This is a genomic window from Neorhizobium alkalisoli (assembly GCF_002968635.1).
Lineage (GTDB): Bacteria > Pseudomonadota > Alphaproteobacteria > Rhizobiales > Rhizobiaceae > Neorhizobium > Neorhizobium alkalisoli.
Window position 1 is genome coordinate 115,343 of record NZ_PVBN01000003.1, and the last position, 112,650, is coordinate 227,992.

The 112,650-nt window shown below is 59.8% G+C and carries 115 protein-coding genes (2 of these 115 only partly in view); 61 read left to right on the forward strand and 54 right to left on the reverse strand.

The window, feature by feature from the left end; all coding sequences use genetic code 11:
- The 12 genes from ccoG to C5L13_RS08030 all read right to left on the reverse strand — a co-directional run.
- Positions 1–778, reverse strand: the 5' portion of a protein-coding gene (gene ccoG, locus C5L13_RS07975; protein WP_105382752.1) for a cytochrome c oxidase accessory protein CcoG. 812 nt of this gene lie to the left of the window's left edge; the window shows 778 of its 1,590 coding nt (coding positions 1–778); the start codon lies at positions 776–778; the stop codon falls past the left edge of the window.
- Positions 779–946: 168 nt separating this feature from the next.
- Positions 947–1,810, reverse strand: coding sequence for a cytochrome-c oxidase, cbb3-type subunit III (gene ccoP / locus C5L13_RS07980; protein ID WP_105382753.1), 864 nt, complete (start codon positions 1,808–1,810; stop codon positions 947–949).
- A gap of 3 nt (positions 1,811–1,813) precedes the next feature.
- Positions 1,814–1,966 (reverse strand): cbb3-type cytochrome c oxidase subunit 3, encoded by a 153-nt coding sequence (locus tag C5L13_RS07985; protein ID WP_105382754.1) that lies wholly within the window; start codon positions 1,964–1,966, stop codon positions 1,814–1,816.
- Between the two features lie 10 nt (positions 1,967–1,976).
- The gene (gene ccoO / locus C5L13_RS07990) at positions 1,977–2,708 is read right to left on the reverse strand and encodes a cytochrome-c oxidase, cbb3-type subunit II (protein ID WP_105382755.1); all 732 of its coding nucleotides are present in this window, start codon (positions 2,706–2,708) and stop codon (positions 1,977–1,979) included.
- Positions 2,709–2,720: 12 nt separating this feature from the next.
- The gene (ccoN, locus tag C5L13_RS07995; protein ID WP_105382756.1) at positions 2,721–4,340 is read right to left on the reverse strand and encodes a cytochrome-c oxidase, cbb3-type subunit I; all 1,620 of its coding nucleotides are present in this window, start codon (positions 4,338–4,340) and stop codon (positions 2,721–2,723) included.
- Positions 4,341–4,680: 340 nt separating this feature from the next.
- On the reverse strand, positions 4,681–5,184 hold the full coding sequence (locus tag C5L13_RS08000) for a hypothetical protein (RefSeq protein WP_105382757.1): 504 nt from the start codon (positions 5,182–5,184) through the stop codon (positions 4,681–4,683).
- Entirely contained in the window at positions 5,181–5,801 is a 621-nt protein-coding gene (locus tag C5L13_RS08005; RefSeq protein WP_105382758.1) for a hypothetical protein, read from the reverse strand. Before C5L13_RS08005 ends, C5L13_RS08000 begins: the two co-directional genes overlap by 4 nt.
- On the reverse strand, positions 5,801–6,415 hold the full coding sequence (locus C5L13_RS08010) for a hypothetical protein (protein ID WP_105382759.1): 615 nt from the start codon (positions 6,413–6,415) through the stop codon (positions 5,801–5,803). The genes C5L13_RS08005 and C5L13_RS08010 overlap by 1 nt, the downstream gene beginning before the upstream one ends.
- Positions 6,412–7,173, reverse strand: coding sequence for an ABC transporter ATP-binding protein (locus C5L13_RS08015; protein WP_105382760.1), 762 nt, complete (start codon positions 7,171–7,173; stop codon positions 6,412–6,414). The genes C5L13_RS08010 and C5L13_RS08015 overlap by 4 nt, the downstream gene beginning before the upstream one ends.
- Positions 7,170–8,231, reverse strand: coding sequence for a FecCD family ABC transporter permease (locus C5L13_RS08020; RefSeq protein WP_105382761.1), 1,062 nt, complete (start codon positions 8,229–8,231; stop codon positions 7,170–7,172). The genes C5L13_RS08015 and C5L13_RS08020 overlap by 4 nt, the downstream gene beginning before the upstream one ends.
- A gap of 2 nt (positions 8,232–8,233) precedes the next feature.
- The gene (locus C5L13_RS08025; RefSeq protein ID WP_342588166.1) at positions 8,234–9,286 is read right to left on the reverse strand and encodes an ABC transporter substrate-binding protein; all 1,053 of its coding nucleotides are present in this window, start codon (positions 9,284–9,286) and stop codon (positions 8,234–8,236) included.
- A 285-nt stretch (positions 9,287–9,571) separates the two neighbouring features.
- The gene (locus tag C5L13_RS08030) at positions 9,572–10,306 is read right to left on the reverse strand and encodes a FadR/GntR family transcriptional regulator (protein ID WP_245571175.1); all 735 of its coding nucleotides are present in this window, start codon (positions 10,304–10,306) and stop codon (positions 9,572–9,574) included.
- Positions 10,307–10,489: 183 nt separating this feature from the next.
- On the opposite strand from C5L13_RS08030, the gene C5L13_RS08035 reads away from it, so the two are divergent.
- Positions 10,490–11,290, forward strand: coding sequence for an NAD-dependent epimerase/dehydratase family protein (locus tag C5L13_RS08035; RefSeq protein ID WP_105382764.1), 801 nt, complete (start codon positions 10,490–10,492; stop codon positions 11,288–11,290).
- 170 nt (positions 11,291–11,460) lie between these two features.
- Here the strand turns inward: C5L13_RS08035 and iolG are convergent, their stop codons facing one another.
- Complete coding sequence (gene iolG / locus C5L13_RS08040; RefSeq protein ID WP_105382765.1) at positions 11,461–12,450, reverse strand: inositol 2-dehydrogenase; 990 nt, start codon at positions 12,448–12,450, stop codon at positions 11,461–11,463.
- Positions 12,451–12,629: 179 nt separating this feature from the next.
- Here iolG and C5L13_RS08045 point away from each other — a divergent pair, with 179 nt between their 5' ends.
- The 6 genes from C5L13_RS08045 to C5L13_RS08070 all read left to right on the forward strand — a co-directional run bounded on the left by C5L13_RS08045 (position 12,630) and on the right by C5L13_RS08070 (position 20,194).
- Positions 12,630–13,445 carry a MurR/RpiR family transcriptional regulator gene (locus tag C5L13_RS08045; RefSeq protein WP_105382766.1) on the forward strand — a complete coding sequence of 272 codons (816 nt, stop codon included), beginning with the start codon at positions 12,630–12,632 and terminating at the stop codon, positions 13,443–13,445.
- Between the two features lie 131 nt (positions 13,446–13,576).
- Entirely contained in the window at positions 13,577–15,493 is a 1,917-nt protein-coding gene (locus C5L13_RS08050; RefSeq protein WP_105382767.1) for a bifunctional 5-dehydro-2-deoxygluconokinase/5-dehydro-2-deoxyphosphogluconate aldolase, read from the forward strand.
- Entirely contained in the window at positions 15,490–17,313 is a 1,824-nt protein-coding gene (gene iolD / locus C5L13_RS08055; RefSeq protein WP_105382768.1) for a 3D-(3,5/4)-trihydroxycyclohexane-1,2-dione acylhydrolase (decyclizing), read from the forward strand. The genes C5L13_RS08050 and iolD overlap by 4 nt, the downstream gene beginning before the upstream one ends.
- Positions 17,314–17,315: 2 nt before the next feature.
- Positions 17,316–18,227 (forward strand): myo-inosose-2 dehydratase, encoded by a 912-nt coding sequence (gene iolE / locus C5L13_RS08060; RefSeq protein ID WP_105382769.1) that lies wholly within the window; start codon positions 17,316–17,318, stop codon positions 18,225–18,227.
- Positions 18,224–19,033, forward strand: a complete 810-nt coding sequence (gene iolB, locus C5L13_RS08065) for a 5-deoxy-glucuronate isomerase (protein WP_105382770.1) — start codon at positions 18,224–18,226, stop codon at positions 19,031–19,033. Before iolE ends, iolB begins: the two co-directional genes overlap by 4 nt.
- A gap of 42 nt (positions 19,034–19,075) precedes the next feature.
- A complete protein-coding gene (locus tag C5L13_RS08070; RefSeq protein WP_105382771.1) occupies positions 19,076–20,194 on the forward strand; it encodes a Gfo/Idh/MocA family protein in 1,119 nt (372 codons plus the stop codon).
- A gap of 90 nt (positions 20,195–20,284) precedes the next feature.
- On the opposite strand, the gene C5L13_RS08075 is transcribed toward C5L13_RS08070, so the two are convergent.
- From C5L13_RS08075 to C5L13_RS28695, 4 genes are all read right to left on the reverse strand, one after another.
- A complete protein-coding gene (locus tag C5L13_RS08075; RefSeq protein WP_105382772.1) occupies positions 20,285–21,316 on the reverse strand; it encodes an ABC transporter permease in 1,032 nt (343 codons plus the stop codon).
- A gap of 27 nt (positions 21,317–21,343) precedes the next feature.
- Positions 21,344–22,885, reverse strand: coding sequence for a sugar ABC transporter ATP-binding protein (locus C5L13_RS08080; RefSeq protein WP_105382773.1), 1,542 nt, complete (start codon positions 22,883–22,885; stop codon positions 21,344–21,346).
- A 67-nt stretch (positions 22,886–22,952) separates the two neighbouring features.
- Positions 22,953–23,882 carry a sugar ABC transporter substrate-binding protein gene (locus C5L13_RS08085; protein ID WP_105382774.1) on the reverse strand — a complete coding sequence of 310 codons (930 nt, stop codon included), beginning with the start codon at positions 23,880–23,882 and terminating at the stop codon, positions 22,953–22,955.
- 161 nt (positions 23,883–24,043) lie between these two features.
- A complete protein-coding gene (locus tag C5L13_RS28695) occupies positions 24,044–24,346 on the reverse strand; it encodes a hypothetical protein (RefSeq protein ID WP_158693411.1) in 303 nt (100 codons plus the stop codon).
- Between C5L13_RS28695 and C5L13_RS08090 the strand changes: the two genes are divergently transcribed.
- The 6 genes from C5L13_RS08090 (at position 24,333) to C5L13_RS08115 (ending at position 30,602) form a co-directional block, all read left to right on the forward strand.
- Complete coding sequence (locus C5L13_RS08090) at positions 24,333–25,151, forward strand: bifunctional allantoicase/(S)-ureidoglycine aminohydrolase (RefSeq protein ID WP_105382775.1); 819 nt, start codon at positions 24,333–24,335, stop codon at positions 25,149–25,151. The two genes, C5L13_RS28695 and C5L13_RS08090, sit on opposite strands and share 14 nt — an antisense overlap.
- Positions 25,152–25,435: 284 nt before the next feature.
- On the forward strand, positions 25,436–26,962 hold the full coding sequence (locus C5L13_RS08095; protein WP_105382776.1) for an ABC transporter substrate-binding protein: 1,527 nt from the start codon (positions 25,436–25,438) through the stop codon (positions 26,960–26,962).
- A gap of 79 nt (positions 26,963–27,041) precedes the next feature.
- Positions 27,042–27,983, forward strand: a complete 942-nt coding sequence (locus C5L13_RS08100) for an ABC transporter permease (protein ID WP_170117231.1) — start codon at positions 27,042–27,044, stop codon at positions 27,981–27,983.
- Positions 27,983–28,861 (forward strand): ABC transporter permease, encoded by an 879-nt coding sequence (locus tag C5L13_RS08105; RefSeq protein ID WP_105382777.1) that lies wholly within the window; start codon positions 27,983–27,985, stop codon positions 28,859–28,861. Before C5L13_RS08100 ends, C5L13_RS08105 begins: the two co-directional genes overlap by 1 nt.
- Positions 28,862–30,070 (forward strand): amidohydrolase/deacetylase family metallohydrolase, encoded by a 1,209-nt coding sequence (locus C5L13_RS08110; protein WP_105382778.1) that lies wholly within the window; start codon positions 28,862–28,864, stop codon positions 30,068–30,070.
- A 19-nt stretch (positions 30,071–30,089) separates the two neighbouring features.
- Positions 30,090–30,602, forward strand: a complete 513-nt coding sequence (locus C5L13_RS08115; protein ID WP_105382779.1) for a RidA family protein — start codon at positions 30,090–30,092, stop codon at positions 30,600–30,602.
- Positions 30,603–30,615: 13 nt separating this feature from the next.
- Here C5L13_RS08115 and C5L13_RS08120 read toward each other — a convergent pair whose 3' ends face one another.
- The gene (locus tag C5L13_RS08120) at positions 30,616–31,443 is read right to left on the reverse strand and encodes an IclR family transcriptional regulator (protein ID WP_205836817.1); all 828 of its coding nucleotides are present in this window, start codon (positions 31,441–31,443) and stop codon (positions 30,616–30,618) included.
- 96 nt (positions 31,444–31,539) lie between these two features.
- Between C5L13_RS08120 and C5L13_RS08125 the strand changes: the two genes are divergently transcribed.
- Positions 31,540–32,736, forward strand: coding sequence for an aminotransferase class V-fold PLP-dependent enzyme (locus tag C5L13_RS08125; RefSeq protein ID WP_105382781.1), 1,197 nt, complete (start codon positions 31,540–31,542; stop codon positions 32,734–32,736).
- Positions 32,737–32,768: 32 nt separating this feature from the next.
- A complete protein-coding gene (locus C5L13_RS08130) occupies positions 32,769–34,604 on the forward strand; it encodes an ABC transporter ATP-binding protein (protein WP_105382782.1) in 1,836 nt (611 codons plus the stop codon).
- A gap of 85 nt (positions 34,605–34,689) precedes the next feature.
- On the opposite strand, the gene C5L13_RS08135 is transcribed toward C5L13_RS08130, so the two are convergent.
- The 7 genes from C5L13_RS08135 to C5L13_RS08165 form a co-directional block, all read right to left on the reverse strand.
- Positions 34,690–35,451 (reverse strand): amino acid ABC transporter ATP-binding protein, encoded by a 762-nt coding sequence (locus tag C5L13_RS08135; protein WP_105382783.1) that lies wholly within the window; start codon positions 35,449–35,451, stop codon positions 34,690–34,692.
- Positions 35,448–36,128, reverse strand: a complete 681-nt coding sequence (locus C5L13_RS08140; protein WP_105382784.1) for an amino acid ABC transporter permease — start codon at positions 36,126–36,128, stop codon at positions 35,448–35,450. Before C5L13_RS08140 ends, C5L13_RS08135 begins: the two co-directional genes overlap by 4 nt.
- 75 nt (positions 36,129–36,203) lie before the next feature.
- The gene (locus C5L13_RS08145) at positions 36,204–36,977 is read right to left on the reverse strand and encodes an amino acid ABC transporter substrate-binding protein (RefSeq protein WP_105382785.1); all 774 of its coding nucleotides are present in this window, start codon (positions 36,975–36,977) and stop codon (positions 36,204–36,206) included.
- Between the two features lie 196 nt (positions 36,978–37,173).
- Positions 37,174–37,698, reverse strand: a complete 525-nt coding sequence (locus C5L13_RS08150) for a hypothetical protein (protein WP_105382786.1) — start codon at positions 37,696–37,698, stop codon at positions 37,174–37,176.
- A 330-nt stretch (positions 37,699–38,028) separates the two neighbouring features.
- Complete coding sequence (locus C5L13_RS08155; protein ID WP_105382787.1) at positions 38,029–38,808, reverse strand: ATP-binding cassette domain-containing protein; 780 nt, start codon at positions 38,806–38,808, stop codon at positions 38,029–38,031.
- Between the two features lies 1 nt (position 38,809).
- On the reverse strand, positions 38,810–39,874 hold the full coding sequence (locus C5L13_RS08160) for an ABC transporter permease (RefSeq protein ID WP_105382788.1): 1,065 nt from the start codon (positions 39,872–39,874) through the stop codon (positions 38,810–38,812).
- Between the two features lie 136 nt (positions 39,875–40,010).
- On the reverse strand, positions 40,011–41,036 hold the full coding sequence (locus C5L13_RS08165) for a sugar ABC transporter substrate-binding protein (RefSeq protein ID WP_105382789.1): 1,026 nt from the start codon (positions 41,034–41,036) through the stop codon (positions 40,011–40,013).
- A gap of 304 nt (positions 41,037–41,340) precedes the next feature.
- On the opposite strand from C5L13_RS08165, the gene C5L13_RS08170 reads away from it, so the two are divergent.
- A complete protein-coding gene (locus C5L13_RS08170; RefSeq protein WP_105383117.1) occupies positions 41,341–42,582 on the forward strand; it encodes an ROK family transcriptional regulator in 1,242 nt (413 codons plus the stop codon).
- A 27-nt stretch (positions 42,583–42,609) separates the two neighbouring features.
- Here the strand turns inward: C5L13_RS08170 and uxuA are convergent, their stop codons facing one another.
- The 8 genes from uxuA to C5L13_RS08210 form a co-directional block, all read right to left on the reverse strand.
- The gene (gene uxuA, locus C5L13_RS08175) at positions 42,610–43,806 is read right to left on the reverse strand and encodes a mannonate dehydratase (protein WP_105382790.1); all 1,197 of its coding nucleotides are present in this window, start codon (positions 43,804–43,806) and stop codon (positions 42,610–42,612) included.
- Positions 43,807–43,830: 24 nt separating this feature from the next.
- Positions 43,831–44,874, reverse strand: coding sequence for an L-idonate 5-dehydrogenase (locus C5L13_RS08180; RefSeq protein WP_105382791.1), 1,044 nt, complete (start codon positions 44,872–44,874; stop codon positions 43,831–43,833).
- Between the two features lie 9 nt (positions 44,875–44,883).
- Positions 44,884–46,296, reverse strand: coding sequence for a TRAP transporter large permease (locus C5L13_RS08185; RefSeq protein ID WP_105382792.1), 1,413 nt, complete (start codon positions 46,294–46,296; stop codon positions 44,884–44,886).
- Positions 46,297–46,301: 5 nt separating this feature from the next.
- Positions 46,302–46,874: a TRAP transporter small permease gene (locus tag C5L13_RS08190; protein ID WP_105382793.1), complete on the reverse strand. Its 573-nt coding sequence runs from the start codon at positions 46,872–46,874 to the stop codon at positions 46,302–46,304.
- Positions 46,875–46,937: 63 nt separating this feature from the next.
- A complete protein-coding gene (locus C5L13_RS08195) occupies positions 46,938–47,912 on the reverse strand; it encodes a sialic acid TRAP transporter substrate-binding protein SiaP (RefSeq protein WP_105382794.1) in 975 nt (324 codons plus the stop codon).
- A 22-nt stretch (positions 47,913–47,934) separates the two neighbouring features.
- Entirely contained in the window at positions 47,935–48,693 is a 759-nt protein-coding gene (locus C5L13_RS08200; RefSeq protein WP_105382795.1) for a FadR/GntR family transcriptional regulator, read from the reverse strand.
- Positions 48,694–48,839: 146 nt separating this feature from the next.
- A complete protein-coding gene (locus C5L13_RS08205; RefSeq protein ID WP_105383118.1) occupies positions 48,840–49,148 on the reverse strand; it encodes a WGR domain-containing protein in 309 nt (102 codons plus the stop codon).
- A gap of 84 nt (positions 49,149–49,232) precedes the next feature.
- Positions 49,233–49,988 (reverse strand): IclR family transcriptional regulator, encoded by a 756-nt coding sequence (locus tag C5L13_RS08210; RefSeq protein ID WP_105383119.1) that lies wholly within the window; start codon positions 49,986–49,988, stop codon positions 49,233–49,235.
- 234 nt (positions 49,989–50,222) lie between these two features.
- On the opposite strand from C5L13_RS08210, the gene C5L13_RS08215 reads away from it, so the two are divergent.
- The 4 genes from C5L13_RS08215 to pcaF all read left to right on the forward strand — a co-directional run bounded on the left by C5L13_RS08215 (position 50,223) and on the right by pcaF (position 53,274).
- Complete coding sequence (locus tag C5L13_RS08215; protein ID WP_105382796.1) at positions 50,223–50,507, forward strand: acylphosphatase; 285 nt, start codon at positions 50,223–50,225, stop codon at positions 50,505–50,507.
- A gap of 143 nt (positions 50,508–50,650) precedes the next feature.
- Positions 50,651–51,358, forward strand: coding sequence for a 3-oxoacid CoA-transferase subunit A (locus C5L13_RS08220; RefSeq protein WP_105382797.1), 708 nt, complete (start codon positions 50,651–50,653; stop codon positions 51,356–51,358).
- The gene (locus tag C5L13_RS08225) at positions 51,355–52,059 is read left to right on the forward strand and encodes a 3-oxoacid CoA-transferase subunit B (protein WP_105382798.1); all 705 of its coding nucleotides are present in this window, start codon (positions 51,355–51,357) and stop codon (positions 52,057–52,059) included. Before C5L13_RS08220 ends, C5L13_RS08225 begins: the two co-directional genes overlap by 4 nt.
- A gap of 9 nt (positions 52,060–52,068) precedes the next feature.
- Entirely contained in the window at positions 52,069–53,274 is a 1,206-nt protein-coding gene (gene pcaF, locus C5L13_RS08230; protein WP_105382799.1) for a 3-oxoadipyl-CoA thiolase, read from the forward strand.
- 140 nt (positions 53,275–53,414) lie between these two features.
- Here the strand turns inward: pcaF and C5L13_RS08235 are convergent, their stop codons facing one another.
- Together C5L13_RS08235 and C5L13_RS08240 are read right to left on the reverse strand one after the other, a co-directional pair.
- Positions 53,415–53,792 carry a VOC family protein gene (locus tag C5L13_RS08235; RefSeq protein ID WP_105382800.1) on the reverse strand — a complete coding sequence of 126 codons (378 nt, stop codon included), beginning with the start codon at positions 53,790–53,792 and terminating at the stop codon, positions 53,415–53,417.
- Positions 53,793–53,851: 59 nt separating this feature from the next.
- Positions 53,852–55,381 (reverse strand): S10 family peptidase, encoded by a 1,530-nt coding sequence (locus C5L13_RS08240; RefSeq protein ID WP_245571177.1) that lies wholly within the window; start codon positions 55,379–55,381, stop codon positions 53,852–53,854.
- Positions 55,382–55,546: 165 nt separating this feature from the next.
- On the opposite strand from C5L13_RS08240, the gene C5L13_RS08245 reads away from it, so the two are divergent.
- The 4 genes from C5L13_RS08245 (at position 55,547) to C5L13_RS08260 (ending at position 58,697) form a co-directional block, all read left to right on the forward strand.
- Positions 55,547–55,918: an antitoxin Xre/MbcA/ParS toxin-binding domain-containing protein gene (locus C5L13_RS08245; RefSeq protein WP_105382801.1), complete on the forward strand. Its 372-nt coding sequence runs from the start codon at positions 55,547–55,549 to the stop codon at positions 55,916–55,918.
- Positions 55,884–56,426, forward strand: a complete 543-nt coding sequence (locus C5L13_RS08250; protein WP_407070416.1) for an RES family NAD+ phosphorylase — start codon at positions 55,884–55,886, stop codon at positions 56,424–56,426. Before C5L13_RS08245 ends, C5L13_RS08250 begins: the two co-directional genes overlap by 35 nt.
- A 150-nt stretch (positions 56,427–56,576) precedes the next feature.
- Positions 56,577–58,283: a sensor histidine kinase gene (locus C5L13_RS08255; protein WP_105382803.1), complete on the forward strand. Its 1,707-nt coding sequence runs from the start codon at positions 56,577–56,579 to the stop codon at positions 58,281–58,283.
- A gap of 12 nt (positions 58,284–58,295) precedes the next feature.
- Entirely contained in the window at positions 58,296–58,697 is a 402-nt protein-coding gene (locus C5L13_RS08260; RefSeq protein WP_105371135.1) for a response regulator, read from the forward strand.
- 7 nt (positions 58,698–58,704) lie between these two features.
- Here C5L13_RS08260 and C5L13_RS08265 read toward each other — a convergent pair whose 3' ends face one another.
- The gene (locus C5L13_RS08265) at positions 58,705–59,604 is read right to left on the reverse strand and encodes a helix-turn-helix domain-containing protein (RefSeq protein ID WP_105382804.1); all 900 of its coding nucleotides are present in this window, start codon (positions 59,602–59,604) and stop codon (positions 58,705–58,707) included.
- 182 nt (positions 59,605–59,786) lie between these two features.
- Between C5L13_RS08265 and C5L13_RS08270 the strand changes: the two genes are divergently transcribed.
- From C5L13_RS08270 to C5L13_RS08305, 8 genes are all read left to right on the forward strand, one after another.
- Positions 59,787–61,028: an amino acid ABC transporter substrate-binding protein gene (locus C5L13_RS08270; RefSeq protein WP_105382805.1), complete on the forward strand. Its 1,242-nt coding sequence runs from the start codon at positions 59,787–59,789 to the stop codon at positions 61,026–61,028.
- Between the two features lie 80 nt (positions 61,029–61,108).
- Positions 61,109–61,981 carry a branched-chain amino acid ABC transporter permease gene (locus C5L13_RS08275; protein ID WP_105382806.1) on the forward strand — a complete coding sequence of 291 codons (873 nt, stop codon included), beginning with the start codon at positions 61,109–61,111 and terminating at the stop codon, positions 61,979–61,981.
- Positions 61,978–62,928, forward strand: coding sequence for a branched-chain amino acid ABC transporter permease (locus tag C5L13_RS08280; RefSeq protein ID WP_105382807.1), 951 nt, complete (start codon positions 61,978–61,980; stop codon positions 62,926–62,928). The genes C5L13_RS08275 and C5L13_RS08280 overlap by 4 nt, the downstream gene beginning before the upstream one ends.
- On the forward strand, positions 62,925–63,653 hold the full coding sequence (locus C5L13_RS08285; RefSeq protein ID WP_105382808.1) for an ABC transporter ATP-binding protein: 729 nt from the start codon (positions 62,925–62,927) through the stop codon (positions 63,651–63,653). The genes C5L13_RS08280 and C5L13_RS08285 overlap by 4 nt, the downstream gene beginning before the upstream one ends.
- A complete protein-coding gene (locus tag C5L13_RS08290) occupies positions 63,646–64,359 on the forward strand; it encodes an ABC transporter ATP-binding protein (protein ID WP_105382809.1) in 714 nt (237 codons plus the stop codon). Before C5L13_RS08285 ends, C5L13_RS08290 begins: the two co-directional genes overlap by 8 nt.
- A gap of 27 nt (positions 64,360–64,386) precedes the next feature.
- Positions 64,387–65,838: an aldehyde dehydrogenase gene (locus tag C5L13_RS08295; RefSeq protein ID WP_105382810.1), complete on the forward strand. Its 1,452-nt coding sequence runs from the start codon at positions 64,387–64,389 to the stop codon at positions 65,836–65,838.
- 14 nt (positions 65,839–65,852) lie between these two features.
- The gene (locus C5L13_RS08300; RefSeq protein WP_245571179.1) at positions 65,853–66,611 is read left to right on the forward strand and encodes an SDR family NAD(P)-dependent oxidoreductase; all 759 of its coding nucleotides are present in this window, start codon (positions 65,853–65,855) and stop codon (positions 66,609–66,611) included.
- A gap of 25 nt (positions 66,612–66,636) precedes the next feature.
- Complete coding sequence (locus tag C5L13_RS08305) at positions 66,637–67,170, forward strand: 2,4'-dihydroxyacetophenone dioxygenase family protein (RefSeq protein WP_105382812.1); 534 nt, start codon at positions 66,637–66,639, stop codon at positions 67,168–67,170.
- Between the two features lie 35 nt (positions 67,171–67,205).
- On the opposite strand, the gene C5L13_RS08310 is transcribed toward C5L13_RS08305, so the two are convergent.
- Entirely contained in the window at positions 67,206–67,697 is a 492-nt protein-coding gene (locus tag C5L13_RS08310; RefSeq protein WP_105383121.1) for a MarR family winged helix-turn-helix transcriptional regulator, read from the reverse strand.
- A 162-nt stretch (positions 67,698–67,859) separates the two neighbouring features.
- Between C5L13_RS08310 and C5L13_RS08315 the strand changes: the two genes are divergently transcribed.
- Positions 67,860–68,018, forward strand: a complete 159-nt coding sequence (locus tag C5L13_RS08315) for a YqaE/Pmp3 family membrane protein (RefSeq protein ID WP_105371133.1) — start codon at positions 67,860–67,862, stop codon at positions 68,016–68,018.
- A gap of 3 nt (positions 68,019–68,021) precedes the next feature.
- Here the strand turns inward: C5L13_RS08315 and C5L13_RS08320 are convergent, their stop codons facing one another.
- From C5L13_RS08320 to C5L13_RS08335, 4 genes are all read right to left on the reverse strand, one after another.
- Positions 68,022–69,020, reverse strand: coding sequence for a GlxA family transcriptional regulator (locus tag C5L13_RS08320; protein ID WP_105382813.1), 999 nt, complete (start codon positions 69,018–69,020; stop codon positions 68,022–68,024).
- A gap of 162 nt (positions 69,021–69,182) precedes the next feature.
- On the reverse strand, positions 69,183–70,361 hold the full coding sequence (locus C5L13_RS08325; RefSeq protein ID WP_105382814.1) for an NnrS family protein: 1,179 nt from the start codon (positions 70,359–70,361) through the stop codon (positions 69,183–69,185).
- Complete coding sequence (gene ric / locus C5L13_RS08330) at positions 70,358–71,029, reverse strand: iron-sulfur cluster repair di-iron protein (RefSeq protein WP_105382815.1); 672 nt, start codon at positions 71,027–71,029, stop codon at positions 70,358–70,360. The genes C5L13_RS08325 and ric overlap by 4 nt, the downstream gene beginning before the upstream one ends.
- Positions 71,030–71,103: 74 nt before the next feature.
- Complete coding sequence (locus C5L13_RS08335; protein WP_105382816.1) at positions 71,104–72,618, reverse strand: UbiD family decarboxylase; 1,515 nt, start codon at positions 72,616–72,618, stop codon at positions 71,104–71,106.
- Between the two features lie 227 nt (positions 72,619–72,845).
- On the opposite strand from C5L13_RS08335, the gene napE reads away from it, so the two are divergent.
- The 5 genes from napE to C5L13_RS08360 all read left to right on the forward strand — a co-directional run bounded on the left by napE (position 72,846) and on the right by C5L13_RS08360 (position 77,201).
- Positions 72,846–72,998: a periplasmic nitrate reductase, NapE protein gene (napE, locus tag C5L13_RS08340; RefSeq protein ID WP_105383122.1), complete on the forward strand. Its 153-nt coding sequence runs from the start codon at positions 72,846–72,848 to the stop codon at positions 72,996–72,998.
- A 263-nt stretch (positions 72,999–73,261) separates the two neighbouring features.
- Positions 73,262–73,549 (forward strand): chaperone NapD, encoded by a 288-nt coding sequence (locus C5L13_RS08345; RefSeq protein WP_105382817.1) that lies wholly within the window; start codon positions 73,262–73,264, stop codon positions 73,547–73,549.
- A complete protein-coding gene (gene napA / locus C5L13_RS08350; protein WP_105382818.1) occupies positions 73,524–76,028 on the forward strand; it encodes a periplasmic nitrate reductase subunit alpha in 2,505 nt (834 codons plus the stop codon). Before C5L13_RS08345 ends, napA begins: the two co-directional genes overlap by 26 nt.
- Complete coding sequence (locus C5L13_RS08355) at positions 76,025–76,489, forward strand: nitrate reductase cytochrome c-type subunit (protein ID WP_105382819.1); 465 nt, start codon at positions 76,025–76,027, stop codon at positions 76,487–76,489. Before napA ends, C5L13_RS08355 begins: the two co-directional genes overlap by 4 nt.
- Before the next feature lie 4 nt (positions 76,490–76,493).
- Positions 76,494–77,201, forward strand: a complete 708-nt coding sequence (locus tag C5L13_RS08360; RefSeq protein WP_105383123.1) for a NapC/NirT family cytochrome c — start codon at positions 76,494–76,496, stop codon at positions 77,199–77,201.
- A gap of 1 nt (position 77,202) precedes the next feature.
- Here C5L13_RS08360 and C5L13_RS08365 read toward each other — a convergent pair whose 3' ends face one another.
- Entirely contained in the window at positions 77,203–78,822 is a 1,620-nt protein-coding gene (locus tag C5L13_RS08365) for a copper resistance CopC/CopD family protein (RefSeq protein ID WP_105382820.1), read from the reverse strand.
- An 18-nt stretch (positions 78,823–78,840) separates the two neighbouring features.
- Positions 78,841–79,368, reverse strand: coding sequence for a YcnI family copper-binding membrane protein (locus C5L13_RS08370; RefSeq protein ID WP_105382821.1), 528 nt, complete (start codon positions 79,366–79,368; stop codon positions 78,841–78,843).
- An 800-nt stretch (positions 79,369–80,168) separates the two neighbouring features.
- Here C5L13_RS08370 and C5L13_RS08380 point away from each other — a divergent pair.
- The 5 genes from C5L13_RS08380 to C5L13_RS08400 are packed head-to-tail and all read left to right on the forward strand — an operon-like array spanning position 80,169 to position 86,607.
- Complete coding sequence (locus tag C5L13_RS08380; RefSeq protein WP_105383124.1) at positions 80,169–81,071, forward strand: BKACE family enzyme; 903 nt, start codon at positions 80,169–80,171, stop codon at positions 81,069–81,071.
- Positions 81,072–81,076: 5 nt separating this feature from the next.
- Positions 81,077–82,579: a carnitine 3-dehydrogenase gene (locus C5L13_RS08385; RefSeq protein ID WP_105382823.1), complete on the forward strand. Its 1,503-nt coding sequence runs from the start codon at positions 81,077–81,079 to the stop codon at positions 82,577–82,579.
- Positions 82,580–82,606: 27 nt separating this feature from the next.
- Positions 82,607–83,767, forward strand: a complete 1,161-nt coding sequence (locus C5L13_RS08390; RefSeq protein WP_105382824.1) for an acyl-CoA dehydrogenase family protein — start codon at positions 82,607–82,609, stop codon at positions 83,765–83,767.
- Positions 83,768–85,825, forward strand: coding sequence for an acetate--CoA ligase family protein (locus tag C5L13_RS08395; protein WP_105382825.1), 2,058 nt, complete (start codon positions 83,768–83,770; stop codon positions 85,823–85,825). It begins immediately after the preceding gene.
- Positions 85,822–86,607, forward strand: coding sequence for a carnitinyl-CoA dehydratase (locus C5L13_RS08400; protein WP_105382826.1), 786 nt, complete (start codon positions 85,822–85,824; stop codon positions 86,605–86,607). Before C5L13_RS08395 ends, C5L13_RS08400 begins: the two co-directional genes overlap by 4 nt.
- A gap of 5 nt (positions 86,608–86,612) precedes the next feature.
- Here C5L13_RS08400 and C5L13_RS08405 read toward each other — a convergent pair whose 3' ends face one another.
- On the reverse strand, positions 86,613–86,849 hold the full coding sequence (locus C5L13_RS08405) for a hypothetical protein (protein ID WP_105382827.1): 237 nt from the start codon (positions 86,847–86,849) through the stop codon (positions 86,613–86,615).
- A gap of 151 nt (positions 86,850–87,000) precedes the next feature.
- On the opposite strand from C5L13_RS08405, the gene C5L13_RS08410 reads away from it, so the two are divergent.
- On the forward strand, positions 87,001–87,465 hold the full coding sequence (locus tag C5L13_RS08410) for a GNAT family N-acetyltransferase (protein ID WP_245571181.1): 465 nt from the start codon (positions 87,001–87,003) through the stop codon (positions 87,463–87,465).
- Here the strand turns inward: C5L13_RS08410 and C5L13_RS08415 are convergent, their stop codons facing one another.
- The 6 genes from C5L13_RS08415 to C5L13_RS08440 all read right to left on the reverse strand — a co-directional run bounded on the left by C5L13_RS08415 (position 87,466) and on the right by C5L13_RS08440 (position 94,732).
- Complete coding sequence (locus C5L13_RS08415) at positions 87,466–87,864, reverse strand: GFA family protein (RefSeq protein ID WP_105382828.1); 399 nt, start codon at positions 87,862–87,864, stop codon at positions 87,466–87,468.
- A 15-nt stretch (positions 87,865–87,879) separates the two neighbouring features.
- Complete coding sequence (locus tag C5L13_RS08420) at positions 87,880–88,149, reverse strand: BrnA antitoxin family protein (RefSeq protein WP_105382829.1); 270 nt, start codon at positions 88,147–88,149, stop codon at positions 87,880–87,882.
- Positions 88,136–88,435, reverse strand: coding sequence for a BrnT family toxin (locus C5L13_RS08425; RefSeq protein ID WP_105382830.1), 300 nt, complete (start codon positions 88,433–88,435; stop codon positions 88,136–88,138). The genes C5L13_RS08420 and C5L13_RS08425 overlap by 14 nt, the downstream gene beginning before the upstream one ends.
- 46 nt (positions 88,436–88,481) lie before the next feature.
- Positions 88,482–89,711 carry an aromatic ring-hydroxylating oxygenase subunit alpha gene (locus C5L13_RS08430; protein ID WP_105382831.1) on the reverse strand — a complete coding sequence of 410 codons (1,230 nt, stop codon included), beginning with the start codon at positions 89,709–89,711 and terminating at the stop codon, positions 88,482–88,484.
- Between the two features lie 120 nt (positions 89,712–89,831).
- Positions 89,832–92,285 carry a GcvT family protein gene (locus tag C5L13_RS08435; RefSeq protein WP_105382832.1) on the reverse strand — a complete coding sequence of 818 codons (2,454 nt, stop codon included), beginning with the start codon at positions 92,283–92,285 and terminating at the stop codon, positions 89,832–89,834.
- Positions 92,282–94,732, reverse strand: a complete 2,451-nt coding sequence (locus C5L13_RS08440) for a GcvT family protein (RefSeq protein WP_105382833.1) — start codon at positions 94,730–94,732, stop codon at positions 92,282–92,284. The genes C5L13_RS08435 and C5L13_RS08440 overlap by 4 nt, the downstream gene beginning before the upstream one ends.
- A gap of 102 nt (positions 94,733–94,834) precedes the next feature.
- Between C5L13_RS08440 and C5L13_RS08445 the strand changes: the two genes are divergently transcribed.
- From C5L13_RS08445 to C5L13_RS08470, 6 genes are all read left to right on the forward strand, one after another.
- The gene (locus C5L13_RS08445) at positions 94,835–95,716 is read left to right on the forward strand and encodes a LysR family transcriptional regulator (RefSeq protein ID WP_105382834.1); all 882 of its coding nucleotides are present in this window, start codon (positions 94,835–94,837) and stop codon (positions 95,714–95,716) included.
- 82 nt (positions 95,717–95,798) lie between these two features.
- A complete protein-coding gene (locus tag C5L13_RS08450; RefSeq protein ID WP_105382835.1) occupies positions 95,799–96,572 on the forward strand; it encodes a DUF1194 domain-containing protein in 774 nt (257 codons plus the stop codon).
- Between the two features lie 132 nt (positions 96,573–96,704).
- Entirely contained in the window at positions 96,705–97,607 is a 903-nt protein-coding gene (locus C5L13_RS08455) for a TIGR02587 family membrane protein (RefSeq protein ID WP_407070414.1), read from the forward strand.
- A gap of 9 nt (positions 97,608–97,616) precedes the next feature.
- Complete coding sequence (locus C5L13_RS08460; protein ID WP_105382837.1) at positions 97,617–98,027, forward strand: TIGR02588 family protein; 411 nt, start codon at positions 97,617–97,619, stop codon at positions 98,025–98,027.
- A gap of 181 nt (positions 98,028–98,208) precedes the next feature.
- Positions 98,209–98,742, forward strand: a complete 534-nt coding sequence (locus C5L13_RS08465) for a DUF992 domain-containing protein (protein ID WP_105382838.1) — start codon at positions 98,209–98,211, stop codon at positions 98,740–98,742.
- A 251-nt stretch (positions 98,743–98,993) separates the two neighbouring features.
- Positions 98,994–99,899, forward strand: a complete 906-nt coding sequence (locus tag C5L13_RS08470) for a S1C family serine protease (protein ID WP_105383126.1) — start codon at positions 98,994–98,996, stop codon at positions 99,897–99,899.
- A 49-nt stretch (positions 99,900–99,948) separates the two neighbouring features.
- On the opposite strand, the gene C5L13_RS08475 is transcribed toward C5L13_RS08470, so the two are convergent.
- The gene (locus tag C5L13_RS08475; RefSeq protein ID WP_105383127.1) at positions 99,949–101,205 is read right to left on the reverse strand and encodes a glycerate kinase type-2 family protein; all 1,257 of its coding nucleotides are present in this window, start codon (positions 101,203–101,205) and stop codon (positions 99,949–99,951) included.
- Between the two features lie 145 nt (positions 101,206–101,350).
- On the opposite strand from C5L13_RS08475, the gene C5L13_RS08480 reads away from it, so the two are divergent.
- A complete protein-coding gene (locus C5L13_RS08480; protein WP_105382839.1) occupies positions 101,351–101,683 on the forward strand; it encodes a hypothetical protein in 333 nt (110 codons plus the stop codon).
- On the opposite strand, the gene pcaQ is transcribed toward C5L13_RS08480, so the two are convergent.
- Positions 101,684–102,610 (reverse strand): pca operon transcription factor PcaQ, encoded by a 927-nt coding sequence (gene pcaQ, locus C5L13_RS08485; RefSeq protein ID WP_105383128.1) that lies wholly within the window; start codon positions 102,608–102,610, stop codon positions 101,684–101,686.
- Between the two features lie 94 nt (positions 102,611–102,704).
- On the opposite strand from pcaQ, the gene pcaD reads away from it, so the two are divergent.
- Genes pcaD through C5L13_RS08510 form a run of 5 tightly spaced genes read left to right on the forward strand, consistent with a single transcriptional unit; the run spans position 102,705 to position 106,364 of the window.
- Positions 102,705–103,502, forward strand: coding sequence for a 3-oxoadipate enol-lactonase (gene pcaD, locus C5L13_RS08490; RefSeq protein ID WP_105382840.1), 798 nt, complete (start codon positions 102,705–102,707; stop codon positions 103,500–103,502).
- A 2-nt stretch (positions 103,503–103,504) separates the two neighbouring features.
- On the forward strand, positions 103,505–103,921 hold the full coding sequence (gene pcaC, locus C5L13_RS08495) for a 4-carboxymuconolactone decarboxylase (protein WP_105382841.1): 417 nt from the start codon (positions 103,505–103,507) through the stop codon (positions 103,919–103,921).
- Positions 103,918–104,658 (forward strand): protocatechuate 3,4-dioxygenase subunit beta, encoded by a 741-nt coding sequence (gene pcaH / locus C5L13_RS08500; RefSeq protein WP_105382842.1) that lies wholly within the window; start codon positions 103,918–103,920, stop codon positions 104,656–104,658. Before pcaC ends, pcaH begins: the two co-directional genes overlap by 4 nt.
- Before the next feature lie 3 nt (positions 104,659–104,661).
- A complete protein-coding gene (pcaG, locus tag C5L13_RS08505) occupies positions 104,662–105,279 on the forward strand; it encodes a protocatechuate 3,4-dioxygenase subunit alpha (protein ID WP_105382843.1) in 618 nt (205 codons plus the stop codon).
- A 23-nt stretch (positions 105,280–105,302) separates the two neighbouring features.
- The gene (locus tag C5L13_RS08510; RefSeq protein ID WP_105382844.1) at positions 105,303–106,364 is read left to right on the forward strand and encodes a 3-carboxy-cis,cis-muconate cycloisomerase; all 1,062 of its coding nucleotides are present in this window, start codon (positions 105,303–105,305) and stop codon (positions 106,362–106,364) included.
- Between the two features lie 95 nt (positions 106,365–106,459).
- Here C5L13_RS08510 and C5L13_RS08515 read toward each other — a convergent pair whose 3' ends face one another.
- Positions 106,460–108,169: a thiamine pyrophosphate-requiring protein gene (locus C5L13_RS08515; RefSeq protein WP_105382845.1), complete on the reverse strand. Its 1,710-nt coding sequence runs from the start codon at positions 108,167–108,169 to the stop codon at positions 106,460–106,462.
- A gap of 95 nt (positions 108,170–108,264) precedes the next feature.
- Positions 108,265–108,756, reverse strand: coding sequence for a MarR family winged helix-turn-helix transcriptional regulator (locus C5L13_RS08520; RefSeq protein WP_105382846.1), 492 nt, complete (start codon positions 108,754–108,756; stop codon positions 108,265–108,267).
- Between the two features lie 415 nt (positions 108,757–109,171).
- Here C5L13_RS08520 and modA point away from each other — a divergent pair, with 415 nt between their 5' ends.
- The 5 genes from modA to modC all read left to right on the forward strand — a co-directional run.
- Entirely contained in the window at positions 109,172–109,957 is a 786-nt protein-coding gene (gene modA / locus C5L13_RS08525; RefSeq protein WP_105382847.1) for a molybdate ABC transporter substrate-binding protein, read from the forward strand.
- Positions 109,958–110,214: 257 nt separating this feature from the next.
- Entirely contained in the window at positions 110,215–110,445 is a 231-nt protein-coding gene (locus C5L13_RS08530; RefSeq protein WP_105382848.1) for a hypothetical protein, read from the forward strand.
- 100 nt (positions 110,446–110,545) lie between these two features.
- The gene (locus C5L13_RS08535) at positions 110,546–110,761 is read left to right on the forward strand and encodes a hypothetical protein (RefSeq protein WP_105382849.1); all 216 of its coding nucleotides are present in this window, start codon (positions 110,546–110,548) and stop codon (positions 110,759–110,761) included.
- 204 nt (positions 110,762–110,965) lie between these two features.
- A complete protein-coding gene (gene modB, locus C5L13_RS08540) occupies positions 110,966–111,667 on the forward strand; it encodes a molybdate ABC transporter permease subunit (RefSeq protein ID WP_105382850.1) in 702 nt (233 codons plus the stop codon).
- Positions 111,664–112,650, forward strand: partial view of a molybdenum ABC transporter ATP-binding protein gene (gene modC, locus C5L13_RS08545; protein WP_105382851.1) — the 5' portion only. 84 nt of this gene lie beyond the right edge of the window; the window shows 987 of its 1,071 coding nt (coding positions 1–987); its start codon is at positions 111,664–111,666; the stop codon falls past the right edge of the window. The genes modB and modC overlap by 4 nt, the downstream gene beginning before the upstream one ends.

Here is a 112,650-nt window from a genome sequence, read left to right on the forward strand (position 1 = left end):
TGACGACGAGTGAACTTTCGTCCAGCATCGCCCCTTGGATGCGTGGCCATGGGCACATGTAGATGCAGACCTGCTCGCGCATCAGTCCGCCAAGCACATAGGTGGTGGCTGTCAGGACTGCGACGGTCCAATAGGCGATGGCGGCGGCCTGGCCGGTCACGAAGTCGAAGGCGAGCGATGGAGCGTCGGCAAAATAGAATATCCAGGCTCCGCCTGTGGCCACTGCGATTGCAATCCACGTCGTATGTTTCGTTAGTCGTTTCGAGAGCTTATTGAAGCTCCAGGGCGCCGCGTCCAATTTCATGCGGGCATTGCGGTCACCCTCGATGAAACCTTCGACAGCCAGGAAAAGATCAACCCAGACCGTCTGCGGACAGGCATAACCGCACCACGCCCTGCCGACAGCCGAAGTCAGCAGAAAAAGCCCGAAGCCCGCCATTACCAACAGGCCGGCAACGAAGAAGAACTCCTGCGGCCAAATCTCGATGAAGAAGAAATAGAAGCGCCGATTGGCGAGATCGATGAGAACCGCTTGATCAGGAGCAAAGGGACCACGATCCCAGCGAATCCAGGGCGTCAGATAGTAGATGCCGAGGGTTATCAGCATGACGATCCACTTGAAGCGACGAAACCGCCCTTCGGCCTTCTTCGGAAAGATCTTCTTGCGCTTCTCGTATAGTGGCTGGCGGGATGCGCCGGGCGGATGCACGGGCTGCGCATCGATCCGTTCAACCGTCTGATCATTCGAGCCGAGAGCGGGGGAAGTGTAGAGATTCATGGGACTGGTCCTTTGTCCCATCTTGTTTCGCACCGGCGGGCGTCCGCTACATTGACTTACGTCAAGAGTGTTCGGCCGCCTGATGCGACAAACGGCCGCCTGCTTTAGGCCTCAGGCGGCCGCGTATTCGGGGCTCATGGTTCGTCACCAAGGTGGCGGTGGCTTTTCCTATTCGCCGCCGCCCAGTGAGTGAACATAGACGGCGAGCTGTTTGACGGTTGCGTCGCCAAGGCGGGTCGCCCAAGCCGGCATCACGCCATGCCGAGGCGACTGGATCTGCTTGGCGATTTCCGCTTCGTCTCGCACCTTGAGCCAGATGGCGTCACCGAGATTGGGCGCACCCATATCGCGATTGCCTTCGGCCTTTTCGCCGTGGCAGGAGATACAGTTGTCGGCAAAGAGCTGCTTGCCGGCTTCGACAAGCGAGGGGTCGCGTGGTGTGCCAGTCAGGCTCACCACATAAGAGGAGACCTCACGAACTTCCTCGGGCTTCAGCATGTCGGCAAATGCGGGCATTTCAGAAACACGGGTATCCGGGTCGACGCTGTCCCGGATACCATGAGCGATCGACTGATAGATGGCATTGACGTCGCCGCCCCAGAGCCATTCGTCGTCGTTGAGGTTCGGATAGCCTTGCCCGCCGGCAGCACCGGTGCCGTGGCAGGGCGTGCAGTTGACGCGGAATGCGGCGGCTCCGCCCGCGGTGGCGAACTGGCTGAGTTGCTGGTCGGCGAGGATCTCGTCAAGCGACGTGTTCGCGATCTTTTCGACGATGCCGCCTGTGGCGGTCCTTGCGCCTTCGACATCGGCGGCCAGATCGGCGCGGCTGGAATATCCCAGGGCACCTCTCGTCGCATCGCTGACGAGCGGCCACGCCGGATAGAGGATGGTGTAGCCAAGTGCCCAGAGGATGGTCGCGTAGAAGGTCCACACCCACCAGCGAGGCATTGGGTTGTTCAGCTCGCGGATGCCGTCCCATTCATGGCCGGTGGTTTCGACGCCGCTGATCTCATCGATATGCTTGTCCGCCATCTCTTAGTCCTCCTTCAGAGGGATTTGCGCGGCTTCTTTGGCTTGGGCCTCGGCGCCCGGGCGCAGGGTGAATAGAACGACGCCGAGGAAGAACAGGGCCATTCCCATAAGTCCCCAGCTGTCTGCGAATTGACGGAGCGCGGTATAGGCTTCCATTTCCTTCTCCTCAGCGATAGCCGGCGGCGTCGTCATAGGTCGAGAAATCGACCAGCGTGCCGAGCATCTGCAGATAGGCGATGAGCGCGTCCATTTCGGTAAGGTTCTGCGTATCGCCATCGAAATCGCCGATCTTGGCCTTCGGGTAGCGTTCGAGAAGACCTGACGTATCGGCGTTCGGATCGGCCTGGGCCGCAAGGTCCGCCTTTGCGCTGGCGACCATTTCGTCGGAATATGGCACTCCGACTGCGCGGTTGGCCTTGAGCTCCATGCTGACATCGGTAACCTTGAGCGGCGTCTCCTTCAGGAAGGCGTAGCTCGGCATGACCGATTCCGGCACCACGTCGCGCGGTTCGATCAGGTGCTGAACATGCCATTCGTTCGAATAACGGTCGCCCACCCGGGCGAGGTCGGGGCCTGTTCTTTTCGAGCCCCATTGGAAGGAGTGGTCATACATGGATTCCGCCGCCAGGCTGTAATGGCCATAGCGCTCTACCTCGTCCCGGAAAGGCCGGATCATCTGGCTGTGGCAGACGTAGCAGCCTTCGCGGATGTAGATGCTGCGGCCGACGAGCTCGAGCGGCGAATAAGGCCGCATGCCCTCCACTTTCTCGATCGTGTTCTCAAGATAGAAGAGCGGCGCGATTTCGACGATCCCGCCGATGGAGACCACGACCAGCGAACCGACCAGCAGCAGCGTGGCGTTGCGTTCAACGAAGTGATGTTTGTCTAGAAGACCCATGGGTCAGTTCCTTTATTCAGCCGGCTGCAGGGCGGGTGCGGCGCCTGGCACCGTTTCCCGTCGCTCGTAGCCGAGGATTGTCATGGTGACGTTGAATGCCATGAGGAGTGCCCCGGTGAGGAACATGGCGCCGCCGACTGCACGAAGAACGTAGTAGGGGAGCATGGCGGCTACCGATTCCGCGAAGGAATAGACGAGGAAGCCCTGATCGTCGTATTCGCGCCACATCAGGCCCTGTTGCACCCCTGCAACCCACATGACGGCGGCGTAGACGACGATGCCGAGCGTGGCGAGCCAGAAATGCCAGTTGACCAGCTGCAGGCTGTAGAGCCGCCGGCGGTTCCACAGCTTCGGCGTGAGGTAGTAGATGGCGCCGAAGGTGATCATACCGTTCCAGCCGAGAGCGCCGGAATGCACGTGGCCGATCGTCCAGTCGGTATAGTGGCTGAGCGAATTGACGGCCTTGACCGACATCATCGGGCCTTCGAATGTCGCCATTCCGTAAAATGCGATGGCCATGACCATCATGCGGACGATGGGGTCGGTGCGGATCTTGTCCCAGGCGCCTGACAGCGTCATTAGGCCGTTGATCATGCCACCCCAGGACGGCATCCAGAGCATGATGGAAAAGACCATTCCAAGCGTCTGGGCCCAATCGGGAAGCGCCGTATAATGCAGGTGATGCGGGCCGGCCCAGATATACATGAAGATCAGGGCCCAGAAGTGGATGATCGACAGGCGATAGGAATAAACCGGGCGATTAACCTGCTTGGGTACGAAATAATACATCATGCCGAGGAAGCCGGCAGTCAGGAAGAAGCCGACGGCATTGTGGCCGTACCACCATTGGGTCAAGGCGTCCTGAACGCCCGCGAAGGCGGAATAGCTTTTGACGCCGAGGAAGGAGACCGGCACGGCGAGGTTGTTGACCACATGCAGCATCGCGATCGTTACGATGAAGCCGAGATAGAACCAGTTTGCCACATAGATATGCGGCTCCTTGCGCTTCAGGATCGTGCCGAGGAAGACCAGAAGATAGGCGACCCAGACGACGGTGAGCCAAACGTCCACATACCATTCCGGTTCGGCATATTCACGGCTTTGGGTAATGCCGAGCAGATAGCCGGTTGCCGCCATCACGATGAAGAGCTGGTAGCCCCAGAAGACGAACCAGGCGAGGTTGCCGCCGAAAAGCCGCGCCCGACAGGTGCGCTGCACGACATAAAAGGAGGTGGCGATCAGCGCGTTGCCGCCGAAGGCGAAGATGACAGCTGAGGTGTGGAGCGGACGGACGCGGCCGAAGTTGAACCAAGGCTCGATATTTAAGTCCGGAAAAGCGAGCTGCAACGCGACGACGACGCCGACGAGGAAGCCAACCACGCCCCAGAAGACGGTCGCGATCACGCCGTATTTGATGACCTCGTCCGAATACTCGGACTCAGCCCGGCTTTTCGAGGCTTGCCCTGCTGACGCAAAGGAGATCTTGCGGAGCATGACGACTGTGCTGACGAGCAGCACGAAAAACAGGACCCACATATGGGCAGCGAACAGGCTATCGTAGGCGTAGGCAGCTCCAAGCAGAGCTAGGAAAGTGCCGACCGCCAACAAGATTGTTTCGGAGACGTAATTCATGGTCTTGAGCCTCGCAACGCGAATGCGCGGTGCTGGTTGAGAGATTGCTGACCATCATCTGCTGACACACGGCTTGAAGAGACGCTTTGATTTGCGTCAACACGGAGCGGAGGCCAGTCTCAAGCGACATGCTCTCAATGTCGCAGTGCGATTGCGACGCACATTGCGCGGAGGTTCTGTGTTATTTGCCCCAACCAGGATCTTGTCGATCGTGGTTGGGAAATGCGGAATACGCTTTCCTACGGGACTGGTCTTACCTGAGGTTGGGGACTCGCGCCGCGAAATTGACGCTCACGACGCGTGAGCGCTACACCCCCTTGTTTGTGCTTGAACGGAAGTGTCAGGCCACTTCGTAGACCTCGGCTGCCGGCAATGCGAGCAGCCGATCTGCCATTTCCTGTTTCAGCCAGACGAGGCGTTCTTCCTCTGCGGGCGTGCGGTCCGGTTTGCGGCTGACGCTGATGAATTCTTCGCGGACGTGCCCCTCTTTCAGCTGGACCGTCACCGTCTTGCCCCGATAGGTGAGTTCGAAGACGTAGCGGGCAAGGATTTCCCCGCGTTCCGGCTTTTCCATACCGTGATCGACAGTATAACGGCCTTCGGTCAGCCCGCGTGTCACCATTTCGAACGCATCGCGGCCGCCGGGACCGCGAAAGGCAGTGCGGATGCTGATTTCTCGCCGTTCGGGCGGGTTATCGGCGCTGAGCAGCGGGAGCGCCAGCTGCATCACCTTGAACGCATGCGCCACACCACCCGGATATCCGAAGCCATGGTAATGCATGAGTTCGGCATAGGTGTAGGAAAGCAGCTTGCCGTCTTCGAGAACGTCGATTGCGTTGGTCATCGTACTTGTGCTCCGTCCAGCTCTTCGCGCATCCAGGGTAGGAAACCGTCCAGGAAGCGTGTTGTCGCCGGCATGAAATGAGACCCATGGTGAAAGCACGGATCGAGACTGGTGATGATCATGCGGCCCGAGGTAGTAACCTCGTCCACATAAAGAATGGGTTTCCCTTCGCCATTGACCGCCAGCACCTCGGCTCCAGCAGGTGGATCGAACCAGCCGTGCAGGTGCCAGGTGAGATCGTTTTGTCCCAGGCGACGGAAGAGCGGGTGATCGGGTGAGGCGATACGAACGCCGAAATCGGCGTCTGGCGTCAACCACCACCACCAATTCGTTAGTTGTGGCGTGAAGGTAATGCCCGGGAGGAAGATCTCCCAGGAAGTTTCGCCGGTTGCAACGATCGTACCGCCCTGGTCGAGATAGGCGCGGAGCTGTTGAGCGTGCGGCGCCAGCCGGTCGGCCGGCGTTCGGCATGGAATGAAGACGACCGCATGTTCGGAAAGCTCCACCGAAGCGAGATCCTCCGGTCGCACAAGTACATCGAAGTGATGGGCGTAACGCGGCGATTCGAGCGTTTCGATATGGTAATAGGCGCCGGGGTGGATGGCGAGAATGCTCATCAGTTCAGTTCTCCCGAAAGCCAGGCAGCGGCTCGACGGGCGAGCAATTTTTTCACCTCGGGGTCGTCGCCGCAGCCCCAAAATTCATTGCCGGCATGACAGAGAAGCTCACCGCCCTCAGGCCTTGCCCAGATCCAGTCGACCGGGATTTGAGTTGGCCCGAGCGCATTGATGACAATCGCGCCCGCCGGCGGCGGATTGTGGCCGCGACCGTAAAAGCCCGCGACGCCTCTGTTCGTCTCCAGCTTTTTTTGGTCGATGCCGGCAAAAATTGGATGTTCGAAAAGCCGCGTCTGATCAAAATCCGCCCGCTTGGGATTGGGGATCGGCTGGTAGACGCCAAGTTCCGGCAGGATCGGGCGTAGGATATGGCCGTGATAGATCCATCGACCACCGCGATCGAGGAAGGCGGTTATGGCGGATGCAAAGCGCTGCAGCCCGATCTGGTCGAGGTGGGTGGTGGTGATCAATCCACGCGCGGCGGCAAAATGCTCGTCGGTGAGCTCCTTCTCGCGCACCACTTTCATGAGGCCGGAGGCGATGATATCCGCGAAGAGCGGGGCGGTGTCAGCAAACGGCTCCTGGTAATGCGATTGTATCATCAGGATGCTCATGCGGCGCGGATTCCTGCGAACGCGGGCAGCACCGCATGATGGGTACAGCCGTCAGGACCTGCAAGTTCCACGACCCGCATCGGGACGCCATAGAGGCGGTCCAGGTTCTGCGGTGTGATCATCTCGCTGACGGGACCATGCAGCGGCTGACCATCGGGCATCATCAACAGCGCTTCGTCCGCTGCGGTCAATGCGTGGTTCGGATCGTGGGTGGTGAAAACGATCGCCTTGTTGCGCGGTTCGCGCAGAATGTTGAGCAGTCGCAAGAGCCGCTCCTGATTGTGAAGGTCGAGAGCTGCGGCCGGTTCATCCAGAACGAGTACCTGCGAACCGGTGGCAATGGCCCTTGCGAGAAGCACGAGCTGCCGCTCGCCGCCCGAGAGCCGGTCGAAAAAATGATTGGCGAAGCGCGCTGCCCCTGTGCGCTCCAGGGCGGAACGGGCGATTTCGAAATCACTTGCGCGCGGTTGGCCGAACAGGCCGAGATGAGCGGCGCGACCCATGACCGCGATGTCCAATGCGCGATGTCGCTGCTGATTGCTCGCCCCGGTTTGCGGCACGTAACCGACGATTTCGGGGGCTACGCGTCGCCCGGCGTCCAACCGTTGAAAACCGAGCATGGCTTTGAGCGTGGTTGTCTTGCCGCGGCCGTTGGGTCCCAGGATCGCCAGCGTGCGACCGACACGGACGGAGAAACTCAGGTCGTCGATGATGGTGCGCGATCCGAAGCGCACGGTGGCGTCGTCAAGACCGATCATGCAGCACTTCTTTCGCGATAGTGATTGCGCAAAAGCACGGCGAAGATCGGTGCTCCGACCAGCGCGGTGATGACGCCGAGGGGGATTTCGGCGGCTGTCGCGGTACGGGCCAATGTGTCGATGATCACCATGAAGCCCGCGCCGAGCACGACGGATGCAGGCAGCAGCGCACGGTGATCGTGCCCCACAAGCAGGCGGGCGGCGTGCGGGATGACGATGCCGACCCAGCCGATGATGCCAGACACGGCAACCTGACTGCCGACAATGATGGCGATCATTCCAAAAACGAGCCACCGCTCACGAGTGGTGTTGGCGCCGAGGCTTCGCGCTTCCGCCTCATCGAGTGAGAGGATGTTCAAGCGGAAGCGCAGCATCCAGAGTATCAGGCTGCCGAAAATGAGGCCGGGCGCAGCTATCAATGTGCGTTGCCAGGTGGAGGTGGCAAACGAGCCCATAAGCCAATAGACGATTGCCGGCAGCGAGGTATTGGGGTCGGCGATGAACTGCAGAAGCGAGACTACCGCGGAAAACATCGAACTTATCACCAGTCCGGAGAGAATGACGGTGACTGTCTCCGTGCGGCCGTTGATGCGTGACAGCAGGCCGACAAGAATGAGTGCCGTCAGGCCAAAGACGAACACCATGGCGATCAGCGGCAGCCCCCAAATCCCCAGCATGATCCCGAGAGCACCGCCGAAGGCTGCACCTTGAGATATGCCAAGGATATCGGGCGAAACGAGCGGGTTGCGGAAAACGCCCTGGAGTGCCGCGCCGGAAACAGCCAGTCCGGCGCCGGCGAGTGCTGCCAGGACGACACGCGGGGCACGCACGAGCAGCACGATGCGCTCATCGATATTCGTGAGTTCGCGAGCTGGGTCGGTTATTCCAATCCAGACAAGCTCCAGCGCGCGCCCTGCAGGAACCGAGAAGCGGCCGACACAGAGGCTAACGATGAACGCGGTTATGAATAGTAGCAGCAGCAGGCCGAACACCAGCGTCTGGCGGGCCAGCGCGATTCGAACACTTCTTGCATCCTGCTCCTGCACAACGACCGCCATGGCTATTTCGCCCTGAACTGGTCGTAGTACGTTGCGTCGCCCTGTTCCTTGACCCAAAGGATGCCGTCGATATCCGCCTCCGTGAGTTCGTAATTGTAGAGCGTCTTATATGCAGCCTTCATTTCGGCGCGTACGTCGTAGTTGAAGACGCCGGGCTGGATGAGGTTAGCCGTCCACATCCAGGAAAGCGGGGATTCCTGGTTCGGCGGATCCCACCGATAGCCGCCCAACGGCATCTTGTAGACGCGCTTGTTCTTGGCAGCTTTGGTGAGGGAGAGAACCGGATCGCTATAGACCCAGTCCACATTCAGCTTGGCTTCGAAGGCGTTGAGGAAGATCACCTCTGGATCCCATTGGGCGATTTGTTCCTTGTTGACGGAAACGGTGCCGTTCAGTTCGGCCGAGGCATTTTTGCCGCCGACAAGCTCTATGTACCAGGCATTGTAGCTACCCTTCGTACCTGACGCGCTGATATCGGAAAGCGCCCGGCCGAGATAGAGAACGCTCGGGCGCTTGTCTTCGGGGATCGAGGCGGCCTTTGCCTCGATATCCTTTTGAACGCGGTCGCGCCATTCCACCAGTTGCGTGATACGTTCCGGCTTGCCCAGTGCCTTCGAGGCCATGGCCATATAGTCGCGGGTCAGTTCTTCGGTCCCGTAGAGGATAAGCATGGCCGTCAGGCCGGCGTTGGTGATGGGAGCGACGATATCGTTGCCTCGTCCGCCCCATTGGATGACGAGGTCCGGACTGGTTGCCGTCAATGCCTCGACATTCGGCACGAAATTCGGCGCGGTCACGTCAGAAGGAATGTCCTTTGCCTCGGGAAAAATCTTGCCGAGAATGCCCTCCACCACGGCGCTCTTGGCTGTCGGGTTCATGCCCACGAGTTTTTTGGTCGAACCATCGAGCGCAATGACCGTCGATGCCATCGGAATGACGATCGAGACAATTCGTTCGGCTGCTTTCGCAAGGCGAACCTCGCGGTTCTCCTGGTCTTTGAAGACGATTTCTTCAGCGCCGGCACCCTGTGCGGCGAAACTTGAAAGAACGCCCATCAGAAATAAGCGCGAACCCAGACGATGAAACAAACCCATGACGTGCCCCGATAATCTTGACTATTGGAGGCATTCCTAGTTGGCGGACTTTAACTTGTCTATATCCGTCAAGTTTTATTTTAAATCACTGTTTCGCGTTGCATTCGCCGAAGACAGAATGGAGACAGATCCTCCTCACGTGGGTCGATGCGGCGACCGACGCGGGTATTTCCTTCTCATTGATCTCCCGAGCCGTCCAAATATCATATTATGATTATGGCATCTTATAATATCTCTCAGCAGGCCTTACCCCCGGCGCATCATGGCGCGATATCGCAGCTGGCTTCCGCGTAGATGGGTGCGCATGGTTTCCCGCGCCGCCGAATCGTTCCCGTCGGCGATGGCTTGGGCGATGTGGGCATGTTCGCTCTGGATCTGAGATAGATATTCCGGAGACATTTCGGCATCGTTCTCCTGGAGAAGCGAGCGCGGGATCATCTGCTGGCCGATCGATTCCAGGAGGTCGCGAAAGCGGGGGTTGTTGGTCGAAACGGCAATGGCCATGTGGAAGGCGCGGTCGCTCTCGACGGTCGGGGAGCCGGCTGCTATCTGCCGCTTCATAATATCCAGACATTCGAAAATGTGCTCTTGCTGTGCCGGGGAAGATCGGCTTGCAGCCAGACCCGCCGCTTCTATTTCGATTGCCGCGCGCACTTCAAGCATCTCGATGATGGACGAGACGCGGTGGATGTCGAGGCCGCGAAATGCCTTTTGCGGGCCGGCGTCGGGGGCAAGAACGAAGACGCCGACACCGTGGCGAACCTCAACGAGCCCATCGGCGCGAAGCGATGCAATGGCTTCCCGGATGACGGTTCTGCTGACCTGGTATTGGCCTGTTAGACCGCTTTCACTAGCGAGCTTATCTCCCGGTTTCAGCTCTCCTGTAGCGATCGCATTGCGCAGCCGCTGTCCAATGGCTTCGACCAGATTGCGCCCCTTGCGATCGGGAGGCTGCAAAGTGGTGTTATCTGTTCGCTTCAAGTTAGGTGGCTCCCGAGCATGCATGTCTTCTCCCACGATAGTCGGGTGAACCCGGCACCTTTTGTCAAGCGCCGCGAAGAAATCCGTTGACGACCATCGATGCCCTTATAGTATAACATAAGGCATGAGATATGATAACATGAGGGATCGCGGCATCGCCGCTGATCCCAGCGGGAGGGGCGGATGCTCAAGAAACTTCTTTTAACTGGCGCAGCCGGCGGCGTTGGTCGGGCAATACGCCCGATGCTGGGAGAACTTGCCGAGCGCGTGATAATTTCCGACATCAGCGAGATAAGCGATGTCGGCGCCAGAGAGACCTTCGTGCGTTGCGACCTTGCCGACGCGGGGCAGGTGGCGGACATGCTGGATGATGTCGATGGGGTTATCCATCTGGGCGGCGTGTCGGTCGAACGGAAGTTCGATCTGATCCTCCAAGGAAACATCGTCGGCCTTTATAACCTCTACGAGGCCGCCCGTCACAATGGCAAGCCGCGCATCGTATTTGCAAGTTCGAACCACGTCATCGGTTATTACCGCCGTGATGAACGGCTGGACAACACCGTCGTCCCCAGGCCGGATTCCCTTTACGGGGCATCAAAGGTATTTGGAGAGGCGATCGCAAGCCTCTACTTCGACAAGTTCGGCCAGGAGACGCTGTCGGTGCGTATCGGCTCTTGCTTCGAAAAGCCGATGAACACCCGAATGCTCGCGACCTGGCTCAGCTACAGGGATTTCCTGTCACTTTGCGGACGCGCTTTCGACACTCCCCGGCTCGGTCACACGGTAGTTTATGGTGCGTCGGCCAATGACGAGCAATGGTGGGACAATGGCAATGCCGCTTTCCTCGGCTGGAAGCCACAGGACAGCTCGGCAAAGTGGCGAGTGGAAGTGGAAGCGGCGGCGGGCAAGGAAGATCCGGCAAATTCCGCGGTGATCTATCAAGGCGGACCGTTTACGTCCGCGGGTCATCCGGACGATGAATGAGGGCTTCCGGCGGGTTGCCGTTTGACGTGACTCGCAAGCGAAGCGTTTTCTTCCGCGCGCCGCAGATGAACTGCGCGAATGCCAGTGCGGGTGGTTTCAGACCACCCGCTGTCATGAAGACAGAGCCGCTTGCGCCATCGGCAGACGCCGCCTGACCGCCAACCTCGCGGCTAGATTTTCACGGCCGACCCTTGTTTGGCGGCGCGAAGCGCTGCGTCTGCGAGCTGCAGCGCAATCAGCCCATCTTCGGCCGATGGAGAAGGGGCAGTTCCGCTTTCGAGGCTGTCGATGAAGGCGGAGATTTCCGCTGCATAGGCGGCGGTGTAGCGGGTCATGAAGAAGTCGTGCAGCGGAGGGCGCGTGTAGCCGTCCTTGTTGGCGACTTCTATCGATACCGGCCGCTGATTTTCCGCCGAGACCGAGCCCAGCGAACCGTGGACTTCAATACGCTGGTCGTAACCGTAGCTGGCGCGCCGGGAATTGGAAATAACGCATTGGCGCCCGCTCGCCGTCGTCAGGATGAGGCTTGCGCTGTCATAGTCGCCAAGTTCGCCGATCTTCGGATCGACGAGAACCGCACCGGCAGCCATGACGGAAACGATCTCCTCGCCGAGCAGGAAACGCGCCATATCGAAATCGTGGATGGTCATGTCGCGGAAGATGCCGCCTGAAACCTTGATGTATTCCGACGGCGGCGGGCCTGGGTCACGGCTGGTGATCGTCACCATTTCGACCTTGCCGATACGGCCCTCATCGATCGCCTGACGCACCGCCAGAAAATGTGGGTCGAACCGTCGGTTGAAGCCGAGCATCACCCTCGCGCCGCTGTTGCGAACGGTCTCGAGGCAGGATCTGGCGCGATCGACGTCGAGGTCGATCGGCTTTTCGCAGAAAATCGCTTTGCCGGCCTTTGCGAAGCGCTCGATGAGATCTGCATGGGTATTGGTCGGCGTGCAGATGATGACGGCATCGATGTCCCGGTCGGCCTCGATTTCCTCAATGCTGCTGACCCTGCAACCGGCACTGTCGGCGATTGCCTGGGCGGCTTCAGCCACCGCATCGACCACTGCGACGAGTTTGGCGCGCTTGTCCTCGGCGATTGCCCGAGCATGTACCTTTCCGATGCGTCCTGCACCCAGAAGCGCTAGCTTGGTGACCATGGTCGTCCTCCCACAAAATCGGTCGAGCATGTTGCTCGTCTACGATTTCAGTTCCACTGATGCTGGAGGAAAAAGTGGATCTGGTATCGCGACGACACATTCTCGATTTGGAATATATTTTCTATTCTGCTAGATGGTGATCTTCCCTATGTCAAGCGCGTGATTGGAGAGGCAGGAGTATGAGTGAAGGGGGCGGGCCAACCACCATCAAGGCCTTCGAGGAGCGGCTGCTGGAAGTAGCGGAGCGCCTCCCGAAGCGCCTGCGGCAATGCGCCGAGTATGTGGCGGCGAACAAGGACCGGATCGCTGTTTCGACGGTCGCCGAGATGGCGGAGGGAGCCGGAGTACAGCCGTCCGCATTCATGCGATTCTGTCAGATCATGGGATTTTCCGGTTTTTCGGAAATGCAGAAGCTGTTTCGTGAATCCTTCGTCGGCGGCTGGCCGGATTACACGACCCGACTTCAACACCTGCGGGAAAAGGCGGAGGGTAGCCCTTCGGCCTTGCTGGCGGAATTCGTCGAGGCGGGGCGCACGTCGCTTGAGAATCTCTTCAAGACGATCGAGCCCCAGAGTCTCGAGCAGGCGGTACAGGTGCTGGCGGACGCACAGATGATTCACATCATCGGACTGCGGCGCTCCTTTCCGGTGGCCAGCTACATGGCCTATGCCTTCGAGAAGATGGACGTACCGGCCATGCTCCATAGCACCGTCGGGCGGCTCGACAACCGCAATGCCATTCGTTCCGGCGATGTGCTGCTTGCCATCACTTTTTCCCCCTATTCGGCGGAAACGATCGAACTCGTGGAAGCAGCGCAGGCGCGGGGCATCCAGGTCGTCGCTTTGACGGATACGATCGTCAGTCCGCTTCGGAAGTATGAAGCCATCACCCTGTCGGTTTCGGAGGTGGATTTTGGCGCCTTCCGTTCGCTTTCGGCGACGCTCTGTCTTGCCATCGCGTTGTCCGTGGCGGTAGGCACGCGGCGCTCTCTCTGAATATTCATGTTGAAATATAAAAAAATAGAATTTATAGTCTACGCATAAGATGGAAGAATGGCGCAAAGGCAGGTGCGCCATTCGAGATGGCTCGCGGAGCCTAAGAGCTTCGCCGCGGCAGGGAGGAAAATTTGACGTCACTCGATCTCATCACGATCGGCAGGTCGTCCGTCGACCTCTACGGCGCTCAAGTCGGGGGCCGTCTGGAGGATATGGGCTCTTTCAGTAAGTATATCGGCGGCTCGCCCACCAACATAGCCGCGGGCGCGGCGCGACTTGGCCTGAAAAGCGCGTTGATTACCCGCGTCGGCGCCGAACATATGGGCCGGTTTATCAGAGAGCAACTGTTGCGCGAAGGCGTCGATGTGCGCGGTGTGAAGACCGATCCGGAGCGCCTGACCGCGCTGGTCCTGCTCGGCATTCGCGATCAAAATCAGTTCCCGTTGATCTTCTATCGCGAGAACTGCGCCGATATGGCCCTTTGCGAGGATGATATCGACCCGGCACTGATCGTTGACGCCCGCTGCGTCTGCGCGACTGGCACGCATCTGTCGCATCCGCGTACCGAAGCTGCTGTGCTGAAGGCGCTGACCCTTGCACGGAAAAACGGTGCTCAAACAGCACTGGATATTGATTATCGTCCCAATCTCTGGGGCCTGGCGGGTCATGAGGCGGGAGAAAGCCGTTTCATCGAGTCGGAGAAAGTGACCGCAAAGCTGCAGTCCACATTGCACTTGTTCGATCTCATCGTCGGTACCGAAGAGGAATTCCATATCGCGGGCGGCTCCACCGATACGCTAGAAGCGCTGAGGGCGGTGCGCAAGGTTTCCGACGCGGCATTGGTGTGCAAGCGTGGGCCGATGGGCGCGGTGGTGTTCGAGGCCGATATCCCCGACAGCCTGGAAAAGGGTCAGACCGGGGAAGGATTTCCCATCGAGGTCTTCAACGTGCTCGGCGCCGGCGACGGATTTATGGCTGGCCTGCTGAAGGGCTGGCTCACGGGCGAGGATTGGCCGACGGCGCTGAAATATGCAAACGCCTGCGGCGCCTTTGCCGTGTCGCGGCATGGCTGCACGCCGGCCTATCCCAGCTGGGAAGAGCTGCAATATTTCTTCAGGACCGGAATTCGTGACAAGGCGCTGCGCAAGGATGCGGCGCTGGAACAGGTGCATTGGTCCACCAATCGCAAGGGTGACTGGTCGACCATGCGAGTTTTCGCCTTCGATCATCGCATGCAGCTCGAGGCAATGGCCGAGGAAGCGGGCGTGCCGGCCGATAGGATTGGTGCTTTCAAGCTGCTTTGCCTGGACGCCGCAAGGCGGGTGGCTGGCGATGATCCGGGCTACGGCCTTCTTTGCGACGGTCGTCTTGGCCGCGATGCGCTCTATGCTGCCGCTGGAACAGGCCTGTGGATCGGTCGCCCCGCGGAGTGGCCTGGTTCACGCCCGCTGACGCTTGAGCCGGAACTCGGCCTTGATTGCGGCGGGCTTGGGGAATGGCCCCTCGAACACGTGGTCAAGGTTCTCTGTTTCTACCATCCGGACGACACAGCCGAGCTGCGGGCCGAACAGGAAGCGACGGTGAAGCGCCTGTTCGAGGCAGCACGGCGCAACCGGTTGGAAATGCTCTTGGAGGTCATTCCTTCCAAGGTCGGTTCGGCCAATGACGAGACTGTCGGGAAGATCATCGATCGCTTTTATGAGATCGGTGTCTATCCTGACTGGTGGAAACTCGAGCCGATGAAGAGCGAAACGTCCTGGGCCAACGCTTGCGCGGCGGTGCAGCGAAACGATCCTTATACGCGCGGGATCGTCGTCTTGGGTCTCGACGCTCCGCAGGCGGAGCTGCAAGAGAGTTTCCGTCTTGCTGCGCGCTTCGACCTGGTTAAGGGTTTTGCCGTCGGCAGGACGATTTTCGGGGAGGCGGCGCGAAATTGGCTCGCGGGCCGTATTTCGGACGAGCAAGCCGTGGAGGATATGGCAGGGCGCTATCGCAGCCTCTGCCGGATCTGGGATGAGGCACGCGCAAAAACGGGAGAGGCGGCGTGAACACAGTGCGTTTGACGGCGGCCCAGGCGTTGGTGCGCTATCTGGCTAACCAGCTGAACGAGGATGGCGAGACCTATATCGCAGGAGTATGGGCGATCTTTGGCCATGGCAATGTTGCCGGCCTCGGTGAAGCGCTCCACGGCATTCGTGAGGAGCTGCCGACCTATCGCGGCCAGAATGAGCAATCCATGGCTCATGCGGCAATTGCCTTTGCAAAGCAGTTGCGCCGCCGCCGTGCCATGGCGGTGACCTCCTCCATCGGCCCTGGCGCGACGAACATGGTGACGGCGGCTGCGCTCGCGCATGTCAATCGCCTGCCGGTGCTGCTGATCCCGGGCGATATCTTTGCCAATCGCGGACCGGATCCGGTCTTGCAGCAGATTGAGGATTTCGGTGACGGCACGGTATCTGTCAACGATTGCTTCAAACCCGTCAGCCGCTATTTCGATCGCATCATGCGACCGGAGCAACTTCTGACTGCGCTGCCCCGTGCCATGCGCACAATGACGGATCCCGCCGATTGCGGCCCCGTGACGCTCGCCTTCTGCCAGGACGTGCAGGCCGAGGCCTTCGACTATCCGGAAGCTTTCTTTGAAAAGAAGGTGTGGCGCATTCGCCGTCCGGAACCGGACCGGGATGAATTCGAAGCGGCAGTTGCAGCCCTGAAGGCGGCCAAGAACCCGGTGGTGGTGGCCGGCGGCGGCGTGCATTTCGCCGGCGCGACGGAAACGCTCAAGGCTTTCGTGGAAAGGCACCAGATCCCTGTGGTGGAAACGCAGGCCGGCAAGTCGGCACTTGCCTGGGATCATGAACTGAATTTCGGACCGGTTGGCGTAACCGGGGCGGAAAGCGCCAACGTGGTTTCGGAAAATGCCGATCTGGTCATCGGCGTCGGCACACGGTTCCAGGATTTTACCACCGGGTCCTGGGCGCTGTTCAAAAATCCGAACCGCAAGATTCTGGCGTTGAACGTGCAGGCCTATGACAGTTCCAAGCACGATGCGATCCCGCTTGTGGCGGATGCAAAGATCGGCCTTGAGAAGCTTTCAGCCGCTCTCGGTGATCATCGCTATGCGGCGCCGGAGGCTTCATTGAAGGCGGGCTGGTTCGCCAAGGCCGACGCAGCAACCGCAGCTCCGAAGGACGCCAACACGCTGCCGACAGACATGCAGGTGATCGGCGCCGTGCAGCGGGCTTCGCGCGACAACACGGTTGTGATGTGTGCGGCCGGCACCATGCCAGGGGAACTGCACCAGCTGTGGAAGGCCAAGCTGCCGCTCTCCTACCACATGGAGTATGGCTTTTCCTGCATGGGTTACGAGGTCGCCGGAGGACTCGGCATCAAGATGGCGGAGCCGGATCGCGATGTAATCGTCATGGTTGGTGACGGTTCCTATATGATGATGAACTCGGAACTGGCGACAGCGGTCGCCATGGGCGTGAAGATCACCCTGGTGATCACCGATAACCGCGGTTACGGCTGCATCAATCGGCTGCAGATGAGCGCCGGCGGTGCCGAGTTCAATAATCTCTACGCTCATACCAATCAGGCAAACCCCATTGCGATCGATTTTGCTGCACATGCGGCGGCAATGGGTGCCGATGCTCGCAAGGTTTCATCGGTCGCCGATCTGGAGGCGGCCCTTGACGCCGCCCGTGACGCCACCGTTCCAACGGTGATCGTCATCGATACCGATCCTTATCCGGCCCTCGATGCCGGCGGCTATTGGTGGGATGTGGTCGTCCCGGAGGTCTCGCCACGCGAAGAAGTCAAAAAGGCTCGTGTAGCCTATGAAGCCGCGCTCAAGGAAAGAAGCTAGCCATGATCCTCTATGGAACCAATCCAATCGCTTGGTCGAACGACGACGACCGCTCGCTCGGCGCCCATATCAGCCTGGAGCAATGCCTGGACGAGACGGCCAAGATCGGCTTCGACGGCATCGAGAAGGGCCACAAGTTCCCGCAGCAGCCGGAAGCCTTGAAGGCGGTTCTCGAGCCCCGAGGATTGCGGTTTGTTTCCGGGTGGCACTCGCTGAACTTGTTGACGAATTCAATTGAGGAAGAGAAGGCTGCGATGCAGAGCCCGCTCGATCTTCTGAAGGCGATGGGCTCGAACGTCATCATCGTCTGCGAGACCTCCAACGCCATCCATGGAAATGACAGCGTCGCTCTCGTGGATCGCCCGAAACTCGCTGATGCCGAGTGGGCAAAATTCGGTGCGGGCGTCGAGACGCTGGCGGAATTTGCCGCCGGGCAGGGGATCACGCTCGTCTACCATCATCATATGGGTACCATCGTCGAGAGCGAGGACGAGATCGACAAGCTGATGGCAAATACCGGCCCGCAGGCCAAGCTGCTGTTCGATACGGGCCACTGCCTGTTCGGCGGCGGTAATCCGGAAGCGGTCGCGAGAAAATACATGAACCGCGTCGGCCACATCCATGCGAAGAATGTGCGGCCCGATATCGCCCGGCAGGTGCGCGAGGAGAGGCTGTCGTTCCTTGAGGGCGTACGCCGTGGCGTATTCACCGTACCCGGAGACAAGGAGGGAGGCGTGGATTTCCAGCCTGTCTTGAAGATTGCAGCGGAACATGGCTACGAAGGGTGGCTCGTGATCGAAGCCGAGCAGGATCCGGAGGTCAGAAATCCCTTCGAATATCAGAGCCTGGGCTTGTCTTCGCTGAAAGCGACGGCGAGAGCGGCAGGGCTCGATAAGGCGGGGGCTGTGGCATGAGCAGTCTGCTGCGCAAGCCGAAAGGTCGCGGCGGCAAGGTGCATGACGTCACGCCAAAAGACGCAGGCTGGGGATATGTCGGCTTCGGGCTCTATAAGCTCAAAGCCGGCGAAACGGTCGGCGAGGAAACCGGAGAAACCGAAGTCATCCTTGTACTGGTGCAGGGCAAGGCCAGCATCAGCGGGGGAGGCAAGGACTTCGGCGAACTTGGCGACCGCATGAACGTCTTCGAGCGCAAGCCGCCTCACTGCGTTTATATTCCCGCAGGCGCCCAGTGGAATGCGACCGCCAGCACCGATTGCGAACTTGCCGTCTGCGCGGCACCCGCCAAGCCGGGGCGCGAGGCTGCATTGATCGGGCCGCAGGGCCTGTCGCTCAATACCCGCGGCAAGGATGCCAACACTCGTTATATCTATGCGATCGCAATGGAAGAACGAGATGTCGCCGACAGCCTGCTGGTCACGGAAGTCTTCACACCGTCGGGAAACTGGTCCTCCTATCCGCCGCATCGACACGACGAAGACAATTTTCCGGACATGACCTATCTGGAGGAGACCTATTATCACCGGCTGAATCCGGCGCAGGGTTTTGGCTTCCAGCGGGTTTTCACCGAAGATGGCTCGCTTGACGAGACCATGGCGGTCGAAGATGGCGACCTGGTTTTGGTGCCTAAGGGTCACCATCCCTGCGGCGCGCCCTATGGGTACGAAATGTATTACCTGAACGTCATGGCGGGCCCAATCCGCAAATGGCGCTTCAAGAATCATCCCGATCACGATTGGATTTTTCGGCGCGACAACCCCTGACGCTTTCGTCCAATCCAGTCACCAGCGAAGAAGGAGAATAGGATGGCTGGCTTGGGCGTCGGACTGATCGGCACCGGCTATATGGGCAAATGTCACGCGCTTGCCTGGAACTCAGTGGCAAGCGTTTTCGGCGATGTCGATCGCCCACGCCTGGTGGCGCTTGCCGAAGTCGACGCTGAGCTCGCCGAGCGCAAGGCGCGCGATCTCGGATTTGCGCGTTCCACAGGTAACTGGCGCGATCTCCTGTCCGATCCTGGTGTGGACGTCATCTCCGTCACAACGCCAAACGCCTTTCATGCGGACATGGCCGTTGCCGCGCTTGAGGCCGGCAAACACGTCTGGTGCGAGAAACCCATGGCGCCTCTGCTTGGTGATGCCGAGCGCATGCAGGCGGCGGCCAGCCGATCAGGCAAGATCGCTGCCATGGGCTACAACTACATCCAGAATCCGATGATCCGCCAGATCAAGGCGCTGATTGCTCAAGGCGCGATCGGCGTCGTCAATCATGTGCGGGTTGAAATGGACGAGGATTTCATGGCCGATCCGCAGGCGCTCTTCTACTGGAAGAGCGAGGCAGCATCCGGTTATGGCGCACTCGACGATTTCGCCGTGCACCCGTTGTCGCTGCTTTTTACGCTCTTCGGTCATGTCGAGGCAGTCATCGCCGATATGGTCAAGCCTTATGCGGAAAGGCCGCTGGCGGACGGAGGACGCCGCCCCGTGGAAAACCATGATCTGGCGAGTGTCCTTTTCCGATTGGAAGGAGGCATCTCAGGAGTGCTGATGGCGAACCGTTCCGCCTGGGGACGCAAAGGCCGTATCGCGCTGCAGATCTTCGGGTCGGAAGGCTCCATCCTGTTTGACCAGGAGCGAATGAACGAATTCGAACTGTACCAGAATTCCAGCGACAGGACACAGCAGGGCTTCCGGAAGATCCTGGCCGCGCCGGAACATCATCCCTATGATCGCTTCATTCCCGCACCCGGACACGGCCTCGGCTTTAACGACCTGAAGATCATCGAGTGCCGCGAGTTGATCTCGGCCATCGACGGCAAACCGGCACATCTCATCAGCTTCAAAGACGGCCTTCAGATCGAGCGGTCCGTGCACGCCATGGCCCGCTCGTTTTCGGAGCGGCGTTGGGTGACGGTGGAGAGTTGACGGCTTGCCGTCGGCTGCTTCGGGCTGTGAATTTCGGCGACAAAAGAAAAAGGCGGCCGAAGCCGCCTAGATGTGCTTGAAGGAGGACATTCAAACCTTGGCCCGCTTCTTCTGGCGATAAACGTCCGCAACGACTGCCGCAACGATAATCATGCCTTTGACGATTTCCTGGTAATAGGCGTCAACCCGCAGGAAGGTGAAGCCCGAGGTCATCACGCCGAGTATCACGGTTCCGATCACGGTGCCGGTGATGCGGCCTGCTCCTCCTGAAAGAGAGGTGCCGCCGATAACCGCCGCGGCGATGGCATCGAGCTCGTACATGACGCCCATGCCGGCCTGGGCGGTCTGGGCCCGGGCTGCGGTCACCACCCCGGCAAGGCCTGCCAGCATGCCCGCAATTGCATAGACCTTGATGAGATGAGCCTCGACATTGATGCCTGAGACGCGGGCAGCTTGGGTATTCGCGCCGATCGCGTAGGTGAACTTCCCATAGCGGGTATAGCGTAGTGCCACATGGAAGATGAGGGCGACGGCGAGGAACACGATCACCGGCCAGATGCCCGTGCCGATGAAGGTGAAGCTGTCGCTGAGACCTGAGACGGGCTGACCCTTGGTATACCACTTTGAAAGACCGCGCGCTGTCACCATCATCCCGAGGGTGGCAATGAAAGGCGGGATCTTCGTCTTGGCGATCAGTTGTCCGTTGATGTATCCGGCGAGCATGCCAGCTAGGACGCCGACGCCGATCGGAACGAAGAACGGCATGTCGGTCAGGCTTGGATAGAGGGCTCGGGGCCAGGTAGAGGCTTGGGCAAAGCTTGCCGACAGCATGGCTGTCAGACCGACCACCGATCCGGAAGAAAGGTCGATCCCGCCGGTGATGATGACCTGCGTGACGCCCACCGAGATGATCCCGATCACGGAAACCTGCAGGATCATGATCGTCAGACGCTGCTGGTTGAACAGGAAACTCTGGCCAATCAGAAGCCAGCCGAGTAGCTCGTAGATGAGTGCAATGCCGATCAGGACCAGAAAGATATTGGCCTCAGGCGGCATGCGTCGGTTCCGGCGGCGTGCCGGCGTTGCTTTGAGACTGCCTTTGGCCGCAGCGTCAGTCGTCATTTTATCCTCCCTCAGGTCCTGGGCACGTCAACGCGACGCAAGATCCATGACCTTGACTTGTGTTGCTTCTGCTCGATCGAGGAAGCCCGTTACCCGGCCTTCGTGCATGACCATGATGCGGTCGCTCATCCCCAGGACCTCGGGCATTTCCGACGAGATCATGATCACCGCGACGCCTTTTCGAGCCATTTCACAAACGAGCCGGTGAATTTCAGCCTTGGCTCCGACATCGATCCCGCGCGTCGGTTCGTCCAGGATCAGAATGCGCGGATCGGTCAGCATCCAGCGCCCGATCAGCACCTTTTGCTGATTGCCGCCCGACAGGTTCTCGACACGCTCGGCAAGGCTCGGCGTCTTGATCCTCAACTTACGGCACATGTCCTCGCAAACGTCGCTCAGTTCTGCTTCCTGAACAAAGCCCTTGCTGACGAATTTGTCCTGGAGGACGGCAATCTGCATATTTTCGAGAACGTCCAGGATCAGCAGGCAGCCGGTGTCCTTGCGATCCTCGGTCAAAAAAGCCATTCGGTGGCGGATAGCAGTTGTAGGACTGTCGAGCACAACCGCCTTGCCATCAATTTCGATCGTGCCCGAGGTTGCCGGCGTAACGCCGAACAATGTCTCGGCGACATTCGATCGACCCGAGCCGACCAGGCCTGCCACTCCAAGAATCTCACCGGCCCGCACCTCGAAGGAGACGTCGCGGAACACACCCTTCAGGTTGAGGTTTTGCACCGACAACACCGTGTCCCCGATTGGTACTTCCTCCTTGGGAAACATCTGGGTGATCTCCCGGCCAACCATCATCCGAATGATGTCGTCGCGGGTGACGTCGGTAGAGGCATGGGTGCCGATATATCTGCCGTCACGGAATACCGAGAATTCGTCGGCAATCTCGAAGAGCTCGTTCATCTTGTGGGTGATGTAGACGATCCCGATCCCTTGGGTGCGCAGGCCGCGGATGATCTGGAAAAGATGGTCTACTTCACGCTCTGTAAGCGCCGAGGTCGGTTCGTCCATGATGAGGACGTCCGACTCGTAGGAGACGGCTTTGGCGATTTCTACCATTTGCCGATTGGCGACGGAGAGATCGCCGACCTTGGCTTCAGGGTCTATCTGGATATTCAGACGGCTGAAGAGTTCTTCGGTGCGCCGGTACATTTCGCCATGATCGATAAGCCCGAAGCGGTTGAGCGGTTCGCGGCGGATCCAGATATTTTCCGCCACCGTCATATAGGCCATCAGGTTCAGTTCCTGATGGATCATGGCGATGCCGTTTTCCAAGGCGTCGAGGGGCGATCTCAACCGTATTTCAGCGCCTCTTAGCCTTACGGTGCCCTTGTCGGGCTGATAGATGCCGGCCAGAACCTTCATGAGCGTCGACTTGCCCGCACCGTTCTCGCCCATCAGCGCGTGCACTGTGCCGCGCCTCAGCCGGAACGAAACATCATCGAGGGCGACGACGCCGGGAAATTCCTTGCGCACGTCTTCTGCCGTCAGCAGGAATTCCGCATTGGGAATCGCGCCGCTCTTGCGCACGGCAGCCATGGTCGAAGGGCTTACGACCATCCTAATCTCCTGTGGAGCGAGAAAAAGGGGATGCGGCAGATTTCCGCCGCATCCAGAAGACGCCGCGTCAGTTCTTGGCGACGAAGTCCTTGACGTTGGCGGGGGTGACAAGCTGGAAGGGGATATAGACCTTCTTGTCGACCTTCTCGCCTTTGACCAGCTTCAAGGCGGCATCGAGGGCGCCTTTGCCCTGGCCAGCTGCATCCTGGAAAACCGTGACGTCGAGGTCGCCTGCCTGCATGGCGGCAAGCGCATCCTGAGTGGCGTCCACGCCCGCAACGATCACCTTCTTCATGTCCTTGCCAGCAGCTTTCAGAGCCTGGATTGCTCCGATCGCCATTTCGTCGTTGTTCGAAATGACGGCGTCGAATTCCAGGCCGCTGGAAAGCCAGTTGGTCATCAAGTCCGCGCCCTGGGTGCGCTGCCAATTGGCAGTTTGCTCCTCGACGATCTTGAGGCCCTTGCATTCGGCGGTCGCAACAACGTCATGGACGTCCTTCGTCCGCATGCGGGCTGCCTGGTTGGACAGTTCCCCCATCATGATCACGGCCGTACCTTTTCCACCCAGAAGCCTGCAGACCTCTTTGGTCTCAAGCGTCCCGGACTCTACTTCGTTGGAGGCAACGAAGGCCTGTTTTTCCGGCAGGCTGTCGACGTTGACAGGCTCGCGATTGACGTAGATGAGCGGGATTTTGGCGTCAGCTGCTAGTTTCGACATGGCGGTCGTCGCGTCGGTATCGACCGGGTTGACGATAATGGCGTCAACGCCGGCGGCGATGAAGTTCTGGATCTGACTCTGCTGCTTGGCGACGTCGTTTTGTGCGTCTTCCACCTGCAGCGTCACGCCTTTAAGCGTCTTGGCATAATCCTGCATCCCGTTGCGCAGTACCGTCAGAAAATTGTCGTCAAACAGCGCCATGGACACCCCGACGGTCTCAGCATGTGCGGTGGTGCTCACGAGCAAAGACAGCGTAGCACCCAAAATGAGCTTCTTCATGTGGTCTCCTCCTCTATTGGTTCCGGCGTCACCCGATGCTACCAGAACTGGCCTCCCGACCGAGTAATTTTCATCCCCGCTCCCGACGTGGATGCGCCGCGGAATGATTGAACCGCGGCTCGAGTGGTGCGGATAATTTATTCCATTTTTTGAAGGAGCCGTCAACGACGCTCTTTGCAGAAATTCTCGGCGAGGGTCAAAATCGCCAGATTTCTTGACAAAGCATTGATTGAAGGCGAGATCAAAGGCAGAATTTTTGTTCTAAAGTAGACTGCTGGTCGCTCTTCGGCGTTTAGCGGGTGATTGGTCAGGACATCTGCTCGATGGCGATAGCGATCCCACGATTTCGGCTCCCCGATGTCCGGCACCTGCGGGAATTGTGTTGTTCCCTTGCCCAAATTCCGGGTCAGGCTTAAAGCAGACATTCGACTGCTTTCAGGAATGATGTGGATGACGACCAGCAATTACTTTTCAGCCGTGGGTGGCTTGCCGCCGCAGACACAACTTCTTTCCAGCAAGGCTGTCTTCACCACTGCCTATGCGGTGATACCCAAGACGGTCATGAGTGATATTGTTACGAGCCTGCTGCCGCACTGGGACGGCACGCGAGCCTGGATCTTGTCGCGTCCGTTGAGCGGCTTTGCCGAGACTTTTGCGCAGTATATTATGGAAGTGCAGCCAGGGGGCGGCAGCGAGCGGCCGGAACCGGATCCGCGCGCGCAGGCCGGCATCTTTGTGGTGGCGGGCGAGATGACGATCGAACTCGATGGCGCTTCACACCATTTGAAATCCGGTTCTTTCGCCTATCTGCCGGCTGGCAGACAGTGGGCCTTGAAGAACAACAGCGCAGCAGCGGTCCGATTCCACTGGATCCGCAAGGCGTTCAAGACGGTGGAGGGGCTTGAACCGCCGCCGCCGGTTTTCACCCACGAAGACGAATGTGTCTTGGCTCCGATGCCGGATACGGATGGCAAATGGGCGACAACCCGTTTTATCGATCCGTCCGATATCCGTTATGACATGCACATCAATATCGTCACCTTCGAGCCGGGGGCCATCATCCCGTTCATGGAAACCCACATCATGGAACACGGTCTCTATGTGTTGGAAGGCAAGGCGGTCTACCGGCTGAATCAGGACTGGGTCGAGGTGGAAGCGGGTGACTATATGTGGCTGCGCTCCTTCTGCCCGCAGGCCTGTTATGCTGGCGGCCCGGGTCGCTTCCGCTACCTGCTCTACAAGGACGTGAACCGGCATCCCGAGCTTTAAGGGGTCGGGCGTTGTCTTTCGCTAGCTAAGCGATTTCGAGGCAGCCGGACGGCTGCTTTGCATCCGCGCATCTCAGCAGCGCTTTCGAAACAGTTCGAACCTCCGCTTCGAGGCGTGCCCGCTTGGGAAACGCCCTTGGGGGTGGTGCAGCTCGTCTCCAAATCGGCAAGAGAACGAACAGTGGCATCGACGCCCACGTCGCCATTGACACTGCCCGTGTCTTCGCTATTCTGTTATAAAAGTCGATATAACATAATAGTGGAACATAAGAACGGGAGACTGCGATGAAACTGAAACTTGCATTCCTTTTCGCGACGGCGCTCGTCGCCGTGCCCAGCTTGTCCTTGGCGCAGCAAAAAGGCGGCGTCATCAACGTGGCGACGATTGGCGAGCCGCCGACGCTCGATCCGATGGCCTCGACCGCCGATCTTGTCGGGATCGTCACCCAGCACATCTTCGAGACCCTCTATACCTTCGACAAGGGCTGGAAAGTTACGCCGCTTCTTGCCGAAAGCCTTCCGGAGATCAGTGCCGACGGCAAGACCTATACGATCAAGTTGCGCAGCGGCATCAAGTTCCATGACGGCAGCGACATGACATCGGAAGATGTGATCGCCTCGCTTGGCCGCTGGACCAAAATCGCCTCGCGCGGCAAGCAGGCCGCAGGGTTTATCGAAACTCTTGCCGCTACCGGACCGGATACCGTCACCATCAAGCTGAAGCAGCCCTATGCGCCACTCGTCTCGCTGCTTGCCTTCAACAATTCCGCGGCGATCATTGTCCCCGCGGAGAAGCAGGCTGAGCCGATGACGGAGTTTGTCGGCACCGGTCCTTATATGCTGAAGGAACGTAAGGCAGACCAGTACATCCAGCTTGCCCGTTTCGGCGGCTACAAGCCCCGCTCCGGCGCAAGCGATGGCTACGGCGGCGCCCGCCACCAATATCTCGACGAGATCCGTTTCGTGCCGGTGCCTGATCCGAACACGCGCGTCGAGGCTGCGGTCTCGGGCCAATATGATTATGTCGATTCCATTCCTGTGGAATCCTTCGACAAGATCAAATCCTCTTCCGCCTCTGCGCCCGTTTTGCTCAAGCCGTTCGGCTATCCGGTGTTCGTCTTCAACACCAAGGAAGGCCTGGCGTCCAAGCTGGAACTGCGCAAGGCCGTCACTCAAGCTCTCAGCATGGAGGACATGCTGGCGGCGGCGTTCGGCAGCAAGGATTTTTATGCCCTGGACGGTGCTTTCTATCCCGCCAACTATGGATGGCATAGCGAAACGGGAGTCGAGGGCAACTATAATATCGCCAATCCGGAAGCCGCTGCGGAAGCTCTGAAGGCGGCGGGTTACAATGGCGAGCCGCTTCGCATCCTGACAAGCCGCCAATATGAGTTTCACTACAAGATGGCGCAGGTTGCTGCCGAATACCTGAAGCTCGCCGGTTTCAAGGTCGACATGCAGGTCGTCGACTGGGCGACGTTGACCCAGAGGCGCACCGATCCCAAGCTGTGGGACATCTATATCACCCACAGCCCCTTCCTGCCGGAACCGGCGCTGATCGGAGCGCTCTCGACCAGTTCACCCGGCTGGTGGGACACGCCCGCCCGTAAGGCTGCGGTCGATGCCTTCACGTCCGAGACAGATGCTGCCAAGCGCGTGAAGCTCTGGGCAAATGTCCAGAAGACGATTTACGATGAACTCCCGCTTATCAAGATCGGAGACTTCAACGCGGTTGCGGCGAAGTCGAAGAAGCTCGAAGGCGTCGATCCGGCTCCCTGGCCGTATTTCTGGAACGCGTCCATCACGAAGTAGGCACGAGGAGGTGGATGCCAGCCAAGGCCGGCGTCCACCATTCGTCCTGTCCGGCTGCGGACACGGGGACCTTTTTGCAATGATACGTTACATCCTACAGCGCCTTGCCGGCATGATCGTCGTGATGTTCCTGGTCGTGACGATTGTCTTCGTGATCGTGCGGGTGACCCCGGGAGACCCGGCAGCCGTGATGCTCGGCCCGGACGCCACACCGCAGGACATTGCCGAACTGAGGTCGAGGCTCGGCCTGGATCAGTCCATCGTCGTCCAGTATGTCTTTTATATCGGCCAGCTTCTAAAAGGCGATCTCGGTCAATCCATCTTTCTCAACATGCCGGTCGGCGCCGCGCTGCTGGATCGGGCCGAACCGACCTTCTTTCTGACGATCTTCTCGCTGGCGATCGCGAGTGTCATCGCTCTGCCGGTCGGCATCTACGCGGCTTATCGGCGCGGCTCTTTCGTGGATCAGGCGGCCACCACCGTGGCGATGCTGGCCGCGAGCATTCCAAGCTTCTGGCTGGGGCTCATCCTCATGCAGTTCTTTGCTGTCAGGCTGAATATCTTTCCGGTGTCCGGATATGGCGGCCCTGGGGCCGGCTTTCTGGAGAGGATGTATCATCTGACATTGCCGGCGCTGGCGCTGGGCATTGTTTCCTCAGCATTGATCCTGCGGTTCACCCGCGCTTCCATGCTCGACGTCTTCAGTGACGACTATGTCCGCACTGCCCGCGCCAAAGGCTTGTCAGAGCGGCGTGTAGTCCTGAAACACGCCCTGAAAAATGCGCTCATCCCGATCCTGACCGTCATCGGATTGACGGCCGCCGTACTGATTTCCGGTGCGGTTGTGACGGAAACCGTGTTTGGGCTGCCGGGCGTCGGCAATCTCGTCGTATCCGCCGTGCTTCGCCGCGATTATCCGGTTATCCAGGGTGCACTGCTCGTCATCGCCGGCCTCTATGTCCTCATCAATTTTGCGATCGACATGCTCTATCTTCTGATCGATCCGAGGGTGCGCTACTGATGGTCGATGTCGTAACCACCAATCCAGCGCCGGTCCTTGGCGAAAAGTACCGGTTCCTTCGCCGCTTGCTGAAGCGCAAGACGGTCGCCATCGGCCTCGTCGTGCTGGCCATCTTCGTTCTGCTCGCGGCCCTTGCCCCCTGGGTTGCGCCTTTTTCTCCTTCCAAGCTTTCGATCGTCAACCGCCTGAAGCCGCCGGGCGAGCTCTACTGGTTCGGTACCGACGAGTTCGGGCGTGATATCTTCTCGCGCACTATCCATGCGGGGCGGTTGTCGCTGCTGGTCGGATTTGCCGTCGTCATGCTTTCTGCGGCGATTGGCGTGACGCTCGGTCTGCTCGCCGGGTTCTTTCAGAAACTCGACACACCGATCGCGCGGCTGATCGACGCGATGATGGCCTTTCCGGATATCTTGCTGGCGATTGCGCTTGTGGCAGCCCTCGGTCCATCGCTGGTGACCGTCATTCTTGCGCTTGCCATCGTCTATGCGCCGCGCCTCGCCCGCGTCGTCCGCGCCTCGACACTGGTCATACGCGAACTGCCCTATGTGGAAGCGGCCAAGGCGCTCGGGATCTCGACCTTCCACATTATGACCCGGCATGTGCTGCGTAACCTCGTCTCGCCGATCCTCGTCCAGGGAACCTTCCTGTTCGCCAGCGCCATGCTTGCCGAGGCTGGCCTTTCCTTCCTCGGCCTCGGCGTCAGCCCCGAAATCCCCACTTGGGGAACGATGATTTCAGGCGGTCGCCAATATATCGGGCAAGCCGACTGGATGACCTATTTCCCCGGCCTCGCCATCATCCTGTGCGTGCTTTCACTGCAGATGGTGGGCGACGGCCTCAGAGACATGCTCGATCCCAGACTTCGAAAGGACCTCTAGATGACCGGTGAAAAAGCGGAAAAACCGCTCCTCCTCACCAATGTGAAGCCAATGGCCTTCGGCGATGCGATGCCTGCCGGCGCGACGGATATTCTTGTCGGCACGGACGGCAGGATTTCCGCGATCGGCCCGTCGCTCGCCGCACCGGCAGATGCGATCCGCATCGATGGCAAAGGCGCCTGGATTTCGCCGGGCTGGGTGGATCTGCACGTGCATATCTGGCACGGCGGCACCGACATTTCGATCCGTCCGTCGGAATGCGGCGCCGAGCGCGGCGTGACGACGCTGGTCGACGCGGGATCGGCCGGCGAAGCCAATTTCCATGGCTTTCGCGAATACATCATCGAGCCATCGAGGGAACGCATCAAAGCCTTCCTGAACCTCGGCTCGATCGGTCTCGTCGCCTGCAACCGCGTTCCGGAACTGCGCGACATCAAGGACATCGACCTCGACCGGATTCTCGAATGTTATGCGGAAAATAGCGAGCATATCGTCGGCATCAAGGTGCGCGCCAGCCACGTCATTACCGGCTCCTGGGGTGTCACGCCCGTCAAGCTCGGCAAGAAGATCGCCAAGATCCTCAAGATTCCGATGATGGTGCATGTCGGTGAACCGCCGGCACTCTATGACGAAGTACTGGAAATCCTGGGTCCGGGGGACGTCGTCACCCACTGCTTCAACGGCAAGGCCGGTTCGAGCATCATGGAGGACGAGGATCTTTTCAATCTCGCCGAACGCTGCGCTTCGGAAGGAATTCGACTGGATATCGGCCACGGCGGCGCGTCCTTCTCCTTCAAGGTCGCGGAAGCGGCGATCCAGCGCGGGTTGCTGCCCTTCTCGATTTCGACGGACCTGCATGGCCATTCGATGAATTTCCCGGTCTGGGATCTGGCGACCACCATGTCGAAGCTCCTGTCGGTCGGCATGCCCTTCGATAAGGTCGTCGAAGCTGTGACGCATGCGCCCGCGTCCGTCATCAAGCTTCCAATGGAAAACCGGCTTTCGGTCGGGGAACGGGCCGATTTCACCATCTTTGATCTCGTCGATGCCGATCTGGAAGCGACGGATTCCAATGGCGACGTCTCGCGTCTCCAGAAGCTGTTTGAGCCGCGATACGCCGTCATCGGTCCGGATGCCATCGCCGCCAGTCGCTACATCCCGCGGGCTCGCAAGCTCGTTCGCCACAGCCACGGCTACTCGTGGCGGTGAGCGATCATTTTAGAATTGCATGACAGGAGTTTGCGTGAACACGTCCCCAGCAAAGGCCGCCTCCGCGGCGCAATCGCCTTACGAGCGCCTGGCTCAACTCGGCATTCAGCTTCCGCCTTCGCCGCCGCCGATCGCCAATTTCGTGACGCATGTACAGGAAGGCAATCTGCTCTATCTCTCCGGCCAGGGGCCACGCGAGGCGAATGGACATCTCTATTCCGGCAAGGTGGGTGCCGACGTGGACGTCGATCTTGCCTATCAGCATGCCCGGCTCGTCGGCATCAACCTGCTCGCGGTGATGCACGAGGCGCTCGGTGATCTGTCTCGGGTGAAGCGAGTGGTGAAGCTGCTCGGCATGGTCAACGCCGTGCCGGATTTCGAAGATCACCCGAGCGTCATCAACGGCTGTTCCGACCTGCTCATCACAGTCTTTGGCGAGGCTGGCCAGCACGCTCGCTCCGCCGTCGGCTTTGGTTCGCTTCCCAACAACATAACCGTCGAAATCGAAGCGATCGTCGCATTGCGTGACTAGAGAGGGACAGCGGTCAATGGTTTCGCCAGCCCATCAATTTTTCGATCCGCCCGGCCGCGGCACGAACCTGCTCGGTGTAGTGGTTCTCGTCGGAGAAGACCTTCTGCTCGGGCAGCACGATCGAAATGGTTGCGATGCATTGGCCATCCCTGTCGCAGATCGGCGAGGCGATACAGGCCACCGCATAGTCGGATTCCGCGACCTGGATCGAAAGGCGCTCCCTGAATGCCTTGCCGGCCGAGTCGGCAAGCGTGAGGGCATCCACTTCAGCACGACCGGTGGGCGAGGTGCGGGCGCATCGCTTGAAAAGCTCGATCCGCTCGGCTTCCGGCAAATGCCCGACGAGCAGACGGCCGGAAGCGGTCCAGTTCAGGGGAACGCGCGTGCCGACGCGCGACGCGACCTGGAAATGACTAGGGCCATCGGCCATGGCAAGCACGAGCATGTAGTCGCCGTCGCGGCCGCAGACCTGCACCGTTTCTCCGGCCTGTCGGCAGAGATCGTGCATCTCATGGGTCGCGACGCTCATGAAATCAAGCGAGCGCGCGTAGGCCAGGCCATAGTGGTAAAGCCTCGCGCCGAGCCAGATGGTGCCGTCGAGATTACGCGCGAGCATGTTCTTTTCGACAAGATCGTCAATGATCACATAGACGGTCGAAAGCGGCGCCTTGATCGCCTTGGCGATCGCGTAAGCTCCGGCCGGCGCGCCCGTTTCGTAAAGGTGGTCGATGACCTGCAACGCCCGGTCTATGCCACTGACGCGCGAACGACGGGTCCCTTTGACGTCCTCGGTGGGGAGCGCGTCTTCGGCGGGAGCTGTAGATGAAGTCTGTGCGTCCAATTCAACGCTCCTCTTTTTGGTTTGAGAGGCTATTACATTACTATGGCATAACTGTCGATGATAATTCGCAGCCTGCCGCTACTTTGGAGAAACAGAATGTCCGATGATATCCGCGCCAAGATCGGTCTGCGCCCGGTCATCAACGTGTCCGGTACGATGACGAGCCTTGGTGCCTCGATCGTGGTCCCGCAGGCGGTGGATGCAATGGCGTCGATCCTGCCGCAATTCGTGGAGATCAACGATCTGCAGCGGAAGGCAAGTGCGGTGATATCCCGATTGACGGGTGGGGAGGCGGGTTTCGTGACTGCCTCCTGCTCGTCGGGTATCAGCCTGGCGGTGGCAGGTTGCATCACCGGCAACAATCTGCTCGCCATTGAGAGGCTTCCGGACATCACGCCGGAAAAGAATGAAGTCATCGTCCAGATGGGACATGTGGTGAGCTACGGAGCGCCGGTGGATCAGGCGATCCGGCTTGCCGGCGGCAAGGTCGTGCTGATTGGCCAGGCAACCTCAACCCACCGGTTCCATATGGAAAATGCCATCAACGAACAGACGGCCGCCGCCGTCTACGTGGTGTCCCACCACGTCGTCGACTATGGTCTGCTGCATCTCGCCGAGTTCGTCGAAATCGCCCATGCCAAAGGCGTGCCGGTCATTGTCGATGCGGCTTCCGAATATGATCTCAAACTGTTCCTCGCCCAAGGCGCCGACGTCGTTCTCTATTCGGGCCATAAATTCCTGGGCGGCCCGACCTCCGGCATAGTCGCTGGCACAAAGGAGCATGTGCGCCATGCGTTCTTGCAGAACATGGGCATCGGCCGTGGCATGAAGGTCGGCAAGGAAAGCATCTACGGCGTCATGGCCGCGCTGGAGGCTTGGGAGACGCGTGATCATGCGGGAATCCGGGAGCGTGAGACCAGCTACCTCAACCTTTGGAAAGAGACGCTGAGTGGCCGTCCCGGCGTAACGGCTTTGATCGAACCCGATCCCACCAACAATCCGCTCGACCGTATGCGCGTGATCATTTCCCCGCCGGAGGCCCATATAACGGCTTGGGACCTCGCGGCTGCGTTGCGCAGTGGCAGCCCACCGATCATCGTCCGCGACCATGAGGTTGAGCACCATTATTTCTACCTCGATCCCTGCAATCTGCATCCCGGCCAGGAGGTAATCGTCGCAAACCGTCTGAAGGAGGAGCTCGATAAGGCCCGGGCCTCGAACGAAGTCATCGCGACACCGCTCGAAAACCTGAGCCGCCATCGTTTCGACGGCTTGCTCAACTGGCCGGACTAACCGCGTCAACGGAACGAAAGAGGGAAACGACGATGAGCGCTGCAGAAGCCAAAATCATGGACGCCGTCAAACCAGTTCTGTCGGTCGAGAATCTGACCACGTCTTTTCTTGTCGAGGGTGAATGGAAGCCGGTCGTCCGCGATGTCTCGTTTTCCGTCTCACCAGGGGAAACCGTCGCGATCGTCGGTGAGTCAGGTTCAGGAAAAAGCGTGACCTCGCTCTCGATCATGCGGCTTCTGCAATCGGACACCAGCCGTATCGAGGGCAGGATCATGTTCAGCGGACGCGATCTTCTTTCACTGCCTGAAAAGGAGATGCGTCAAGTTCGCGGCAATGACATTTCGATGATCTTCCAGGAGCCGATGACGAGCCTGAATCCGCTCTTCACGGTCGGAGACCAAATTTCCGAGGCCCTGCTGTGCCACAAGGTCCTGTCGACGGCGGAGGCGAAGGCGGAGACAATTCGGCTGCTGGAAAAAGTGCGCATTCCCTCTGCGGCCTCCCGTTTCAACGAATATCCGCACCGGCTCTCCGGAGGCATGCGCCAGCGGGTCATGATTGCAATGGCCCTGGCATCGAAGCCGAAGCTGCTTATCGCCGACGAGCCGACAACGGCGCTCGATGTGACGATCCAGGGCCAGATCCTCGACCTCATCAAGATGCTGCAGGAAGAGGAGGGGACCTCCGTCCTGTTCATCACGCACGACATGGGCGTCGTGGCCGAGACCGCCGACCGCACCGTGGTCATGTATCGCGGCGAGCAGGTAGAGACGGGAAAGACGGCCGATATTTTTCATCGGGGCAGGCATCCCTATACGCGGGCGCTTCTTTCCGCCGTGCCGGTGCTGGGGTCGATGCGGGATTTCGACCGGCCGTTGCGATTTCCCGTCGTCAACATGGCTACGGGTGAATCGAATATTCCGGTCGAGGTGCCGGATACAGTGGCGAAGGAAAAGCCGATCCTTCAGGTCAAGAACCTCACCAAGCGCTTCGACATCCATTCAGGCCTGCTCGGCCGTCTGAGCGGCAGGGTCCATGCCGTCGAAAACGTCTCTTTCGATCTCTTTGCAGGCGAGACGCTGTCGTTGGTGGGCGAATCCGGTTGCGGCAAGTCGACCACCGGCCGCGCCATCATGCGGTTGATCGAACCGGATTCCGGCTCCGTGATGGTCGAGGACCGCGACGTGCTATCGCTCGACAAACGGCACTTGCGTGAAATGCGCAAGTCCGTGCAGATGATCTTCCAAGACCCCTTCGCCTCCCTCAATCCGCGCATGACCGTCGGCCAGGCAATCGCGGAACCCTATCTCGAACACAAAATGGGCTCGGCACAAGATGCGAAGCAGGTTGTCTCCGACATGCTGCGCAAGGTCGGTCTGACACCCGACATGGCAAGCCGCTACCCGCATGAGTTCTCGGGCGGACAGCGCCAGCGCATCTGCATCGCGCGGGCGCTGGCGCTCGAGCCAAAGGTGATCATCGCAGACGAGAGCGTTTCCGCGCTTGACGTCTCAATCAAGGCGCAGGTCATCAATCTGATGTTGGATCTCCAGGAGAGCCTCAATCTCGCCTTCCTGTTCATCTCCCACGACATGGCCGTGGTCGAGCGCGTCAGCCATCGAGTGGCGGTTATGTATCTCGGAGAAATCGTCGAGATCGGGCCGCGAGAAACCGTGTTCGGTAACCCTCAGCACGACTATACGAGGAAGTTGATAGCCGCTGTTCCCGTGCCGGATCCCGATCGCCGCAGCGAAAAGCGCGTGCCCGCAAGCGAGGAGCTGAAAAGCCCCATCCGGCCGCCAGGCTTCGTTGCAGCGCCCCGCGCTTACCGGGAGGTCTCGCCCGGACATTTCGTTGCTGCTGCCTGAGCGTGTCGTTCAAGCTATCTTCGCTCATGCCCGCCTGGCTTGCAGCAAGCAGTTCAGGTGCGGCGAAGTACAAAGCGATCCTTCACTAGACGCCCTGTGAGTGTGCCGCACTGATTGTCGAAAGAAACTGTCTCGTCCTTTCCCGCTGCGGCGCGTTGAAAAGAGACTGGGCATTGCCGGCTTCTACGATGCGGCCGGCTTCCAGAAAGACGACGTCACGGGCAATCTTGGAGGCGAGCCGGAGATCGTGCGTGGCCATGACCATCGTCGTTCCCTCGCGTGCGAGTTTTGCCAACACCTCGACGACTTCTGCCGCAAGCTCCGGGTCGAGCGCCGACGTGGGTTCGTCGCAAAGCAGGACACGTGGCGAGGGAGCCAGGGCACGAGCGATCGCGACGCGCTGCTGCTGTCCGCCGGAAAGTGTCGCTGGCCAAGCCTCGGCCTTGTGCGCCATTCCCACTTTCTCAAGGAGTTCCATGGCGCGTGCCTGCGCTTTCTGCCGAGGCCATCTGAGAACCGTCGTCAATCCCTCCATGACGTTCTCGATCGCGGTGCGATGGGGAAATAGTTGGAAATTCTGAAATACCATGCCGGTCTGGCAGCGGATCTTCTGGATGTCGCTCCAGCCGATTTTCTTGCTCGGCGAAAATGAGAGTTCGGCCTCACCAAGGCGGATCGTCCCGGCGCTGGGGATCTCAAGCAGGTTGATGCAGCGCAAGAGGGTGCTCTTGCCGCCACCGGATGGCCCGACCAATGCGGTTACGCTGCCTTCGGGGATGTCGATGCTGATGTCACTCAGGATAATAGCCGTGCCGAAGCGTTTTTCGAGGTTCGAAAGCTTGATCATGCATTCGCCTCCAGCATGCCGCCATAACGGGCAAAGCGCCGCTCGAGCCTCACCTGCAGTGCCGACAGGAACGAACTCAACACAAGATAGATCATTGCGGCCTGGATGTAGAGGATTAGAGGCTCGTAGGTGGTCGCCACGATCCTTTGAGCAGCCTGGAAGAGCTCCGGCACGGTGATGGCGGCGGCAAGCGAAGTATCCTTTACGAGCGAAATGAAGGTGTTGGACAGCGGCGGGACCGCAACCCGCGCAGCTTGGGGAAGTATGGTACGTACCATCGCCTGCCGCCAGCTCATGCCGATCGAATAGGCAGCTTCCCATTGACCTTTTGGAACCGACGAGATCACCGCACGAATGATCTCGGAACTATAGGCGCCGATATTGAGCGTGAAGCCGATCAAGGCCGCCGGGAAGGCATCGAGCAGAATGCCCATGCTGGGTAGTCCATAGAAGATGACGAAGAGCTGCACCAGAAGCGGCGTGCCCCGAATGACCCAGACGTAGAAGCGAGCGACCATTGCAAGCGGCGGCGGGGCAAACAGGCGTGCGATCGCGGTCATCAATCCGAGGATAAGACCGAACAGAAAAGATAACAGGGTCAAGGGAATGGTGAACTTGACACCGGCCCAAAGCAGGGTCGGCAGCGAATCTGCCATCAATTGGAGCCAGTGTGGCACGGTGATCCTCGTAAAATGAGACGTCCGGCAGTGCGCCGGACGTCGGATCTTAAGTCCAAATCGGGCTTGAGCGAATTATTTGGAGACGTCTTGTCCAAAATATTTCTGGGCGATCTTCTGGTAGGTCCCATCTGCCTTGATATCGGCCAGAGCCTTGTTGATGGCCTCCAGGAGTTCCGGCTCACCCTTACGGATGATAATCCCGGAATAATCTGCATTGGCCTGCTCGGCGGCGATTTTGACAGGCGCATCCGGCTTTTGCTTCTTGAAGTCGAGGAAGGACAGGCTGTCGTTGATCGTCGCATCCGCCCGGCGGGTCAGTACCAGCTGGATGGACTGGTCAAATCCTTCTGTTCCGACTAGTTCGGCACCGGACTGTTCTGCCAGTTTGCCAAAATTGCTTGTCAGGGACTGGGCGGCTTTCTTGCCCTTGAGATCGGCAAAATCCTTGATCTCGTCATTGTCCTGACGAACGATAAGAACGGCTTTCGAGGCGATATAAGGATCGGAAAAGTCGTATTTCTGCTTGCGCGCCTCGGTGATTCCAACCTGATTGATCACGGTGTCGTACCGCTTTGCGTCAATGCCGGCGATCAGGCCATCCCATTTGCCTTCGATGAATTCGGCTTTGACGCCGAGCTTGGCCGCGATTGCTTCGCCGATCTCGACGTCGAAGCCGACGAGCTTGCCGGTCGTGTCGTGAAAGGTGAAGGGCGCATAGGTACCTTCGGTGCCGATCTTCAACGCGCCGGCCGATTTGACTGCCGCAAGGTTTTCACCGGCAGTTGCGGGTGCAAACACGGCTATCTGAAGAAACATCGCGGCTGCGATAGCTTTGAACCGACTCATGTCATTATCCTTTCGAGCGGGAGCAATGGCGCATCAATTACAGAAAATGAGACCGTTTGAGGCCGAACAAAACTGCAAAGAAATCGGGCAAATGCAAATATTTTTCTCACCGCCGCGGAAGCTTTCCTCGGTGGTGCAGCCCACTCTCTATCGGCCCCGCCGGTCCGTTCCCTTTACCGCGGGATGGGGAAACCATTCACCGGGTAATGCCCCACAGATAACCAAGCAGCGCAGCCAGGCCGACCGATGAGAAGGGACGATCGCGGACGCGTGCTTCGACATTTTGGCGTAAAGACGAGACCCCCGCTTTGGCGAGACGACCGGACGCGCTGGTGACTTCAAGGAGTGTCTCTTGCATCCGCGCGACCTCAGTTCGCATGGCCCTTAGCTCCTCGTGCGCCCACACGCTGGAATTGCCGGCTTCGCGGGTTTCGATAGCCTCTAGAGCTTCGTCAACCAGGGGTGCCTCCGCAAGAAGGAGATCTTTGCTTGTGCGGCTTGCTTCGGCTGACGCGTCGCGTTTCTGTTTCTTGTCCATCGCTTGGGAGATGACAGGTGCCCCTCCTGCAGCAGTGCTGGTGATCGCCGAAACGGGGTCTGAGGCGGGGAAGGTGTCTTCAAGTGCTTTCTCGAGTTCGCCCTTTTGCCCGAGTTCGCGCTGTTTTGCTTGTTCCTTTTTCATCGATTCAACGGCGGGGGAAATCCTGGTGTCGTCTGGCATGGCACTCTCCTTCGTTGCCATCTAAATCCGCGTCGCCGGTTGTGGTTCCGTCCTTGTTACGGCGAGACCGGAAAACCTGAAATTCCCGACCGTGGCGTAAGATCGAGGATGATGGTGGGTGTCCTAGGGAGGTAAGGCGCTCTCGGAGGCATTGTCGCGCCAAGCTGTCGACCGTTGGCTATGGCAACCTGCTCAGACAAAATTGGAGATCAGTCCTGATCGAAAGACATTCGGCCTCCTGCCCGACACGACGAGTCGGGAAGGAGGCCGAAATGGGTCTGAACTTTTATAGGGAAGATCGAAGACGCAGGTTTTGGATCTCGCTTGCCGTCAGGCCGCGACGGGCTGCGCCGGTGCCTTGGCGCCTGTCATGAAGGCCACCGCATCCGACATCGTGTATTCCTTCGGATCGATGACTGTCAGCCGTTTGCCGAGGCGATGGATATGGATGCGATCGGCGACTTCGAAGACATGCGGCATGTTGTGCGAAATCAGCACGATCGGCAAACCTCTCGCCCGAACGTCGAGGATGAGTTCGAGAACCTTGCGGCTTTCCTTCACCCCAAGCGCAGCTGTCGGCTCGTCCATGATGACGACCTTGGAGCCGAAGGCCGCGGCCCGGGCGACGGCAACACCTTGCCGCTGACCGCCCGACAGGGTTTCGACCGCCTGATTGATGTTCTGGATCGTCATCAATCCCAGTTCGGAAAGTTTGTCGCGCGCCCGCTTTTCCATTGCCGGGCGATCGAGCATGCGAAACCAGCTGCCGAGCACGCCCGGTTTGCGGATTTCGCGGCCGAGGAACATGTTGTCGGCAATCGAAAGGGCCGGGGACAGCGCGAGGTTCTGGTAGACCGTCTCGATGCCCGCTTCGCGCGCTTCCATGGGCGACCTGAACTGAACTTGCTTGCCGTCCAGCCTGATTTCCCCTTCATCGGGGGTAACCGCGCCCGATATGGCTTTGATCAGCGATGACTTTCCGGCGCCGTTGTCGCCGATGACGGCAAGGATTTCGCCCGGATAGAGATCGAAATCGGCGTAGTCCAGAGCGGTGACCCGCCCGTAACGCTTGACGAGGCCGCGAGCCGAAAGAATGGGTTCGATTGCCATGTTACACCGACACCTTTCTGATCCACTGATCGACCGCAACGGCCGCGATGATGAGAACACCGGTCAAAAGAACTTTCCATTGAGGATCTGCGCCGAGCATGTTGAGACCCATCGAAACGACCCCGACGATCATCGCGCCAAACAAGGTGCCGAGGATGGAGCCCCGGCCACCGAAGAGCGAGATGCCGCCGATCACAGTCGCGGTGATCGCCTGAAGGTTATAGTCGGTGACTGCTGCCGAAGGCGAAATCGATCCGTTGCGGCCGATCGAGACCCATGCCGCAAAGGCCGCGATCACGCCGGAGATCGTATAGACTGCGAGCAGGACCCGCTTGGTCTGAATGCCGGAGAGCTTTGCTGCTTCGGGATCATCGCCAACGGCGTAGACATGCCTGCCCCAAGCCGTGTGATTGAGAATGTACCAGAGCACCAGAACAAGCAGGACCATAGCAATGACGCCGAGCGTCAAAACGGCAGTGCCAAGCCTGAAACTGATGGCGAAGAAATGCAGCAGGGGCGCCTGGGCGTCGACGTCGGCATCGCGAATGGTCTCGTTTGCCGAGTAAATGAAGTTCGTCGCCATGACGATGCTCCAGGTACCGAGCGTCACGATGAACGGCGGCAGCTTCATGAAGGCGACGAGGAAGCCGTTGAGCATGCCACAAAGACCGCCGACACCCATTCCGATCCCGATAGCGATTGGAGTGGGAATGCCGTAGGTGATAGCGCAGTTGCCCATGATGACGGCCGAAATGACCATGATGACGCCGATCGACAGATCGATGCCGGCGGTCAGGATGACGAGCGTCTGCGCAGCACCGAGAATACCGACGATCGCGATCTGCTGCAGGATAAGCGTCAGCGTATAGGACGAGAAGAAACGCCCACCGATCGCAACGCCGAAAATGATGATCGCCAGCACCAGGACGATCAGCGGCACTGCCGCCGGCGTCGAATGCAGAAAGTGCTGTGCTCGTTTGAGAAACGAAATTTCGCTGTGCTCGAAAGAGGCGACGTTCTTGTCGCTCTCATCAAGAACTCGTTCGAATTCCTGTGCTTCGGTCATGTTTCCTCCTCGGCCTACGCGCCTGGCGCGCAGAAGCTCTACCCCTCACCCCGCTCTTCCGTCGGTCGGGTAACGGCCATCGTCGGTTCAAAGCGGCCGGGGATCAAACCCCGGCCGGTTGCCTATTCAGCGCGGGTCAGCCCCAGCACTTGGCCGTGCCTTCCTTGGTGTCGATCGACTTGACACCAGACACTGGCTTGTCGGTCACCAGCGAAACGCCGGTATCGAAGAAGGACTTGCCTTCGGTCGGCTTCGGCTTTTCCTTGGTGTCGGCGAACTTCTTGATCGCTTCGATGCCGAGGGACGCCATGAGCAGCGGATACTGCTGCGAGGTGGCGCCGATGACGCCTTCCTTGACGGACTTGACGCCGGGGCATCCGCCGTCGACGGAGACGATCAGGACGTTCTTTTCCATCCCGACTGCCTTGAGCGCCTGATAGGCACCAACTGCCGCCGGTTCATTGATCGTGTGGATGACGTTGATGCTCGGATCCTTCTGAAGAAGGTTTTCCATGGCCTTGCGGCCGCCTTCTTCGTTGCCGTTGGTCACGTCATGACCGACCACGCGGGGATCGTTCTCGTCGCCGATCTTGTTCGGATCCTTGGGGTCGATGCCGAAGCCGATCATGAAGCCCTGGTCGCGCAATACGTCGACGGTCGGCTGCGACGGCGTCAGGTCCAGGAAGCCCACTTTCGCATCCTTGGCCTTGTCGCCAAGCGTTTCCTTGGCCCACTGGCCAATGAGTTTGCCGGCAAGCAGGTTGTCGGTTGCAAACGTCGCGTCGGCAGCATTGGCAGGGTCGAGCGGCGTGTCGAGTGCAATCACGAGCAGGCCTGCGTCCCGCGCCTTCTTGACCGAGGAGACGATGCCCTTGGTATCGGAGGCGGTGATCAGAATGCCCTTGGCGCCGTCGGCGATGCAGCTTTCGATAGCAGCGACCTGGCTTTCGCTGTCGCCATCGATCTTGCCCGCATAGGACTTCAAGGTCACGCCGAGTTCTTTGGCCTTGGCGGTCGCACCTTCCTTCATCTTGACGAAGAAGGGGTTGGTGTCGGTCTTGGTGATCAGGCAGGCGGAAACATCAGCCGCATGCGCAGGTGCAGAAAAGGCAACGCCAAGGGCAAGTGCGCCGAATGCGGTGGAAAGTACAGATTTCTTCATGGTCTCCTCCCAGAGTTAACGCTGTCCGTCACGCGGACCGATGAACGGCGCAGGTGCCAAATTTAACAGGTGTCTCCTCCAGCCCGTCCTGCACTCTTACATCGACAATTAAGAACAAATAAAAAGCGGCTGTCAATAATTAATTCCGATTGAATTATTTATCTGCCGTGCGATAGTTTGCGCGGAGGAGCTTCACGGCCAGGGAATTCCAAGAGTGCGACAACCAGAGATTTTGATCACTGTCGGGAAGACATTTCGAAATTGAGGCAAGCCCGCGATGGCCGATGATCTGGGAGGAAAGCCGATGACGGTTTCAGAGGGCGCGGGGCACGCCCAAGCGCTGCCGGGTAACCTTACCGGTGGCGCCAACCAGGTGCGTGTCAGGGCCTATAACGAAAGGCTGGTTCTTTCACTGGTGCGTCTGAACGGCTCCATGTCGAAAGCCGATATCACCAGACGGAGTGGGCTGTCTGCACAGACCGTTTCCGTGATCATGCGATCGCTGGAGAAGGACGGGCTTCTTTTGCGCGGAGAGCCGGTACGCGGCCGGGTCGGTCAGCCCTCGGTGCCGATGCGGCTTAACCCGGATGCCGTCTATTCGTTTGGGGTCAAGATCGGCCGCCGCAGTGCGGATCTGGTGCTGATGGACTTCATGGGCAAGATAAGGCGTCAGTATCATGAGACCTACGCCTATCCACAGCCTGCGAAAATCCTGGAAATCATCATCTCCGGAATCGAGCGTCTCGAATCGGAGATGGACGATGCAGAGCGCGGCCGCATCGCCGGCATTGGCGTCGCCGCGCCATTCGAGCTTTGGAACTGGGCGGACGAGGTAGGTGCTCCGGCTGGGGCGATGGAAGTCTGGCGTAGTTTCGATCTGCAGGGCGAAATTGCTCACCGTGTGCGGCACGCCGTTTATCTTCAGAACGATGCGACAAGCGCTTGTGGTGCCGAACTCGTTTTTGGCGTTGGCCCGGCCTATCCGGATTTCGTCTATTTTTTTATCGGATCGTTTATTGGCGGCGGGATCGTTCTCAATTCAGCGATCTTCTCCGGCCGCACCGGAACGGCGGGTGCGGTCGGTCCATTGCCGGTTCGCGGCAAGGGAGGCGAGACGCGGCAGCTGCTTGATATTGCCTCCATCTTCGTCCTGGAAAACCTGTTGCACGAACGGGGCATCGATCCGCAGCCGCTCTGGTATTCTGCAGACGGCTGGATCGATTTTGGGGAGCCTCTGGATCTCTGGATTCAGCAGACGGCGGATGCGCTGGCCCAGGCGATCATCGCGGCAGCCTCGATCATCGATTTCGGCGCAGCGGTAATCGATGGCGGATTCCCCGACTGGGTCCGCAAGCGGATCGTCAGCGCCACCATCGATGCGGTTGGCAGACTGGACCTGCAGGGCGTGATCATTCCTGATATCGTCGCAGGCAAGGTCGGTTCGCAGGCAAGAGCGATCGGCGGCGCCAGCCTGCCGATCTTTGCCAAATATCTCACCGATCAGAGCGTCTTGTTCAAGGAAGTCAGCGGCGCACCGCCCCTATAAATCTGCTTGCCGGCGCCGGGTGCAGGATCACGCGAGCCCATATGTGCTGTGGGACAGCGCGCGCTCGATACCGCGCAGCTCCGCAAGCCCTTTCAGCCGTCCGATTGCCGGATAGCCTGGTTGCGCACCGCGCTTGAGATCGTCGAGAATTTCCTGCCCGTGGTCCGGACGCATCGGGATCTGATGATCCGGGCGCCCTTGCGCCTTGCGGCGCTTCTCTTCGGCGAGCAGTTCAGCGATGACCGCGACCATGTCCGTATCGCCTTCAAGATGCTCGTCTTCGAAAAACGAGCAGGGTGTGCCTTCCTCTTCACGATGAACGTTGCGCAGGTGGACGAAATGGATGCGCGGGGCGAGGCGTTTGACCATTCCCGGCAGGTCGTTGGAGGCGCGCGCGCCGAGCGAACCCGTGCAGAAAGTAACGCCATTTGCCGGGCTATCCACGGCATTTAGCATATGAAGGTAATCCTCTTCGCTGGAGAGAATACGCGGCAACCCAAGCAATGCCCACGGCGGATCGTCCGGATGAGCGCAGATGTTGATGCCGACACTTTCGGCCACCGGCGTGACTTCCGACAGGAAGTCGATGAGATGCCGCTGTAGTTTTTCGCGCGTGATACCGGAGTAGGTCTGCAAAAGTTCGAGCAGTTGCGGCAGCGTATAACCGTCCGCGGAGCCGGGAAGTCCTGCGCCGATGTTCTTCGAAAGCCCGGTGCGTCGCTCGTCGGACATTTCGGCAAATCGGCTTGCTGCCTTTTCCCGAATCGCCTCCGCGTAATCTTCGGCGGCGCCGGGTCGCTTAAGGAGATGAATGTCGAAGGCGACAAAGTCGATGAGATCGAAACGCATCGCCTTGGCGCCATGGCGGGCCGTCCATCGCAAATCCGTGCGGGTCCAGTCGAGCACCGGCATGAAGTTGTAGCAAACGGTGCGGATGCCCGAGGCCGACAAACGCCGGAGTGTTTCTTGCCAATTTGCGAGATGACTGCGCCAGTCGCCGGTTTGGGTCTTGATGCTTTCGGAGACAGGCACACTCTCCACCACATCCCAGATCAGGCCGCCGGCCTTGATCTCCTTGTGACGCCTGACGATCTCGTCGATCGGCCAGACTTCGCCGGTCGGGATATGATGAAGTGCGCTGACAATCCCTTGTGCTCCGGCCTGAGCGGCGTCCTGTACGCTTACCTTGTCGATCGGGCCGAACCACCGCCACGTATGTCTCATCAAAATATCCTCAAACGGGCCTTTTCAGGCGAGAAATGTCAGTTGCACCTTGCAGGCTGCGGAACGATCTCCCGCCTGCTCGAAGGCGGCAAGCGCTTCGCTAATCGGGAAAGTGTGGGAGATGATCGGTCGCACATCGATCCTGCGGCTGGAGATGAGATCGACGGCAACCGAAAATTCCCTGTCGAACCGTTGGGAGCCGATCCAGCGCAACTCTTTGCCGACCAGCGCATTGAGCGGAACAGCCGTATCACCGGTAACACCCACCTGAACGATCAGTCCGCGAGGCCTGACCGTGGCGATTGCACTGCGAATCGCCGGCGCCGCGGCCGAGCATTCGAAGGCAACGTCGAACTGTCCCCTGTCCTTTTCATACAGGGCGAGTTCCGCTGTGTTTTTCACGGCGTTGATGGCACTGCTGGCGCCCATGGCAGACGCCCGCTCCAGGGCCGCATCCATGAGGTCGGTGACGACGATCTCTGCGGCGCCGGCATGGCGCGCCGCGGCAACGACCAGTGCGCCGATTGGCCCTGCACCGGTAACGAGCACTCTTTTCCCGGACAACTCCCCCGCCTGGGTGACCGCATGCAGGCAGACCGCGAGCGGTTCGGCGCAGGCAGCCTCGCCGGCGCTGACTGCCTCGCCTGCCGGATGGCATTGGATTGCCGGCACCACCAGATAGTCGCGGAACATGCCTTGTGCATGGGGAAGACGCATGGCGCTCCCCATGAATTGCATGTCGAGGCAGTGGATAGGCAATCCCTCCCTGCAGAAGCGGCAATGGCCGCAAGGTTGGCTGGGATTGACCGAAACCAACTGGCCGATCCGAAAGTCGGAAACACCTGGTCCCAAGGTTTCCACATGCCCTGCCGCCTCGTGCCCGGGAATGATCGGCTCGCGCACCCGGACGGGACCGAAACCGCCGTCCTGGTAGTAGTGGAGGTCGGAGCCGCAGATGCCGCCCGCCGCCATCCTCAACACGATCTCGCCTTCGCGAGGGGTCGGCACCGGTCCCTCCTCGATCCGCAGGTCTCGCGCTCCGTATAGCCGTGCGAAACGTGTCCGCATGTCAGCTCCTCAATCGCCCCGGATGAGGCCGAATTCCGTCGGCAGCCAGAGCGTGATCGCCGGAACGAAGGTGATCAGGATGAGTGCAATGAACAACGGCACCAGCCAAGGCAGGATCGCCATCGTCGTACGCTCCACCGACAACTTTGCAACGCGCGACAGCACGAAAAGCACCATGCCAAGCGGGGGATGAAGGAGCCCGATCATCAGGTTGAGCGTCATGATCAGGCCGAAGTGCACCGGATCGATGTCGAACTGCAATACCAGAGGCAGCAGGATAGGCACCAGAATGGTGATCGCCGCAATCGTATCCAGGAAGCAGCCGACGAAGAGCATAAGAAGATTGACGAGGATCAGGAAAACCCACTTGTTGTCGGTGATCGTCAGGATCGCACCCGAAAGCATCTGGGCTGCTTGGCTGACGGTCAGGAGCCAGGCGAAGATCGATGCGGCCGTGACAATGAACAGAACCGAGGCGGTCGTCTCGATGGTGTCGAACGTGGCGCGGGCCAACGTGGACATCGTCATGGTTCGATAGCGCACGAGGCCGAGGAAAAGCGACCAGAGAACCGCTGCAACGGCCGCTTCTGTCGGCGTAAACCAGCCCATGGTCATGCCGCCGATCAGGATGACCGGCGTCATCAGTGCCAGAACGGCCGAGAAGTCGAAGTACCAGTCGATGGCAAGCAGCACCACCAGCGCGATGCCGACAGCGAGATTGATGGAGACGCCCGCAGACATCAGCAGGTAGATCAGCAGCGGAATAGCGAAGACGACGACGACTTCCAGGGATGCCGATCCGAGCTGGCGAAGATTGAAAGGCGTGTCCGAGCCCCAGCCCTTGATGAAGGCGAAAACCGCCACAGTAATCATCATCAGCAGGGTCATGACCACGCCGGGAACGATGCCTGCCATGAACAAGGCGCCGATCGAGACGTTCGCCATCATGCCATAGATGACGAAAGGCAGCGACGGCGGGAAGATCGGCCCGAGCGTCGCCGAGGCGGCAGTCACACCGACTGCTGCCTCGACCGGATAGCCGTGATCCTTCATCGCCTTGATTTCGATGGTGCCGATGCCGGCGGCATCGGCAAGTGCGGTGCCGGACATGCCCGAGAAGATGACGGAACCGATGATGTTGACCTGTGCCAGGCCGCCCCTCATCCAGCCGACGAGGGCAACTGCGAAGGAATAGATACGTCCGGTAACGCCTGCCGAATTCATCAGATTGCCGGCGAGGATGAAAAAGGGAACGGCGAGCAGGGGGAAACTCTCGACGCCGGCGATCATTCGCTGCGCAGCGATGATGTCCGGGGCAACACCGTAGAGAACAAGGTAGAGCACTGAGGCTACGGCCATGGAGATGGCAACAGGTACGCCCACGAGCATCAGGGCGAGGAAGGAACCAACGAGCAGCAACATGACGATTAGTCCTCGAGCTTCTGGAACATTTCAGGCCGTTCGAGAACGGAATAGCCGCGGCGCAGATTGCCGACGAAAACCTGGATGGAGCGGATGAGCATAAGGGCGAAGCCAGCCATGACGCTGTAAAAGACGATGTTTCGGGGCAGGTCGATCGTCACCATGCGTTCATGGGCGACAATCTCGACATAGCGCCACATCAGCCAGCAGGCATAGGCGAAGAAGGCGATACGGACGAGATCGACAAAGATCGATAGCGCCCGCGCCAATGGGCCAGGCAGATAGTGATAAAGCACGTCCACCTGAATATGGCGCGAGACCCGCACACACATCGCCGATCCGAGAAAGACGACGCCGATCAGACAATTGATCGCGATCTCCTCGGTCCAGGCATAGGAGTCGTTGAGGACGTAGCGGGTGAAGAACTGCAGGAAAACGCAGCCCGTCATCAACCAGAAGACTATGAGCGTCAGCCAATCTTCAAAGCCGTAATCGGAGACATGCGCCGTCGGCGCGGTATCTTCAAAGGTATGGGCGATCTCTTCCGGGGTAATCTGGCTATGGATTTCTTTTGACATCGTGACATCCGGCAATGGCGGGAGAGGGCCGGCCCCCGTTGAGGGACCGGCGGTGTCGCACGATTACTTAATGGCGCGGATGGCTTCCCAATCGGCTTTCTTGTAGCCGAAGTCTTCCATCTTGGCCTTTTCCATCACGGTCTTTTCGAAATCGGCCTTGTCGATTTCCGTGACCGCTACGCCCATACCCTTGAACTTTGCGACCAGAGCCTTTTCGCGCTCGTCGATGATCTTGGTGCCGCGTTCCGCAGCCTCCGCCATGACTTCGGAAAAGATCTTCTTGTCTTCGTCAGACAGGCTCGCCCACCTGCTCTTGGAAACGACCGTATTGAGATGGTCGACGATGTGGCCCGTCAGAACGATGTTCTTCTGCACCTCGTAGAACTTCTTGGCCTCGATGGTCGTCAGCGGATTTTCCTGAGCCTCCACCGTGCCGTTCTGAAGCGCGAGATAGACTTCCGCGAACGCGATCGGCGTCGTGTTGGCGCCACAGGCGCGTGGCATGGCAAGATAGGCTGGAACATCCGGAACACGGATCTTCAGCCCCTTCATGTCAGCGCATTTGGCAATCGGCTTGTTCGACGTGGTGTGGCGCGTCCCATAGTAGGTGACGGCGGTGATGTGGTTGCCGGAAGCCTTTTCGTATCCCTCGGCCAGACGCTTGAAGACGTCGCTCTTGGTATAGGCGATCAGATGGCTGGGATCGCGGAAGATATAGGGGAAATAGGTGACGCCGATCGGCGGGTATTCGCGGGCCGCGAAACTGGAGCCGGAGATGATCATGTCGACCGTGCCGAGCTTGAGGCCCTGGTTGATGTCGGCTTCCTTGCCCAGCTGCGAGGCCGGGAAGACTTCGACCTTATAGCGGCCGTTGGTTCGCTTGTTGATCTCTGCAGCTGCCCAGACGGATTCCGTATGGAAAGGCTCAGAGGTCTCGTAGACATGCGCCCATTTCAGCACCGTCTGTGCCTGCGCGGTCAAAGCCGACGCCATAATGGCGGCGGTGGCACCTAAGATTGCCGTCAGTTTGAACTTCATCTTTTCATCCTCCCAGTTGAAGTCAAATGATGTTGGTATGCTGGCGCGCGGCGGCTGGCCCCCGCTTGGCAGAAGAGATCTTGTCCTGCTCCTCCGCAAAACTCTGCGACAATCTCTGCTGCGATAGTTCAAGATGGTTTCGCATGGCGGCGCGGGCGCCTTCGGGATCGCCGGCTGCGATCGCATTTCGGACCGCCCGGTGTTCTTCGAGCGCGCTACGCCACGTGTCGCGGTTCTCGAAATAACCCGCGAGCTTTTCAAAATAGGGCGTCATCCGCATGTCGTGGATTTCACCCACGAACCGCTCCAGCGTTGCGTTCGAGATGATGGCCGCCACGGCAGTATGGAAGCCGCGGTCCAAGGCAAGAGCGGCCGGCCGGTCGTCCAATGCCTCGGACATCGCACGCAGATTTTGATCGAGGGTGGCAATGTGGTCAGGCCGCGCCGCGCGTGCTGCTTCCTCTGCAATGGCGCATTCGACGATTGAGCGTGCCCGTAGCAGCTCGAAGGGGCCTTCGATATTTTCGGGCGGGACCGTGTTGGGCTGGACCTGTCGGCGGCAGATATACACGCCCGAACCCATGCGGATGTTCACGAAGCCTTCTACTTCCAGCACAATCAGCGCTTCGCGAACCGTCGGGCGTGAAACGCGCAACATTTCCGCGAGCTCCCGCTCGGCGGGCAGCCGTTCTCCCACTGCAAACTCGCCCCGCTCGATAAGCGAGCGCATCTGATCCGCCGCCTGCCTGTAGAGGCGGCGCGGTGCAATGACCGAAAACATTCGGGTCCTCCCTCGACGCCCGAGCTCCTCCGTGCGTCACTGGTCAACTGGCCTTACCAGTCAATCAGGGGTTATATACCCGGCACGCAAAATGTCAACGGTATGCACTGAACAGTACGAGAAGGGCTTCTGGAAAAATTCAGGTGTCAGGTCACGGATGGCTCCCCCGAAGCTCGTCGTTCTCCAGCCATCGACATCCGCTCTGAGTTTGTCTTTGATGTCATTGGTTCGTAGCCGCGCTTCAGCTTCCGGCGTAAGACAAGGGCAAGCTGACGCTCTGCCTCAAGACGCGAGCCGAAAAGCTGGATACAAAAACGCCCCTTGGTGCCGATGCGGCCCCAATTGCGCGTCAGAGCAGCGCCGTCGAAGAGGTCGGCATCGACGTTCAGTGCATAAAAGCGGTACATGTTGCGCGAGGCGTCGCAACGGGTCAGCAACAGGGGTTCGTCAGTCATGGGGACAGAATCGCAACTGGCGATTCCGTCGTCCAACGACTTCATTGAATCGATCACGGTGGATCGATTCATGATCTTGATGGATCAGGGCAGGAGAGGGCTCAGGGAGCGGGCGATGCTTTTGAGGGGGACAAGGAAGCGCCCGGCCAGCTCGGTTGCTGCAACGCTTGCCGCCGGAGCGCCGATGTTCAGCGCGGCGACGACACGGCCGCGATCGTTCTCGAGCGGCACAGCGATGGAGCAGAGGCCGAGTTCCAATTCCTGATCAATCACCGCAAAACCTTGCGCCCTCACGCGGGCGATTTCCTCCATCAGCTGATCCGGATCAGTCTTGGTATTGGGCGTGAAGGCCTTGAGCGTGGTTCGACCGAGCAGCGCGCGGGCTTCTTCATCGGCCAGTGCCGCGAGCAATACTCGCCCCATCGAGGCGCAATAAGCCGGAAGGCGGCTGCCTGGCATCAGATTGATCGACATGACGCGCTGTTGTGAAGCCCGCGCGATATAGACCACCTCCGTTCCGTCCAGGACGCTCGCCGAAGCGCTCTGATGGACTTCCTCCGCCAGCCTGTCCAGAAAGGGCTGTATGATTTGGGGCAGGGGGGTCGCGGAAAGATAGGCATGACCCAGCCTCAGGATCTTGGGCGTCAACGCAAAGAATTTCCCGTCGTAGTCTGCGTAGCCGAGTTCGGCGAGCGTCAGCAGACAACGCCTGGCGGTTGCCCGGTCGAGCCCCGTCAGTTTCGACACTTCCGCGATCGAAAGACGCGGTTTTGTTTGGCCAAAAGCCTCGATCACGCGCAGGCCTTTCGCAAAGCCGCCGATAAAATCCGTTTCCCGCATGATTGAATCCCCTGCCATGCCTCCCTTTTCCATTTAACGCATTATTTTTCGCTGTCACAGATTGCCTTGAAAGCACTTCAAAACCGCAGCGACCAGTGCAATCTGCCTTTTGAGAGCTTTTATAGGGTGGCGGTTGTCAGGTCGCTGCCGGAGGCGATCGCAATGATCGTTTGAACATGCCCTTGCGGTCCTCGCGCCCCCATTTCACAATCGTTGCCGGAGAGGAGGCAAGCTATGTCTGACGAATATGAGGCCGTCCTGGTGCGGATAACAGGCAAGGTTCAGGGGGTGAGTTATCGTGTCTGGGTACGCGACGAGGCGGTGCAGCTCGGCCTGACCGGCTGGGTTCGCAACGAAGCGGATGGGTCTGTCGCCGCTCTGATTGTGGGACCTGGCAGTGCGGTATCGAGCATGATCGAACGTTTCTGGCACGGTCCCTCTGCGGCGGCAGTTTCTGATGTGGAGACGCAGCGGACCGAACTCGCGGAAAGACCGAGTGGATTCCGCATCACCGGCTGAATCCTGTTTGTCGACAGCACGTATCCGCGCGACCTGTAAATGTGCGGTATATGAACAAATATCAAATAACGCACAAAAGTCCTTGACCTCCGATCGCCCTCACAAGCTAATGGCCAATCTCAGACCATGGGAGCGAGACCAAGATGGACAAAACAGTCGGAAGCCTGGCGGAAGCCGTTGCCGAAATCCATGACGGGGCTACCGTCATGATCGGTGGTTTCGGCGGCTCCGGTGCGCCGATAGAACTCATTCACGCGTTGATAGACAGAGGCCCGAAGAACCTCACGGTCGTCAACAACAACGCCGGCAACGGGCGCATTGGCATAGCAGCGATGATCGACGCGGGCATGGTCCGGAAGATGATCTGCTCGTTTCCCAAATCGTCCGATCCGCGCGCTTTCACGGACAAATACCTCGCGGGCGAGATCGAGCTCGAATTGGTGCCGCAGGGCACACTCGCCGAACGTATTCGCGCCGGCGGCGCCGGCATTCCGGCCTTCTACACGCCGACAGCTTATGGGACCGAGCTTGCGGAAGGCAAGGCGATCGCCGAATTTGACGGCCGGTACTATGTGCAGGAGCGTTGGCTGAAGGCTGATTTCGCGATCGTCAAGGCGCATCTCGGCGACACCTACGGCAACCTGACCTACAACAAGGCCGCCCGCAATTTCAATCCGCTGATGTGCATGGCAGCGGCCAAAACGATCGTGCAGGTCTCGAAGATAGTGCAGGCTGGTGAGATCGATCCCGAGCATGTCGTCACGCCCGGCATCTTCATCGATCGGATCGTCGAGGTGGAAAACCCCCAGCAGGAAGAAGAACTCATTCGAGCCGGAGTGGCCTACGTATGACCATGGATACCCGCCCCATCAATACCCGGGAAGATATCAAGCTTTCCAATGCTCAGATCGCTTGGCGTGCCGCGCAGGATATTGCCGACGGTGCCTATGTTAATCTCGGGATCGGTTTCCCGGAAATGGTCGCCCGATACCAGCCGCCGGGCCGGCAGGCGATCTTCCATACGGAAAACGGCATTCTGAACTTCGGTGAAGCGCCGATTGCCGGTCAGGAAGACTGGGACCTCATCAATGCCGGGAAAAAGGCGGTAACGCTGAAGCCGGGCGCGGCTTTCTTCCATCATGCCGATAGTTTCGCCATGGTGCGCGGCGGCCATCTCGACGTTGCAATTCTCGGCGCCCTTCAGGTGGCCCAAAACGGTGATCTCGCCAACTGGCGGGTCGGTTCCAAGGGCGTACCGGCTGTCGGCGGAGCCATGGATCTCGTACATGGCGCAAAGCAGGTGTCGGTGATCACCGAACACGTCACAAAAAACGGTGAACCGAAGCTGGTCGAAAAATGTACCTTCCCTCTGACAGGGGTTGCCTGCATAACCCGTGTCTACACGAGCCATGCCGTCGTGGACGTCGTGAACGGCCATTTCGTTCTGCGTGAAAAGCTGGCCGCGATGACGGTTGAAGAACTGCAGGCGATGACCGGCGCGCAGCTTCATATCGAAGGGCCTGTCGCCGATCTGGTCGTGCCGGAACTCTAGGGAGAGATGATGACCGAAGCTTTTATCTGCGATTATATCCGCACTCCAATCGGCCGCTTCGGCGGCTCGCTGTCCTCTGTCCGTGCGGACGATCTTGCCGCCATTCCGCTGAAGAGCCTGATCGAGCGCAACCGTTCGGTCGACTGGGAGGCGGTCAGCGACGTGATTTATGGCTGCGCCAACCAGGCGGGTGAGGACAACCGCAACGTCGCGCGAATGGCAGTCCTTCTGGCCGGATTGCCGGTTTCGTTGACCGGGACGACGATGAACAGGCTTTGCGGCTCGGGCATGGATGCAGTGATCACTGCCGCCCGCGCTATCAAGGCGGGTGAGGCGGAATTGATGATCGCCGGTGGTGTGGAAAGCATGAGCCGCGCCCCCTTCGTGATGCCGAAGGCGGAGACCGCCTTTTCCCGTAATGCCGAGATCTACGACACGACGATCGGCTGGCGCTTCGTCAACCCGCTGATGAAGAAGCAGTATGGCGTCGATTCCATGCCTGACACCGGCGACAATGTGGCGATCGACTACAAGGTTTCCCGCGAGGATCAGGACGCATTTGCGGTGCGCTCGCAGGCGAAGGCGGCTGCTGCTCAGGAAAACGGCAGGCTCGACAAGGAAATTACCCCGGTCACCGTGCCGCAGAGGAAGGGCGATCCGATTGTGGTCGGCAGGGACGAACATCCGCGCGCGACTTCGATCGAGGCGCTCGCCAAGCTGAAACCCGTCAACAAGATCGAGGGCGGCACGGTGACGGCGGGCAATGCGTCCGGCGTCAACGACGGCGCGGCGGCGCTGATCATCGCTTCGGAAGCCGCCGCCAGGAAATATGGCCTCACCCCGATCGCGCGTATCATGGGCGGTGCGACCGCCGGCGTTCCGCCCCGCGTGATGGGTATCGGCCCGGCACCGGCGACGCAGAAGCTTTGCGCGCTGCTGAAGCTGACGCCAAAAGATTTCGACGTCATCGAGTTGAACGAGGCCTTCGCCAGCCAGGGGATTGCGGTTCTGCGCGAGCTCGGGCTTGCGGAGGATGCCGAATATATCAACCCGAATGGTGGTGCGATTGCCCTTGGTCATCCGCTCGGCATGTCGGGAGCCCGCATTTCCGGTACGGCCGCGCTCGAGCTGTCCATTCGCAAGGGTAAATACGCACTCGCCACCATGTGCATCGGTGTCGGACAGGGGATTGCGGTAGCGCTGGAGCGTGCCTGATTTTCCAGCTCTCCCTCCCAGGAAGGGAGAGCCCCAAGCGTGAGCCCGCAGCGGCTCTGCCTCGTCCGGCGAACGCGCTCAAGGAGCCGCCGGATCGGGTGACCCAGTCGTGGAGCAACGGACGCCCCACGACATTCATGTCAGGCGGGCTGGAAAAGTTCGATCAGGTTTCCGGAGGGATCGATAACCAGGATCTGCGAACCTCCCGGCCCCGTCACAATGTCGTTTCGGAAGCTGATGCCGGCTGTCGTAAGCCGCGCCACCTCTTTCGCCAAGTCGTCGACGACGAGATGAATACGGTTCCATCCGCCGGGATGGGGCACTTCTCCGTCAGGCATGGGCCGTCCCGCAGAGCTTGTCCGGCCACTGAGCAACAATCGCAATGAGCCGAGCTTCACGTCGGCGAAAGCCGGTGGATGACTGGAAAGCAGCGCAAACCCGAAATTTTCCGTGTACCATCGCACAGAAGCTTCGACATCATCGACCATGTACCTGACATTCACCAATGTCTCTGACATCCTGGCCTCCTCTGGCGCACCACGTGATACGTTCCCGGGCCTGCCGCTTGGTGCGCGTTTCAATTAGACGGCTTAGCTTCGAAGAAGGTCCTTACATTCGTCGCGAAGCTCCGTCGGGAATCGGGCCGCGTGTAAAACATATGACCGCCCCGATATAGCTGAAGCTCAGCTCTGCCCGCCGCGAGTGCCGGCGGCAGGTGGTCGATGACATAGCGGCTCGCGCCATAAGGCGTCAGAGCATCGCTGTAGCCGTGGGCGATCATCACCCGGAACGTCGGAATGGTCGAGAGCAGGTCGCGAATATCGCTAGAGGCGCTGATGAGCGCGCGGCTATCTCCCCCGTGCCCGCCGTTCCATTCCCAGCGGCGGTTTACCTCCTCGTTCAGGAGATTGTAGGTCATGTCGCTTGCAAAGCCCAATTCGTTGCGCGCATAGGCTGCGAATGCGGAGCCATAGGCACGTGTATAACCATCGAGTATCGGGTCATCATTGCGGCTGTAGGCGTCCTCCGGATAAGCATCGGGTACTGCGTAGGATGCGTCATAGGGGCTGACAACCCGGCCGTCGCCCGCCATCTGCTTGGCATAGATGTCGCCGACGAAGCCGCGTGTGCGGGCAATGGCCTCCTCTGAAATGCCTGTAAGTGCGCCAACCCGGCTATAAAGCGCGTCGGCGGCTGGCCCGGTGGGAAAGGGGCCTGCGAGCGAGGAAAGATAGTCGTGCATCGCGAACCGTTCGACTTCGATGAGCTTGTCAGGGGCAAATTCATTTTTTCGTTCGAGTTCCGCTGCCGCAAGGGAGGGTAGTTGCAGCGCCGCGCTTAAGGGGTCATCCGAATTGGCGAGGAAGCGACCCTCGATCAGCGGCGACAGCATGATGATGCCGGAGGTCAGCATCCCTTGCGTGTTCTTCAGCGAGACAGCAACTTTGGCGGCGCGCAGGCCGCCATAACTTTCCCCCAGCAGATATTTCGGCGCCTCGAGCCGGTTGTTTTTCTGCACATAAAGAGCAATTGCCTTGGCTAAGCTGTCGGCATCCTGGCGAACGCCGTAAAAGCTCTTTGCGGCATCGTCGTTGGCGGGACGGCTCCAGCCGGTCCCGACCGGATCGATCAGAACGAGATCTGTAAAGGCCAGCCAGCTTTCCGGATTGTCCTTAAGGGTGGGCGTCGTGCCGTTGTCGCCGGTTTGCCCGAATTCGAGGACCCGCGGGCCGACCAGACCCAGATGGAGATATGCAGAAGAAGCTCCAGGGCCGCCGTTGAACACAAAGGTGAGCGGACGATCAGGGGCGCGGTTCTTGGCGACATAGGCGGTATAGAAGATTTTTGCCGAGCGGTTACCGTCCTGACCGAAGAGATCGAGTGTGCCGGCCGTCGCGGTATATGGGATCTCTCCCGAAGGCCCCTTGAATAGAAGTTCCTTCGTCGCATCAGCGGGAAGCAACCCGAATATGCCGCCGGCGGCGCCTTGTTCCGTCTGGTGGCTTCGCTCGCGTGGTTCGTCTGCGTTCCGCTGCTGTTGTCCGGAAACCGGAGAGCAAAGAGCCAGAAGCACGACAAAGGGTGCGAAGAGATGATGGAACTGCAAAACGGGATCCTCCTGATCAGCCCGGCTTATGTAGGGCCTCTTGTCGATCCGCAAAATTCAACTCCTTTTGATCGGTAGATACCGCAACAGGGTTGATCTTGAAACGGCCACTGTTTTTGCTCATATTGAGCTACTAGATGTCAAAATCTGAAGGGAATGCGCTCAATGTCTGCCCATGCGTTTGAAGTCGGGGCGGCATCCTTTGGTGCCCCGCAATCCTCCTTCCTCTCGCCGCGGCGGGTGTCTGACCTGCTGGGCGTCACTCATGCGGAGTTGGCAAAGCTGATTGGCGTTGCCCGCAACACTCTGACTGCCAAAAGCGGAGCTCGCAAGGTGGATGCCGCCTTGAGCCCCGTAGTGCGCATTCTTGCGATGGCAAGCGAGATGGCGGGAGACGAAAACCGCGCAGCAATCTGGTTCAAGCACCAGCCCATCCCCGGATGGGCCGGCAAGACCGCCTATGACCTGGTGGGCGAGGGCAAGGCGGACAAGGTGCTTGCCTATCTGGAAGCGGTACGCTCCGGCGTCTATGCCTGACGCGGGTTCTTCCTCCTTGGTGCTGTGGCGAGCCTATGTGCCACGCTGGGCTCACGCGCCGCTTTCCGGGGAGGGCGCCGCCCGTTTCGGCGGGCGTTGGAACCCTGTTGGCGCGCCGACCATCTACGCCGCACGAGAATTGTCCACCGCGTGGGCCGAATACAATCAGGGCTTCGTCCAACATCCGGCCCTGATCGTTCAGTTGCGGCTCGAAGGCGCGCGACTGGCGGATCTCACCAATCCCGCCACTCTGGCGGAATTCGGCATCGAAGAGACGATACACCAATGCGAATGGCGGGCCGACCTGGATGCCGGGCGGCTGCCGGCTACCCACGCCCTCAGGGAAAGGCTGATGGAAGTGGGTTTCGATGGCGTAATCTATCCATCCTTCATGTCGCCGGGCGGCACCTGCGTTGCGCTCTGGCGCTGGAACACTACCGAAGCTCCCAAGATCGAGGTCATCGATCCGGAGGGGCGGCTGCCGAAAGATCCGGCATCCTGGCTGTAAGCCGAGCGCAGAGAGTGAACGCAACAAAATGCCCGCCTAATAATCCTAAACCAGGGGCTGGAGCCGGGTGGATGCTCAACCTTAGCATTCAAAATTTAGGGTAATGTAATATTTTAGCGCGAATGATGCGTCGAAGCAAAAGCGGCGGACATGCAGCAGCACAATCGGATCAAATCGCACGTCACATTCGTGCTCACATTGCTAACGGCACTTGCTGCGGTCTTAATCGCCGGCTTTGCCTGGTTTGCATCGGCAAAGGTCGATGACATCGCCATGGAGCGGCAGAAGGACTTCGTCAAACATGGTCTTGACGAGCAGGTGAGGGCCGTGGCGCGTGAGTTGGAGAGCGTCACCACCTGGGATGATGCCGTTCTTTTCGCGCCCACCGGGCCACGCGAATGGGTTACCTACAATCTCGGCATTTGGATGCACCAATATTTCGGTCATGACCGGACTTATGTGTTCAATCCGCAAGACGAACTGGCTTATGTCGTACGGGACGGCAAGGACATCCCGGTTCCCACTTTTCTCAACGATGCTGAGCCGGTGTCGGCACTGAGGGAAACCGTTCGGGGAGTCCTTCGCAAGCAGATGACGCAGGACAACGCCGCTCAACCGGAAATTGCCGAGATCTTTGAGACCAAGATCGTCGACATTGACGGACATCCCGCGGTAGTCAGTGCAAGACCGATCGTGCCGAATTCGGACAAAGTTTCTCTCGTTCCGGGGCAGGAATATATCACCGTTGCCGTAAAATTCCTCGACAGCGCCGTTGTCGGCGAGATCGCTCGCTATGCCAGGCTCAACAAATTGCGTTATGCCAGCACGGCGCCAGCGTCTCTCGCGACCATTCCGATCCTTTCGACAGCCGGGCAAACTCTCGGGTATCTCGTTTGGGAGCCAATCCGCCCGGGCATGATGCTGATTGAACAGATCGCGCCTGCCGGCCTTGCAGGCGTCGTTGTGGCAATGGGCGTGGTGATCTTCCTTGGCCGAGGCCTGCACAAGACCTCTGTCGATCTGTCGGAAAGCCGGCTCGCCTTGATGCGCCATCGCGACGAGCTGGAGGAGACGGTGAAGCTCCGGACAATGGAAATCGAACGACAGCGGGAAGAACTCGACAGGCTTTTGGCACAGGAACGTCATGTGAACGCCCTGCAGCGCCAGTTCGTCGCGATGGCCTCCCATGAATTTCGCACTCCGCTTGCCATCATCGATGCCGCGGCCCAGCGCCTGTCGCGTGCTAAGGCCGGCAGCAAACCCGGTTACGTTGCCGAAAAATCGGCGCAGATCCGTTCTGCCGTGCTTCGCATGGTTGATCTCATGGAAAGCATATTGTCCGCAGGCAGACTGGAAACCGGGAAGGCAGAAATCAAGCTGGAGCGGTTTTCATTAGTGGATTTGATCGAGAGCTGTTGCGGACGTCAATCCGAGATCCGAAACTCACATGTCTTCCACAGGGATCTGATCAAATTGCCCCAGACGATTCTCGCGGATCGTGCGGCGGTCGAGCAGGTCATCACCAATTTGCTGTCAAACGCCGCCAAATATGCACCACAGGCACCGGACATCCGTATCACCGCCTGGACGCAAGACCAGATGGCCTTTGTGTCTATCGCCGACGAAGGCATCGGCATGGATGCCGAGGACCTACCCAAACTCTTCCAGCCGTATTACCGAGCCAGAAGCGCCAGCGGCATTGCCGGAACCGGCATTGGCCTTAATATCGTCAAGCAGATTATCGACCTTCATGGCGGCTCGGTTTCAGTCGAAAGCATTCTTGGCAAAGGAACGACCTTCACGGTTGCGCTTCCAACCGACGGTCCCCTCGCCAATCTTGTCAAACAGGCAGCATAAGGAAATGCCCCAATGATGACCGTACTTTGCATCGATGACGAAGCTGACATTCGCCAGTTGATCGTCGAGGAACTGACGGATGCCGGGTTCAAGACTCTGGAGGCTGCCAATGGGCAAGAGGGACTCGAGGTCATCTTGTCTCACTGGCCGGATATCGTCATCTGCGACATCTCGATGCCGATCATGGATGGGCAGCAATTGCTTGCCGAAATTCAAGTCAATCATCCAGAGCTTTCCAACATTCCCTTCATCCTGCTGACGGCATTGACGGACAAGGAAAACGTGCTGACGGGCCTACGTGCCGGCGCGGCGGATTATCTGACCAAGCCGATCGATTTCGACCTGCTGTTGGCCAAGCTCGCCGGCTGCGTCACGCGTATCGAAAATGACAGGGCAGTCGGCCGAGCCCTTTGAAGACGGCTCATGGCCAGGCGGCATAGCTCGTTTCCGGGCGTATTTTCTTGAGCGCCACTCCCTGCCGATGGGCTCGCGGGGAGACGCCGGCGATGCGCTTGAAGAATCGACTGAAATAAGCGGCGTCCTTGAACCCCAGTGCTTCGGCGATTTCGGCGATCTGCAGGGCGGAGCCGTCGAGCAGGATTGCCGCCTCGGCCATAAGCCGCCCATGGATGATCTCCATGGGCGTGCGCCCCGTAGCGCGCCGAATGGCGCTCGTCAGGCGATGGGTCGTGACGCCGAGCGCATTCGCGTAGTCCGGAATCGTCCAGTGGTCGCGGATATGTAGTTCCACCAGATGCACGAAGCCGCGCACGATCGCGCGGGGTGAGGGCTGTGGCTGGTCGGCGGCCGGTTCCGCCAGCCGCCAGATAGCAAGCAACAGGAGCGCTAGGTGATGGCGGATCACCTCCTGTGCTCCCGGCTGCCCCGCCTTCAATTCCTGCTCGATGGTCGCGATGGTGCTGAGCATTCGCCGCGCATCCGAAAACGGCAGGCGACTGCCAAGAATGGGTCGAGCGATCGCTTCACGCACTTGGGCAAAGACGGCCCCAGTCGGCATGGCGGAGCCGAGCGTTACGTCCGGTACCGCGAGCGATGCGCCTTCCGCGCCTGCGTCAAACAGGATGGATCCCTTTTCACCGGCCGGAGCCCAGACGATTGCCGGGCCGGCGAGGGGGACTTCCCGGCGCCCAAGCCGGATATGCGCCGCTCCCGAACCGATCAGAAAGATGCGATTGCGGGTTCCGCGAAAGGTCCATTCGGAATGGGAAAGCGCGCCGTGAAAGAGGCGCGCCTCGATTGAGGCAGGCGGCGGCGCTGGCACGTGCAGCGCAGCATTTTTGACTGGCGGAGTGATAGGCATGCTTCGACGGCCCCCTTCCCCGAAAAGTACAAATATCTCCGCTAAAAGTCTATTCCCATCGGTAGGGCCTCGGGCCTATCTTTGTGACAGTTGGCGACTGTACCCGGTTGGAGACACAGACCGGATAGCAGGGCGCTGGCAGAAACGGCCTGTGGGGAGCAGGCCCAATCGGGAGGACAATCATGAAAAACCTTGAGCGCAGGCGCGTCCTGCGAGCGATGGCGCTTGCCGGCACGGTTGCCGCGACCGGCCTTTTGGCGGGCATGACGGGCGCCGCGATGGCCCAGGACCGGACATCGGTGAAGATCGGGTATGCGATCTCCAAGACCGGCGGCAATGCCGGCGGCGCCGGCATCACCACGCTGCCGAATTACAAGCTGTGGGTGAAGGACGTGAACGACGCCGGTGGCCTGGAATTGCCGGACGGCAAGAAGCTGCCGATCGAAGTCATTGAATACGACGACCGCTCGTCGGCCGAAGAAGTCGTTCGCGCCGTCGAGCGTCTCGCAACCCAGGACAAGGTGGATTTCATCCTCGTTCCCTGGGGCACCGGTTTCAATCTTGCCGTGGCACCGCTTTTTGACCGGCATGGCTATCCGCAGCTCGCCGTTTCCGCCGTCACCGACAAGGCACCGGATTTCGTCAAGCGATGGAAGAAGAGCTTCTGGATGCTCGGCGGCGGCCATGACTATGCGAACGCCCTCGCCTCGATCCTTGCCGATGCGAAGAAGGCTGGCACAGTCAACGGCAAGGTCGCGATGATTTCTGTTGCCGACGGTTTCGGCATCGACCTGGTCACCGCGGCGCGACCCGCCTTCAAGAAAGCCGGCATCGAAGTGGTTTACGACAAGACCTATCCGGGCGGCACCTCCGACTTCTCGCCGATGATCAACGAAGCGAAATCGAGCGGCGCTGACGCATTCGTCGCCTTTTCCTACCCGCCGGAAACCTTTGCGCTCACTCAGCAGGCCCAGGTGGCCAGCTTTAGCCCGAAAATCCTCTATCTCGGTGTTGGCACCGGCTTTCCGGTCTACGGCAAGAACAACGGCGAAAACGCGACAGGCATCATGAGCCTCGGCGGCATCGATCCGAACAACAAGATGAATGCCGAGTACCGCAAGCGTCATGAGGCGGTAACGGGCGTGGCTCCCGATTACTGGGGGAGTGTCATTACCTATGCCAGCCTGCAGATGCTGCAGGAGGCGATCAAGCGCAAGGGTCTCGACAAGGCCGCCGTCTCCACCGAGCTTGCCTCGGGCGCGTTCCAGACAGTGCTCGGGGAAACCAAGTTCGAGGATAACCAGCTTCGCCAGCTCTGGTGGGCCGGCCAATGGCAGAACGGCCAGTTCGTTGGTGTCATGCCGGCCGACCGTAAAGGCGCGAGCAAGGTCATACTGCCGCGTGGCGACTGGAAGAAGAAATAGGCCGGCGGCTTCATTTCTTGGAGCCGTGAGCTGACCGCTCGCGGCTTCGCCGATTGCGTTTGAACGAAGGAGGCTGCCCGATGCTTGTCGCGGCCCTGTTGTCCGGGCTGGTGCTCGGCGGAACCTATGCGCTCGTCGCCATGGGGTTGACGCTCCAATACGGAATCGCCCGCATCATGAATCTTGCCTATGGCGAGATGATCATCTCCGCGGCCTTTCTCGCGTATGTGATGTTCTCGACGCTGGGGTTAAATCCGGTCGCTGGCCTGCTGATCGCCGTGCCGACCGGTTTTGCGCTTGGTTACGTCGTATACGGGGCGATGATGACTCCCCTTGTAGCCCGGGCTCGCGACAGGGCGAGCCTGGAAATAGACTCCATCCTCGCGACCTTCGGCCTGCTTTTTGTTTTCCAGGGCGTGATGCTGGTCACCTTCGGCGCCAACTTCACCAGCTACAGCTATCTGAACGATCCGGTGACGATCTTTGGCACCACGCTTGCGGCAAATCGCGTCCTGGCACTCATTCTGGCCGTCGTCTTCGGCGGCGGCCTCTATCTCCTTCTCACCCGGACGCTCTGGGGCACGGCGCTGCGCGCCGTTGCGGTTAACCCTGGCGCGGCCCCGCTGGTCGGCATCGACGTCAACCGCGCCGCGCGGCTCGCATTCGCCCTCGGCAGCGGGCTGGCGGCTGCCGGCGGTGTTGTCATCTCGATGTACCAGACGTTTACGGCCACGAGCGGCGTGGTGTTCACCATGAAGGCGCTGATTGTGGTGATCATGGGTGGCGTCGGCAATCTTATCGGTGCTTTGTCCGCCGGCTTGATCCTCGGTCTGGTGGAAACCTTCGTCGCGACATACATCGATCCGGGGCTCACGCTTGCAGCGACCTACACGATCTTCCTCGCGGTGTTGTTGTGGCGCCCGGCAGGCCTGTTCGGAAGGCTGACGCGATGAGCCGCAAGCTTCTTCCCGCGTTTGTCTTTGCCTTGGTCGTTGCGGCGCTCGCTTACGTTCCGTTTATCGCCGGCTCTTATGGCATCACCCTCGGCATCGGCATGCTGGGCTATGTGACCCTTGCCACCGCCTGGGCGCTTTTCTCCGGCCCGACGCGATATGTATCGCTCGCCACCGTCGCATTTTTCGGCATCGGAGCCTATACGGTCGCGGTCTTCAGCGAAAGCATGGTCTACCCGCTGCTGCTTGCTGTTGCCGGCGTGATAGGACTTGCAGTGGCGCTGGTGGTCGGCCTCGCGACGCTGCGTCTCGCCGGCGTCTACTTCGTCATCTTCACCTTCGGCCTCGCAGAGCTCATCCGGCAGCTCGTCACGTGGTATGAGGTCAACGTGACCGGCACGCTTGGGCGCTACATCTTTCTTCCGGTGACGCCGGAAGGCATCTACTGGCAGCTCCTGGGGCTGGCCACGACCGCCTTTCTGATATCCTGGTGGATTGGCCGCAGTCGTATCGGTCTGGCCTTGAAAGTCATCGGCGACGACGAGGTGGTTGCGTCCCATTGCGGCATCAACATTGCCCGGGTGAAGCTCGCGTTGTTTACCGTTTCCTCGGTGCTGATCACGCTCGTGGGGGCGATACAGGCACCTCGTTGGACCTATGTCGAGCCGACGATCGCCTTCAACCCGACTGTCTCTTTCCTGACGCTGATCATGGCCTTGCTGGGCGGTGCGAACCGGCTGACCGGGCCGCTGCTTGGTGCGGTGCCTCTCTTCATGCTCTTCGAATGGCTGTCGGCCAATTTTCCAAACCATTACTCCATCATCCTTGGTCTCGTCTTCATTGCCATCGTTTTCGTACTGCCTCGCGGTGTGCTTGCCTTTGCAGAAGAGAACTGGCGGCGGTGGCGCAAGAGTGGGGTCAAGAACCTGCCGGCGGTGGCCGAATGAGCGAACTCCTGACGATCAATGGCCTCACGAAGCGCTTCGGCGGACTGGCGGCGGTCAATGCGGTTTCCTTTTCGGTGGCCAAGGGTGAGGTGGTAGGCCTCCTCGGCCCGAATGGCTCCGGCAAGACCACCGTGATGAACATGATTTCCGGTCACCTGCCGCCCACCAGCGGCACGATCGCGCTCGGCAACGAGACTATTTCCGGCCTCCTTCCCAATCGTATTGCGCTGAAGGGCGTCAGCCGAACTTTCCAGTTGGTACGCGGCCTGCCGTCGTTGACGGTGGCCGAAAATGTCATCGCTGCCCTTGCCTTCGGGCGGCGGAGACTTTGGGGCGAGACCGCTCGCAGAGAGGCGTTGTTGCGGCTCGACGAAGTGGGTCTTGCCCACCGGGCGAACCAGCTAGCACAGCAGCTCACCTATATCGATCAGAAGCGGATGGAACTCGCACGCGCTTTGGCCCTGGAGCCGGAACTGCTGCTGCTCGATGAATGGTTGGCAGGCCTCAATCCCACCGAACTGCGCACCGGTATCGACCTGATCGATACCATCCGTAAACGTGGTGTCACGATCCTGATGGTCGAACATGTGATGGACGCAATCCGGGCGCTCTGCGGTCGCTGCGTCGTCATGAATGCCGGCCGCAAGATCGCGGACGGGCCGACGGCTGAGGCGCTCGCGGATCGGGAAGTCATCACTGCCTATCTGGGAGAGGCTCATGCTTGAAGTGGCGGATCTTTCCCTGCATTACGGCCGCCACGTCGCGCTCAACCGGGTTTCGATCCGGGTCGGCAAAGGCGAGACGGTCGTTATTCTTGGCGCCAACGGCGCGGGCAAGTCTTCGCTCCTCAAGTCCATAGCCGGTCTTACGAAACCGGACGAGGGCGCAATCGTTTCCTTCGATCGAAGGGTCGTCACCGGCATGCCGGCGCACCAGGTGGTAGAGGCCGGAATTGCGCTGGTGCCGGAGGGAAGGGGTGTCTTCGGAGACCTGACTGTCGAAGAGAACCTGGCGCTTGGCGCCTATGCCCGACGTGCCCGCGCGGATGCAAATGACAGTAGGGAATTCGTCTACGACCTCTTTCCCAAGTTGAAGGAGCGCCGCGCGCAATACGTCAACACCATGTCGGGGGGCGAACAGCAGATGGTGGCGATCGGGCGTGCGCTGATGTCAAAGCCACAGCTTCTGATGCTGGACGAACCGAGCCTCGGTCTCGCCCCGCTGGTTGTCGGCGAGCTGTTCAAGAGCCTGGGGCGCATCCGCGAGCGGGGTCTGGCGCTTTTGATCGTCGAGCAGAACGTGAAAATGAGCCTGTCGATAGCCGATCGCGGTTATTTGGCCGAAGCCGGCCGCATCGGCGGCGAGAACACCGCATCGGCGCTTATGGGCGATGCAGCCGTGCAGCGCGCTTTCCTCGGCGCGCCGCGCTGATTTCAATTTCGAGAAAAGGAGAAATCCATGGATATGTTAGGCCTGAAGATTAATAACGCAGAAGTGGAAGCGACCGGAGGTCGCCGTTTCGACCGGCTCAATCCGATTTCGGGTGAAGTGGCCTCGACAGTTGCTGCGGCCAGCGTCGACGATGCACGCCAGGCGGCCAATGCAGCAGCGAAGGCGTTTCCCGCCTGGGCTGCTATCGGACCCGGCCAGCGACGCCGGATCCTCAACGCAGCCGCCGACAAGCTGCAGGAACGGGCGCAGGATTTCGTCGCGGCCATGGCCGCGGAAACCGGTGCGACCGCAGGCTGGGCAATGTTCAACGTCATGCTGGCCGCCGATATGCTGCGGGAGGCAGCGGCCATGACGACGCAAATTACCGGCGAGGTCATTCCTTCGAACCGACCCGGCAGTCTTGCAATGGCAGTGCGCCAGCCGGCCGGCGTTGTGCTCTCCATGGCGCCCTGGAACGCACCGGTCATCCTGGGTGTGCGTTCGATCGCCATGCCGCTTGCCTGCGGCAACACGGTCGTCATGAAGACGTCGGAAATCTGCCCAAGGACCCATCGGCTGATCGTCGACGCACTGCATGAGGCTGGCTTGCCGGAAGGTGTGCTGAACGCCATCTCCAATGCACCGGACGATGCCGGCGAGATCGTCGAGGCGCTGATTGCTCATCCGGCTGTGCGCCGGATCAACTTCACCGGTTCCACGCGGGTCGGCCGCATTATCGCCGAGACCGCCGGCCGGTATCTCAAACCGGCCCTGCTGGAACTCGGCGGCAAGGCCCCCTTCGTTGTTCTGGACGATGCGGATATCGACGAGGCGGTGGCAGCCGCCGCCTTCGGGGCCTACATGAACCAGGGCCAGATTTGCATGTCGACGGAGAAGCTGGTGGTCGACGAAAAGATCGCTGACGAATTCGTGGAGGCCATGGCCGCCAAGGTGCGAACGCTGAAAGCCGGAGATCCGCGCCGCAGCGATTCTCCGCTCGGTTCCCTGGTCGACCTGCGCGCCGCGCAACGCGTGGAAGCGCTGGTGCATGATGCGGTCTCCAAGGGGGCTGTATTGGCCGCCGGCGGCAATATCGAAGGCACCATTATGGATGCGACACTGCTCGACCGCGTGACGCCCGCCATGCGCATCTATGGCGAGGAAAGCTTCGGTCCGGTTGCTTCGGTTGTTCGCGTCGGATCGGTAGACGAGGCGATACGGGTTGCAAACGACACGGAATACGGGCTCTCCGCCGCCGTCTTCGGTCGCGACGTCAACCGCGCCATGAATGTGGCACGCCGTATCGAATCCGGCATTTGCCATGTCAATGGTCCGACTGTCCACGACGAGGCCCAAATGCCGTTCGGAGGCGTCAAGGACTCCGGTTACGGCCGCTTCGGCGGCAAGGCCGGCATTGCGGAATTCACCGAGTTGCGATGGATCACCGTGCAGGACGGCCACATCCATTACCCGATCTGATCGCGGAGGCCGCTTTGGCGATATTGCAAGGCAAGGCCTGTGTCATCACGGGCGGAGCAGGCAGCCTCGGGTTAGCCGCCGCCCGACTCTTTTTGAAAGAAGGCGCCAAGGTCACCCTTGTCGACCTTTCCATGCAGAGTTTGGAACGAGCGGTTGAGGACCTTCCACAAGACAGGATCGAACTCGTAGCGGCCGATGTCTCGCGGTCGACCGATGTCGCGCTTTATGTCGCAAAGGCTGCTGCGCGTTTCGGCCCGATTGACGTGCTTGTCTCCAACGCCGGTAATTTCGGTCGGGTTGCTCCGATTGACGATTATCCGGAGGACGTTTTCGATCGCGTCCAGGAAGTGCATGTGAAGGGGGCTTTCCTGGCGGCGAAATACGCCGTTCCCCATATGCACGACGGGGGATCGATTGTCATAACCTCGTCGGTCGCGGCGTTTCGCGGTGATCCGGGCGTCTATGCCTATATCACGGCCAAACACGCCCAGGTCGGCTTGATGCGCTGCCTCGCCAAAGAGCTCGCGCCTCGAGGAATTCGCGTCAATTCCATTCATCCCGGCCCGATCGACAATTGCTTTCAACATGATGTCGAAAAGGGCTTGGGAGAGGCGATCGGGCGCGACGGGACGGAATTCTTCAACGCCATGATCCCGCTTGGTCGCCATGGCACGCCTGACGAGATCGCCCGCTCCCTTCTCTATCTCGCTTCCGACCAATCGAGTTTCGTAACCGGCACGACGCTGATGGTCGATGGCGGCATGAGCGTCTGAAGACGAACCACACAAGGAGGAAACCATGCCCGAACTCGCGACTACGGAATTCTGGAAGGATCTTGCCCCGCTCACCAAGGTGTTCCAACCGGACGCGCTGCCGGAGGTCTACGTCAACAATGCTCCTACCGAAGACGAGCGCTACTATGTACCCTTTACCGATACGGTCTCTTCTCGGCCGCTATGGATTTCCCCGACGCAGAACAAATGGTGCGACATTCTCATGGCCAAGAAAGCGGGTCTGGTGAACCGACACTACCATCCGCATGAGGTATTCGCCTACACGATCTCCGGCAAATGGGGTTATCTGGAACATGACTGGACGGCAACCGCCGGCGATTTCGTATATGAGACGCCTGGCGAAGGGCACACACTCGTTGCCTACGAACACGAGCAGCCCATGAAGGTATTTTTCCAGGTAACCGGCCCGCTGATTTGGCTCGACGAACAGGGCGAGCCCAATGGGTTCTTCGACGTTCACAACTATATTGCTCTCTGTCGCGACCACTACGAGAAGGTGGGGATCGGCGCCGGCTATGTCGATAGGCTGTTCCGGTAAGCCCAGCTTTCAGAGCGTTCGAGCCGTCGCATGCGTCATTCCGGCTTTGTTGCCTCGTCGCGCTCACGTAGATTGCGAGCAATCAGCCGGCAGAGATCGCGGAACTGCTCGTAGGTTTCCTGCGGAAGAAAGGAAAAGACATCGCGCTCGATTGCATCGGCCGCGGTGTCGCATGCCCCGACCATCCGCTTGCCCTCCCCGGTCAGGCTCATTCGGAGGATCCGGCGGTTGCCCGGATCTTCCTTGCGGACGATGAGTTTGCGCCGCTGTAGACCTGCGATCAGTTCGTTCATCGTCTGGGGTGTCACGAAGAAGCGGCGGGAAAGATCGGCTGAGGAAAGACCGTCGCGCGCTCCGATGACGCTGAGGACGGTATACTGGATCGGGGTCATCTGCAGTGGAGCAAGCGCCAGTTCGAACCGGCTTCGCACCGCGTGGCTCGTCTGATTGAGGAAATAGATAGCGCGGGGATGCTGCATTCTCCATGCGGTGGAGTTCGCGTCCTTGGTCTGCAGATGTTCAGCCATCACTGCGTGGTGATCCTTCTTGCTGAAATGATTATATATCTGGGGTAGCGGAGAAACGGTAAGCGCACAAGCAAGTTCCATGGTGTTGCCGACATGGCGATCGGCTGAAACCTTCCACCGGGAGGAACGTTGTCCGCAGGATTTCACTCCGGAGGAACTCTGTTGGACATCATCCGCATTCTGCTTGCTTTCATCCTCCCGCCGCTCGGCGTGTTTCTGCAGGTCGGTTTAGGCCTGCATTTTTGGCTGAACATCCTGCTGACCTTGCTTGGCTGGCTGCCCGGCATCGTGCATGCGCTCTGGGTGATCCTAAAGAAATGACAGTCAGACCTTTGCCCTAAGCCTGCGGCGGGTGTCGCTTGGGCTTTCGCGGTAATGGGCACGATAGCAGCGTGAAAAAGCCGAGGCGGAATTGAAACCGGTCGCCGCGGCGATATCTGCGAAAGAGGCGCGTGTTTCGATGACCTTCCGGCGGGCGGCGTTCAGCCTGAGTGCAAGATAATGCTCACGCGGTGCAACACCCATCGTGCCCCGGAAAATGTCTTGCAGATGCCGAGAACTCACACCTGCGCGCCGTGCCAGTCGAGACAGGGGAAGTGGTGCCTCCACTGTTTCCTCCATCAGTCTGATGGCCGCCTGCACGCGGCTGTCGATAATACGCATGTTACCGATCGCCGGCATCTGGAGGAGGTCGCCGCGGGTACGCTCCTGCTCATAGATGAAGAGACGCGACACTTCGAGCGCCAGCGAGTAGCCATGTGAGCGGCGGATCAGCTCCAGCATCAAATCCAACGTCGGCAGCGAACCGCCGGTGGTGATACGTTTGCCGTCGATGACGAAGCGTTCCCGGATCATGTTCACCTGCGGATAGGCGGCTGAAAAATCCTCGAAGTCTTCCCAGTGCGTGGTAGCGGAAAAACCGTCGAGCAGGCTGGTCTCCGCCAGAGCGAAGGAACCCGCCTCGATACCAGCGATCAAGGTGCGATGACGTGCCGTTTGCGAGAGCAGGAATTTCAGCTCCCGCGTGGTGCTTTTCTTCCAGTTGTAGCTTGAAAGCACAAAGAGCGGATCTGTCTCGCGCGCAGGACGGAAAGGCGCTACGACGGGGATGGGAATGCCGGCTTTCGTTTCGATCGAACGACCGTCCGGCGAGAAAAGCGTCCAACGATAAAGCTCACGGCCAGAAATCCGGTTGGCGGCACGAAGGGGTTCGATGACCGAAGCGACCAGGATCAAATTTGTCTCCGGCAGCACCAGAATGTCGAAGTGCTGCTCGTCGGCAAAGGGCTCGCCATCTGCCGACGTTGCGCTTTGGTAAGCCATTATTTCCACTCATCCCGTTCATGGAGTTCGTCAGTGAGCGGACAGGGAGGTCGATGCCCGCTCCTGCCTTTCCCGGAAGCTGCCACATGTCACGGTTTAAAAAAACTGCAGAAAGATGATTGATCGGCTGCCGGTGCTTTGGGCTTCTCAGGTCCGCTCCGCTTATCCTTCCAGCCCGGAACTGAGGACTGGTCTCCGCAATGGCCCGCTCAACGCAGGTAGATAGCTCCATAGGAAAAGTGCCCAGCCCGTCATCCAGCACAAGGCTGCCAAGGCAACGGGGTCGATAAATCCGCCAGGGATCCAAGATCTTTGTATTCTAAGGAAGCTCGACAGGCAGACGAGCGAGAACGCGGTTGCCATAGCTGGACTGAGAACGAGTTGAGGACCCTTGCGGATCATAGCGGTCCTCATCATGATGGCCATCATCATACTTCCCATGGCGCCCATGGTGATGGCATGGACAGCGTCCTTCAATGGAAGCCAGTTTGGGTTGAGCAGGGACGAACCGATGACCAGCAAGGCGGCGGGTGTCCACATCCACGCGATATGCAGCATGAGCAATGCCGGATAGCGAAAGGTCTTGTAGCCGTACCACCCTGCCGTCCGTGCAAACAGAAGCAATGCCGCCACGACGAGAAGAGAGCCCGCGGCCTTACTATGTTCAGTACCACCGAGATAAGCAGCGCCCAGGACAACGGCAATTGCTGCGCGCGAAAGCCAAGGCCGGTCCCACTCGAGCGCCGTGTCGCCCGTCCGTTCGAGCCAATGGCGCGTGAACGCAGGTACAGCCCGACCGCCCACGATGACGACGATCGTGACGAACAGTAGGGGGGTGCCGTTTATCCCTTCCAGATACATCCAAGCTCCTTGGTCTGAAAAGGACAGCGCAGCGGCTATTCCAAGCGTGGCGGTTGCCAGCACGGCCCACAGCCTGTCCCAGGCTTTGGTCAACAGAAGATGATACCCAAGAATCAGGGCCAGGCCGAAAAAATAGACACTGCCCACCACCGCGCGGACAGGAAGGGGCAGGACGTTGAAAGGAGCAACCAAGCGTGCAGCAAGCCAGAGGATGGTGACGAGCTTTGAGATAGCTGGTGATATCGGCCCTCGTTTCGTCCAGGCAGGCAGGGCGGTAAGCAGATAACCACCCACCGCCGCACCACCCATCCCGAAAAACAGTTCGTTCCGGTGCCAGCTAACCCGATCCAGCGCGAGACCTTCCGGAAGCAGCCAGACGCCGGGCGCGACAAGCGCCCAAAGACCGGCCAGAAAAAACAACGGACGGTGCGGTGCAACCCATAAGGAGCGCCAGATGCCCTCCGAAGAACAGGTGGTCAATCGGCCAACGCCACGTTCTCGAAACGAGGAAACAGCACGGCGTTTTCGAGATGCATGTGATTGACCAGATCGTCGGTAAACTTGCGCAGGCCGGTATAGAGAGCCGTCCAGGAGCCGCAGGCGCCGACGGGCAGGGAAAGCCCATGCGTCACATGCTCGATGGCTTTCAGATGCTCCATCTCGTCGTCGTGCTCATGCCGCATCTCGGCTATCGGATGCCCGATTGTCGGGCTGCCGCCACGTCGCATCATCGGAAAAAGTATTTGCTCTTCCCGCGCCATGTGGGCCTCGAGGTCGTCCCGAAGCTTGGCCAGAACATCGGCAAGTCCGACCGGAGCCGAGGGATGGTTTCCATGCACGCGTTCCACTTTCTGGGCAAGCGGGATAAGCCAAGCGAGTTCTTCCCGGTGGGTTGCATGGTACCGGCTCAGAAGGTGAGAGATAAGCTCTTCCGTTTCAGCCGGCGCGTCGCGCCCCGCCGCTTGCGCCAACGCATTGAGATCGGCGAGCAGGGCTTCGGCGGACAAACCGGCTTTCCCGGCAGCTTCGGCAAGCGAGATCTTGCCGCCACAGCAGAAGCTGATGTCATGGCGACGGAACAGTTCCGCCGCTCCCGGCAGCTCTGCTGCAATTGCGCCGACAGTTCGGTCCGGTGTCAGGTCGGTCATCTTATCCTCCTATGATTGATTGGATTGGGTGTTGCTTCCAGCTCGTTGCAGGTCGATAGCGCGTCATGGTTCGTTCACTCGCCATGACGATTTTCATCGATCCCAAGCGACGTCCATAGGGCATCGACCCTCTCGCTCACTTCTGGAGGCATCGAGAGCACATCGCCCCATTCGCGGTGGGTCTCCGCGCCGATCTTAGCTGTGGCGTCGAGCCCCAGCTTGCCGCCGAGCCCAGGTTCCGGAGAGGCGAAATCGAGGTAGTCGATCGGCGTTTTGTCGATGACAACGAGATCGCGACTGGCGTCGAAGCGCGTCGAAAGCGCCCAGATGACGTCCGGCCAACTTTTGACATTGATATCGGGATCTACGGCAATGATGAGCTTGGTGTAGCTGAACTGCGGCAGGATCGACCACAACCCCATCATGACCCGCCTTGCCTGACCGGGATACCGTTTGTTGATGGAAACGACGATGGCGCGATAGGAACAGGCTTCAGGGGGGAGCCAGAGGTCGGCAATCTCCGGGAACTGCCCCTTGATCAGCGGCAGAAAGAGATCGTTCATCGCCTCGCCGAGCCGGGAAGGTTCATCCGGCGGTCGGCCCGTATAGGTCGAGAGGTAGATCGGCTGATGGCGCATGGTGATGGCCGAAAGGCGAAGCACGGGAAAAGGCTCAACGGCGTTGTAGTATCCGGTATGGTCGCCGTAAGGTCCCTCTTCAGCCGTCTGGGTTGCAGAAACCGTCCCTTCCAACACGATTTCGGCCTGCGCGGGAACGGGAAGGGGAACCGTCAGCGCGGTCGCCGTTTCCTGCCTCCTGCCTTTCAGGACACCTGCAAAACTCAGCTCGCTCATCCCGTCCGGAAGAGGCATGACGGCAGCAAGGATCGTCGCGGGGTCGGCTCCGATCGCGACGACGACCGGCATATCCTGGCCGAGTGCTTGCCACATGCGGTGATGCCGGGCGCCGCCTCGATTGGCCAGCCAACGCACGATCAGCCGATCTCGGCCGAGCTTTTGCATGCGGTATATGCCGACGTTGAGATCGCTCGGGTCGTCAGGCGCGTGAGTGATGACAAGCGGCCAGGTGATGAGGGGCGCTGGCTCTGCGGGCCAGCAGGATTGGATCGGCAGTCGGTCGAGGTCGATCTCGCTGCCCTGCCAGACAACCTGCTGGCAAGGCGCACGCGAAACCGGACGGACGTTCATGGACAGCGCAGCCTTCAAATGAGGCAGCTTTTCCCAGGCGTCGCGCAGTGATTTCGGTGGCCTCGGCTCACGCAGGTCTCCAAGGAAGGTAGCAAGCCGAGGGAGTCCTCCGGCTTCCAGCCCCAGGCCCCATTCGATCCGTTCGCGTGTGCCGAAGAGGTTTGCCAGAAGTGGGATGGCCTGCGTTATGCCCGCGGCATCAACCGGGTGCTCGAACAACAGTGCCGGTCCGTGGTCTGCAAGCACGCGCCTGTGGATCTCGGTAATGTCGTGGACCAGCGAAACGGGGCGGGCGATGCGCTTGAGACTGCCACGCCGCTCAAGGAAGCTGACGAAGTCCTGAAGGCTTGCGTAGCGGCGGGGAATGGCATCTGCTTTCATGCGTGAGATTTGCCGGGCCGCCGACGACATGTCTTTGCGCTAGCGCAAGTTACCGAGCCGTCGATGTGCTAGTCTCGGCACACTCGCACCTCGCCTTTAGGGGTGGCGAAGAGAGACTGCCGACGCGGGTTGACGAGTTCAAGCGATGATCCATGTTACCTTATCAGAAATGGCTAAAGCAGGAGGTGAGCGTGTCTGATCTTCCCCTTCAGCAACACGACGATAGGCTGCCACGGAGCCGGTTGAGGGAGTTCCTCACCTTCCTTGTGCTGGCATTCGGCATTTGGCCCATCGTGGCCATAGGAGTGGTCGGCGGCTACGGCTTTCTCGTGTGGATGTATCAGATCATCACCGGTCCGCCCGGACCTCCAGGTCATTGAGGCGCTCTGATGTTTGCGGCGTCACTTTCCCCGCGGAAGGGCTCCCTGCGTAAGCGGCTTATGGGCTTTGCGTCAGGTGCCGGCCTCCCCGGTCGATGTCCCACCTTAATCGCTGCCATGCCGAACGGCGGGTCGGCAATCGGCTTCCGGCCGATGAACGGAGATATTTTCCTGCCTGATGACGGTGGCGAAGCCCGCAGAGGTGTCGCGCCCGCATCCGCACAGGCCGATCGCGATCTGGATACAAACGCTGGAGGTGAGACATGTCTGAAGACGCAAACCGTCACTACATTTCCAGCGCCGTCATCATCGTAATACCGCAAGCCGAAGAACGCGTCGTGCGAGACGTGGCGGCGATGCCCGGGGTCGAAGTTCACGCTATCCAGGATGGCAAGATCGTTGTCGTCATCGAGGGCACCAGCAGCGGCCAGCTCGGTGCGGTCTTGTCGGCTATTTCTGCAATCGAAGGAGTGGTGGCCGCCAACATGGTGTTCGAACATTCCGAAAAAGAGGAGGCAATGTCTGATGATCGGAGAATTGACGCGGCGTGACCTTATCAAGGCGCATGCGGCGGGAATAGCGGCCGCTACTGCCGGGATCGCCCTTCCGGCCGCGGCCCAGCCGGTGCCAGGCGGGGTAGAGTCGCTGGAAATCAAGTGGTCGAAGGCCCCATGTCGGTTCTGCGGCACGGGCTGTGGGGTCATGGTCGGCGTCAAGGAGGGCCAAGTCGTGGCCACCCACGGCGACATGCAGGCCGAGGTCAACCGCGGCTTGAATTGCATCAAGGGCTACTTCCTCTCGAAGATCATGTATGGCGAAGACCGCCTCAAGACCCCACTGCTCAGAAAGCGCAATGGAAAATATGCCAAGGATGGCGAATTCGAGCCGGTGAGCTGGGACGAAGCCTTCGACGTCATGGCCGAGCAATGCAAAAAGGTGCTCAAGGAGAAGGGTCCGACGGCGGTCGGGATGTTCGGCTCTGGGCAATGGACGATCTTTGAGGGCTATGCCGCGACCAAGCTCATGCGCGCCGGCTTCCGCTCCAATAACCTCGATCCGAATGCCCGACACTGTATGGCGTCGGCGGCCTACGCCTTCATGCGCACCTTCGGCATGGATGAGCCGATGGGCTGTTACGACGATTTCGAGAATGCAGATGCTTTCGTGCTCTGGGGCTCGAATATGGCGGAGATGCATCCGATCCTCTGGACTCGCCTTGCCGACAGGCGGCTTGGTCATCAGCACGTGAAGGTTGCCGTCCTGTCGACCTTCACCCACCGCAGCATGGACCTTGCAGACATCCCCGTTATCTTCACGCCCGGGACCGATCTTGCAATCCTGAACTACATCGCCAACCACATCATCACCAGCGGCAAGGTCAACGAGGAATTCGTCAAGAACCATACGACCTTCATGAAGGGCGTGACCAATATCGGTTACGGCCTCCGGCCGGAAGATCCGCTGGAATTGAAGGCGGCCAATGCAGCCAATCCGGCCAACATGGAGCCGACGGACTTCGAATCCTTCAAGAAGTTCGTCTCCGATTATACGCTTAAAAAGGTTGCGGACCTCACCGGCGCTGATCCCGGTTTTCTGCAGCAGCTCGCGGAACTCTACGCCGACCCGAACCGGAAGGTGATGTCGCTTTGGACAATGGGGTTCAACCAGCACGTCCGCGGCGTCTGGGCGAACCAGATGCTTTATAATCTCCATCTTCTCACGGGCAAGATTTCCGAGCCTGGGAACAGCCCGTTCTCACTCACCGGGCAGCCATCAGCCTGCGGTACCGCGCGCGAAGTCGGCACTTTCGCACACCGGCTGCCGGCCGACATGACCGTGACCAACCCCGAACACCGCCACCATGCAGAGGAAATCTGGAAGCTGCCGGAGGGCCTTATTCCGGACAAACCCGGCTACCACGCGGTGCAGCAGGACCGCATGCTCAAGGACGGGAAGCTCAGCTTCTACTGGGTGCAGGTGAACAACAACGTTCAGGCTGCTCCGAACACAAAGAACGAGACCTATCAAGGCTACCGCAACCCGGACAACTTCATCGTGGTGTCCGACGCATACCCGACGATTACTGCCATGTCGGCCGATCTGATCCTGCCCGCAGCCATGTGGGTCGAGAAGGAAGGCGCCTATGGCAATGCCGAGCGCCGTACGCATGTCTGGCATCAGCTTGTTCAGGCGCCGGGCGAAGCGCGGTCCGACCTCTGGCAGTTGGTGGAGTTCTCAAAGCGTTTCACGACAGATGAGGTCTGGCCGGCCGAAATGCTCGACAAGCATCCGGACTATCGCGGCAAGACATTGTTCGAGGTATTGTTCAAGAATGGCCAGGTAGACCAGTTCCCGCTCAGCGAGATCGATCAGTCGTACCCCAACAACGAAGCCTATGCATTTGGCTTCTACCTCCAGAAGGGGCTGTTCGAGGAATACGCCTCCTTCGGGCGAGGCCATGGCCACGATCTGGCGCCCTATGATCGATATCATCAGGAGCGCGGCCTGCGCTGGCCGGTCGTGAATGGCCAGGAGACCAAGTGGCGCTACCGTGAGGGCTACGATCCCTATGTCAAAGCCGGGGAGGGCGTAAAATTCTATGGCCGCCCGGATGGCAGGGCCGTCATTCTCGCCGTTCCCTACGAGCCTCCGGCCGAAACTCCCGACGACGAGTACGATTTCTGGCTGGTGACCGGTCGTGTGCTGGAGCACTGGCACTCCGGCTCCATGACCATGCGGGTGCCGGAACTTTATAAGGCGTTTCCCGGTGCCCGATGTTTCATGAATGCCGATGACGCCAGGAAACGCGGCTTCAATCAGGGAATGGAGGTCAGGATTGTCTCCCGACGCGGTGAAATTCGGTCTCGCGTTGAAACCCGCGGACGAAACCGCATGCCGCCGGGCGTGATCTTCGTGCCCTGGTTCGACGCCAGTCAGTTGATCAACAAAGTCACGCTCGACGCCACCGATCCCATCTCCAAACAGACGGACTACAAGAAATGCGCTGTGAAGATTCTCCCCGTCGCATGACCCTCCGTCCTTTTTTGACGGTCCTTGCCGTGGCTGCCGCAGTGTTCTCGACGACCCTTGCGGTGGCTCAGATGGTACCGGAGCTGTCGGGACCGCCTGGCGGAATGAACGTGGTCCCCGCAAAGCCGATGCCGAAATGGAATGTGGATGATGTCCGCAAAATGCGCGCTTATCCCGACCAGCCCCCGGTCATACCTCACTCGATCGAAGGGTATCAGCTTTCCGTCAATACCAATCGCTGTCTTTCCTGCCACAAGCGGGAATTCACCCAAGGCGCCGGTGCTCCGATGATCAGCGTCACCCATTACATGACACGCGAGGGGCAGATGCTCGCGGACGTCTCCCCGCGGCGCTATTTCTGCACCGCCTGCCATGTGCCTCAAGCGCAGGTGCAGCCGCTTGTCGGCAATACCTTCCGCGACATGAGTGAAATGGGCGTCGAGCATCTGGGAGGAAAGTAGGTTGATCGCACGTATCAAAAGCCTGGCCGCCTGGGTCTGGAAGATTCTCAGTACGCCTGCCGCCACGCTGAGCCTGGCGTTCCTGACCCTTGGCGGTTTTGTGGGAGGGGTCCTCTTCTGGGGTGCGTTCAATACCGCGCTCGAGCTCACCAATACGGAGGCGTTCTGTACCGGTTGTCATGAAATGCGCGCCAACGTTTACGAGGAGATGACGCGAACGGTGCATTTCTCCAACCGGTCCGGCGTGCGCGCGTCCTGCCCGGATTGCCACGTGCCGCATGAATGGACAGATAAGATCGCTCGCAAGATGCAGGCCTCAAAGGAGGTATGGGGCAAGATCTTTGGTACGATCAACACACGCCAGAAGTTTCTCGATGAACGGCTCCGCCTGGCTCAGCACGAATGGCACCGGCTCAAGGCGAATGACAGCCTTGAGTGCCGCAACTGCCATTCTTCCGTGGCGATGGATCTTTCAAAGCAGACCCAGCGCGCCGCCGACATCCACACTCGCTATCTCTTGAGCGGCAAAGCGACCTGCATCGACTGCCACAAGGGGATCGCGCATGAGTTACCCAACATGCAAGGTGTGAATCCGGGCTGGCACATGCCGGACGAGCTGGAGGGCGATGTCCTGCCAAGCGCCAATGCTGTCGATGAATTGAGGAAGGTCATGGCAGAGGTGCATGCGAGCGGAGAAAAGAGCTTGCCGTGATCTACGGCTTGATCTCGATTTCGCCTTCGAGCCTGATGATTTCGAAGTCGCTGACGATGACGTCGACCCGGATGGCCCAGATACCCGCCACGGGCAGTACCAGACCAGTAGAACCCCAGGTGCCGTCTCCCCGCCTCTCAGCTTTGCGCCTGATGGGCTCTATTCCGGCCGCCGAATTTGAGAACGCGAAGGACACCTCCTGAGGATCGAGCGGGGAGAAGTCCTCCTTCATGATGATTGCGGTTGCCGTCACGGGGCCGGCATTACCGGGGCTGACCTGCAACTCCGCCATCCCCTTTGCGGAATGGATATGAGCAACCGCAGGCTCGGTGACCTCCACGATCAGAGAGCGCGGCGGCGGCGTGAAGCGCCACGTTGCAGCAACGCCAAGTATGAGGAGCACCACAAGGCTTTCGGCCATCATCGAGCGGACGAGGAGACGGGTAGCGGCCCTTTCGCCTCGTTCCGACCGGTTCGTCAGCCTCCATCTGTTGACGGCGGCGAGTCCGAAGAGCACGACGAGAAGGCTCAACTTGGCAATAAGAACCCATCCATAGCTCGTCGTAACCAGTGCCTCGATCCTCAGAACCTGCACGTAGGTCAAGACCATGCCGGCGACGATCAGCGCGGCGACCGCAAGCGGGATGAAGTTCGAGAAGCGGCGGAGCGCCATTGCCGCTTCGGAGCCATCTCTTCTGAACTCCGCTGTGAGAGGGAGCAGAGCGCCGACCCAGATGGATATCGCCGCCACATGGAGGAAAACCGCCGGCCGCATCAGCCATTGAGGGGAAGCCGCACTGGCGTGTCCGCTGAGGCAGAGGGCGAAGGCCGCCGTAAGCAGCGCCGAGAGCGAAATCCATCGCCCGCTCCGGCCCGGTCCGCTTGCCAAAGCCAGCACCGCAAGTGCAAGTGCCGCAAACATGAAGACAACGGTCCGCCCGAAGCTTGTTGCAAAGCCCGCTTTCCAGACTTCGGGGTCAAGGATCCGCCGGATTGGTTCGCCGACGGTGTCCAATCCCTGAAATCCGGCAGAGAGCAATGTGCCGGCCAGGCCTATGCAAAGAGCGGCAACCGTGAAGTTTAATGCGCTCCTGGATCCGCGGGCAAACCAGGAGGCGGCGAAGGTTCCCCCGATCCCGAAAAGAAGACCGATATAGAGACCGACCTTTCCACTCCAGAGGCCAGCCCGCACGGGCCAGTCCACGGTGTCTCCGGTCCGAGGGGAAGCTCCGCCCGGATGCCCGATCGAAAAGATGACCGATCCTCCGATCGGGTGACCATCCTGCGAGACGACCCGCCAGGAGAGCACATGGGTGCCGGTTGCGAGATCGGCGGGTGGGGTGATCTCGACCAGCTTGTCCTTGACGGTGAAGGCATCAAGAACGATCGGGCGGCCATCGGGCAGGGTCAACTTGAGGCTTGTCGGCGAGACGGGCTCGCTGAACGACAATTTGAAGACCGTGGGTGATGAGGATAGGACCGAGCCGTCGCGTGGCTCGGTCGCATTCAAGGCAGCATGGGCGGATGCCGTCGCCACGAAAGTCAGCCACAGCAGGATCGCCAGTGCGACTTGCCGCAGAACGACCGGGGGCGATAGCTTCGTTCGAAGCGACGTCATCATCAATGTCACGCCCGGATGTTAGTTGCTGAGCCTTGGCAGCAGCTTGACGCCCGGTGCGGGCAGTTCCAGATCAGATGCCTTCTGACCTTCAGCCGGGATTTCGATCCAGCGTTCCTTTAAGCCTTCCGGGCATTCCTGGATGACCGGGAAGTACAAGGTGGCGCCGGCGTTGAGATCTGCGGCGATCGTACCCCGAAGGACGAATTCGTCGTACTCGTCGTCACCGAGATTGCCGCCGCTCCAGACGACCTCTTTCACGCCCTCGGTCACCGGGGTACCGTGATTGTCGTAAGCCTTTGCATATGCGCCCTTGACCTTCTCGAGCTTCCAGCCTGCTTTCGGCTGCGGCTTGACGCCGTAGAAGCCTTCCGGAACCTGAACGCGCACGACATTGGTAGGCTTGCCTTCGCAGCCGTGGGGTACCCGCAGCACTGCCTTGTAGGTCGAACCGGCAGGCGCTTCTTTCCCTTCGAGGGTGACGTGCGAAAACGCAGCGGTGCTTGTGAACATGGTAACCGCAGCGGCAATGATGATCTTCTTCAACATAGAATTCTCCATGGATGCCGACAAACGTCGGCCGATGACGAGCCAGCAGCCCGATGGCGCATGGCGGGTGTCGTTGGGTGGGAATGAATGCAGGGTGGACGGCTCTTGATCCGGGCGGATTGTCGTCTAGGCAGAGGACATCCTGAACCCGAACCCCTTCGACCGAAGGACTATGGTCAGCGGTGGGCCTCGTGGCCTTCCCGGTTCCGTTTCGGGTCGCTTCAGAGCGTCCACATCATCTTCGATGCGAACCTTTGTCGTAAAGGCCGGCAGCCGGTTCACCAGGAAATTGCCTGGGGCCGGGGCAGCAAGAAGCAAGACCAACGTGCTGCACGCCTGGGTGCAGCATTGAAGAGCCTGAGAGTGATCCTCGTGGCCGGTATCGGCCGGGCCCTCCACATGCGTGATGCAGAGAGGGTTGCCGAATGCATCGTACATAGGCGCGGCGAGCGCGGTCCCCATGCCGAGAGATGCAAACAGCATCTGCAAAACGAGCGCATGCGCTGCGATGAACGCGGCTGCCGTGCTCCATTTATGCGGTCTGCGGTTTCTCACGATAGGTTCATCGCTTGCGGGTTGCCATCGATCTGCCGCTGCTTAGTTGCACGCAACAGTCATGTTTGTCTATGCGCTCTTCCGCCACAGCGCTCTTTGATAAGCATCAACTGCGGGGAGGAATTGGAGATATCTGCCGCTCGCGGCCATCCCTCGTCACCGGTAATGTATGGAATGGCACCGATTATGAAAAGCATTGTTCGCTTTTCCGGCACGTAATGGACGAAACGAAAAAGGAGGGGAGCATGCCGCTCGAGATGAACCGCGAAGTTTTCATCACCTGCGCCATTACCGGCGCCGGTGATACGGTGAGCAAGTCCGCCCACGTTCCAATCACCCCGAAACAGATCGCAGAATCTGCAATCGATGCCGCCAAAGCCGGAGCAGCGGTTGTCCATTGCCATGTCCGGAACCCTGAAACAGGGGCCGCAGCCCGCAACAAGGAACTCTACAGGGAAGTGACCGATCGTATCCGCTCGGCGGATGTGGACGTCGTGCTGAACCTGACGGCCGGGATGGGTGGAGACCTCGTGTTCGGGAATGTCGAGGCGCCGTTTCCGGTGAACCCTGACGGCACCGACATGGCCGGCGCCACCGAACGTGTCGCCCATGTCGCCGAGTGCCTGCCGGAAATCTGCACGCTCGATTGCGGTACGATGAACTTTTCGCTCGGTGACTATGTCATGACCAACACGCCTTCGATGCTACGCGAGATGGCGCGGCAGATGACGGCGCTTGGCGTTCGACCGGAGATCGAGGCCTTCGATACCGGGCATCTCTGGTTCGCCAAGCAACTCGTCGAGGAGGGGCTGATCGAGGATCCGGTGCTGATCCAGCTCTGCATGGGCATCCCCTGGGGAGCGCCCGATGATCTCAACACCTTCATGGCGATGGTCAACAACGTCCCAAAGAACTGGACCTTCTCTGCCTTTTCGATCGGTCGCAATGCGCTTGCCTATCCGGCGGCGGCGGTGCTCGCCGGCGGCAATGTCCGCGTCGGGCTGGAAGACAACCTCTATATTGGCAAGGGCCAGCTCGCGACCAATGCGCAGCTCGTGGAAAAGGCGGCTGGCGTCATCGAAGGCATGGGGGCTCGGATCATCGGTCCTGCCCAGGTGCGCGAAAAACTCAAGCTGACCAAGCGGTGAACCCCATGACCAGTATCAGTCAAGCAGCCTGCATTGGCGGCGGTGTCATCGGCGGTGCCTGGGCAGCCCGCTTCCTTCTCGCCGGCATAGACGTCAACATGTTCGACCCTCATCCGGAAGCCGAACGCATCGTCGGCGAGGTGTTGGCGAATGCCGAGCGCGCTTATGCCATGCTCACAATGGCGCCATTGCCGCCAAAGGGCAAAATCACATTCTGCAAGAGCGTCGAAGAAGCCGTGGAAGGCGCCGACTGGATCCAGGAAAGCGTGCCGGAGCGGCTGGAACTGAAGCGCAGCGTCATCACTCAGATCGACGCGGCCGCCCATCCGAAAGCGCTGATCGGTTCTTCCACCTCCGGGCTGATGCCGACCGATCTGCAGCGAGACATGAAGCATCCCGAGCGCATGTTCGTCGCGCATCCCTATAATCCCGTTTATCTCCTGCCGCTCGCCGAGCTGGTCGGTGGGCAAAAAACGTCTGTCGAAACGCTGAAGGCGGCACAGGAAAAGCTGGCGCCGATCGGCATGAAAGGCGTCATCATCAAAAAGGAGATCGAGGCTTTTGTCGGCGATCGGCTGCTGGAAGCCGTCTGGCGCGAGGGCCTGTGGCTGATTCACGATGACATTTGCGACACGGAGACACTGGATGACGTGATCCGCTATTCCTTCGGCATGCGCTGGGCGCAGATGGGCATGTTCGAGACCTATCGCATCGCCGGCGGAGAGGCAGGCATGCGCCACTTTCTTGCGCAATTCGGCCCGTGCCTTTCCTGGCCCTGGACGAAGCTTACGGATGTCGTCGATCTCGACGATGCCCTTGTCGACAAGATAGCTGCCCAGTCCGACGCGCAATCGGGCGCCCGCGGTATTCGCGAACTCGAGCGCATCCGCGACGAAAACCTCGTTGGCATCATGCAGGCGCTGAAGGGCGGCGATGCCGGTCGTGGCTGGGGTTCGGGCAAGATCCTGGCCGAGTTCGAGAAGCATCTATGGGCCCAGGGAGGGATCGGGAGCGGCGCTAGGCAGGTGGCGCCCGATCATTCCGCCCCGCTCCGGCTTATCGATACACAGGTCAGCGCGGCCTGGGTGGACTACAACGGCCACATGACCGAACATCGTTACCTGCAGGTTTTCGGCGACACATCAGACGCGCTCCTGCGTCTGATCGGAGTCGATTTCGCTTATGTGGAAGCCGGTCAAAGCTATTACACGGTGGAAACGCATATCCGGCATCTTGGGGAGGCCAAGCTCGGGCAGCGGCTCTACTCGACGCTGCAAATACTCTCATCGGACGAAAAGCGTATCCGCTTCTTCTCCACTATCTACAATGCCGAAACCGATGAGGCGCTGGCGACTGCCGAACAGCTGATGCTGCATGTGGACTCGAAGGCCGGCAAGTCCGCTCCCGCCCCGACGGAGGTTCTGGCGAGGCTTACGCCGATCACCGAAGCCCATGCCGATCTGCCGGTGCCGGAGGGCGTTGGCAGGTCGGTCGGCCAAAAGCGTTGATCTGAAAGAAGGGCAGGGAGGGAAATCATGCATTTCGGACTGACCGACGAACAGGAAATGATCGTCAAAACCGTCCGTGACTTTGTCGAGACGGAAATCTATCCGTATGAGAACGAAGTGGAGCGAACGGGCTTCGTGCCGCCGGACCTCGGTCAAGAGATCGCCCGCAAGTGTCGAGAAATCGGTTTCTTCGGCTGTAATTTCCCCGAAGAGGTCGGAGGCGCCGGCCTCGATCACACGTCCTTCACGCTGGTGGAGCGCGAACTAGGTCGCGGCTCCATGGCGCTCACCGTCTTTTTCGGCCGCCCCTCCGGCATCCTGATGGCTTGCAATGGCGAGCAGCGCGAGAAATATCTCTTCCCGGCGGTGAAAGGCGAAAAGTTCGATGCGCTTGCCATGACGGAGCCGGATGCGGGCTCCGACGTGCGCGGCATGAAGTGCTTTGCACGGAAGGATGGCGACGAATGGATCGTCAACGGCACCAAGCACTTCATTTCCCATGCCAATATCGCCGATTTCGTCATCGTCTTCATTGCGACGGGTGAGGAAGAAACTACGCGCGGGCCGAAAAAGCTGATCACTTGCTTTCTCGTCGATCGCGGCACGCCGGGCTTCGAGATCCGCGAAGGCTACAATTCGGTCTCTCATCGCGGCTACAAGAACTGCATCCTGACCTTTGACGAATGCCGCCTGCCGGAAAGTCAGATTTTGGGCGAGGTGCACAAGGGTTTCGACATCGCCAATGATTGGCTCTATGCGACGCGTCTGACCGTCGCGGCCACCTCTGTCGGCAGGGCACGCCGCGCCTTCGACTACGCGGTGAACTACGCTGCCGACCGAAAGCAGTTCGGCAAGCCGATCGGCGCCAACCAGGGCGTCTCCTTCAAGCTCGCCGACATGATCACCGAGATCGACGCTGCCGACCTTTTGACGCTTTCGGCAGCCTGGCGGCTCGATCAGGGGCTGCCGTCGAACCGCGAGATCGCCTCGGCCAAGGTCTTTTCAACGGAAATGCTGGCGCGGGTCACCGACGAAGCGATCCAGATCTTTGGCGGCATGGGGCTGATGGACGACCTGCCGCTCGCCAGATTCTGGCGCGATGCGCGCGTCGAACGCATCTGGGACGGGACCTCTGAAATCCAGCGGCACATCATCAGTCGCGAACTCTTGCGGCCGCTGGGGGCGTAAATGACGAAAACCCTCGACCGCCTGACCCGCCCGAAAACCATTGCCGTGTTCGGCGGCAAGGAGGCGCGGCGCGTCATCGAGCAATGCGACAAGGTGGGGTTTTCAGGAGACATATGGCCGGTCCATCCAAAGAATGAAGAGATCCTCGGCCGCCGGTGCTACCGTTCGGTAGCGGACCTGCCAGCGGCGCCGGATGCCGCTTTCGTTGGTGTCAATCGACAATTGACGATCGAGATAATAGCAGACCTTTCGGCACGTGGTGCGGGTGGCGCGGTGTGTTACGCTTCCGGTTTCCGCGAAGCCGTAAGCGAGCTTGCCGATGGCAATGACCTCCAAGCAGCCCTGATCGAGGCGGCGGGCGACATGCCGATTCTCGGCCCCAACTGCTACGGCTTTATCAACATGCTGGATGGCGCGCTGCTCTGGCCGGACCAGCATGGCATGCTGCGGGTCGAACGCGGCGTCGCGGTCCTCACCCAGTCCTCCAATATCGCCTGCAATATCTCCATGCAGCAGCGTGGCCTGCCGCTCGCCTATCTCATGACTGCCGGCAACCAGGCCCAGACGGGACTTGCAGAGCTTGCCTGCACGGTGATTCAGGATACGAGAGTGACAGCAGTCGGGCTCCATATCGAAGGTTTTGACAGTCTCGAAACACTGGAGCGGCTGGCAGCGCTTTCCAGGATGTTGAAAAAACCGGTCGTCGTGCTGAAGGTTGGTAAGTCGGAGGCGGCCCAGCTTGCTACCATTTCCCATACCGCATCGCTTGCCGGCAACGACAGAGTATCCTCCGCACTGCTCGAGCGGCTTGGCATCGGCCGCGTGGAAACGCTCCCGGAGCTCCTGGAGACGCTGAAACTACTGCATCTCTACGGGCCGCTCGATACTGCCGACATATCTTCCATGAGTTGCTCGGGTGGCGAGGCTTCGCTGATGGCCGATGCCGGGGTGAAGAGAAAGATCTCCTACAGGCCCTTGCGTGACGAACAGCTCAAGCCGCTGCGCGAGACGCTGGGGCTGATGGTGACGCTTGCCAATCCTCTCGATTACCACACCTTCGTTTGGGGCAACGGGGAGAAGCAGACGGCGGCCTTCACGGCGATGATGCAGGGCGGCTACGGGCTGAACCTCGTAGTACTGGACTTCCCGCGGCTGGACCGCTGCGACGCGGCGGACTGGCAAGCGACTGTCGACGCAGTCGTAGCCGCGCACTCCGCAACAGGCGCCAACGCTGGCATTGTCGCCAGCATGGGCGAAAATCTTCCGGAATCCGTTGCCGAACAGCTGATCCGTGATGGTGTCGTACCCTTCCATGGCATCGAAGAAGCGCTTGCCGCCGCGGAAACCGCAGCCTTCATCGGCGCTGCCTGGCGAGAACCGGCGCCTGCGCCGCTGCTGAGGCATGCGGTCGGTGTGGGCAAGGTGGTAACGCTCAACGAGGACGAGGCGAAACGAGAGCTTTCCGCCTTCGGCCTACCGATTCCGGAGGGGCTTGTGGAGATCGAGCCGAACGATACCGGACCAGCCGCGGAAAAGCTCGGCTTCCCGGTGGCGCTGAAGGGCCGCGGGGTCGCCCACAAAACCGAGGCCGGCGCTGTGAAGCTCAACCTCAAAAGCAAGCAGGAGGTCGTTGCCGCGGCGTATGCCATGGCCGGCGTCTCCAATGGTTATCTGATCGAAAAGATGGCCGGTCGGCCGGTTGCGGAAATCATCATCGGCGCGATGCGGGATCCGGTCGCAGGCCTGGTCCTGACGCTCGGTGCCGGCGGTGTCCTGGTTGAACTTCTGGAGGATTCCGCGCTGATTACCCTGCCTGCCTCGCAGCAATCGATCGCGGCTGCCGTATCAGGTCTGAAGGTGAAGAAGCTGCTCGACGGCTATCGGGGTGGGCCGAAGGGCGATATCGCCGCTCTCGAACAGGCGGTGGAAGCAGTTACGGCCTATCTTGTGGCCAATGCCGGGGATATCGAGGAATTGGACATCAACCCGGTTCTGGTGCTGCCGGAGGGTGAGGGTGTCGTTGCCGTGGATGCAATGGTGCGAAGGAGGATACCGTGAGTGATCAGGCGATAAAGTCCCGTCGCGAGGGCGGCATTCTCGAAGTGACCATCGACCGGCCGAAAGCCAATGCCATCGACCTCAAAACCTCGCGCATCATGGGTGAGATCTTTCGGGATTTCCGCGACGACGAGAGCCTGCGTGTTGCCATCATTACCGGGGCCGGCGAGAAGTTCTTCTGCCCCGGCTGGGACCTGAAGGCGGCGGCGGCCGGTGACGCGGTTGACGGTGATTACGGCGTGGGCGGTTTTGGCGGCATGCAGGAGTTGCGCGACCTCAACAAGCCGATCATCGCGGCCGTCAACGGCATCTGCTGCGGCGGCGGGTTGGAAATCGCGCTGTCGACGGATCTCATCCTTGCCGCCGAACACGCCACCTTCGCACTTCCCGAGATTCGTTCCGGCACGGTCGCCGACGCTGCTTCGATCAAGCTGCCGAAGCGCATACCTTATCACATCGCCATGGACATGCTGCTTACTGGCCGCTGGCTGGACGTGCAGGAGGCGCACCGCTGGGGATTCGTCAACGAGATTCTGCCGGCGAACGGGCTGATGGCGCGGGCCTGGGAACTGGCAAGGCTGCTCGAAAGCGGCCCGCCACTCGTTTACGCCGCCATCAAGGAGGTTGTCCGCGCCGCGGAAGGCGAGGGCTTCCAGACCACCATGAACAAGATCACCAAACGACAGTTCAGAACGGTCGACATCCTTTATTCCAGCGAGGATCAGCTTGAAGGCGCCCGCGCTTTTGCCGAAAAACGCGATCCGGTCTGGAAGGGAAAATAGCCTCGTTATGCAGCGATGTCGGCAATCTCCCCGGATTGCCAAAGGATTTTCGGGTCCGACATGTCGCCGCTCTCCATGTCCACCTGAACGGAATAGGCCGCCACCCCGACGAAACGGTCGGCCATGGCCCGTGCGATCTTTTCGGCGGATGCGGCATTCGAGGCCACCCGCATTTCGCCCGGCGCTATATTGCCCCGGATCTTCTTGAACGGCAGGACGATGAACTTTTCCGATCTGGACATGACATTTCCTTCTTTGCGGTCACTCTGTGGATATGCGAGGGGAAGTCAACAGCAGCCGGCCGAAATCGCCGGATACAAGGCAGGCAAGCCACATTGACAGGCTCCCGCATGGCCGGAATAGTTGCCCGGATTTTTAATCGGGCTCGTTCAAATGGATATTCGCTTCTTCGAACTCGACGACACGGAGGAGCTGGCCTCGCTTTTTGAGGAAATGCAGACGTATTACGGCGTCTTCTGCCCACCACGCGAGACGATCCTCGCTGGCCTTCTTGGCCGCCCGCCGGAGACGGAAATTCTCGTCGTCGCCACCGACCGCATCGTTGCGTTTGCAGCCTTTGCCGCCATCTATCCGGGGCCTGGACTGAAGCCGGGGTTCTTTCTGAAGGAACTCTATGTGTCGGCCTCCGAGCGCGGCAGGGAGATCGGTACGACGTTGATGAAGCGGATTGCGACGCTTGCGGTCGAGCGAGGATTCGGCCGCATCGACTGGACGGCAGCGCGAGCCAACGATCGGCTTTTGAGTTTCTACGACGGACTGGGCGCCGATCGGAAGGAAGACCGCATCTTCTACCGGTTGGAAGGCGAAAATCTGGTGGCGCTGGCCGGGCAGGCCTGACTACTTCTTATGCCCCTGATATTGCGGCAGGTCATCCGTGATCTCGTACCACGGGGCTTTTGAGCCGACAAAGATATGGTGCGTCGGGCGGATAGTAGGCGCGTCTACGAGTGTGCCCATCGCTACATGCACCCATTTGGCTTCCCGGACCAAAGAATAGAGAAGCGATCCGCAGGTGACGCAATGGGCATCGTGGCTCTCCGCTTCGCCGTAGATCAGCAGACTGCCCACGCCCTTCGTGAGTGAGAACTTCTCATGCTCTATGCCGGCGAAGGGCTTGAAGGCCGAGCCGGTCGTGCGGCGGCAATCGGAACAGTGGCAGATAGCAGCATACACGAAGGCATCATCGACTGCATATTCCACTCCGCCACAAAAGCATCTGCCGGTCAATCTTGTCATCAGTCTACGCGTACCCTAGCTCTTTGGGTCGGCCTTCTCTGCCAGCCATGTCTTGATGAGCGACTGATAGGGCACGTCCCGTTTGTTGGCTGCGATCTTGATCCGCTCGAGCAAACTGTTAGGCAGACGAATGGAGATCGATGTAGAGGACGGCTTGAGATTGGACAGGCGCACCCGCTCGCGCTTGCTCCAATCGATATGATCGGCAGAGTCATGACTTTCCCAGAAGGCGCGCTCTTCAGCCTCGCTGCTGAATTCCGGGCCAGGTTTATTATGTTTGTTCATAATAGCTTCGCTCCCTGCGGCTCATATCGCGGGCGGATATAACTCTTATCTTCGTCTCGTCCTGCCGGAGCGTGAACGTGACATGCAGCAAACGTCCGTTGTCAGTCCGCCCAAGTGCATGAATACGACGTTCTGCTTCGCTATGCTTCACATCGGGAACAATGAACAGAGGTTCATTGAAGGAAATCTGTTCGGCCTCCGCCTGACTGACATCATGCTTTGCAACGCTTTTGCGGGCATTGCCCGCATCCCATTCAAAGCCGGTGATCCGATCCCAGTCAATCATTCCTGTATATGATCATAATATACGAAAAATACAAGATGGCAAACGATCACGCCCTGCCGATCTCTTCCAAATACCACTCGATATAGCGCAATTCGTTCTGCTCCATCGGTGCGATCGGGCCTGGTTCAAAGAAACGCGATACGACACCGCGGGCGGTATGTTCGATGATCGCCTTGTCCTCGTCGGTTGTGACCTTCCAGAGCCAGGTGAGTTTGTCCAGATCGTAATCCCGGCCTTCCTCGGCCTTGGCATCGACGAGCCAGATCAGCTCCATTTCGCAGGTATCGACGGTTTTCGGGATGAAGCGGTAGATCATGCCGTGGTCGGCGTAACAGACGAGGAAACTCGTGCCACCGAGATGGACGGATGTGACGCCACCGTCAAAATCGGAGAACCGACCCATCAGCGGGGCAAGGGGCTGGCCATCCTTGCTGCCGGTCTTCACCCCGTCGTAGAGCGCATAACGGAACGCGTGGATCGCCTCCCGGCCTTCGCGAGAGGTCTGCCAGTGGTTGCCGGAACCGATCTCGATACCGAGCGCGCAGGTACGCGCCTCCATCTTGGCGTTGAGTTCCTCTATCAGGTGTAGCGGCTGTTCCAGCGCGTGCGTCTCGGAATATTCCGGATGCGCCGGGCCGCAATGATAGCACTCCACGTAGTTCTCGACGGCAAGCTTCCAATTGGCATCGAGCGGGTAGCTCTGTCGGTGGGCGACCTTCGCCGAGGCCCAGCCATATTGACCGCAAGTGGCGTGCAGCAGGTTTTCCACCTCGGAGAAATCCAACGGGGTTTCCGCAAACGAGATGAAGACGAGGCCTTCGACGACCCGGACATGCAGCGTCTTCAGCCCATGCTCCTCACGGCGAAAATCCTTCGGCATCAACCGTGCGGCCTTGAGCTTGCCGTCGTTGCCATAGGTCCACGCGTGATAGGGGCAGACGAATGCTTTGGCATTGCCCTTCTGCTGGGTGCAGACCTCGGCGCCGCGATGGCGGCAGACGTTCAGCATTGCATGCACCGTGCCATCGCCAGCTCGGGTCAGGATCACTTGCTCGGCGCCGAGCTTGAACAGCTCGAAATCATTGGGATCGGGAATGACGCTTTCATGCGCCAAACAGTGCCAATGACGGAAGAAGAGGCGATCCATGTCCCGTTCGAAGATGTCGGGATCGTGGTAGAAGGGCCGCGTCAGCCCGTAACCCGGCCTGTGCGCGACGAGGAGGCGGTCTATGCGATCGTCGGCAGTGATATCGTTCTTCAGATCAGACGCCGGCATGGGTGTTGCTCCATAAAGACCACCGGACATTCGACGCTCCGGCGCGCATATTCCAACAGTAATTAAAACCCTCTGGCCTGCCGGCCGTCTCCCCTGGCGGAGGGGTGGGGAGGGCCTTTCCTACATCCGTACCCGCTCGGCTTTAGGGTCATACATCGGAGAAAGCGATGCCTCCGCCTTCACTCGACGGCCCGCGATCTCGATCTCGTAGTTGGATCCCAACACGTCGGCGGCATTTTCTCCCTCGCAGGGCACGTAACCCAGGCCGATCGCGCCGCCGAGGAAATGGCCGTAATTGCCGGACGTAATCGTGCCGACGATCCTGCCGTCGCGTACGATCGCCTCGTTGTGGAAGAGCAAGGGTTCGGGGTCTGTGAGCTTGAATTGCACAAGGCGCCGGCCAAGCCCTCTTTCCTGCTTGCGCAGGACCGCATCGCGGCCGATGAACTCCCCTTTACCCGTTTTGACAGCAAAGCCGAGGCCTGCCTCCAGCACGTGATCCTCGTCGGTAATGTCATGGCCAAAATGGCGGAACGCCTTCTCGATGCGGCAGCTATCGAGCGTATGGATGCCGCAAAGCTTCAAACCGAGGTCTGTTCCCGCCAAATCCAGCGCCTCAAAAACATGGGCGGCTTGGTCGGTTGAGATATAAAGCTCCCAGCCAAGCTCGCCGACATAGGTGACGCGGTGAGCGCGAGCCAGTCCCATGCCGATCTCGATCTCGCGCGCAGTCCCGAAGGGGTGGGCCTCGTTGGAGAAATCGTCAGAACTGACCTTCTGGATCAGTTCGCGGGACTTCGGGCCCATCAGGCAGAGTACGCTTTCGGCCGCCGTGACCTCGGTAACCACCACGAATTCGTCGGTCATGTGCCTGCGAAGCCAGGCGAGGTCGCGCTGCAGTGTGGCACCTGGAACGACAAGCAGGAAGGCGGTTTCGGAGAGCCGGGTTACAGTGAGATCGCTTTCGATGCCGCCACGGCGGTTCAGCATCTGCGTATAGACGATGCGGCCGGAGGGTACGTCCACCTGGTTCGCGCAGAGCCGTTGCAGGAAACGGCAGGCGTCGCGCCCTTCGACACGGATTTTTCCGAACGAGGTCATATCGAACAGGCCAACGCCGGTCCTGACCGCCAGATGCTCCTCTCGCTGGTTTTCGAACCAGTTCTGCCGTTGCCAACTATATTCATACTCGCGCTCCTGGCCGGGTTTTGCGAACCAGTTGGCGCGCTCCCAGCCAGCCACTTCGCCGAACACGGCCCCACGCGCCTTCAAGTGCTCGTGGATCGGCGAACGGCGTACCCCGCGCGCGGTCGCCATTTGCCGATAGGGAAAGTGGTCGGCGTAAAGTAGGCCGAGCGTCTCGGAGACGCGCTCCTTCAGGTAGAGCCGGTTCTTCTGGAAGGGCTGGGCGCGGCGGATATCCACTTCCCACAGGTCGAAGGGCGGCTCGCCGTCATTCATCCATTGGGCGAGCGCCATGCCGGCGCCGCCGGAAGAGACGATGCCAATCGAATTGTAGCCGGCCGCCACCCAGTAACCTTTCAGTTCCGGCGCCTCGCCGAGATAATAGCGATCGTCCGGCGTAAAGCTTTCGGGGCCGTTGAAGAAGGTGTGGATGCCGGCGGTTTCCAGCATCGGCATGCGGTTGATCGCCATTTCCAGGATCGGCTGGAAGTGGTCGAAATCCTCCGGCAATTGGTCAAAGCAGAAGTCCTCACGGATTGCCTCACCGACTGGCGGCCAGGGCTTGGCAACCGGCTCGAAGGCGCCAACGAGCATCTTGCCGGCATCCTCCTTGTAGTAGGCGCATTCGTCCGGCACGCGTAGCACGGGAAGCTGCTTAAGGTCGGGGATCGCCTCCGTCACGATATAGAAGTGCTCGCAGGCATGCAGCGGCAAGGTGACACCGGACCGCCGAGCCAGGTCTCTGCCCCACATGCCGGCGCAATTGACGACATGCTCCGTCTCAATCGTGAAGCGCTCGCCAGCCTGCTCGCAGGCGACGCCGACCACTCGATTATTCCTCGTAAGCACCTCGATGACCTTGACGCCTTCGATGATGTTCGCGCCGTTTTGCCGCGCTCCCTTGGCGAGCGCCATGGCAATGTTTGCGGGGTCGCACTGACCGTCGAGCGGCAAGTGGACGGCAGCCTTGATGTCGCCGATGTTGAGATGCGGGTAGAGCGCCTTCGTCTCTTCCGGAGAAATCTCGCGAACGTCGATGTTGAAGGCCCTGGCGAGGGAGGCCTGACGGTAGATCTCCTCCTTGCGCTCCTCGGTGAGAGCCACGGTCATCGAGCCGTTTTGACGCATGCCGGTGGCTATGCCGGTTTCGGCCTCCAGTCTGACGTAAAGATCGGCCGAATATTTGGCGAGGCGCGTCATGTTCTGCGAGGCGCGGAGCTGACCGATGAGGCCAGCCGCATGCCATGTGGTGCCAGAGGTGAGTTGTTTGCGTTCGAGCAGCACGATATCGGTCCAGCCGAGCTTTGCCAGGTGATAAGCGATGGAGCAGCCGGACACTCCGCCGCCGATGATCACCGCGCGCGCCTTTTGGGGAATGGGTTTCGTCATGCGCGCAGCCTCTCATTCTCGGGATCCCACGACGGTCCGTCGGGCTGGACGACGGCCTTGAAACGGTCGCCGAAGATCTCGACCTCCAGCTCGGTGCCCGGTTCGGCGAGATCAGCACGGAGCATGCCGAGCGCCAGCGACTTGCCGACGCGGTAACCCCAATTGCCGGAGGTCGTCTCCCCCACTACCTCGCCAGAATGCCAGAGCGTCGACATGTAGGGCGCGTCGCAATCGCCGGCCTCGACCACCAACGTGACAAAGCGCTTGGAAACGCCTTGCTGCTTCTCGGAGGCCAGCGCGGTCTTGCCCTTGAAATCCGGTTTCGACCAATCGATGAAGCGTTCGAGCCCGCCCTGCAATACGGTATAATCTGTGGAGAGATCGCCCTTCCAGGCGCGGTACCCCTTCTCGATGCGCAGACAATCGAGAGCCTCCAGGCCGAAGGGCTTTAATCCATGCTTTTGCCCCGCCGCCCAGACGGCGTCGAAGACGGCCGCCGTGTCATCGAACCTGGTATGGATTTCCCAGCCCAGCTCGCCGGCAAAGGAAACACGCACCAGCTGGCACCAGCGGCCGGCGATCTGGGTCGACTGGTGTGTGAGCCAGCCCTTGGAAAGGTCCGCATCGGTTACCTCGACGAGGATGTCGCGGCTCTTTGGGCCGGAGAGGATTTGGCAGGAGAAATCGTCGGTGACATCGTCGATTGTAAACAATGCATCGGTGGGCAGATGTTTTTTCAGCCAATCGAGGTCGTGCCACTGAGCGGTTGCGGCGGTGATCAGGAAGAAGAAATCCTCTTCCAGCATCATCATCGACATTTCCGTGACAATGCGACCCTTGTCGTCGGCGAAGTAGGCGAGGCCGATGCGGCCGGGCTTCGGCACTTTGCCGGTGATCAACGTCGAGAGCCATTCGGTGGCGCCGGGCCCCTTGACCCGGTAGCGGGAGAAACCGGGTAGGTCGAGGATACCGGCAGCGTCCCGCACGGCAAGACATTCGCCTTCGATGCGCCGGCTCCACGGTCCTTGGCGGCTCCAGGTCTGGGTCGCCTCTTCGGATGTGTCGTCGCCGGGCCTGGCATACCACATGGCCCGTTCCCAGCCGTTGTAGGGCTTAAACTGAGCACCAAGCGCCGCGATCCGGTCGTGGATCGGCGAGAGTTTTCGGTTCCGTGCCGCGGGCCAGTAGTGTTTGGGAAAGTGCATGGCATATTCGTGGCCATAGATCTCCATGCCCTTGCTGACGCAGTAGTCCGGGTCGGAGGCAAAAGCCGTATAGCGGCGTGGATCGCAGCTCCACATGTCCCATTCGGTCTGCCCTTCCGTCACCCACTCGGCGAGTACCTTGCCGGCGCCGCCCGCCTGGCAGATTCCGAAAGTGAAGACGCAGGCCTCGAAGGCATTCGGCACACCGGGCATCGGCCCGATCAGCGGATTGCCGTCCGGCGCATACGGGATCGGACCGTTGATAATGCGCGACAGTCCCGCCGTACCAAGGACAGGCACGCGAGCGACGGCATCGTTCAGATACCATTCCAGCCGGTCGAGATCGTCCGGAAAAAGCTGGAAGGAGAAGTCCTCGGGCATCGGATCGTCCGGCGTCACCCAATGCGCCTTGCAGTTCCGCTCGTAGGGGCCGAGATTCATGCCGGTCTTTTCCTGCCGGAGATAATAGGAGCTGTCGACATCGCGCAGGAGCGGCAGCTTGTGGCCGACCTCCTTTGACCAGGCGGCAAGCTCCGGAATCTCTTCAAACAGGATATATTGATGGCTCATCACCATCATCGGCACGTCGCGGCCGAAGAGTTTGCCCACTTCGCGGGCGTAATATCCCGCAGCGTTGACGACGTATTCGCAGGCGATCTCGCCCTTCGGCGTCGTCAGTATCCACTCGCCTCCCTCACGGCGCGCGGCCGTGACGGGACAGAAGCGGATGATCTTGGCGCCCAGGTCACGAGCGCCCTTCGCCAGCGCCTGGGTCAGCTGCGCGGGGTCGATATCGCCGTCATGGGGGTCGTAAAGAGCGCCTGTCAGCTCATGGGTTTCTAGAAAAGGGTACTTCGAGCGCATCTCATCGGAGGAGAGGATGTCGAGGTCCATTCCCTGATAGCGGCCCATGCCGACGACGCGTTTGAACTCCCGCAACCGCTCCTTGGAATGACCGAGGCGGATCGAACCGGTGACGTGGTAGTTCATCGGATAGTCGACCAGCACACCAAGCTCCCGATAGAGCGAGGCTGAATAACGCTGCATGTTCATGATCGACCAGGAAGACGAAAACGTCGGCACATTGCCGGCCGCGTGCCAGGTCGAGCCAGCGGTAAGCTCGTTCTTTTCGAGCAGCACGCAGTCCGTCCAGCCGGCCTTGGCGAGATGGTAGAGGGACGATGCTCCAACCGCTCCTCCGCCGATGATGACTACGCGCGCTCGTTCCGGCAGTTCCGCCATTGCTCTTCCCCTGATCTCACAACGAGATTTGCAGCTGAATTGACCGGTATCAAGTTGGAAGATCGGCCTTTATTGATCGAAGATTTCGATTAGATTGCAGTCATGCAGTTTGAATTGATCGAGACCTTCCTGGACCTCATGGAGACGCGGAGCTTCAATCGCACCGCCGAGCGTCTCAACATCACCCAGTCGACCGTTTCGCACCGCGTGAATGCGCTGGAGACAACGTTTCGCCGGAAACTCTTCGTCCGAGGAAAGGGCGGTACTGTGCCGACAGTGGCGGGGATGCGCCTGCTCGACCACGCCAAGGCGTTGCAACAGCAATGGCATGAGGCAACCCGCGCAGTGGAGGCGGCCGGCGCCTACGAGCGGGCGATGCGAATCGGCATTCAACACGACGTGGCGGAGATGATCGCGGGACGTTTTCTGAAGGCGGTGCGTGAAGAGCTGCAGGGCACCTCGATCTATCTCGAAGCAGACTATTCAAACCAGATGAACCGCGATCTTGGCGCCGGTGATCTCGATCTTGCCGTCCTCTACACGCCGCATCACCTGCCGGATCTGCATTACGAACGGCTTGGAGAGGTTTCTTACATTCTCGTCAGTACGCAGGCCGCGACACTCAGCGAGATAAGGCAGCAGGACTATATCTACGCCAACTATTCGCCGGCTTTCGACCGGGTGCATCGGCTGGCGTTACCGCAGTTTTCCGGCTCCTCGCTCTCGACCGGCCGTAATCTCATGGTCGCCGAACTTGTCACTAGGTTAGGTGGCGCGGCCTATGTCACGCGCGCAACTGCAGAAGAACTGGAAAAAAAGAAGGTTGCTAAAATCGTCTCTGACGCTCCCGTGATCGCCCAAACGGCCTATGTCGCCACGAATGTTCGCTCGCGACATTCCCACCAGCACCGTCGGCTCATCGCAACCCTTGCAAAGCTTATTGCAGAGGAAAGACAAGACGGGTCCTCTATCACTGAAAGTTGAAGGGACGGAGAATGCCGGGAGTCGCTCCCGGGCACGGCTGTGTTACAGTTTTACGACTTCAAACGCAGTGACGGGATTGCCGATGCTTACCACACTCGCGATGCTGATGAGTCTCTCCGCCGCGCCGGTCTTGGCACAGGCCGGGGGAGGGGAGGTCGACGTGGAGCTGGTCCTTGCCGTCGATACCTCCCGCTCCATGGATTACGAAGAAGTGCGCATCCAGCGCGAGGGTTATGTCGAGGCCCTCAAGCACAAGGAATTCATTGAAGCGGTGGAGACTGGGCTGCTCGGCAAGATTGCGATCAGCTATTTCGAGTGGGCCGGCGATGTGGTGCCGAATTCCGTCATAGAGTGGCGGGTGATCGAGACGGAGCAGGATGCGATCGATTTTGCAAACCTGCTTGAAGCGAGGCCGGTCAATACCCAGCGACGGACGTCGATATCGGCGGCAATCGCGCAGGGCGCGACGATGATTGTTGCGAATTCCTACCGGGGCATGCGTCAGGTGATCGACATTTCAGGCGACGGCCCAAATAATTCCGGCAATCCGGTCGTTCCCGCCCGCGACAAGGCGATGGAGGCGGGCATCATCATCAACGGGCTCGCATTGATGCTGCGTCCGTCCGGCGCGCCGGGCGGGCTCGACAAATATTATGCGGATTGCGTTATCGGCGGGCCTGGCTCCTTTGTCCTGCCAGTCCACAAGATCGAGGATTTTGCCGTCGCCGTGCGTCGCAAGCTTGTAACGGAGATCAGCGGGATCACGCCTCCAGCCAGGGTGCAAAAAGCCGCCGGAGTGCCCGGCAGCGATTGTCTTATCGGTGAAAAACAGTGGCAGGATCTTTTTGACCGGTAAATCGACTGTTTGAGATCACCGCCATGGATGGACGCTGACCGAACGCTTCCGTTTTCTTTCTCCACCTGTCGACCTGGAACATTTTTGCCTTTGAAGTGTTTACGTCCGCTTCCAGACGGAGGAGGAGGGATCTTGAGCAGCGTGACGAATGTCCAGCGCGGCGCCGATACCGGCCCGCCTCACCATTTGCTGGTCGGTCTTGGTCGCGGCGCCGCTGGGGCAATGCTGTTCGGTATGCCGATGCTGATGACGATGGAGTTATGGCACCTCGGCTTCTATATCGATCGGGTTCGCCTGTTCCTCCTTCTGACGGTCAACATTCCGCTTCTCATTGTGCTCGCCCACCGCATCGGGTTCGAACATACGTCGACATGGCAGGAGGCGGTACGGGACGCGACTATTGCTTATGGCCTTGGCATCGTCATGAGCGCGCTTGTCCTGGCACTCCTGGGCGACCTCGAACCGGATATGCCGTTTTCTGAAATTCTCGGTAAGATTGCCATCCAGGCCGTACCGGCCAGCATCGGAGCACTGCTTGGTCGGTCGCAGCTCGGCGGCCAGGCGGGTAATGACGAAGGCGGCGATAAAGACGATGGGCAAGATGAGGGTAAAGACGGCGACGCGGTACCCGATCAGATGTCCACCAGCTATGGCCGCGAGCTATTCCTCATGGCGGTCGGTGCCTTGTTTCTCAGCTTGAATGTCGCGCCGACGGAGGAGATCATCTTGATCTCCTTCAAGATGACGCCGTGGCACGCGCTTGTGATGGTCGTCATATCGATCGCCATCATGCATGGCTTTGTCTACGCGGTCGCCTTTAAGGGTGCGCATGAGTTGGGGGAGGGCACCCCGCGGTGGCATGCTTTCATCCGTTTCACACTGCCCGGCTATATGGTGGCGATGCTGATCAGCCTCTACGTTCTCTGGACCTTCGGCCGCCTGGACGATGCGGCTCCGACGCAAATCCTGATGTCGGTCATTGTCTTGGCCTTTCCGGGTGCGATCGGTGCCGCCGCCGCCCGGCTTATCCTTTAGCGAGCAGCTATGACCACGATATCCACACGGCCGCACCGAGAGACGGGAGAACCCCATTGGATAGAATGGGTGACTGGCACGGTGTCGGCGCTGCTGGTTGTCGCCATGATTGGCTGGATCGGCCTTGAGGCGCTGATGGAAGAGGACCTGCCCCCTGAGTTTTCGATTGCCATTACCGGTCGCGCGGCAGTTGAGGGCGGACATCGAGTCGAGTTTGTGATTCTCAACAAGGCGAACCAGACGGCGGCAGCCGTCGTCGTGCGCGGCGAAGTGCTTGATGGCGGAAAGGCGGTCGAGGCGGCCGACATCACGTTCGATTACGTCCCGGCCGATTCGAAAGCCTCAGGCGCCATTCTGTTCCTTCAGGATCCGGGCGAGCGGGAGATCAGGATCCGGGCCTTGGGATACACGGATCCCTAGGATCTGTGGCCAGTCGGGATAGCATCAACCATTCCGCTCACATTGACGCGACACCCGTGACAATTCGTGCGCCGCCGCGTCGGGATCATTCTTCCGCCACATGCGTTAGCCAACGCTGCTTCGCCAGCTCGCTTAAGTGTTTCGGTATGAGGGCGGCGAGGATAATTAAAGGAGTACAGGGATGAAGAAGTTTGTTGCGGTAGCGGTTGCCGCCCTGCCGGTGATTACGAGTGCAGGAGCCGCCTTTGCGGCCGATGTGATTTCCCGCCGTGACCCGGTTCCAACTTACGAGGAGCCGGACCAGCGCGGTGGCGTCCGCATCGGCTATCTGGATTGCACGATTGGCGGCGGCGTCGGCTATGTTCTCGGTTCAGCCAAGGAAGCGGACTGCGTCTTTACATCGGCGATCGGCAGTGAGCCGATCGATCACTATAGCGGTGTCGTCCGCAAGATGGGCATTGATGTGGGCTTCACCACACGTTCGCGCCTGATCTGGGCCGTCTTCGCCCCGACCGCCGGGTATCACCACGGTTCGCTCGGCGGCCTTTATCAGGGGGCCACGGCCGAAGCGACGGTCGGCGCAGGCATTGGTGCCAACCTGCTCGTGGGCGGGACCTCCGGCTCCATCCATCTGCAGACAGTGAGCGTCACCGGTCAGCTTGGCCTCAACCTCGCTGCGACCGGAACATCGGTGACACTGACTCCTGCAAGCTGATTGTATGGACACAGCCCTTCCCGAGGGCTGTGTCCACTACGGCTGCACGACGACCATTGAGGAAAATGCCACAGATAGGCCAACCCAACGTTAGGTCGATACCAGATCAAGGGTCTTGCGTTTGCTCTCGGTCCTTCGGTGTCCCCCTTGCCGCAGGCCGTTCATATTCATACCTTAATGGTAGGATACGGCTTGATCCTGCAGAACTTGCGGGGTTTTGAGCCAGTGAGCGCCTCATCAGGATTTGCATGATGGATATGGAGAAGATTTTGCGGTCCCTGGTGTCCGTACGAGCATCAATTCCGGAGAACGCCTTTACGGCGAATACGCTCGGCACCCGCCGGGAAGGAAGCGGCGTCGTCATTCGCGAGAACGGGTTGGTGCTGACGATCGGTTATCTGATCACCGAAGCCGAAGAAGTCTGGCTGACAAGGCATGATGGAAAGGTGGTGCCCGCGCACGCACTGGCCTATGATCAGGAAAGCGGCTTCGGACTGGTGCAGGCGCTTGCTCCCCTTGATTTGCCGGCTCTGCCGATCGGCGATTCCGACGGTACCGTTCTCGGCGATCCGGTCGTGCTCGCAGATGGCGAAGGTCACTACGTACGTGGCAATATCGTCGCCAAGCAGGAATTCGCCGGTTATTGGGAATACCTCCTGGATGAGGCAATCTTCATTGCCCCGGCGCATCCGTCCTGGGGCGGGGCCGCCTTGATCGACGCCGAAGGCAAGCTGATCGGGGTCGGTTCGCTCAGATTGCAGATGAGCCGAGGTGGTGAGATCGCCGATATCAACATGGCCGTGCCGATCAACCTGTTGAAACCGATCCTCGACGACCTTCTCAATCACGGTGAGTTCAATCGCCTTCCTCGCCCCTGGCTCGGCGCCTATTCGGCCGAAAGTAATGGCGAGGTCGTGGTAATGAGCGTCACCGAAAACGGACCAGCCGCGCAGGCGGGACTTCGCCGTGGCGATGTGATTTCCGAGATTCGTGATGACGAGATCGACGGACTTGCCGATTTCTACCGCAAACTCTGGAAGACCGGCCCGCCCGGATCCGAGATTCCCATACGCATCCTGCGCGATGGACGGGAAGCATGGTTGAGAGTCCGGTCGGCCGACCGCAACGATTTCCTGCGCAAGCCGCAATTGCAGTAGCAGTTCCCCTCCCGCTCCGGCAGGATTTACGGCGCGAGCCGAGATTGTTCTACCTTATCAGGATCGCCCGGAAATCATTGACATTCGTGCCGGTTGGCCCCGTCTGGAAGATGTCTCCGATTGCTGAGAAGCCGGTAAAGCTGTCATTGGCGTCGAGGAGCTTCCTGGCGTCCAGGCCCGCTGCGCGAAGCCGTCTTGCCGTCGTGCCATCGGCAAAGGCCCCGGCATTGTCCTCAGACCCGTCGATGCCGTCCGTATCCGCCGCAAGTGCCGTGATCGGGTGACCGTCGATTGCCAGCGCCAGTGCCAGCGCGAACTCGCCGTTGCGTCCGCCCCGACCACCTTTTCCCCGTAGCGTCACGGTCGTCTCGCCCCCCGATAACAGCACCGCTGGTTTTAAGAAGGGCCTGTCGCGTAAAGCAACTTCGCGGGCCAGTGCCGCATGAACCAGCGCCACATCCCGTGACTCGCCTTCGATGGAGTCGGACAGGATATAGGGGGTAACGCCATTTGCGCGGGCAACCTCTGCTGCCGCTTCGAGCGAGACGCCGGCGGAAGCGATGACGAAATGCTCGTGGCGGGAGAAGACCGGATCGTCGGTCATCGGCGCGTCGGCCGCCTTGGAATTCAAATGCGCAAGCATGGCATCGGGCAGATCCAGCTTGTATTGTTCGATGATGGCGAGAGCGTCATGCCTGGTCGTGGCGTCGGGAATAGTCGGACCGGAGGCGACGAATGCCGGATTGTCCCCCGGAATGTCCGAAACGATGAGGCTGACGACGCGCGCCTTGGTCGCAGCCGCCAAACGCCCTCCTTTGATGGTCGAAAGGTGCTTGCGGACGACGTTCATCGCCGAGATCGGCGCACCGGACGCGAGCAGTATCTCATTGAGCGCGATCTCGTCGCCGAGCGTCAGACCGACGGGTGGAGCAGGCAGGAGCGCGGAGCCGCCGCCGCAGATCAGCGCAATGACGAGATCCTTCTCGGTCAGGTCGCTGATCGCCTGGACCAGTCGTTTTGCGCCGGCAAGCCCTGCCGCGTCCGGCACGGGATGGGAGGCTTCGAGAATATCGATCGCCCTCGTCTGGCAGCCGTAGCCATAGCGGGTGACGATCAGGCCTGAGAGAGGCCCTTGCCAGACACTTTCGAGCGCTGCCGCCATCTGCGCGGCTCCCTTGCCGGCACCAATTACGACCGTGCGACCTCCATTGGGCGGCGAAGGAAGATGCTGTCTGATCCCGGTCAACGGATCGGCCGCCTTGACGGCTGCTTGGAACAGCGCCGCCAGCAAGTCCCTGTCTTCCATCGCTCCCTCCTCAAATTCCGCTCTCTTTCGATCACGGCGGCTGACGACCGTCAACCAGGCTTGATCGACCGGCATTCGGTTGCGGGGAACAAACCGAGCGACACTCGGTTGTCCCTAGGTTCGCCGCATGGAGAAGGAGTGAGACATGACTGAACATATCAAGGAAGCCGGCTATCCGGGTCAAATCGACATCGGCGGCAGTCGGTCGGCCGTCACCTATAAGCTCAAGGCGCGCAAGGAGGACGATGGCGCCTTCCACGTCGCCGTCAGTCTTACAGCGCCGCGCGATTGGTTGTTGAAAAACGGATTCCGGAAGGAAGCGACCCTGGTGCGGCAGGATGGCAATCGGGTCCCGGTGCATTTCGAGGAGACATTGAACGTTGCCGACAACATATCGGTGACATTGCGCGCCGATGACGCTGTGGTCGGCTCGATGGAGGAGTTGCGCAAGAAGTTTCCGGAACTCCGAGCAAACTGATTACCGGGAGGACATGATTTCGGCGGCCGATTGTCGAATGGTCTGTATAAGGATGGCAAGCGGCGTCGACGTTTCGGCGTCCACCCGCATTGTCAGGCCGACGGGGCCACGGGTCTCCGTAGTATCGATCGGCAGGGCTGCGAGATTGCCATCCGAAATCTCTGCGGCGACGACGCCGGCCGAAATGATCCAGATCGCATCGCTCGATTTGACGAAGGCGCGCCCGAACGCGTCCGAAACCGTCTCCACCTGGGTTGGCAGGCTGGCAACGCCGTTGGCAATAAGGAATTGCTCCACTGTTGGCCGGATGATCGAGCCGCGCGAGGGCATCAAGACCGGATATTCGGATAGCCCTTCGAAAACAGACCGCCTGCTCTCCAGCAAGGGATGGCCCGAGCGGACGGTGAAGACCACTTGCTCCGAATAGAGGTGCTCGAAGGAAAGACCGGTCATCTTCTCCGGGGACGCCAGCCGGCCGACCACGAGGTCGAGATCGCCGACCCGAAGCTGCTCCATCAAAACCGCATTGTCGCCGGTCACGATTTTGACACGGCTCCCAGTCTTCTCGGCTAGGAACAATGCCATCGCCCTCGGCATGACGCGGGTCGAAACCGTCGGCAGAGCGCCGATCCTGACCGGAGGCGCCGAATCGAAGAGTTCCTGGGAAACGGAGTCGATCCCCTGCCTGAGCGCGGTCAGCGCTGCACCGGCATGACGCAGGAAGACCTCACCGTAGCGGGTAATGCGGATGCCTCGTCCTTCGCGCTCGAAAACCGAAACGCCCAAGGCATCCTCGAGCTCACGGATCGTCTTTGTCACCGCCGGCTGGCTAACATTGAGAATTTCGGCAGCCCTTACGACGCTTTTCTGGCGTGCGACTTCAACAAATGTATGCAGATGCCGAAACTTGATTCGTGAATTGATCAAGATCAAATAACCCTGGGGTTAGGGAAACGTGCTGAAAATATCATTTTACCTAACCAGAAACTAGTGCAATCTATCAATGCGAGAGGAGGCGCGAATGCAGTTTGTGCACATCAACGATATTGTGATCCACTACGACATCCGCCGTGCGGATGACCGCAGGCCCACCATCGTCTTCATCAATTCGCTCGGGACGGATAGCCGCATCTGGCATCAGGTGCTACCGAAGCTTGCCGAGGACTATACTGTCCTGACCTACGACAAGCGTGGCCACGGCCTGTCCGGCCTCGGAAACCCACCCTATTCGATCGAGGACCACGCTGCCGATCTCGCCGCCCTGCTTGATCACCTGGCGCTGTCCCGCGTCATCCTCTGCGGTTTGTCGGTGGGCGGGTTGATTGCCCAGGGCTTGTACAAGAGCCGGCCGGACCTGGTGAAGGCACTTGTGCTTTCCAACACGGCGCACAAGATCGGCACAGACGAGATTTGGGCGGCGCGCATCGCGGCGGTCGAAGAAAGCGGGATCGGCAGTATCCTGGAGGCCATCATGCAGCGATGGTTTACCGAAGGCTTTCGCAGGCCGGACAATGCCGCCTACCAAGGGTATTGCAACATGCTCGTGCGGCAGCCCACTCGGGGTTACAGTGGTACTTGCGCGGCAATTCGTGACGCCGACTTCACAGCCGCGGCAAAGGAAATCGCTGTGCCGGCGCTCTGCATCGTTGGCCGAGAGGATGGATCCACGCCGCCTGAGGTGGTCAAGTCGCTCGCCGATCTCATACCCGGTTCGCGCTACGAGGTCATCGAAGGCGCGGCCCACATCCCGTGCGTGGAGGCTCCGGCCGCTTACGCCGCCCTGATCCGTAGTTTCATCGAAGAATTGGACGAGGAATAGACATGGCCGAAGCTCAAGCGCCATCCGACCGGTATGCTGATGGTCTCCAGGTCCGCCGTTCGGTGCTCGGCGATGCCCATGTGGACCGCGCACAGGCAAACCAGACCCCGTTCGATCAGCCGTTCCAGCAACTGATCACGGAAAGCGCATGGGGTACCGTCTGGTCGCGTCCGAACTGGACCAAGCGGGAACGTTCCATGGTGACGATCGCATTGCTTGCCGCGCTTGGCCATCACGAAGAGGTCGCGATGCATATCCGCGCCACGGCCAATACCGGTGCGACGAGGGACGATATCTGCGAGGCCCTGATGCATGTGGCGATCTATGCCGGGGTTCCGGCGGCCAATCATGCGTTCAAGGTCGCCAAGGCGACCTATGCTGAAATGGACGCGGAAAAGGCCGCGGAGGAGGTAAGATGAAAAATACGCCGCCCGAAACTACACCCTTCTTTGCCCGCGACAGAGCCTGGCACCCGCCGGCATTCACGCCGGGCTACAAGACTTCGGTGCTCCGTTCGCCGCAGCGCGCCCTGATTTCGCTTGAGGGCACCAAGAGCGAGATTACCGGCCCGGTCTTCGGCCACAACATTCTCGGCGAATTCGACAACGACCTGATCGTCAACTACGCCAAGCCGGGTGAGATGGCGCTCGGCGAACGCATCCTCGTCTATGGCCGTGTGTTGGACGAACGGGGCGTCGGCATCCCGGGTGCGTTGGTGGAATTCTGGCAGGCCAATGCTGGCGGCCGCTACCGCCACAAGAAAGAAACCTATCTCGCCCCCCTCGACCCGAATTTCGGCGGTTTCGGCCGCACCATCACCGACGAGAACGGCGGTTATGTCTTTAAGACCATCAAGCCTGGCCCTTATCCGTGGCCGAACGGCGTCAACGACTGGCGCCCGGCGCATATCCACTTCTCGGTTTTCGGCCATGGCTTCGCGCAGCGCCTGATCACCCAGATGTATTTCGAGGGCGATCCGATGATCTGGATTTGTCCCATCGTGAAGACCATTCCGGACGAGAACGCCATCAAGGGCCTGATCGCCGCTCTCGACATGCAAAACACCGTCCCGCACGACATGCGGGCTTATAAGTTCGACATCATCTTGCGTGGCCGTCGCTCGACATTCTTCGAGAACCGCAAGGAAGGTAACTGATCCATGGTTCAGCCGCTGACTTACTTCAAGGAATCCGCCTCCCAGACGGCAGGTCCGTACGTCCATATCGGCTGCACGCCGAATTTTTCGGGCATCACCGGCGTTTATGCCGAGGACCTGGGCTCTGGTTCCCTGGTCAATGACAACACCCGCGGCGAGCGGATCACCATTCGCGGCTTTGTCTATGATGGCGTCGGTACGCCGCTCAAGGATGCGCTGGTCGAGATCTGGCAGGCGGATGCGGACGGCTTCTACAGCAGCCCGTCTGAAACTCGTGGCAAGGCCGATCCGAACTTCTTCGGCTGGGCTCGTCAGCCCGGCGACATGGCGACGGGCGAATTCGCCTTCGAGACGATCAAGCCCGGGAAGGTGCCGTTTCGCGACGGCCGGCTGATGGCCCCGCATGTCAATTTCTGGATCGTCGCCCGCGGCATCAATCTCGGCCTCAACACCCGCATGTACTTCTCCGACGAGGAAGAGGCCAATGCGGCAGACCCGATCCTGTCGCGTATCGAGCACCGCGTGCGCGTTCCCACTCTGATTGGCAGGCGTGAAGGCAATACCGTCACCTTCAACATCTATCTTCAAGGCGAAAACGAAACCATCTTCTTCGATATCTAGGACACGAAGAATCAGGAGACGGCATGAGCGTTTTGGCTTTCGAGCATCCTTACCTGTCCGGTCTTGTCGGCGATGAGGAGACCAGGCGGCTGTTATCGGTCGAGGCCGAAATCGAAGCCATGCTGGCATTCGAGGATGCTCTGGCCAGCGCGGAAGCAAACGCCGGGGTTATCCCCACACAAGCGGCGCAAACAATCAGTGCCGCCTGTAAAACATTCGTGCCGGATCTGGAGGGCCTTCGTGCCGGTACCGGCGTGGACGGCGTCGTGGTCCCCGAGCTTGTGCGGCAACTGCGCCAGGCAGTCGGCGGCGATGCGGCGCAATACGTGCATTTCGGCGCCACCAGTCAGGATGTCATCGACACTGCGCTCGTTCTTCGATTGAAGCCGATCTGCGGCGTGTTCAAAGAACGCCTTTTTGCGATCGAGAAGACCTTCGAGGAGATGGACCGCGTCTTCGGCGATCGGCCTCTGATGGGCCATACCCGCATGCAACCGGCGATTCCTGTAACCGTATCCGATCGAGTTCGCGCTTGGCGCGAGCCCCTGGCACGTCATCGCCAGCGGTTGGAAAGCTTCTCGATGTCTGGCTTTGTCCTGCAATTCGGGGGGGCAGCGGGCACGCTGGAAAAATTGGCCGGCAAGGCGGATGTCGTGCGCCAGGGGCTCGCCATCGAGCTTTCACTCGGCGACGCTCCGCAGTGGCAGAGCCAGCGTGACCGTCTGGTCGAATTGGCCGGCATTCTGACGATGGCTTCCGGCTCGCTTGGAAAATTCGGCCAGGACGTGGCATTGCTCGCTCAAATGGGCGGCGAAATCGAGCTCGCCGGTGGAGGTGGCTCTTCCGCCATGGCTCATAAGCAGAACCCTGTGGCTGCGGAAGTGCTGGTCGCGCTTGCCCGGTTCAATGCTGTTCAGCTTTCGGCCATGCAGCAATCGATGGTTCACGAACAGGAGCGATCGGGTGCTGCATGGACGCTGGAATGGCTAGTCCTTCCATCGCTTGTGATGGCAACAGGAGCCGCCTTACGTCTTGCGGCAGAGCTTGCCGCCAATGTCCGGTCGCTTGGGCGGCCGTCGAACTAGAGTCGAGCGGCACGAGCGGCGGCTCCGTGGGTGGGCTCCATTGGCGCGCTCAGAAGCCCTCCGTTCCCTTCATTCGGTGATTTCACCGTAGGCCATCAAGCGATCCGAATTTCGACGAGCGCTTGCGTTTTTTTGACCGTCACATGTTCGATCGCCGCCAGAAGGGCAGGAAGCAGTTCTTCGCCGATTTCGACTTTTGCCGTCCAGGCGCGACTGGCTGACGCAACCTGAGTAAAATCCGGCGATGGCGTCAGCGAAACGAGCGGCATATCGTTCGACTTTGCGGCATAGCCATGCGGATATACGCCCAGCACCGATTGGCGTACGGCACCCCATTCCGCGTTGTTGAGCACGAGGACGAGCAGGGGGATGGCAAGCGCTTCGGCGATCTGATGGCAGGCGACAGGATTGGCGAACATGTAGGAACCATCTCCCATGGTGGCTATCACGAGCCGAGCCGGATCTGCGAGCTTCATGCCAAGCCCTGCCGGAAACGACCAGCCAAGCCCGCCGGAGTGAGGTTCCTGATACCAGGACCCATGTTCCCGCAGAGCGAGCGGCTCGAGCGGCACGCCCAGTTCGGAGAGCACCGTTGCCTTGTGGCCTTCGATCGCCTTCGACAAGCAGAGGCTGACGAAGGCCTTGCTCATCCGTTCGCCGCTGCCGGCTTCCGCCTCTCCAAGCATGTCGGCCCGGCGCTTGGCCGCAGTCGCCATCACGTCCGCGCGTCGTGCGTCGCGCTCGGTCACGGTGGCAGCCAGATGGGGTTCTGCCGCCTCGGCAAGCGCCAGGATGATCTCCGAGGTCTCGCCCATCAGCGCAAGATCACAAGGAAAGTTACGGACCGGGAAGCGAGAATAGAGTGGATCCTGACCAATATGGACGACCTTGCAATCCTCGTTCAGTTTATGAACGTCCGGCGACCAGGGCGCCAGGCAGTCGATAACCAGAACGAGGTCGGCTTCGGCAAGCCATTTTGCCGGATCCATACCCACGGCCAGAGGATGGTCGGTCGCGACGCCGAGCTGGATTGCCCAGTACTGACAGACCGGGATACCCCAATCGAGTGCCAGTTTCGAGAGAGCCGCAAAGCCTTCCGGCGACCCGGAGCCGCGCTGAGAGATGATCAGCGGTCGTCTTGCGTCCCTCAGCATCCCCGCCGCCAAGTCCAGGTCTTCGATGCGTGGGGCGGAAGTTGCCGGTGCAATCCGACTGGGAACCTCCAGCTCCGCAGCAGCGCAGGTTTCGCAGAGCACCTCGCGCGGAAGGCTGAGATAGACAGGCCCGCGTGGCGTCGAGGTTGCGATCGCATGGGCGCGGTCGACAATCTCGATGGCTTGCTCGGGGAATTTCAGTTCGTAGTCCCATTTCACGGCTTCGCGGATCATCGCGGTCTGGTCGCGCATTTCCTGGCCCCAGCCAATGGGCACCGTGCGAGCGCCAAGCCGGTCTTTTTCAACCACGGGCGTGCGACCGGAAAAAAGAAGAATGGGAATGTGTTCCGTTGCGGCGTTGATTGCCCCAATCGCACAATTGGCGAGACCGACATTAGTATGCGCCATCACCGCCTGGGGCTTGCCTGTCGCGAGATAATAGCCGTAAGCCATCCCCATGGCGGCGTTCTCGTGCGGAATGACGACCGCTTTGGGAAGCGGGATCTGCTTGGCTGCCGCCTCTGCCAGACCTTCGATGATCGGTGGAAAGTCGGTGCCGGAATTGGCAAAGATGTAGTCGACGCCGACCGCCTTCAATCGCGCCAGAATAGCACCGCCCGCGGTGATCCTGCCGGCCTGTGTGGTATCCATGATAATCTCCTCCTGAAAATGCGGGCATGGCCAAGGGCCAGCAGGATGATGAAGCCTGCCGAGGAATTGCCTGCGTCAAAGATCCGGACAGGATCTCAACCTAGGACTGTCGTGAGCCTCGCAAGCACAGACAGGAACACCTCTTTATCCTCGCCGGTAATCTCCTCCAGAAGCCGATCATGGGCGTCGGCAATCACCTGGAGCCGCTCCTGCATGCCGCGACCTTCCTCGGTGAGCCTGACACTGTAGCTGCGCTGGTCATCGGGATTCGGATGCCGCTCGATCAAACCGCGATCGGCCAAATCCTTCAGGCTCGACGTGAGCGTGGAGCGATCACGGCCGCAAATTCGGCTGAGTTCCGACGGCGTCATGCTGTCGCGCTGCGTGAGCACGGTGAGCAAAGCGTACCAGCCGGGCTTCAAGTCGGCCCTTCCAGTTGCCTTTGCAAAAGCCTGAAACGAGGCCTCCTGCGCCACCCGCAAATGATAGCCGATGCGATCTTGAAATATGGCGGGTATGAGATCCTGGGTTCCTTTGGAGGATGCCTGGGCATCGTCCGTCCGCTCAATCGATAGCTTCGCCGTCATCGTGCCGTCCTCCCAACCGCAAAGCTAGCGCAGCGGAACCAAATCGGCAAGATAGTTTGGCATCAAATTATATAGTGACGGGAAGAGCAGTCTGGCTCTGTACCGACACAAAATCATCCCGCCAGAATATTGAAGAAGGAAACGACATAGAATCCGATAACAATCAAAGCGGCCAAGGCCAGCAACATGGCAGGAATGCTGTTCATAGTGTCCCTCACTGTCCCGCCGCCTTAACGCACCAGAGCCTCAAGGTATCCATCCAAATCCGTGGGTGGCCCGCGGAGGTTAAGAAAGTGTTTCCATAAGGGAGCCGCGGACGGGGCATCAAGATATCTCCGCGAATATAACGCTGGCCAAACAATCGCGAAGCGATATATTCGATTGAATACGTCGCTGAAAATCATGGGGGATATTGATGACCATCGAAAAACGCCGCTCCTGGAAAAAGATTTCCTTCGCCTTTGCAATAGGCGTTTTCATGTCAGCGGCCGGCTTGCACAGTTCGGCATTGGCGCAGGACAAAGTGACCGTCTTTGCCGCGGCCAGCATGAAAAATGCGCTCGACAACGCCAATAAGGCCTTCGGCAAACAGGTGACTGTCTCCTATGCTGCAAGCTCAGCACTCGCCAAGCAGATCGAGGCGGGCGCGCCGGCCGATATCTTCATTTCGGCTGACATCGACTGGATGAACTATCTCACCGACCGAAAGCTCGTGAAGCAGGGGAGCAGGTCCAACTGGCTCGGCAACCGGATCGTTCTGGTCGCTCCCAGCGACAATGCCAAACCCGTCGATATCAAGCCCGGCTTCGGCCTTGCCGGCCTTCTTTCCGGAGGCAGGCTCGCCATGGGGGCGCCGGATTCCGTGCCGGCCGGAAAATATGGCAAGGCTGCGCTCGAAAAGCTCGGCGTTTGGCCTTCAGTTGAAAAGGCTATTGCAGGTGCTGAAAGCGTCCGCGCCGCACTGGCGTTCGTGGCCCGCGGGGAAGCACCCTATGGCATCGTTTACCAGACTGATGCCGCCGCGGACTCGGGCGTCACGGTAGTCGGGACTTTTCCCGAAGATAGTCACCCGCCGATCATCTATCCGATCGCAATCCTTGCGAATTCGAAATCCCCCGAGGCATCCGCCTATCTCGATTTCCTCAAATCGGCTGAAGCTGCGCCATTCTTCGAAAAAGAGGGTTTTGCAGTTTTAAAGTGACTGCCGGACCCAAATGGCGAACGGGAAAACGGCTCCGGGGTGGGGCCGTTTTTCGTTCATCGTCAATGGTCATTCGATGCATCGACGATCTCTTCAGTATCCTTTGTTCCCTATTCCCGAACATTGCGTTTGGAAATCATGACCTACCGCAGGAGTGCCACAACCTCCATCTCCATTGCCAGAAGCAAGCAATTGCTTCTTGGACAACCAACTCGGAGTTCAATTTTTACGGCTCCGCTCGAAAGAAGAATACGACCATGAAAAGCATTATTTCCACCATCACTGCAGCCATGATTGTCACGGCTTCATTTGCCGGTGCTGCGCTTGCCGAAGGCGACTACTACAACGGCACCTCCAAGGCACAGGCTACCTCCCGAGCCCATGCCTCAATCGACAATGTCCACACCGGCAGTATCGAGCAGACGCATGGCGACGACCAAGGTGCTCGTCAGCCGATCTTCGGCCACACGAGCCGGGATAACCGCTGACGGTACTCGAGACGAACGCATTTCATTCAAGATACCGAATATCATCCGCCTGGCAGGTCGCAAACTTCAGCCGCGGATGCACTCTGAAAGGAACTAAACAATGAAGACCTCCATCTCTGTAATTTCCGCCATGATCGCGGCCACCGCTTTTGCAGGCTCCGCGCTTGCCGAAGGGGATTATTTCGAAGGCACTGCAAAGACGCAGGTTTCCTCTACGGTCGACAATGTCAGGACCGGCAGCATAGATCAGGTCCGCATCGATGGCCGTAGCGACAGCCAGCCGATCTTTGAGAAGACCAACCGCGACAATCGCTAATCCTGTTCGTGGTTTTTAAGTCTGCGCGGGCAGCCCGATAGAATTGCTCACGCAGTGATATCCCGGTGCTGGGAGAGGTCGGCTTAGGCCGGGGTTCTCCCGCCACCGCCGCCGGTATCACAAGAGAAGTTTTCCGGCAGTACCTAGCCATTCAAGCCATCTCGATATATCCAAAGCTATATATTGTACTGGCGGGATCGGCATTTGGACTGGCTTCAATTGAGCGACGAGGAATGGACCGCGATCAGGCTGAGCCTGTGGGTTTCCGCCGTAGCGATGATCGTCAGCCTGCCTTTTGGCATTCTCATCGCCTATCTGCTGGCGCGAGGCCGATTTTGGGGCAAGTCGATTCTCAATGGCCTGGTGCATCTGCCGCTTATCCTACCCCCCGTGGTGACCGGTTTCCTCCTGCTCGTCGTCTTCGGTCGGCGCGGTGTCATAGGCTCCTTCCTGGACCAATATCTCGGGATCGTCTTTTCGTTTCGGTGGACAGGTGCCGCGCTTGCCTGCGGCATAATGGGTTTCCCGCTGATGGTGCGGTCCATTCGTCTTTCAGTCGAGGCCGTGGACCGCAAGCTCGAAGAGGCAGCAAGGACGCTCGGCGCCGGCCCGGGCTGGGTGTTCGTGACCGTTACTCTGCCACTGATCCTTCCCGGCATTATCGCCGGCATGATCCTCGCGTTCGCCAAGGCCATGGGTGAATTTGGCGCGACGATCACTTTCGTTTCCAACATTCCCGGCGAAACGCAGACGCTGTCTGCGGCGATCTACACATTTACTCAGGTTCCAGGCGGTGACGCGGGGGCCATGCGGCTGACGATCGTGGCAATCGCGATTTCCTTCGCTGCACTGCTCGCCTCCGAATTCATGGCCTATCTTGTCGGCAAAAGAGTGCACGTTGAATGACCCTGGCTGTGGATGTGCAACAGACGCTGGGTGGGTTCGTACTTGATGCCCGCTTCACATCCAGACGAGGCGTGACTGCGCTGTTTGGCCCATCGGGTTCAGGAAAGACCTCGTTGATCAGGGTGATTGCCGGGCTTTCCAAGCCGCAGCGGGGAAGCCTCCTAATCGATGAGCAGGTGTTGGTCGATACCGAAAAAGAGATATTCGTGCCCGCGCACCGGCGCCATTTCGGCTATGTTTTTCAAGAAGGCCGGCTCTTCCCGCATCTGACCGTCCGCCAGAATCTGAACTATGGCCGGTGGTTTGCGCCGAAGTCTGCGCGCGTTCGTGACTTCCAGCACATTGTCGATCTTCTCGGGATCGGCGGATTGCTGGATCGGCGGCCTGGAACACTCTCCGGAGGCGAAAAGCAGCGTGTGGCGATCGGGCGAGCCTTGTTTGCCGGGCCGCGCCTGCTGCTGATGGACGAACCACTTGCCTCTCTGGACGACCCGCGCAAAGCGGAAATCCTCCCCTATCTGGAACGGTTGCGGGACGAGATGTCGACACCGATCGTCTATGTCAGTCATTCGACCGCCGAAGTAGCGCGCCTGGCCGATCAGGTGGTGATGATGCACAACGGTAGGGTCGAGGCGGTCGGAACCACTGCGGAAATCTTGGCCGGCTTTTCCTTCCTGTCGTCCGACCGTCGCGAAGCCGGCGCCGTTCTCTCGGGCGTCGTGGAGACGATCGATGCAGTTCACCGCCTGGCGACGATACGGCTCTCCACTTTCCGGCTGATCGTTCCGACTGCGCAGGTGGAGGCTGGAGCGACGGTCAGGCTGCATATCCCGGAACGGGATGTGATGGTTGCGACAAGGCGGCCTGAGGGTCTGAGCGCCCTTAACATTGTCGAGGGCCGTGTTGCGTCGATCGAGGCCGATGGCGAGGGTATGGTGCGCGTCCGCATCCGGTGCGGCGACGATATTGTGCTCGCCCGCATC

What these genes read in the sequence shown, in the direction of transcription:
- ccoP (WP_105382753.1), bottom strand. Translation starts at nt 1,810, where the DNA reads ATGGCGGACAAGCATATCGATGAGATCAGCGGCGTCGAAACCACCGGC.
- C5L13_RS07985 (WP_105382754.1), bottom strand. Translation starts at nt 1,966, where the DNA reads ATGGAAGCCTATACCGCGCTCCGTCAATTCGCAGACAGCTGGGGACTT.
- ccoO (WP_105382755.1), bottom strand. Translation starts at nt 2,708, where the DNA reads ATGGGTCTTCTAGACAAACATCACTTCGTTGAACGCAACGCCACGCTG.
- ccoN (WP_105382756.1), bottom strand. Translation starts at nt 4,340, where the DNA reads ATGAATTACGTCTCCGAAACAATCTTGTTGGCGGTCGGCACTTTCCTA.
- C5L13_RS08000 (WP_105382757.1), bottom strand. Translation starts at nt 5,184, where the DNA reads ATGACCAACGCAATCGACGTTCTCGAAGACGGCAAGCTGCTTTCCTAC.
- C5L13_RS08005 (WP_105382758.1), bottom strand. Translation starts at nt 5,801, where the DNA reads ATGAGCATTCTCGCCATCCACCCCGGCGCCTATTACCATATCGAAACG.
- C5L13_RS08010 (WP_105382759.1), bottom strand. Translation starts at nt 6,415, where the DNA reads ATGAGCATCCTGATGATACAATCGCATTACCAGGAGCCGTTTGCTGAC.
- C5L13_RS08015 (WP_105382760.1), bottom strand. Translation starts at nt 7,173, where the DNA reads ATGATCGGTCTTGACGACGCCACCGTGCGCTTCGGATCGCGCACCATC.
- C5L13_RS08020 (WP_105382761.1), bottom strand. Translation starts at nt 8,231, where the DNA reads ATGGCGGTCGTTGTGCAGGAGCAGGATGCAAGAAGTGTTCGAATCGCG.
- C5L13_RS08025 (WP_342588166.1), bottom strand. Translation starts at nt 9,286, where the DNA reads ATGGGCGTTCTTTCAAGTTTCGCCGCACAGGGTGCCGGCGCTGAAGAA.
- C5L13_RS08035 (WP_105382764.1), top strand. Translation starts at nt 10,490, where the DNA reads ATGCTCAAGAAACTTCTTTTAACTGGCGCAGCCGGCGGCGTTGGTCGG.
- iolG (WP_105382765.1), bottom strand. Translation starts at nt 12,450, where the DNA reads ATGGTCACCAAGCTAGCGCTTCTGGGTGCAGGACGCATCGGAAAGGTA.
- C5L13_RS08045 (WP_105382766.1), top strand. Translation starts at nt 12,630, where the DNA reads ATGAGTGAAGGGGGCGGGCCAACCACCATCAAGGCCTTCGAGGAGCGG.
- iolE (WP_105382769.1), top strand. Translation starts at nt 17,316, where the DNA reads ATGATCCTCTATGGAACCAATCCAATCGCTTGGTCGAACGACGACGAC.
- iolB (WP_105382770.1), top strand. Translation starts at nt 18,224, where the DNA reads ATGAGCAGTCTGCTGCGCAAGCCGAAAGGTCGCGGCGGCAAGGTGCAT.
- C5L13_RS08070 (WP_105382771.1), top strand. Translation starts at nt 19,076, where the DNA reads ATGGCTGGCTTGGGCGTCGGACTGATCGGCACCGGCTATATGGGCAAA.
- C5L13_RS08075 (WP_105382772.1), bottom strand. Translation starts at nt 21,316, where the DNA reads ATGACGACTGACGCTGCGGCCAAAGGCAGTCTCAAAGCAACGCCGGCA.
- C5L13_RS08080 (WP_105382773.1), bottom strand. Translation starts at nt 22,885, where the DNA reads ATGGTCGTAAGCCCTTCGACCATGGCTGCCGTGCGCAAGAGCGGCGCG.
- C5L13_RS08085 (WP_105382774.1), bottom strand. Translation starts at nt 23,882, where the DNA reads ATGAAGAAGCTCATTTTGGGTGCTACGCTGTCTTTGCTCGTGAGCACC.
- C5L13_RS08090 (WP_105382775.1), top strand. Translation starts at nt 24,333, where the DNA reads ATGACGACCAGCAATTACTTTTCAGCCGTGGGTGGCTTGCCGCCGCAG.
- C5L13_RS08095 (WP_105382776.1), top strand. Translation starts at nt 25,436, where the DNA reads ATGAAACTGAAACTTGCATTCCTTTTCGCGACGGCGCTCGTCGCCGTG.
- C5L13_RS08100 (WP_170117231.1), top strand. Translation starts at nt 27,042, where the DNA reads ATGATACGTTACATCCTACAGCGCCTTGCCGGCATGATCGTCGTGATG.
- C5L13_RS08105 (WP_105382777.1), top strand. Translation starts at nt 27,983, where the DNA reads ATGGTCGATGTCGTAACCACCAATCCAGCGCCGGTCCTTGGCGAAAAG.
- C5L13_RS08110 (WP_105382778.1), top strand. Translation starts at nt 28,862, where the DNA reads ATGACCGGTGAAAAAGCGGAAAAACCGCTCCTCCTCACCAATGTGAAG.
- C5L13_RS08115 (WP_105382779.1), top strand. Translation starts at nt 30,090, where the DNA reads ATGACAGGAGTTTGCGTGAACACGTCCCCAGCAAAGGCCGCCTCCGCG.
- C5L13_RS08125 (WP_105382781.1), top strand. Translation starts at nt 31,540, where the DNA reads ATGTCCGATGATATCCGCGCCAAGATCGGTCTGCGCCCGGTCATCAAC.
- C5L13_RS08130 (WP_105382782.1), top strand. Translation starts at nt 32,769, where the DNA reads ATGAGCGCTGCAGAAGCCAAAATCATGGACGCCGTCAAACCAGTTCTG.
- C5L13_RS08135 (WP_105382783.1), bottom strand. Translation starts at nt 35,451, where the DNA reads ATGATCAAGCTTTCGAACCTCGAAAAACGCTTCGGCACGGCTATTATC.
- C5L13_RS08145 (WP_105382785.1), bottom strand. Translation starts at nt 36,977, where the DNA reads ATGAGTCGGTTCAAAGCTATCGCAGCCGCGATGTTTCTTCAGATAGCC.
- C5L13_RS08150 (WP_105382786.1), bottom strand. Translation starts at nt 37,698, where the DNA reads ATGCCAGACGACACCAGGATTTCCCCCGCCGTTGAATCGATGAAAAAG.
- C5L13_RS08155 (WP_105382787.1), bottom strand. Translation starts at nt 38,808, where the DNA reads ATGGCAATCGAACCCATTCTTTCGGCTCGCGGCCTCGTCAAGCGTTAC.
- C5L13_RS08160 (WP_105382788.1), bottom strand. Translation starts at nt 39,874, where the DNA reads ATGACCGAAGCACAGGAATTCGAACGAGTTCTTGATGAGAGCGACAAG.
- C5L13_RS08165 (WP_105382789.1), bottom strand. Translation starts at nt 41,036, where the DNA reads ATGAAGAAATCTGTACTTTCCACCGCATTCGGCGCACTTGCCCTTGGC.
- C5L13_RS08170 (WP_105383117.1), top strand. Translation starts at nt 41,341, where the DNA reads ATGACGGTTTCAGAGGGCGCGGGGCACGCCCAAGCGCTGCCGGGTAAC.
- uxuA (WP_105382790.1), bottom strand. Translation starts at nt 43,806, where the DNA reads ATGAGACATACGTGGCGGTGGTTCGGCCCGATCGACAAGGTAAGCGTA.
- C5L13_RS08180 (WP_105382791.1), bottom strand. Translation starts at nt 44,874, where the DNA reads ATGCGGACACGTTTCGCACGGCTATACGGAGCGCGAGACCTGCGGATC.
- C5L13_RS08185 (WP_105382792.1), bottom strand. Translation starts at nt 46,296, where the DNA reads ATGTTGCTGCTCGTTGGTTCCTTCCTCGCCCTGATGCTCGTGGGCGTA.
- C5L13_RS08190 (WP_105382793.1), bottom strand. Translation starts at nt 46,874, where the DNA reads ATGTCAAAAGAAATCCATAGCCAGATTACCCCGGAAGAGATCGCCCAT.
- C5L13_RS08195 (WP_105382794.1), bottom strand. Translation starts at nt 47,912, where the DNA reads ATGAAGTTCAAACTGACGGCAATCTTAGGTGCCACCGCCGCCATTATG.
- C5L13_RS08200 (WP_105382795.1), bottom strand. Translation starts at nt 48,693, where the DNA reads ATGTTTTCGGTCATTGCACCGCGCCGCCTCTACAGGCAGGCGGCGGAT.
- C5L13_RS08205 (WP_105383118.1), bottom strand. Translation starts at nt 49,148, where the DNA reads ATGACTGACGAACCCCTGTTGCTGACCCGTTGCGACGCCTCGCGCAAC.
- C5L13_RS08210 (WP_105383119.1), bottom strand. Translation starts at nt 49,988, where the DNA reads ATGCGGGAAACGGATTTTATCGGCGGCTTTGCGAAAGGCCTGCGCGTG.
- C5L13_RS08215 (WP_105382796.1), top strand. Translation starts at nt 50,223, where the DNA reads ATGTCTGACGAATATGAGGCCGTCCTGGTGCGGATAACAGGCAAGGTT.
- C5L13_RS08220 (WP_105382797.1), top strand. Translation starts at nt 50,651, where the DNA reads ATGGACAAAACAGTCGGAAGCCTGGCGGAAGCCGTTGCCGAAATCCAT.
- C5L13_RS08225 (WP_105382798.1), top strand. Translation starts at nt 51,355, where the DNA reads ATGACCATGGATACCCGCCCCATCAATACCCGGGAAGATATCAAGCTT.
- pcaF (WP_105382799.1), top strand. Translation starts at nt 52,069, where the DNA reads ATGACCGAAGCTTTTATCTGCGATTATATCCGCACTCCAATCGGCCGC.
- C5L13_RS08235 (WP_105382800.1), bottom strand. Translation starts at nt 53,792, where the DNA reads ATGTCAGAGACATTGGTGAATGTCAGGTACATGGTCGATGATGTCGAA.
- C5L13_RS08245 (WP_105382801.1), top strand. Translation starts at nt 55,547, where the DNA reads ATGTCTGCCCATGCGTTTGAAGTCGGGGCGGCATCCTTTGGTGCCCCG.
- C5L13_RS08255 (WP_105382803.1), top strand. Translation starts at nt 56,577, where the DNA reads ATGCAGCAGCACAATCGGATCAAATCGCACGTCACATTCGTGCTCACA.
- C5L13_RS08260 (WP_105371135.1), top strand. Translation starts at nt 58,296, where the DNA reads ATGATGACCGTACTTTGCATCGATGACGAAGCTGACATTCGCCAGTTG.
- C5L13_RS08265 (WP_105382804.1), bottom strand. Translation starts at nt 59,604, where the DNA reads ATGCCTATCACTCCGCCAGTCAAAAATGCTGCGCTGCACGTGCCAGCG.
- C5L13_RS08270 (WP_105382805.1), top strand. Translation starts at nt 59,787, where the DNA reads ATGAAAAACCTTGAGCGCAGGCGCGTCCTGCGAGCGATGGCGCTTGCC.
- C5L13_RS08275 (WP_105382806.1), top strand. Translation starts at nt 61,109, where the DNA reads ATGCTTGTCGCGGCCCTGTTGTCCGGGCTGGTGCTCGGCGGAACCTAT.
- C5L13_RS08280 (WP_105382807.1), top strand. Translation starts at nt 61,978, where the DNA reads ATGAGCCGCAAGCTTCTTCCCGCGTTTGTCTTTGCCTTGGTCGTTGCG.
- C5L13_RS08285 (WP_105382808.1), top strand. Translation starts at nt 62,925, where the DNA reads ATGAGCGAACTCCTGACGATCAATGGCCTCACGAAGCGCTTCGGCGGA.
- C5L13_RS08290 (WP_105382809.1), top strand. Translation starts at nt 63,646, where the DNA reads ATGCTTGAAGTGGCGGATCTTTCCCTGCATTACGGCCGCCACGTCGCG.
- C5L13_RS08295 (WP_105382810.1), top strand. Translation starts at nt 64,387, where the DNA reads ATGGATATGTTAGGCCTGAAGATTAATAACGCAGAAGTGGAAGCGACC.
- C5L13_RS08305 (WP_105382812.1), top strand. Translation starts at nt 66,637, where the DNA reads ATGCCCGAACTCGCGACTACGGAATTCTGGAAGGATCTTGCCCCGCTC.
- C5L13_RS08310 (WP_105383121.1), bottom strand. Translation starts at nt 67,697, where the DNA reads ATGGCTGAACATCTGCAGACCAAGGACGCGAACTCCACCGCATGGAGA.
- C5L13_RS08320 (WP_105382813.1), bottom strand. Translation starts at nt 69,020, where the DNA reads ATGGCTTACCAAAGCGCAACGTCGGCAGATGGCGAGCCCTTTGCCGAC.
- ric (WP_105382815.1), bottom strand. Translation starts at nt 71,029, where the DNA reads ATGACCGACCTGACACCGGACCGAACTGTCGGCGCAATTGCAGCAGAG.
- C5L13_RS08335 (WP_105382816.1), bottom strand. Translation starts at nt 72,618, where the DNA reads ATGAAAGCAGATGCCATTCCCCGCCGCTACGCAAGCCTTCAGGACTTC.
- C5L13_RS08345 (WP_105382817.1), top strand. Translation starts at nt 73,262, where the DNA reads ATGTCTGAAGACGCAAACCGTCACTACATTTCCAGCGCCGTCATCATC.
- napA (WP_105382818.1), top strand. Translation starts at nt 73,524, where the DNA reads ATGATCGGAGAATTGACGCGGCGTGACCTTATCAAGGCGCATGCGGCG.
- C5L13_RS08355 (WP_105382819.1), top strand. Translation starts at nt 76,025, where the DNA reads ATGACCCTCCGTCCTTTTTTGACGGTCCTTGCCGTGGCTGCCGCAGTG.
- C5L13_RS08365 (WP_105382820.1), bottom strand. Translation starts at nt 78,822, where the DNA reads ATGATGACGTCGCTTCGAACGAAGCTATCGCCCCCGGTCGTTCTGCGG.
- C5L13_RS08370 (WP_105382821.1), bottom strand. Translation starts at nt 79,368, where the DNA reads ATGTTGAAGAAGATCATCATTGCCGCTGCGGTTACCATGTTCACAAGC.
- C5L13_RS08380 (WP_105383124.1), top strand. Translation starts at nt 80,169, where the DNA reads ATGCCGCTCGAGATGAACCGCGAAGTTTTCATCACCTGCGCCATTACC.
- C5L13_RS08385 (WP_105382823.1), top strand. Translation starts at nt 81,077, where the DNA reads ATGACCAGTATCAGTCAAGCAGCCTGCATTGGCGGCGGTGTCATCGGC.
- C5L13_RS08390 (WP_105382824.1), top strand. Translation starts at nt 82,607, where the DNA reads ATGCATTTCGGACTGACCGACGAACAGGAAATGATCGTCAAAACCGTC.
- C5L13_RS08395 (WP_105382825.1), top strand. Translation starts at nt 83,768, where the DNA reads ATGACGAAAACCCTCGACCGCCTGACCCGCCCGAAAACCATTGCCGTG.
- C5L13_RS08405 (WP_105382827.1), bottom strand. Translation starts at nt 86,849, where the DNA reads ATGTCCAGATCGGAAAAGTTCATCGTCCTGCCGTTCAAGAAGATCCGG.
- C5L13_RS08410 (WP_245571181.1), top strand. Translation starts at nt 87,001, where the DNA reads ATGGATATTCGCTTCTTCGAACTCGACGACACGGAGGAGCTGGCCTCG.
- C5L13_RS08415 (WP_105382828.1), bottom strand. Translation starts at nt 87,864, where the DNA reads ATGACAAGATTGACCGGCAGATGCTTTTGTGGCGGAGTGGAATATGCA.
- C5L13_RS08420 (WP_105382829.1), bottom strand. Translation starts at nt 88,149, where the DNA reads ATGAACAAACATAATAAACCTGGCCCGGAATTCAGCAGCGAGGCTGAA.
- C5L13_RS08425 (WP_105382830.1), bottom strand. Translation starts at nt 88,435, where the DNA reads ATGATTGACTGGGATCGGATCACCGGCTTTGAATGGGATGCGGGCAAT.
- C5L13_RS08430 (WP_105382831.1), bottom strand. Translation starts at nt 89,711, where the DNA reads ATGCCGGCGTCTGATCTGAAGAACGATATCACTGCCGACGATCGCATA.
- C5L13_RS08435 (WP_105382832.1), bottom strand. Translation starts at nt 92,285, where the DNA reads ATGACGAAACCCATTCCCCAAAAGGCGCGCGCGGTGATCATCGGCGGC.
- C5L13_RS08440 (WP_105382833.1), bottom strand. Translation starts at nt 94,732, where the DNA reads ATGGCGGAACTGCCGGAACGAGCGCGCGTAGTCATCATCGGCGGAGGA.
- C5L13_RS08445 (WP_105382834.1), top strand. Translation starts at nt 94,835, where the DNA reads ATGCAGTTTGAATTGATCGAGACCTTCCTGGACCTCATGGAGACGCGG.
- C5L13_RS08450 (WP_105382835.1), top strand. Translation starts at nt 95,799, where the DNA reads ATGCTTACCACACTCGCGATGCTGATGAGTCTCTCCGCCGCGCCGGTC.
- C5L13_RS08460 (WP_105382837.1), top strand. Translation starts at nt 97,617, where the DNA reads ATGACCACGATATCCACACGGCCGCACCGAGAGACGGGAGAACCCCAT.
- C5L13_RS08465 (WP_105382838.1), top strand. Translation starts at nt 98,209, where the DNA reads ATGAAGAAGTTTGTTGCGGTAGCGGTTGCCGCCCTGCCGGTGATTACG.
- C5L13_RS08470 (WP_105383126.1), top strand. Translation starts at nt 98,994, where the DNA reads ATGGATATGGAGAAGATTTTGCGGTCCCTGGTGTCCGTACGAGCATCA.
- C5L13_RS08475 (WP_105383127.1), bottom strand. Translation starts at nt 101,205, where the DNA reads ATGGAAGACAGGGACTTGCTGGCGGCGCTGTTCCAAGCAGCCGTCAAG.
- C5L13_RS08480 (WP_105382839.1), top strand. Translation starts at nt 101,351, where the DNA reads ATGACTGAACATATCAAGGAAGCCGGCTATCCGGGTCAAATCGACATC.
- pcaD (WP_105382840.1), top strand. Translation starts at nt 102,705, where the DNA reads ATGCAGTTTGTGCACATCAACGATATTGTGATCCACTACGACATCCGC.
- pcaC (WP_105382841.1), top strand. Translation starts at nt 103,505, where the DNA reads ATGGCCGAAGCTCAAGCGCCATCCGACCGGTATGCTGATGGTCTCCAG.
- pcaH (WP_105382842.1), top strand. Translation starts at nt 103,918, where the DNA reads ATGAAAAATACGCCGCCCGAAACTACACCCTTCTTTGCCCGCGACAGA.
- pcaG (WP_105382843.1), top strand. Translation starts at nt 104,662, where the DNA reads ATGGTTCAGCCGCTGACTTACTTCAAGGAATCCGCCTCCCAGACGGCA.
- C5L13_RS08510 (WP_105382844.1), top strand. Translation starts at nt 105,303, where the DNA reads ATGAGCGTTTTGGCTTTCGAGCATCCTTACCTGTCCGGTCTTGTCGGC.
- C5L13_RS08515 (WP_105382845.1), bottom strand. Translation starts at nt 108,169, where the DNA reads ATGGATACCACACAGGCCGGCAGGATCACCGCGGGCGGTGCTATTCTG.
- C5L13_RS08520 (WP_105382846.1), bottom strand. Translation starts at nt 108,756, where the DNA reads ATGACGGCGAAGCTATCGATTGAGCGGACGGACGATGCCCAGGCATCC.
- modA (WP_105382847.1), top strand. Translation starts at nt 109,172, where the DNA reads ATGACCATCGAAAAACGCCGCTCCTGGAAAAAGATTTCCTTCGCCTTT.
- C5L13_RS08530 (WP_105382848.1), top strand. Translation starts at nt 110,215, where the DNA reads ATGAAAAGCATTATTTCCACCATCACTGCAGCCATGATTGTCACGGCT.
- C5L13_RS08535 (WP_105382849.1), top strand. Translation starts at nt 110,546, where the DNA reads ATGAAGACCTCCATCTCTGTAATTTCCGCCATGATCGCGGCCACCGCT.